We start from the raw sequence: 115,343 nt of genomic DNA, 5'->3' as shown, positions 1-115,343 counted from the left end.
CAATCGTTTAATATTGCATCTACATCTTGCTCTGTACACATACCATTATCTATACAATCTTGCTCTATAACCATGGTATTATTTTCTTGATTCATTTCTAAACGGTCTGGGTCACATTCTGTTATTAACCAGTTTCCAGAAATGGCTTGAATATTTGGACCATTTACACTATTAAAGGTTACCCAAACACCATCGTTTGTTTCACTAGTTGACCATGTTGATGTTATGGTTTGACCGTTTGCTGTTATTAATAATGTTCCATTACTATTAAAATCTAGGTTGTAAACAATTAAATCGTCACTACCATTATAGTTAACCACATTCCAAATACATGCTACTAAATAATTATCTACATCAACTTCTGTACATGATGAAACGCAACTTTCTACCAATAAATTTATTTGATAAGTCTGGAAAGTTCCATCTTCTAGTAATTCTACTCTTGCATAGTATGTATTGCTTAATGTGGCATTAAAATAGACTACTGTTAATGGATTTACTGCTGTTTGAGCGTCTACAATTGTTTCATGATAAGTGACTATAACATTGTCGTTTAAACAGTCTTGGTATATAGACTCTAAATTATATTCTCCAAAACCAGTAGTATCGCATTCTACTATTTCAAGATCTTGAAAACAGTTAAAAGGAGTTTCATTTTCATCATCATCTTCCCAATCGTAATCATCATCTTCATCGCAATCGTCTTCGGCTTCATTTATTATAATTTCGAGTTCTTGATTACTATTTACTTCAACTGTATTACCATTGCTTAAAACCATAGTAATTGGAAAGTTTAAACTTGCTAAAACGCCATTTTCTAAATTATCTATAAAATTATATAAAGCTGCGTCATTTTCTATCTCTACTGTTTCTGTAATTTGAAAATCTGCATTATAAATTGAAAATGTAATTGGGTATTGAAAATCGATACACTCTATATCATCATCATTTTCATTTTCTCCAGCACAATCTGAAATAAAAGCTTCTAATTCTGTTTCATTTGCTATTTCAATCTCTTCGTAGTTATTTAATGTTATTACTATAGGAAATAAAAATTCTATTGTATCATCATCTGTAGTAAATTCATTAAACAGTGTTTCAATCACTTCAAAATCTGTTTCATTTTCTACAATAACTTCTACGCCATTAACCGTAATTGTTACTGGTAAATTAATTAAAATACAATTTGCACTATCTAGTATATTATCTATAGAACCATCAAGTGTAGCTGTATTTTGTAATAAGATAGCTAGGTTAGAGTTTTGTGTAATTGTTTCTTGATCGTTAGGCGAAGAAATTTGGGTAATTTCATCTTGACATGAAAGAAAACAACATAAAATTGCAACTAAAACGGCAACATATTTTAAAGTATTTTTAATTAAGCTTATAATCATAATCTTGTTAATTTTAAAGTTTGTTTGCTTTCTACTATTTACTGCTAAAACAATTTACTTTAAAAAATTCCTAACTCTGTATTTGTTTTTTTTTACATTTAGAACGTATTAAAAATATAATATGCCAAAAAAGCTACATGATAATATATGTGATGAATTTAGATTTAATGCTTTATTTAAAAAGCACTCTAAAGATTTATATAATTTCTTGTATTATAAGTTTGGAGACCATTTAAACCCAAAAGATAAAACACAAGATGCTTTTATTAAACTTTGGGAAAATTGTAAAAAAGTTAGTCCAGAAAAAGCAAAAAGTTACCTATTTACTATTGCTAATAATTTAATGTTAAATGAAGCAAAGCATTATAAAATAGTTTTAAAACATCAAAAAATAAAACCGAAACACCATACTAACGAGTCTCCAGAATTTGTATTAGAAGAAAAACAATACCTTGAAAAATTACAAATAGCACTTAGTAAATTAACCGATGCACAACGTACTGCTTTTATGATGAATCGTGTTGAAGGTAAAAAACATAAAGAAATTGCAGACCTATTAGGAATAAGTAGAAAAGCTGTAGAAAAACGCATTTATGGTGCGCTAAAAAAACTTAGAGAAGATATAAACGAATTATAATACTAAGTTATTAATTTTTAGTAGGTAGGAATTTAAAACATTAAGTTGTTATATGGTTGATAAGATATTATGAAACGAGAAGATTTAATAAAAAAATGGTTAGATAACAACCTTAATCCACAAGAACTTGAAGCTTTTAAAAAGCTTGAAGATTATAATGAGTTGATTAAGATTGATACTGCGTTGCAATATTTCAAGGCAGATGGTTTTAATTCTAATATTGAATTAGAAAAACTAAACACTACCTTAAAACAAAAACGTAAGCAAAAAAATACGTGGCTAAAACCTATATTACGAATAGCTGCTATTATTGCTATTTGTGTTGGTTTTTATTTTTATAATTATAATTTAGATACTAACATTAACACTCAAATTGCCCAAAAAGAAAATTTAAATTTACCAGATAACTCTCAAGTAAAACTTAATGCGGTTTCTACAATAGCTTATAATAAAAGTGATTGGAAAACAGAAAGACAATTAGCGTTAAATGGTGAAGCATATTTTAAAGTGTCTAAAGGAGAGAAATTTACTGTAAATACAACATCTGGTTCCGTTACAGTATTAGGTACAGAATTTAATATAAAAAATAGAGATAATATTTTTGAAGTTACTTGCTATGAAGGTAGTGTAAAAGTAATAAGCGATAAACATTCGCAAATTTTAAAACCAGGCGATCGTTTTTTAATTTTAAACGGAAATTATATTGAAAACACTACCGTTTCTGAAAAATCTCCTTACTGGATTAATAACGAAAGTGCTTTTAAGAGCATGCCATATAGTCAAGTAATAGCAGAGTTTGAAAGGCAATATAACGTTAGTATAAACGTTACTAATGTTAATACTAACGAGCTATTTACAGGAAGTTTTGGGCATGACAATATAGATATTGCACTAAAAGCAATTGCTTTGCCTCTAAACTTAACTTACACTAAAAATAGTAACAAGATATCGCTAAAGCGTGAGTAATAACTTTAAGACTACTCTCTTAATATTTCTCTTTTATTTTAGTATAAACAGTAGTTTTTCTCAAACTATAGATACTGAAAAACAACCGCTTGCAACAATTTTAAAAACTATAGAAACAAGGTTTGGCATACGCTTTACTTACATAGATAAAGCTATACAAGACCTATATATTGAAGCGCCTTTAAACACACTTTCTTATAACGATACACTAACCTATTTAGAAGTTAAATCTGGGTTAGATTTTAAAATTATTAATAGCCGCTTTGTTGCAATTAACAAACCCAAAACCAGTAGCAAAAAAATAGAACAGTTAGAAGAAGTTTACTTAAACAACTATTTAACTAGTGGTATAGAGCAAAACAAAACAGGAGAAATTATAGTAAAACCAAACGAGTTTGGTATTTTACCAGGACTTATAGAACCTGATATTTTACAAACTATACAAGCACTTCCTGGTGTTTTAAGTATAGACGAAAGTGTCTCTAACCTAAACGTTAGAGGTGGCACACACGATCAAAACTTAATACTTTGGGACGATATAAAAATGTATCAATCTGGTCACTTTTTTGGTTTAATATCTGCTTTTAATCCTTATTTAATTAATGAAGTTGTTATATCAAAAAACGGAACAAGTGCTATTCATGGCGATGGCGTATCTAGTACTATAGATATGCAACTAGATAACGAAATTAACACCAATAGTAGCTTTGGTGCTGGAGTTGATTTAATTCAAGCCGATGCTTTTGCGAAACTAAAACTTAAGGATAATTTAGAACTACAAATTGCAGGAAGACGCTCTATTACAGATGTGGCTGAAACACCAACATATAAACAATATTTTGATCGTATATTCCAAGATGTTGAAGTGAATAACACAATGCAAAATCAAGAGCAAAGCCTAACCTCAAACGAAACGTTTTACTTCTATGATGCCGCAGCAAAATTGCTATACGATATCTCTAAAAAAGACAAATTAAGATTAAGTTTTATAACCATTTTTAATGCATTAGATTATTTAGAAAACCCATTAGAAAACACTTCTATTCAAGCTAAGCAAAGCCAAATTAAACAGCGAAATATAGCTACAGGACTTACTTATAAAAGAAAATGGTCTAGCACATTAAGTAGTGATTTAAAACTACATTATTCTAATTACAAATTAGATGCTATAAATGCAGATATTGTTAACGATCAAATATTACTTCAAAAAAATGAAGTATCAGATAATGGTATTGCTTTTAAAACAACCATTGACTTTAGTGAAAATTTCAATTGGATTATTGGGTATCAATACAATGAGATTGGTGTAAGTAATTTAGAAGATATTAATAATCCTCAATTTAATAGCAACATTAAAAAAGTAGTAGAAACTCATGCTACATTTAGTGAGTTTAATTACACTTCACAAAACCGAAATACAAATGTAAAAGCTGGTGCGAGAAGTAATTATTACAAACCTTTTAACTTACTATTTATTGAACCCAGAGTTAGCGTTAATCAGAAAATTTTAAATTATTTTAAAGTAGAATTTCTAGCCGAATTTAAAAGTCAAGCTGCAACACAAGTTATAGATAGACAAAACGATTTTTTAGGCATAGAAAAACGCCGTTGGGTATTGGCAAATAATACCACAAATCCAATAGTTAGAAGTACACAAACATCTATAGGCTTACATTATAACCAAAATAAATTATTGGTAAGCACTTCTTTTTTTACAAAAAAAGTAGAAGGTATAACTTCTAGAAGTCAAGGTTTTCAAAATCAATTTCAAAATGTAAATGCTGTAGGACAATACAATATTAATGGTATAGATTTTTTAATTAACAAACAGTTTACTAATGTAAGTACTTGGTTAAGTTACTCTTTTAGTAATAACAAATATAATTTTCCAACATTAAATAACGGTCAAGATTTTTTTAACAATACAAATATATCTCACGCTATTACTTTTGCAGGCACATACTCGATTAATAATTTAAAACTAGCACTTGGAGTTAATTGGCGCTCGGGTAAACCCACAACTTTCCCTAATAACGAGAATCCTGTTTTTGACAATACTATACATTACAACACGCCAAACAACTCTAATTTGAGTAGTTATTTTAGAACCGATTTCTCTAGTACATATGGTTTTAAGTTTTCAAATAAAATAAGAGCAAAAGTTGGTCTTTCCATCTGGAATGTATTTAACAGAAAAAATATATTAAATACATATTATATTCTTAATCAAGACGACTCTTTAACAACTGTAGAAAATAAATCGCTAGGTTTAACACCAAATCTTAATTTTAGAGTTTCGTTTTAGACTAAAAAAGAATAATAATTAAAATTTACATCTATAATTACTAATCCCTAATAGTTACCTTTGGTTTTATTCACTTTATTAAAATTTAAAGTTTTAGTACATGTTTGAAAAACTATACAATTTATTAAATAATGAAAAAGGAACACGTGTTTGTAAAGATATTACAGATGATGCTTGTAAGCATGTACCAAAAAACTATTTTTTAATAATTTTTAGTAATACGTTTACATCACTTGGAGACACTTTAAGCAACCCTAAAACAGTATTAACATGGTTAATGAGTTATGTTAGCGCTCCTGTTTATTTAATTAGTTTAATAGTTCCTATTAGAGAATCTGGATCAATGGTGCCACAGGTAGCTATTGCAAAATATATTAATACAAAACCTATTAGAAAATGGCTGTGGGTTATTGGTTCTTTAATTCAGTTTTTAGCTATTGCTTCTATTGGTTTAATTGCTTTAAATTTTAAAGGCTCTACTGCCGGATGGTTAATTATTTTAGCTATAGTAATTTTTAGTTTAGCTAGAAGTGTTTGTTCTTTATCTTCTAAAGATGTTACAGGTAAAACGATTCCTAAAACAAGACGTGGTAGATTAAAAGGTTATACTGTTTCTATTTCTGGAATACTTGTATTAATAGCTGGATTATACATTTTATATACATCTAATAATGGTGAGGCTACAGTTTCGTTTTATAGTAATCTTATATTTTTTGCTTCAATAACTTGGCTTGTATCTGCATTAATATATTCCAGAATAAAAGAATTTCCTGGAGAAACAAACACTAAGTCTAAAAACAAAACGACCTTTATATCTAAACTTAAATTATTAAAAACCGATACTCATTTTAGAGATTTTGTTATTACAAGATCATTGTTATTATGTTCTGCTTTAACGGCTCCTTATTATGTTATTTTAGCACAAAAGCATGTAGGTAAAGAAAGTTATTTATTAGGATTATTTATTATTGCCAAAGGTATCGCATCTATAATTAGTTCTCCTTTTTGGGGAAAACTAGCAGATAAATCTAGCAAAAATGTTATGGCACTAGCTGTTTTAATAGCTTCGGTTTTAGGTATTTTTACTTTTATAATTATTTCCTATTCTGAAACTTTAAAAACTATAAACTGGATATATCCTGTTGCTTTTTTTATTCTAGGTGTAGCGCATGGTGGTGTTAGGTTAGGACGTAAAACTTATATTGTTGATATGGCTACAGGAAATCAAAGAACAGATTATGTATCTGTAAGTAATACTGTAATTGGTTTAATTTTATTAGTTACTGGAGGTTTAAGTGCCTTAGTGTCTTTAATTTCTATAGAAGGTGTTGTTTTAGTCTTATCCTTATTTGGTTTATTAGGTGCTTACAAAAGCTACAAACTTCCTAATGTAGAATAAAAAAAGCACCAAAATGGTGCTTTTATATTTACTAAATTTTAATAGTTATTCTCTAATTAATGGCATTGTACTACAGCGCAATAAACCTTCTTGCTTTGCAATTTCTGCATAAGGTACTTCTTCAACTGTAAAACCGTTTGCTCTTAACCACGTGTTTAATCTTGTAAAGTTTTTTTCTGAAATAATAACATCTTCTGAAATTGAAAAAATATTACTATTCATATTATACATTTCTTCTTTTGTAATTATGAAACAGTTTTCTTTTCCGAAGAAATTTAAAAGCCATTCATATTCATCTTCATTTAAAAATCCTTCTTTATGTAATATTGCTTTATCTTTTCCTACTGGTTGGAAACAACAATCTAAATGCAATGCATTATCTTGAGCGTTAGTTTGTGATTTACGTAAATTAAAAGACTTTACTTTTTTATGCGGAAATGTTTTTTCTATAAAAGCAACGCCTTGAACATTTGTTCTTGCTACTATATAGTCTGAATAATCGTCTTCCCTATAAGTCCCAACAAAAATATAATCGTTATAAAGCATTACATCACCACCTTCTATATGTACTTCTTCTGGTGGACGTATAACTTTTTCTGGATTAATTTTATCTATTACATATTGTATCGCATCTAGCTCGTTTTCTCTGTCTGGTAATATATTAGACTTTACAAAAACGTCGTCTATTACAAATGCGATATCTCTTGCAAATATTTGATTACAGTTTTCTATAAGTTCTGGTCTAAACACTTGTACATCGTATTTTTTTAATACGGCAGCTACAGCTTCCATCTCTTTAACCATATCTTCTTCTACAGGATATGTTCCTGCTTTAATATGTTCTGCAGATTTTGGATCGTATGCTTCTTCTAATTTTGGTGTTGGTCCATTGCTTTTTGCTGTACCTAAAACAACTGCTTTAAGCCGTGATGTTTCGTTTTTTACATTGAGTTTTAACATAAAGTAAAGGTATAAAAAAGCTCCATAATTTCTTATGAAGCTTTCTCTATAATTTTAAAAATCTATTATCTTTTTTCTAATGGTGTAAACTCTCTGTGAGTTTCTCCAATATAAACTTGTCTTGGACGCCCTATAGGTTCTTTACGTAAACGCATTTCTTTCCATTGTGCAATCCATCCTGGTAAACGACCTAATGCAAACATTACTGTAAACATTTCTACAGGTATACCCATAGCTCTATAAATAATTCCTGAATAAAAATCTACGTTTGGATATAACTTACGTTTTACAAAGTATTCGTCACTTAAAGCTTCAGAAGCTAAACCTTTAGCAATATCTAATACTGGATCTTCAATACCTAAATCTCCTAAAACTTCGTCTGCAGCTACCTTAATAATTTTTGCTCTAGGATCGAAGTTTTTATAAACTCTATGACCAAAGCCCATTAAACGGAAAGGATCTTCTTTATCCTTTGCTTTTGCCATAAACTTTTTAGTGTCTCCACCATCTTCTTTTATTGCTTCAAGCATTTCTAATACTGCTTGGTTAGCACCACCGTGTAATGGTCCCCAAAGAGCAGAAATACCTGATGATAAAGATGCGAATAAACTTGCGTGAGATGATCCTACCATTCTTACTGTTGATGTAGAACAGTTTTGCTCATGATCTGCATGTAAGATTAATAATTTATCTAAAGCGTTTAATAGAATATCGTTTTGTTTGTAGTCTTCATTAGGTTTTTCAAACATCATTTTTAAAATGTTTTCAACGTATCCTAAATTTTTACTACCATAGTTTAATGGTTGTCCTTGAGACTTACGCATTGTCCAAGCTACTAATACAGGAAATTTACCTAATATTTTTACAATAGCTTTATACATATCCTCTTCTGAATCTACATTTACAGATGATGGATTAAATGCTGTTAATGCACTAGTTAAAGAAGATAAAACTCCCATTGGATGTGCAGACTTAGGAAATGCTTCAATTATTTTTTTAACATCTTCATCTACATGAGATTCTTCTTTAATATCGTTGTGAAATTTCTCTAACTGCTCTGTTGTTGGTAGATCTCCAAAAATTAATAAATAGGCCACTTCTAAAAAGTCTGCTTTTTCAGCTAAATCTTCTATAGCGTAACCTCTATATCTTAATATTCCTTCTTCTCCATTTAAAAACGTTATTGCGCTTTCACAAGATCCTGTATTTTTATATCCTGGATCAATAGTAGTAACTCCACCTGTGGCAGCTCTTAATGTTTTTATATCGATTGCAACTTCATTTTCAGTTCCTGTTATAAGAGGAAACTCGTGCTTTTTTCCGTCGATTTCTAACGTAGCGGTTTTTGACATATTTTCTTTTGAATTTACTTAGTTTTTGCGGATTGCTAAATTACAAAATAAGTAGCTATTTATGAAACTCATTAACAACCATTTTAACAATTACAATATTTATAAAATTTATAGTATAAAAAAAGCGATTATTATAAATTTAATAATCGCTTAATATAAAGTTATTGTTGCTATGTAATTAGCGTTTAATTTTAAATGCTTTTTCTTTTGGGTAGTATGCAACGTTACCTAATTCTTCTTCAATTCTAATTAATTGATTGTATTTAGCCATACGATCACTACGAGATGCTGAACCTGTTTTTATCTGGCCACAATTTAATGCTACTGCTAAATCTGCAATAGTATTATCTTCTGTCTCGCCAGAACGGTGTGACATTACAGAAGTATAACCTGAATTATGGGCCATGTTTACAGCTGCAATAGTCTCGGTTAAAGTTCCTATTTGGTTTACTTTAATTAGTATTGAATTTGCAATTTCGTTTTTTATACCTTTAGATAAACGCTCTACATTTGTTACATATAAATCGTCTCCAACTAATTGAACTTTATCTCCTATTTGTTCTGTAAGGTATTTCCATCCATCCCAATCATTTTCATCCATACCGTCTTCAATTGAAATAATTGGATATTTTTTAGAAAGTTCTGCAAGGTAATCTGCTTGTTCTTTACTTGATCTTACTTTACCTGCTTCGCCTTCAAATTTTGTGTAATCGTATTTTCCATCTACATAAAATTCTGCTGCTGCACAATCTAAGGCAATCATCACATCGTCTCCTAAGGTATATCCTGCATTATCAACTGCTTTTTTAATAGTATCTAAAGCATCTTCTGTTCCTCCTTCAAGGTTAGGTGCAAAACCACCTTCGTCTCCAACTGCTGTACTTAATCCTCTATCGTGTAATACTTTCTTTAAATTATGAAAAATCTCTGTTCCCATTTGTAAGGCGTGTGAGAAATTTTCTGCTTTTACGGGCATAACCATAAATTCTTGGAAAGCAATTGGTGCATCACTATGTGAACCACCATTAATTATATTCATCATTGGAACTGGTAGTGTATTAGCACTTACTCCTCCAACGTATCTATATAATGGCATCCCTAACTCTGCTGCTGCTGCTTTAGCGACTGCAAGTGAAACTCCCAAAATAGCATTAGCTCCTAATTTTGATTTATTAGGTGTTCCATCTATTTCACACATTAAGGTATCTATATAGTTTTGCTCGAATACGTTAACTCCTAAAAGTTCTTCGGCTAGTATTGTATTTACGTTTTCAACGGCTTTACTTACTCCTTTACCCATAAACTTATCTCCACCGTCACGTAATTCTACAGCTTCGTGTTCTCCGGTTGATGCTCCAGATGGTACTGCTGCTCTTCCTAAAAATCCATTTTCTGTTTCTACATCAACTTCTACTGTAGGATTTCCTCTTGAATCGAAAATTTGTCTTGCGTGAACGTTTATTATAATACTCATAATTGGTAAATTTATTTATTTTTAATCTTTAAATTTAGCATTTAATTCTTGGTTGTAATGCGTAATTACTTCAAAATTAAATAAAAAATCTGCTATAACGTTTTAGTTAAATTAAAAAAGCAATAGATTTTAATTTCTATTGCTTTTTTATAATTAGTTTGATTTTATATTATTTATAAACTCATCAAATAAATATGATGAATCATGTGGTCCAGGACTAGCTTCTGGGTGATATTGTACAGAAAATACATTTTTAGATTTCATTTTTATACCTGCTACAGTATTATCGTTTAAATGTACATGAGTAATTTCTATATCCTCATGTGCTTCGGTTTCTTCTCTGTTAATTGCAAAACCGTGATTTTGAGAGGTAATTTCACCTTTTCCTGAAATTAAATTTTTTACGGGATGGTTTATTCCTCTATGACCATGATGCATTTTATAAGTTGAAATTCCATTTGCTAATGCAATAACTTGATGCCCTAAACAAATACCAAATAGTGGTAAATTTCTTTTTATAATTTCTTTTGCTAAAGCTTGAGCCTCGACTAAAGGTTCTGGATCACCTGGTCCATTAGATAAAAAATAGCCATCTGGATTCCATGAACTTAAATCTTCAAATGTAGCATTATAAGGAAATACTTTTATATAAGCACCACGTTTTGCAAGGTTACGTAGGATATTCTTTTTTATACCAATATCTAAAGCTGCTATTTTTATTTCTGCATTTTCATCTCCTACAAAGTAAGGCTCTTTAGTAGATACTTTAGAAGCTAATTCTAATCCATCCATATTTGGAATGTTAGCTAGTTCTTTTTTTAAACCTTCTATGTTTTCAACATCTGTTGAAATAACAGCATTCATAGCACCATTATCACGTATATATGCTACTAGTGACCTTGTATCAACATCTGATATTGCTAATAAATTGTTTTCGTTTAAAAAATCTTCTAATGAACCATCTGCATTAGCACGAGAAAAATCGTAACTAAAGTTTTTACATATTAATCCAGAAATTTTGATTGAATCTGATTCTACTTCATCATTATTTACACCATAATTTCCTATGTGTGCATTTGTAGTAACCATTAATTGCCCATAATATGATGGGTCTGTAAAAATCTCTTGATAGCCAGTCATTCCAGTATTGAAACAAACTTCTCCAAATGCGCTACCTTCTTTACCTACAGCTTTACCATGAAAAATAGTACCATCTGCTAAAAGGATAATTGCTTTTTTTAATTTTTGATATTTCATTATAGTAGTTGTGTAATTTTGTTTGCTTTAAGCAAAACAAAAAGTTTTGCAAATTTTCAAAAAAAAAAGGATAAACTAAAATAGTTTATCCTTTAAATATGAAATGCTTATTAACATTTATTCTTCTTCGTTAGTTGCTTTTGTTTCAACTGGAGCAGCAGTAGCTTTTCCTCCACGACGACTTCTACGAGTAGATTTCTTAGCTTTTTTATCTGCATTATAGATTTCATTGTAATCTACAAGCTCAATCATTGCCATATCTGCGTTATCACCTAAACGGTTTCCTAATTTGATAATTCTTGTGTATCCACCTGGGCGATCACCAACTTTAGCTGCAACATCTCTAAATAACTCTGTTACTGCTTCTTTTTGGCGTAACTTAGAAAATACTAAACGACGGTTATGTGTCGTATCAGATTTAGATTTAGTGATCATTGGCTCAACAAATTGTTTTAAAGCTTTTGCTTTAGCAACTGTAGTGTTGATGCGTTTGTGCTCTATTAAAGAACAAGCCATGTTTGCTAACATTGCTTTTCTATGAGCTGTTTGTCTTCCTAAATGGTTAACTTTTTTTCCGTGTCTCATGACGTTTTGTTTATCATCTTGCTACCAAATCTAGATTATCTAGAGAGCAAAATATGATTAATTAATCTTTGTCTAATTTATATTTTGATAAGTCCATTCCGAAATTAAGACCTTTAACGTTTACTAATTCTTCTAGTTCTGTTAAAGATTTTTTACCGAAGTTACGGAACTTCATTAAATCATTTTTATTGAATGATACTAAGTCTCCTAAAGTATCTACTTCTGCAGCTTTTAAACAATTTAATGCACGAACAGATAAATCCATATCCACTAATTTTGTTTTAAGTAACTGTCTCATATGAAGAGATTCTTCATCATAAGTTTCAGTTTGTGCAATCTCATCTGCTTCTAATGTTATGCGCTCATCTGAGAATAACATGAAGTGGTGTATTAATGTTTTTGCTGCTTCTGTTAAAGCATCTTGAGGCGATATTGAACCATCAGATTGGATTTCGAAAACTAACTTTTCGTAATCTGTTTTTTGTTCTACACGGTAATTTTCAATGCTATATTTAACATTTTTTATTGGTGTGTAGATTGAATCTGTAAAGATTGTTCCTATTGGAGCTGAAGCTTTTTTGTTTTCTTCTGCAGGAACGTAACCTCTTCCTTTTTCAATAGTAATTTCCATTGTTACACTTACTTTTGGATCAAGGTTACAGATTACTAAATCTGAGTTTAATACTTGAAATCCAGAAATAAATTTTTGAAAATCACCTGCTGTAATTTTATCTTGACCTGAAATTGAGATTGAAACAGATTCGTTATCAACATCTTCAATTTGACGCTTAAAACGCATTTGCTTTAAATTCAAAATAATTTCTGTTACATCTTCAACTACACCTGCAATTGTTGAGAATTCATGGTCTACACCTTCTATTCTAACTGATGTAATTGCAAATCCTTCAAGAGATGATAATAAAACTCTTCTTAAAGCATTTCCTACTGTTAAACCATAACCTGGTTCTAATGGTCTGAATTCGAACTTACCTTCAAAATCAGTAGAATCGATCATGATTACTTTATCAGGCTTCTGAAAATTAAATACTGCCATACTTTTTCTTCGTTTTAATTGTTATCTAGTTGCGCGATTTAAAAGTTTGAAGAAGACTAATAAATCCTTTGGCTAAATACCAATGTGATTAATATATTATTTAGAGTATAATTCTACGATGAATTGCTCGTTGATGTTTTCTGGAATTTGAATTCTAGCAGGAACAGTTACATAAGTTCCTTGCATAGTTTCAGCATTCCAAGTAATCCACTCAAATACATTACTTGAGTTAGATAATGATCTTTCAATAGCTTCAAGAGATTTAGATTTTTCTCTTACTGCTACAACATCACCAGCTTTTAATTGGTAAGATGGTACATTTACCAACTCGCCATTTACTGTAATATGTCTATGAGATACTAATTGTCTTGCTGCGCTTCTTGTAGGAGCGATTCCCATTCTAAATACAACGTTGTCTAATCTAGACTCACATAATTGTAATAAAACTTCACCTGTAATTCCTGGAGCTGCAGTTGCTCTTTTAAACATATTTCTGAATTGCTTTTCTAATATACCATAAGTATATTTAGCTTTTTGCTTTTCCATTAACTGGATTGCATATTCAGATTTTTTTCCACGACGACGGTTATTCCCGTGTTGTCCTGGTGGGTAATTTCTTTTTTCGAAAGCTTTATCGTCTCCGAATATAGCCTCGCCAAATTTACGAGCTATTTTTGTTTTAGGACCAGTATATCTTGCCATTTTAAATTGTTTTTTTGAGAGTGATTGTGAATTAAGGTCTAAATCTTATCCTTCGACAATCGTAGTTCTCTCATTAATACTTGATTATTATTTTTTAGTTTGCAAATTTATACAAAAAAATAACATCAGCTATGTAATATAGCTGATATTATTTATAATAAGTTGTATAAATTATACTCTTCTACGTTTTGGAGGACGACATCCATTGTGTGGTAATGGAGTAACATCAATAATTTCTGTTACTTCAATACCTGCATTATGGATTGAACGGATAGCAGATTCTCTACCATTTCCTGGACCTTTAACGTATACTTTTACTTTTTTTAACCCAGCTTCTTTTGCTACGGCAGAAGCATCTTCTGCACATAATTGAGCTGCATAAGGAGTGTTCTTTTTTGAACCTCTGAATCCCATTTTTCCAGCAGAAGACCATGAAATAACGTCTCCTTTTTTGTTTGTTAATGAGATAATGATGTTGTTGAATGATGCCGTAATGTGCGCTTCTCCAACTGATTCAACTATAACTTTACGTTTTTTAGCTGATTTTGTATTTGTCTTTGCCATATTTCTATAGTTCTAAGTAATTAGTGTATAGTCGCTAGAATCCTAAACTATTATCATTTCAAACAGATTCTTTCCAACGTCTAAATACTAAAGACTAAATAATTAAATTATTTTTTAGCTTGCCTTCTTTTTGTTAGCAACCGTTTTTCTTCTACCTTTTCTAGTTCTAGAGTTGTTTTTAGTACGTTGCCCTCTTAAAGGTAAACCTGCTCTGTGACGTATTCCTCTGTAACATCCAATATCCATTAATCGCTTAATGTTTAATTGTGTTTCAGAACGTAATTCACCTTCAATAGTAAAAGTTCCAACAGTCTCACGGATTGCTCCAATTTGCTCATCTGTCCAATCTTGTACTTTGATGCTTTCGTCTACTTTAGCTGTTGCTAAAATCTCTTGTGCTCTACTTCTACCTACTCCGTAAATATAAGTTAAAGCAATAACTCCTCTCTTGTTTTTTGGTATGTCTACACCTGCAATTCTTGCCATAATTACCCTTGTCTTTGTTTGAATCTAGGATTCTTTTTGTTAATGACGTAAAGTCTGCCTTTTCTGCGCACGATTTTGCAATCTGCACTTCTTTTTTTAACTGATGCTCTTACTTTCATCTCTGTTAGTATCTATAAGTTATGCGAGCCTTAGTTAAATCGTAAGGACTCATTTCTAATTTTACTTTATCTCCTGGTAGTAACTTAATATAATGCATACGCATTTTACCAGATATGTGTGCTGTCACAATGTGACCGTTTTCTAATTCTACACGAAACATAGCATTTGATAATGCTTCTATAATTGTTCCGTCTTGTTCTATTGCTGCTTGTTTTGCCATATATATTTTTTTTTAGAAAATCTAGTACAAATACCTTGCCTAATTTATTTTCTAAAGTTTTACATTAAGCTACTGCTTTTCTATTTTTACCAGTTTTCATCAAGCCATCATAGTGCCTATTTAACAAGTAAGAATTTACTTGCTGCATAGTATCTATTGCAACTCCAACCATAATTAGTAATGATGTACCTCCAAAAAATAAAGCCCATCCAGATTGTACACCCATTAACTTAAACACAAAAGCTGGAAATACAGCTATTAATGCTAAGAATATAGAACCTGGTAATGTGATTTGTGACATTATTTTATCTAGATATTCCGATGTTTCAGATCCTGGTCTAATTCCAGGAATAAAACCTCCACTACGTTTAAGATCGTCTGCCATTTTATTAGTTGGTACTGTAATAGCTGTATAAAAATAAGTGAATATTATTATTAATAATCCAAATACTATATTATACCATAAACCAAACATATCTGAAAAATTAGCTTGCATCCAAAGTCCTGCTGAAGTATCTTTTAATAAAGATGAACCTCCAATTAAACCTGGTACAAACATAATAGCTTGTGCAAAGATAATTGGCATTACACCCGAAGCATTAAGCTTCAATGGAATAAATTGTCTTGCTCCACCAAATACATTTTTTTCATAACCACCGGTTGCAGATCGTCTTGCATATTGTACTGCTATTTTTCTTACAGCCATAACTAATAAGATAGATGCAGCAATAATTGCAAACCATACAACTATTTCAAATAAAATCATCATTACATTATTTCCAGTATCTAACCTAGATGCTGCATTTTGTAAGAATGATTTAGGTAATGTAGCAATAATACCAACCATTATTAATAGCGAAATACCATTACCAATACCTTTATCTGTGATTTTTTCTCCTAGCCACATTGCAAAAATACAACCAGTTACTAAAATTACTATTGATGAGAAATAGAAAACGCCGCCTTGACCTAATAAAAATGCTGAATCAGGAATACCAAACATTGGACCTAAACTTGCCAAATAACCTGGTGCTTGAACTAAACAAATTGCAATAGTTAACCAGCGTGTTATTTGGGTAATTTTCTTTTGCCCGCTTGCTCCTTCTTTTTGTAATTTTTGTAAGTAAGGAATTGCAATACCCATTAATTGTACAACAATTGATGCTGATATGTATGGCATAATACCTAATGCAAACACTGATGCATTAGCAAATGCACCTCCTGTAAATGCATTTAAAACACCTAAAATACCTTGACCTGTTGCATCTTGTAAGTTAGCTAATTGACTAGCATCTATACCTGGTAATACAACTTGTGCTCCAAAACGATAAACTAATAATAAACCTAATGTAAATATGATTCGGTTTCTTAGTTCCTCTATTTTCCAAACATTTTTTAACGTTTCTATAAATTTCATATTCTTTAGTTGGTCTTATAAAGTTGCTGCTTCTCCTCCTGCAGCTTCAATAGCAGCTTTTGCAGTAGCAGTAAATTTATGTGCAGTTACATTTAATTTTGCTTTTAACTCTCCTCTTCCTAAAATTTTAACTAGTTCATTTTTACCAGCTAAACCTAAAGAAACGATAGTTTCTAAATCTAATGTATCTTTAATTTTATTATCATCAACTAATTGTTGTATAGTATCCAAGTTAATGCCTTGGTGCTCTTTACGGTTGATGTTTGTAAAACCAAATTTAGGTACACGTCTTTGAAGAGGCATTTGTCCACCTTCAAAACCAACTTTTTTAGAATATCCTGAACGAGATTTAGCTCCTTTGTGACCACGAGTTGCAGTACCACCTTTTCCAGAACCTTGTCCACGTCCAATTCTTTTTCCTTGATTTTTTACTGAACCTTCTGCAGGTTTTAAATTACTTAAATTCATTTTTCAGTATGTTGTTATTTAGTTTCTTCTACAGAAACTAAGTGATTAACTTTTCTAATCATTCCTAATATATTAGGAGTGTCTTCGTGCTCAATAGTTTGACCAACCTTTTTTAATCCTAAAGCTAATAATGTTAGCTTTTGTCTTTTTGTACGGTTGATTGCGCTCTTAACTTTTGTTACTTTTATTTTTGCCATTTCTGTAAATATTAACCGTTAAAAACTTTCTCTAATGAAATTCCTCTCTCACGAGCAATAGCTTCTGCACTTCTTAATTGCAATAATGCATCAAAAGTTGCTTTAACTACGTTATGTGGGTTTGATGATCCTTGAGATTTAGATAATACATCATGAACTCCTACTGCTTCTAAAACTGTTCTTACAGCTCCACCAGCAATTACTCCTGTACCAGGAGCTGCAGGAATGATGTTTACTCTTGCTCCACCAAATTTACCTTTTTGTTCGTGTGGTAAAGTACCTTTAATGATAGGAATACGAACTAAGTTCTTTTTAGCATCTTCAATAGCTTTTGCAATTGCACTAGCTACATCTTTAGATTTTCCTAAACCGTGTCCTACTACACCTGCTTCATCACCAACCACTACGATTGCTGAAAAACCAAATGCTCTACCACCTTTTGTTACTTTAGTAACTCTTTGTACACCAACTAAACGATCTTTAAGATCTAATCCACTTGGTTTTACTAACTCTGCGCTTTTGTATTTTTGATACATAATTTCTTAGAATTTAAGTCCTGCTTCTCTAGCTCCTTCAGCTAATGATTTTACTCTACCATGGTATAAATATCCACCTCTATCAAAAGAAATAGTATCTATTCCTGCTTTAATTGCTTTTTCGGCAACTGACTTACCTACTAATGTAGCTACTTCACTTTTATTACCTTTTGCAGAACTAATGTCTTTATCTCTAGAAGAAGCTGCTACTAAAGTTTTACCTGTAACATCATCAACAATTTGAGCATAAATTTCTTTATTACTTCTATAAACAGCTAATCGAGGTCTTGCTTCTGTACCAGAAACAACCTTACGGATTCTGCTTTTTATTCTTAGTCTTCTTTCGTTTTTTGTTAACGCCATAACTTAATTATTATGCTGATTTACCAGCTTTTCTTCTTAGTATTTCACCTACAAACTTGATACCTTTTCCTTTGTAAGGTTCTGGTTTTCTAAATCCACGAATTTTCGCAGCTACTTGTCCAACTAATTGTTTGTCATGTGATGTTAACTTAATGATTGGATTTTTACCTTTATCTGAAACTGTTTCCACTTTCACTTCTGGTGCAATACTCATAACAATGTTATGAGAAAAACCTAAAGCTAACTCTAATTTGTTACCTTGGTTACTTGCTCTATATCCTACTCCTACTAGCTCAAGCTCTTTTGTCCATCCTTTAGATACACCTTCAATCATGTTGCTTACAAGTGATCTGTATAAACCGTGCTTTGCTTTACTTTCTTTATTATCTGAAGGACGAGAAACTATTACATTTCCTTCTTCAACTTTTACATCTACAGTGTCAAAAGGTTGAGTTAATTCTCCTAATTTTCCTTTTGCTGTGATTACGTTATCTTTTACTTCTACAGTAACTCCTTCTGGAATTGCCACTGGATTATTTCCTATTCTTGACATCTCTTTCTTGTTTTATAGATTAGTAAACGTAACATAAAACTTCACCACCAACATTCTCACGTTGAGCTTGCTTACCAGTCATTACTCCATGTGAAGTAGAAACTATAGCTATACCCAAACCGTTTAAGATTCTTGGTAATTCTGTTGAACTAGAGTACTTACGTAAACCAGGTTTACTGATTCGTTGTAATTTTCTAATTACTGGTTCTTTTGTTTCTTTATTGTACTTAAGGGCTATTTTAATTGTTCCCTGTACAGAAGAATCATCGAATTTATAACTTAAAATATATCCTTGATCGAATAATATTTTTGTTATATCCTTTTTTAAATTTGATGCAGGTATTTCAACTACTCTGTGATTAGCACGCACTGCGTTTCTAATTCTAGTAAGAAAATCTGCAATTGGATCTGTATACATATGTATTAATTTGCGGACTTGGTTTTCACACTATTGTGAACCTTAGACCAATTTATAATTTACCAACTTGCTTTTTTAACACCAGGTATTAAACCTTGGTTAGCCATTTCTCTAAACATAACACGAGAAATTCCAAATGTACGCATGTAACCTTTTGGTCTTCCTGTTAATTTACATCTATTGTGCTGACGAATTGGAGAGGCATTTTTTGGTAACTTTTGTAATGCTTCATAATCTCCAGCTTCTTTTAAAGCCTTACGTTTTTCAGCATATTTAGCTACTGTTTTAGCTCTTTTCACCTCGCGGGCTTTCATTGATTCTTTAGCCATAACTTAGTTTTTTTGAAAAGGTAATCCTAATTCAGTTAATAATGATTTTGCTTCTTTATCTGTTTCAGCAGAAGTTACAAATGTAATATCCATTCCTGAAATTTTATTGATTTTATCAATATCTATTTCTGGAAAGATAATTTGCTCAGTAATTCCTAAATTGTAATTACCTCTTCCATCAAAACCTTTAGCTTTAATACCACTGAAATCTCTAACACGTGGTAATGCTGAAGTTACTAAACGGTCTAAAAATTCGTACATTCTTTCTCCTCTTAACGTAACCATTGCTCCAATTGGCATTCCTTTACGTAATTTGAAAGTTGCAACATCTTTTTTAGATAACGTTGCTATAGCTTTTTGTCCAGTTATAGTTGTTAATTCGTCTACTGCGTAGTCTACTAACTTTTTATCTGCAACTGCAGCACCAACACCTCTAGATACAACGATCTTTTTAAGTTTAGGTACTTGCATTACATTACTGTAACCAAATTCTTCTGTAAGAGCTGCAATTACTCTGCTTTTATACTCTTCTTTAAGTCTAGGTGAATATGCCATAACTATATTACTTCGTTTGATTTTTTTGAAAATCTTACTTTCTTTCCATCTTCCATTCTATATCCAACTCGTGTTGTTTCTCCTTTAGAAGTTAACAATGATAAATTTGATATTTGAATTGGAGCTTCTTTCTCTACGATTCCTCCTTGTGGGCTTTGTGCACTTGGTTTAGTATGTTTCTTAACCATGTTTACACCCTCAACGATCGCTTTGTTCTTACCAGATAATACTTTTTGTACTTTCCCTTCAGATCCTTTGTGATCTCCAGCAATTACTTTTACAGTATCTCCAGATTTTATTTTAAGCTTTGTCATCTTATTGTTTTTTTTACAATGGAGTAAACCTCCTTTGTTATAGCACTTCTGGTGCTAATGATACAATTTTCATGAATTGTTTATCACGAAGTTCTCTCGCAACCGGTCCAAAAACACGTGTTCCTCTCATTTCTCCTGTTGGATTTAAAAGTACACATGCGTTATCATCAAATCTTATATAAGATCCATCTGGACGTCTTACTTCTTTTTTAGTACGAACAACAACTGCGGTAGAAACTGCTTTTTTCTTAATGTTTCCATTAGGAGTTGCATCTTTAACAGAAACAACAACTTTATCTCCTACAGAAGCGTATCTTCTTTTAGTTCCTCCTAATACACGGATAACTAAAACTTCCTTTGCACCAGTATTATCTGCTACTTTTATTCTTGATTCTTGTTGTACCATAATTACTTCGCTCTTTCAATTATTTCAACTAATCTCCAACATTTTGATTTAGATAAAGGTCTTGTTTCCATGATCTTTACTGTATCTCCAATGTTACAGTCGTTTGTTTCGTCGTGTGCTACGTATTTTTTCGTTTTTAAAACGAATTTTCCGTACATAGGATGTTTAACTTTCTTTACTTCGGCAACAACGATTGATTTCATCATTTTGTTACTAGTAACTACTCCTATACGTTCTTTTCTTAAGTTTCTTTTTTCCATCTTTCAGCAGAATTATTGTAATTCTCTTTTAGTTAATTCCGTTGCCAATCTAGCTACATCTCTTCTTACAGATCGTAATTGAATTGGGTTATCTAAAGGAGATATTGCATGTGCCATTTTTAGGTCTGAATAACTCTTTTTTGTCTCACTAAGTTTCTCTTGTAACTCAGCTACAGATAATTCTTTAATTTCTGATTGTTTCATAATATCAAATAAATTATGCTTCGTAATCTCTAGCGATTAAAAACTTAGTTTTTACAGGTAACTTTTGTGCTGCTAAACGTAATGCTTCTTTTGCAACGTCTAGAGGTACTCCTCCTATTTCAAAAAGTACTCTACCTGGCTTTACAACTGCTGCCCAATATTCTACGGCACCTTTACCTTTACCCATACGTACTTCTAGAGGTTTCTTTGTAATAGGCTTGTCTGGAAATATTTTAATCCAAAGTTGCCCTTCTCTTTTCATGTAACGTGTAGCGGCAATACGTGCTGCTTCTATTTGACGCGAAGTTAAAAAGTTCGAGTCTAGTGATTTTATTCCAAAAGTTCCGTTTGAAAGTTGGTGCCCTCTTCCGGCATTTCCTTTCATACGTCCTTTTTGTTGTTTACGAAATTTTGTTCTTTTAGGCTGTAACATTTTTCTTGTTCTTTAAAAAATTACTTTCTACGACGAGATTGATTTTTATTATCTCTTCCGCCTCTTCCACCTTTTCCTTGCTTCTTAGATAATCCAACAAGCGGAGAAAGTTCTCTTTTACCATATACTTCACCTTTCATGATCCATACTTTAACACCTAATCTACCATAAGTAGTATGTGCCTCAACTAAAGCATAATCAATATCGGCTCTAAAAGTTGATAAAGGAATACGTCCTTCTTTATAGTGTTCTGAACGTGCCATTTCTGCACCGTTTAAACGACCACTAATTTGGATTTTAATTCCTTCAGCATTCATACGCATTGTTGCAGCAATAGCCATCTTAATTGCACGTCTGTATGAAATTCTATTTTCAATTTGACGAGCGATGCTTGTTCCTACTAAAAATGCATCTAATTCAGGTCTCTTTATTTCAAAGATATTGATCTGAACTTCTTTACCAGTAATTTTCTTAAGCTCTTCTTTTAACTTGTCTACCTCTTGTCCTCCTTTACCAATTATAATACCTGGTCTAGCAGTAGTGATAGTAACGGTTACAAGCTTTAAAGTTCTTTCGATTATTACTCTACTTACACTAGCTTTAGATAAACGCGCGTGAACGTATTTTCTAATCTTATCGTCTTCGGCAAGTTTATCACCATAATCGTTTCCTCCGTACCAGTTAGATTCCCATCCTCTGATAATTCCTAAGCGATTCCCGATTGGATTTGTTTTCTGTCCCATATCTATCTTAGCTTTGTGTATTATTGTTAGCTCCAACTACGATTGTTACGTGGTTAGAACGTTTTCTTATTCTGTGTGCACGACCTTGAGGTGCTGGACGTAATCTTTTTAACATTGCGCCTCCGTCTACTCTAATCTCTTTAACAAATAATTCTGCTTCTTCAATTGAAGCATCTTCGTTTTTAGCTTGCCAGTTTGCAATTGCAGATACTAACAATTTCTCTAAACGATTAGAAGCTTCTTTTTGAGAAAACTTTAAAATGTTAAGTGCTTTTTCTACGCGTTCACCTCTTACTAAATCGGCTACTAAACGCATTTTTCTTGGTGATGTAGGACAGTTATTAAGTTTAGCAAAAGCAACTTGCTTTTTACCTTCCTTAATAGCGTCTGCCATTTGTTTTTTACGACTTCCCATAGCTTACTACTTTTTACCTTTATTTTTAGCACCAGCGTGTCCACGGAATGAACGTGTTGGTGAAAATTCTCCTAATTTATGACCTACCATGTTTTCTGTAACATATACTGGTACAAATTGGCGGCCATTGTGTACTGCTATTGTTTGCCCAACAAAATCTGGAGTAATCATACTAGCTCTTGACCAAGTTTTGATTACAGTTTTTTTGTTAGCTTCTACATTAGCAGCAACTTTTCTTTCTAATTTATAATGAACGTAAGGTCCTTTTTTTAATGATCTTGCCATGTCTTATTTTTTTCTACGTTCTACAATATATTTATTACTTGCTTTAGTTTTAGAACGTGTTCTAAATCCTTTAGCTGGTATACCGTTTCTAGAACGTGGATGTCCACCTGCAGATTTACCTTCACCACCTCCCATTGGGTGATCAACCGGGTTCATTACTACTGGTCTAGTTCTTGGTCTTCTTCCTAACCATCTTGATCTACCTGCTTTACCTGAAACTAATAATTGGTGATCTGAATTAGATACTACTCCAATTGTAGCCATACATGTAACTAAGATTAATCTAGTTTCACCTGATGGTAATTTAACTGTTGCAAATTTACCATCTCTTGCCATTAATTGAGCAAAAGCACCTGCACTACGAGCCATAACTGCTCCTTGACCAGGACGCAACTCTATACAAGAGATAATTGTACCTAATGGTATGTTTGCTAAAGGCATTGCATTTCCAATTTCTGGAGCTACATTATCACCTGAAACAACAGTTTGTCCAACTTGTAAGCCATTTTGAGCAATTACATAAGTTTTCTCACCATCTTGGTAATTTAATAATGCGATGAACGCTGTACGGTTTGGATCGTATTGAATTGAAGCAACTTCTGCAGGAATTCCTGTTTTAGCTCTTTTAAAATCGATAATACGATACCTTTTCTTATGACCACCACCTTTGTAGCGCATAGTCATACGACCTTGACTGTTTCTACCACCTGAACGTTTTTTCGGAGCTAATAAACTTTTCTCCGGCTTATCAGTTGTAATGGCGTCAAATCCATTAACAACTCTAAATCGCTGTCCTGGTGTGATTGGTTTTAATTTTCTTACTGACATTTGTCTTTAATTACATGTTAGTGTATAAATCAATTATCTCACCTTCCGCCAGTTGTACTATCGCTTTTTTTAATGCGTTAGTTTTACCATGTTGAATACCAGTTTTTGTGTATTTGGTACTTCTATCTGGACGGACATTTATAGTACGAACTTTTTCTACAGAAACTCCATAAGCAGCTTCAACTGCTTTTTTAATTTCTACCTTGTTCGCCTTAGTGTTCACAAAGAAGCTGAAACAGTTGTTTAATTCGCTGTTTGCAGTTGCTTTTTCTGTGATTATAGGTTTAATTAAGATACTCATTTTGTTTCTTATTTACTTAAATTCGTTACAATTCCTTCTAAAGCTCCTTCTAAAAGCACCACTTGATTTGCATTTAAAATCTTGTAAGTACTTAATTCTGAAGCAGTTACTACCTCAGAGCCTTTTAAATTGCGTGACGACAAATATACATTATTATTTGACGCACCCAACACGAAGAGTGATTTTTTATTTTGTAAGTCTAAAGCTTTCAAAATATTAGTGAAATTTTTAGTCTTTGGAGAGTCGAAATTGAAGTCTTCTAAAACAACAATTGCTTTCTCATTTGCCTTAATACTGAAAGCTGATTTACGAGCTAATCTTTTTAAGTTTTTATTAAGTTTGAAACTGTAGTTTCTTGGTCTTGGACCAAACATACGTCCACCACCTTTAAAAACACCAGACTTAATAGAACCTGCTCTAGCTGTACCAGTTCCTTTTTGCTTTTTAATCTTACGTGTTGATCCAGTAATCTCAGCTCTTTCTTTAGCTTTGTGAGTACCTTGTCTTTGGTTTGCTAAATATTGTTTAACATCCAAATACACTGCATGATTATTAGGCTCAATAGCAAAAACATCGCTAGAAAGGTCTGCCTTTCTGCCTGTTTCTTTTCCGTTTATATCTAAAACTGCTACTTTCATTATTTTCTAATAATTACATAAGCGTTTTTGTGACCAGGAACACATCCCTTAACCACAAGTAGATTCTTTTCAGTTACTACTTTTAAAACTCTTAAATTTTGAACTTTAATTGTGTCTCCACCCATTCTTCCTGCCATTTTCATTCCTTTGAAAACTCTTGCAGGATAAGATGCAGCTCCAATAGATCCTGGCGCTCTTAAACGGTTATGTTGACCGTGAGTAGCTTGACCTACACCACCGAAACCATGACGTTTTACAACACCTTGAAATCCTTTACCTTTTGATGTTCCTGAAACATCTACAAATTCGCCTTCTGCGAAGTGCTCTACAGTGATTGCATCACCTAACTTGTACTCCTCCTCAAAACCTTGAAATTCGGCGATTTTGCGTTTTACAGAAGTTCCTGCTTTTTTAGCATGACCAAGGTCAGCTTTTGTAGCACTTTTTTCTGTCGCGTCATCGAAACCTAATTGAACAGCTTTATAGCCGTCAACTTCTTCAGTTCTGACTTGGGTAACGATACATGGTCCAGCTTCGATTACTGTACATGGAATGTTTTTTCCATTTTCGTCGAAAATGCTGGTCATACCGATTTTTTTTCCAATTAACCCAGACATAATTATTATTTATTTATTGTTATTATTTATTAAAAAACATTCAAGGCTGAAAATACGTTTCAGCCTTGAATTGTATTTTTATCCGTTTTTCCTTAACCATCGTTAAGGACATGTAAAGTTTATACTTAAACTTTGATTTCTACTTCTACTCCACTTGGTAACTCTAATTTCATAAGAGCATCAATTGTTTTTGAAGATGAAGAGTAAATATCTAATAATCTCTTGTAAGAGCTTAATTGAAATTGTTCTCTTGACTTCTTATTTACGTGTGGTGAACGTAGTACAGTGAAAATTTTCTTGTGTGTTGGTAATGGAATTGGTCCCGTTACAACAGCTCCAGTACTCTTTACTGTTTTTACAATCTTATCAGCAGACTTGTCAACTAAATTGTGATCGTAAGACTTTAATTTTATTCTAATTTTTTGACTCATTTTCTTTAGTTTTAAGCTTCTACGCCTTTAGCTGCTTTAATTACTTCCTCAGATATATTTGAAGGTGTTTCAGCATAGTGTGAAAATTCCATTGTTGATGTCGCACGTCCAGAAGATAATGTTCTTAATGTTGTTACATATCCAAACATTTCAGATAATGGTACAGTTGCTTTTACAGTTTTTGCACCAGCTCTATCTCCCATGTCACTTACTTGACCTCTTCTTCTGTTTAAATCACCTACAATATCACCCATATTCTCTTCAGGAGTAATAACTTCTAATTTCATAATAGGCTCCATAATAACTGCTTTAGCTGCCTTTGCTGAATTTTTAAATCCTAATTTAGCTGCTAATTCGAAAGATAACTGATCTGAATCTACATCATGGTAAGATCCATCTTTTAATGTTACTTTCATAGAATCTACTTCATATCCTGCTAATGGACCATTTACCATTGCCATTTTAAATCCTTTTTCAATAGACGGGATGAATTCTTTAGGAACGTTACCACCTTTAATAATAGATTCAAACTGAAGTCCTACTACTCCTTCATCTGCTGGCTCAATTGTAAATACAATATCAGCAAATTTACCACGACCACCAGATTGCTTCTTATAAGTTTCTCTATGGTCTGCAGCTTGAGTAATAGCTTCTTTGTACTCAACTTGAGGTTGCCCTTGATTTACTTCAACTTTAAACTCACGTTTTAAACGATCTACAATAATATCTAAGTGTAACTCACCCATTCCTGATATAATTGTTTGTCCTGAAGACTCGTCTGTTCTTGCTGTAAATGTTGGATCTTCCTCTGCTAATTTAGCTAAAGCCATACCTAATTTATCAACATCTGCTTTAGTTTTAGGCTCAACCGCAATACCAATTACTGGATCTGGGAAGTCCATAGATTCTAAAACGATAGGATTCTTCTCATCAGACATAGTATCACCAGTCTTAATGTCTTTAAACCCTACTGCTGCTCCAATATCTCCTGCTTCAATAAAATCGATAGCATTTTGTTTATTAGAGTGCATTTGATAGATACGTGAAATACGTTCTTTTTTTCCAGAACGGTTATTTAAGATGTAAGAACCTGCATCTAAACGTCCAGAATAAGCTCTAAAGAATGCCAAACGTCCTACGAAAGGATCTGTAGCAATTTTAAATGCTAAAGCTGAAAATGGTTCTTTTACATCTGGTCTACGTAATTCTTCTTCATCTGTCACTGGGTTAATACCTCTAATTCCTTCTTTATCAGTTGGAGAAGGTAAGTAACGACATACAGCATCTAATAAGAATTGTACACCTTTGTTTTTGAATGCTGAACCACATATCATTGGAATAATCGCCATATCCATAACAGCAGCTCTAAGTGCAGCGTGCACTTCTTCTTCTGTGATAGAATCTTCATCTTCCATGAATTTTTCTAGTAAGTTCTCATCGTAAGTTGCAACTTCTTCAATTAAAAGCGCACGGTACTTACGAGCTTCAGCTTTCATATCCTCAGGAATTTCGATAACATCGAAAGTTGCTCCTTGAGTTTCATCATGCCATACAATAGCACGGTTTTTCACTAAATCTATAATACCTTTAAAATCTGCTTCATCACCAATGTTTAATACGATTGGCACCGCGTTAGATTTTAACATATCTTTTACTTGTTGGCAAACACCTAAAAAGTTTGATCCTTGACGGTCCATTTTATTAACGAAACCAATTCTTGGAACTTTATAGTTATCTGCTAATCTCCAGTTAGTTTCAGATTGTGGCTCAACACCATCTACTGCACTAAATAAAAATACTAAACCATCTAATACACGTAAAGATCTATTTACTTCAACAGTAAAATCTACGTGACCAGGAGTATCGATAATATTAAAGTGATACCCTTTTGTTTCTGGAGTTGGTTGTGCATTTTCTAAAGGAAACTGCCATGTACAAGTTGTAGCTGCAGAAGTAATAGTGATACCACGTTCTTGCTCTTGCTCCATCCAGTCCATTGTTGCAGCACCATCATGTACTTCACCAATTTTATGTGAAACTCCTGTATAATAAAGAATACGCTCTGTTGTTGTTGTTTTACCAGCATCAATATGAGCTGCAATTCCTATGTTTCTTGTGAATTTTAAATCTCTTGCCATTTTTTCTTAAAATCTAAAGTGAGAGAATGCTTTATTTGCTTCAGCCATTTTATGAGTATCTACTCTTTTCTTAACCGCTGCACCTTCTTCTTTAGCTGCTGCTAAAACTTCTGCTGCTAAACGTTGAGCCATAGATTTTTCGTTTCTCTTTCTAGAAAAGCTAATAAGCCACTTCATAGCTGTAGAAACCTTACGGTCTGCACGTATTGGGTTAGGAATTTGAAATGTCGCTCCACCAACTCTACGACTACGTACTTCTACGTGAGGCATAACGTTAGATAAAGCATCTTTCCATACTTCTAATGCTGTTTTTTCTTCGTCTGTTTTCTTAGACTCTACGATATCAATTGCATCGTAAAATACTTTAAAAGCTACTGACTTCTTTCCATCCCACATCATCATGTTAACAAAACGAGTTACTAACTGATCGTTAAAACGTGGATCTGGTAAAAGCGGTCTTTTTTTCGCTGCTCTTTTTCTCATGTCTTCTTCTTAAAGTTTTAAAATTACTTTTTAGGGCGTTTAGCACCATATTTAGATCTACGTTGCGTACGACCATCAACACCTGCGGTATCTAATGCTCCACGTACAATGTGGTATCTAACTCCTGGTAAATCTTTTACCCTTCCACCTCTAACCAATACTATCGAGTGCTCTTGTAGATTGTGACCTTCTCCACCAATGTATGCGTTTACTTCGTTACCATTTGTTAAACGAACCCTTGCTACCTTACGCATTGCTGAGTTTGGTTTTTTAGGTGTCGTTGTATACACACGAGTACACACACCACGTCTTTGCGGACAAGAATCTAAAGCAGCCGATTTACTCTTCTTGGTTATTTTGGCTCTTCCTTTTCTTACTAATTGTGAAATTGTTGGCATATATATTTATATATAAATTTAATTGACCTCTTCTAAGAGGGCTGCAAAGGTAGAAATTAATTTTTGAAATTCAAACCGTAAAAGATTAATTTTCAATAGTTTTTTAAATTTATCTTACAGTCTATATTATATGGAAAGTTTTTGCGTTAGATTTACATCTCTATATAGAACAAAAATTCGTGCACAAATATACACCTATCTTAATTATTAGTCTTTTAATATTCTCTTCAGAATTAATTGCTCAAAATTTAAATTTAGAAATAATTGGATCTAATGATAAGGAAACCGAAATAATTAAAAATTTAAATTACAATAAAACTCATATAGATTACAAGAGTGTTTTAAATGAGATAGATTCTCTACAAAATAGAGTAACAAAATCTGGTTACATAGAAAATAGCATTTTTGCTTTAACTAAATTAAACGACAGCACTCATCTTTCAAAAATACATTTAGGAAATAAGTACGAGGTCATTCACATTTATTTTGAAAAAAACCAAATAACATCTCAATCAATCAAATTAATTACAGATAATATTTTTGATTCTTTTTTTGTTATTCCTTTTGAAGAAGTAGAAAACACCTTATCCTTTTTAAATAAAGACATTGCAAATCAAGGCTTCCCTTTTACCAAGTTAAAATTATCTGATATAAAAATTAATGATGAAAATATAATTTCTGCAAGATTAATAATTAATAATGGAGAGTCTAAAAGAGGCTTAGACAAAATAATTGTTAAGGGCTATGAAAAATTCCCTAAGTCTTATTTAAAAAGATTTTTAAAAATTAAACCGTCTAAGACTTTTAACATAGACGCCATTAAAAACAAAGTAAACTCATTAAATAATTTACGTTTTGCTAACCAAATAAAACCACCAGAAGTTTTATTTACTAAAGACTCCACACAACTTTATCTATATATTGAAAAAGCAAACAGCAATACTTTTGATGGCTATTTAGGTTTTAGCACAAATGAAAATACAAACAAGTTAGAGTTTAACGGGTATTTAGATTTACAACTTAACAATAATTTCAACTATGGTGAGTCCTTAAAACTCCTTTATAAAGCGAATGAATTAGAACAGAAAAAATTTGAAATCAACATCAACCTCCCATATATACTAGGCTCACCTATTGGAACAGAATTAGAACTAAATATTTTTAAACAAGATAGCACATTTAATACTGTGAACCAGAAAGCAAAATTATTTTACCAGCTAAATGCTAAAACTAGAGTTTTTATAGGCTTAGATGCTATTGAATCAAACAATCTTTTAGAGAATACAAATACAACTCAAATAAATGATTATAATGCTAATTTCTATACCATAAAATATGATTTTGAAAATAGAAAAACCGACAACACAACGTTTCCAGTAAAATCTCTTTTAAAAGTCGAGCTTGGATTTGGGTCCAGACAGTTTAATAACACTAATGAAAAACAAACTAGAATAGTTTCAGAATTACATCATATTTTTAATTTAAACCAAAACAATAGTATTTTTCTAAGATTAAATGGCGCATTACTAAACTCAAAAAACCATCTTGAAAACGAATTATTTAGATTTGGTGGTATTAACTCGATAAGAGGTTTTCAAGAAAACAGTCTTTTAGCAACACAATACGGAGTTTTAAATACCGAATATAGATATCGATTAAGCAATTCTATTTACGCACACACTATTATAGATTTCGCAACATTAAATAACAAAATAGATAATATAAAAGAAAACCTCTACAGTTTTGGTGTTGGTTTTGGAGTTACAACCAAAGCTGGTTTATTAAAATTTAATTACGCCAATGGAAAAAGTGAAAACCAACAATTTAAGCTGAATAATTCAAAAATACACTTGAGCTTAACCTCTGTTTTCTAGCAATTTCCAAAAAAAACATTAACAATATATTAAACTTTAACTCTTTCAATGTAGGTTTTCTCCTTAATTATTAAGAAATTTAGCATAAGACTAATTCAAATCAAAAATCAACATGAAAACAAAGTTTAATGGAATTTTAACGCTTTTCCTAGCGTTTATTGTGCAACTTTCGTTCGCACAAGAAAAAACAATTTCCGGCACAATAACCGATGAAACCGGATTACCAATGCCTGGAGTAAATATTGTTTTAAAAGGAACCAGCAATGGTACACAAACAGATTTTGATGGTAACTATAATATTGACGCAAGTAATGGCGACATATTAGAGTTTACTTTCATTGGCTATTTGTCAAAAGAAGTCACTATAACAGATGATAGCACAGTTAGTTTCGCTATGGAGCCAGATGTAGCAGCATTAGATGAAGTTATTGTCACTGCAGTTGGTATTAAAAGAAAACCAGATGAGATTACCACTGCTTATGAAAACTTAAAATCTGATGAAATTGTAGCTGCAAACAACCCGGATGCAGTACAAGCTTTAGCTGGTAAAGTTTCAGGATTACAAATAAATACTGTTAATACAGGTGTTAATCCTGATACACAAATATTACTTCGTGGTACCAGATCTCTTTCTGGAGACAACTCTGCATTAGTTGTAATTGATAATGTAATTTCAACCGCTGGTATATTATCTGATTTAGATCCTGAAATCATAGAATCTATAAACATTTTAAAAGGTCCAAACGGCGCAGCTCTTTATGGTTCTCGAGGCGGTAATGGAGTTGTTGTAGTTACAACAAAAAAAGGATCTAAAGAAAAAGGAAAATTAAATATTAGCCTATCTTCTACAGTAACTCTAGAAGAAGTTGCTTTTTTACCGCAATTACAAGATCGATACGGTAAAGGTTATTGGGGTGAAATAGATGCGTTCGATCAAGGCTCTTGGGGACCAGAATATGATGGTTCAATTCAACCAACCGGTTTACCTTATCCTACAATAACAGACTTTAGATACAATACATATGAATTTAAAGAAGACAATATTAAAGACTTTTTTAACACAGGTGTAACATTACAAAACACATTATCACTTTCTGGAGGAGATAGCGAAGGTTTCTTTTCTTTATCTGCTAACAAGAGAAAAACAGAAGGCTTAATTCCAGAAGATGAATTTAAAAAAGACTTTTTTGCTTTAAGCGCAGGAAAAACATTTGGAAAATGGTCTATTTCTGGAAATGCTAGATTTACAAATGAAGATACAGAAGTAACCTCTGCAATTTTTGATAGTGATGGCACTACATTATTTGGAGGTGCATATAGCCAACTCTCTCAAGTACCTAGTGATGTAGATGTAACACAATTTAGTTCTGGTAGTAATAGCGATCACTGGACAGCTTTTGGAAACAGTCCATATTGGGTAGCACAAAACCAAAGAACAAATACAGAAAACTTTAGATCTGATCTTTCTGGTGAATTATCTTACAAGTTCAATGACAACATTAGCACATTAATTAGAACCAATATTGTTACTAATAGCTCAAAAGGTATCAGGTATAATAATGATTATACTTCACCTTACACAGTTACAGGAGATGGAAGAGACATTCAATCATCTTTAAGAGTTACAAGTTCTAGAGACAGAAGACTATATACAGATTTAATTACAAATTTTAATTATCAATTAACTGAAGATATAGAATTAAAATCTTTAATAGGTTTTAATGCTACAGATTATGAGTTTTCATCTCAAACTGCATTTGGAAGACAATTAACTTTACCAGGTCTTTATACTGTTGAAAACATATCTGGAGGTACAGTTGATACAGATTTTGCTACAAAACAAAGACAACAAGCAATATTTGCAAATGTAGATTTAGGTTATAAAGATTATTTATTTTTAAACTTAACAGGTCGTCAAGAATGGGATAGTAGATTACAATCTCCAGGAAGAGAAATTGGTGACATTGGCTTCTTTTACTGGTCTGCCGGTACAGCATTTATAGCTACAAAAGCATTTCCTGAATTAAAAAGTAAAGCTTTAAATAAATTAAAAATTTCTGGTGGTTATGTAAAAGTAGCAAACATTTCTGCTTTAGATGCTCACGATTTATATGATACAGGTTTTAGACCATCAGCATTTCCTTACCCAAGTGGTGTAAATTCATTTTTAATACCTTCATCAACATTTGATAATAATATCGAACCTGAATTTATTAATACCTACGAAGCTAATATAAATTTAGAGTTCTTAAAAAAAGGAGGTATTCCTAGAATTACTTTAGACGGTAGTTATTCTTTTTACACTAATGAAAACCAAATACTTAGCGCATCCGTATCTAGTTCAACAAGTGTATTTAGCGCAGGAGTTAATGTTGGTGAAACAGAAACTAAAGCCTATGAAGTTGACTTAGGGCTAGTACCAATTAAAACAGATGATTTTAGATGGAATGTAAACTTTGGGTATGCTTCACAGAAAACCATAGCTAATAAAATTACAGAAGATTCAGATATTTTAGGATCTGGCTCTCCTGGTATCTACGCAGTACAAGGTGAAGAATTTCCATTAATAAGAGGTAGCGCATATGAAAGAGACGATCAAGGTCGTGTTATAGTTAATGCTAATGGAGAACCTCAAGTAGCTTCAGGATTAAAAGTATTAGGTAAAACAACTCCAGATTATATTTTAAATTTCGGTACAGAATTTACTTACAAAGGCTTCAAACTTAGTGCTGTTGCAGATTTTAGAACAGGTCATGTATTCTATTCAAATATATACAACAACCTTACAGGTCAAGGACGTAGTTTTGTTACAGCAGAAAATGGAAGAGGATATTTTGTGTTTCCAAACTCAACAGTAGAAGGTTCTGGAGTAGCAAACACCAATGTTTTAACTGGACCTTCATACGGTGGACCAAGCGAATATGCTCAATACCAATCTTTCGTACAAAGTGATGCTTTCACTGGTGTAGACGAAAATTTTATTTTAGACGCTACAGCATTTAAACTTAGAGAAGTGGCACTAAGTTATACACTTCCTAATAAATTTTTAGAAAATACATTTATAAATGGCTTAGCAGTTGGCTTAAGCGGTAGAAACTTACTAACTGTATTACCTAAAGAAAATAGAGGTTATAATGATCCAGAAATTGGTTCAGGTATAGGTGGATACGCACAAACTCCTCCAACACGATTTTATTCAATGAATGTAAAACTTAACTTTTAAAAAATGAAAAAGATAAATATATTAACCAAGTTACTTTCATTAGCAGTAGTCCTTTTTGCATTCTCATGTGACGATGTATTAGTTAATGAAGACCCAAATGGAGTTGTAATAGACGAGCTTCCTCCAGAAGTTATACTTCCAGGAGCGCAAACGGTTCCTGCAGCAACATTAATGACAACCATGAACGAGCTAGGAAATACCATGATTGCTACTTGGTCTGGAAATGCTCAACAAGTTCAAGCACCTTATTTTGAAGAGTTTCAATATCAACTTTCAACAGATTTTTATAGTGGTGTTTGGGATAATTTAATGGCTAGAACAGGAAACTTAACGCAAATTATAAATAGTGAAAATCCTGGGAATTACGATTATTTTAAAGGCGCTTCTAAAATTTATAGAGCGTTTTATTTTCAGTATCTAGTAGATCTTTATGGAGATATTCCATTTTCTGAAATCCATCAACGTGGTGACAATCTGTTCCCTACTTACGACAGCCAAGAAGAGGTTTACATGGGCCTTATTACTCAAGTTAATAATGCTATAGAGCAAATTAACAATACAAATGAAGACACTGTTATTTCAATGGGCACCAATGATGTTATGTTAGGTGGCAATATGACGCAATGGATTAAATTTGCTAATTCATTAAAATTAAGAATGCTATTAAGAATTAACGATTATGCTCAAACTAATCCTGAAATGCAAGCCTTTGTAAATAATGAATTTGCTTTATTAAACCAAACTAACGCAGAGTTTTTAGGCAGTGGAGACAATGTAACTATTAATCCAGGTTATACAGACCAAAGTAATAGAATGAATCCATTTGTTGAAGTGTTTGGTTATGACCCTAATGAGTTTGGTAATTCAGGAAGTCAAACTTTCTCAAATTTAAGAGCAGGACCAACAACTTTTCTAGTTGAATTTTTAAACGGTACAACTACTGGAGTAACAGACTCAAGACTTCAAAGTCTTTACGCAACTAGAGGAAGTCAAACTGTGATACAAGGAAACACTCAAGGCGGCGAAGAGCAACCATCTAGAATAGGTCCTGGTTTACTAATGTCTCCTTCTCAGGATGGTTACATTATGACTGCTTCAGAATCATTATTCTTACAGTCTGAAGCTGTGTTTAAAGGTCTTTTAACTTCTGGAGATGCTAAAAGCCTTTTTGAAAGCGCTATAGAGTCATCATTTTCAAGATTAGGAGCAAACTTAGGTACTTATTTAAGTGATATAAATATGGTAAATGGTATTGGCTGGGATGGCAGTACAAATAAATTAGAAGCAATTATTACTCAAAAATGGATAGATTTAGGCGGTACAAATGGTGCTGAAACTTGGATTGAATATACAAGAACCGGTTTCCCTAGTAACATGCCATTACCAGATATTTCAAATAGGCCAAATAGACCTTTAAGATTACTATATCCAACCTCAGAATATTCAGGAAACTCTGCAAATGTAAACCCATACGGTCAAACCGTAGACACCGCATTTAATGAAAATATATTTTGGGACGTCAACTAATAAAAATAAAAAAAATGAAAACATTTAAAATTTTATGCCTAAGCCTTATTAGTGCGTTTTTACTAAACTCTTGTTTAGTTGATGATGACGTACAACAATTAGAAGGTGATTTTGCAAACACACCATACGTTGTTGGATTTAGAAATTCAACATCAACCACTGCTTTTTTAACAGATGGAAGTACACAAGTTTTTAAACAACCTGTAGATTTATTAACTGGTTCTAATTTTTCATCAACACCAGAAATAACTGTAACTTTTGACGTAGACCCATCAAGTACAGCTGTTGCTGGTACAGATTACGATTTTGTTTCAAGCAACTCTTCAGCTACAATAGAAGCTAATAGAGATTTTGGAACTATTGATATTAATGTTTACACAGAAAATATTGATGTTTTAAATCCAAAAACTATTGTTTTAAAATTAACAGATACCAACGTTGGTGTTATTGGCCAAAATGGAGACGAAGACTTAGAAGAAGAATTTGAAACCGTTACCATTAATTTAGGAGGCGTTTGTTTTTCTAATGCAGGCGGAAGCTTTGATATTGTAGTAACAAGACAATCAAACGGTCAAGTCTATAACTTTTTTAACGAAACAATTACACAAACTGATGAAGCTACATACTTAACAGAATCTACGGGTAGATTTAGTGCTCAACCAGGTGGAATTGATTTAACAGGACCACCAAATAATGCTACAAGAAATGGTTTTGTATTTACAGAAAATTGTGGTGTAATTACAATAGAATCGCAACCATTAGGTGCTACTTTTGGAGGCAATCCAGTTAGTGGTTCTGGAACAGTTGATGATGCTACAGGAAATTTATCTATGACTGTAGTTGTAGGATCAGATGATACTTACGATGTAGAATATATTAAGCTTTAAAAAACAACATGATGAAAAATATAAAATATATAATAATACTCTTGTTCGTAGCAGCTTTTAATTATGCCTGTGAAAATGATGATTCAATTGAACGTAGAGGAAAACCAGCAATAACTGTATTAAATAAAACAGTAACAGTAACAGAAGGAGAAACAGCAACATTTGATTTAGAAGTTGACTACGCTGTAGCAAACCCAATTAACATAAGAATAGATGTACTTGATGACCAAGGAAACCCATTAGTAGTAACCTTACCATCTGGAGCTCCAGACTCTGGAAATGGACTATATGATTTAGTAACGTTAGAAGACGTATTTGTACCATATAACACTTGGTTTGAATCTGGTTACTTTCAATATGGATACACTGGAGGAACTGGCTACATAGCTAATTTCCCTGCTGGTCAAACTAGCTTACAAATAAATATTGAAACACTACAAGATTTTATTCCTAACGATACTAAGATTGTTAATTTAAAATTTACTTCTACTAATTTACTAGAAGCAACAATTGATGAAGTTGTTTCAATAAATATAGAAAACTTTGTTAGCAATAGTTTAATTACCCGTTTAGATTGGTCGGGAGATTACCTAGACAACGGTATTAATCCATGTGATGGAGACACAGCATTAGATTTAGATTTAGAATTATACTACAACGGAGCTTTTACAGACTTTAGTTATTCTGAATGCCCCGAAGAATTAACAATTTTAGACACTGATCCTGATGGGACCTATGAAATTGATGCAAGTTTCTGGACTAGTAATGGGAACACATCCTCTACAATAACAAATATTCCAACAACAATCATTTTCACAAAACCAGGAATATTTTATCAAGAAGTAGATATATCAAGTGTATTTCCTTTAGCAGATGGAGGACTTTCAGATGGAAATCCTTCAGCAATAACAACATTTACCGTTACAAAGAATGGAACAACATATACAGTAACAGACAGTAATAATACACAAGTAGCACAAGGAAGAAATTCTAATTATAGAATTTCTTATAAAGATAAGTTGAAACTTAAATAAAAAACTAATATTTTAAATAAAAAAAAGGTTGGAGTCATTCTCCAGCCTTTTTTTTATTTAATATACAGTTTAATTTAAATTAATATTTAATTAACAAGAGCGTAATTCAAATATTAAAATAAAATCGGCCGTAAACGTGCATATATTGTATAACAATTGAAATATTTATGACAAAAAAGTTGGTTAATTAACTTTTTATTATGATTTTTGGCACAGACTAATTCAAATAAAATATAAAATGAAAACAAAGTTTAGTGGAATTTTAACGCTATTACTAGCGTTTGTTGTGCAACTATCGTTCGCACAAGAAAAAACAATTTCAGGAACGATTTCCGACGAGACCGGATTACCGTTACCTGGAGTAAATATTGTAGTTGAAGGTACAGGTAATGGTACTCAAACAGATTTTGATGGTAAATACTCAATATCTACGAGTACTGGAAGTGTAATAAACTACTCTTTCGTTGGTTACAAAACAGTTACTAAAACTGTAGGATCTGCAAACAACATAAGTTTTGGAATGGAGATTGACGCTTCAGGCTTAGACGAGGTAGTAATTGTTGCCTATGGTAGTGAGAAAGCTTCAAATGTAACATCTGCGATTTCTGTAGTAAAAGCTGAAGCAATAGAGCAGGTTCCTAATGCATCATTAGACCAAGTTCTTCAAGGTAAAGCTGCAGGTCTTAACATCCAAACTAGTTCAGGACAACCTGGTGCCAGTGGTACTATCCGAATCAGAGGAACAAACTCTGTTCAAGGTAATATTGAGCCACTTTTCGTTATTGATGGTGTACCAGTTAACGAAGACAACTTTAGAAGTTTAAACTCAAATGATATTGAGTCTGTATCTATATTAAAAGATGCCTCTGCATCGGCATTATATGGAAACAGAGCTGCGGGTGGTGTAGTAATTGTTACTACTAAAAGTGGAAAAAAAGGTTCTGGTACTAGAGTACAATACAGATCTCTTTACGGTGTTTCTGAAAACATTGATCCAAATTTTGAATTAATGAACTCTCAACAATACCTAACTTTAAGAAGAGCAAATGGTTTCAACTCTTTTTCTGATGCTGAAATTGAAGCTTTATCTAATCAAACAAATACAAAGTGGGAAGATTTTTTCTTTAGAACAGGAAAAACTTTATCTCATGAAGTAAATATTTCTACGGGTGGTGAAAATTCAAGTTCTTATAACTCTATTGCGTATTTTGATCAAGAAGGTGTTACTAAAAGAAGTAACATTAAAAGATTTACATTACGTTCTAATACTTCATCTAATTTAAATGATAGATTAAGTGTTAATACTAACTTAATTTTAGGTTATACTAAAAATAACTTTTCTTCAAATCCAGGAACTGGTCAATTAGACAATCCATTTATAAATGCATATATTGGTAATCCAGCATTAAATCCATACAACCCAGACGGGACTTTAGATTTATATGGAACTGGAGACACTGGATTTGCTAACTCTCCAATTGTTGCACTTAACCAAGCTACATTAAACACATCTAGTATTGATGAATTAAAAATAGTTGGTAGAGTAGCTGCTAATTTAGAAGTTGTAGATAATATATCTGTTGGAGGTTCTGTAGGTATGGATTTTGAACAACAAAAAACCACTACCATTGTAACTCCTGGAAGTTTAAGAGGTATTAACGATGCTACAGACATTAACTCAATTAATAAAGGTAGTTATGGTGAAGGATATACTAGAACTATTGGTATTAACGTAAACTCAAATATTTCTTATAAAAATGTTTTCAACGAAAAGCACGATTTAGAAGTATCATTATTTACAGAGTATTTTAAAGAGCACTTTGACCGTTTTCGTTATACAGGTTATGGTTTAGATCCAAAATTAATAGGATCTGGAAATGCAATTACTCCTGGTCTTTCTACAGAACAAGATGGAAATGGAGACGACCAATATTATTACATACCAGATATTTCAAACTATGCTGCAACAAACGGTACTGTAGTTACAACTTACGATTCTGGTTTATTTTCATATTTTGGAGTAGTTAAATATGACTATGATAATAAATATGGAGCTCAAGTATCTTTACGTCGTGATGCATCATCTAGATTTAACAAGACAAACAAATGGGGTACTTTCTACTCTATTTCTGGTAAATGGAATATTCATAACGAACCATTTATGCAAGATAGTAACTTATTCTCTGAACTAAAATTAAGAGGTAGTTACGGTACAACAGGAAACGATGAAGCTGCTGCAAGATTTGGCTCATTTAGTCTTTACACATTAGGTACTGGATATAACGCAAGTAATGGATATTTCTTAAATCAAATTGAAAATCCAGATCTTAAGTGGGAAACAGTTGTTCAAACTAACTTCGGTTTAGATTTTAGAATGGTAGATAATAGATTAAATGGTACTATTGATGTATACAAAAAAGTAACAGAAGATTTATTCCTTAACCAACCTCTTTCTAGAACTTCTGGTCAACAGTCTATTGCTGCCAATGTAGGTGAAATGGAAAATAAAGGTGTTGAACTATCTTTATCTTATGATTTAATTAGAAGCGATGATAGAAAAGGATTTAACTTATCTGTTAATGGTAATGTTGCATTAAATGAAAATAAAATTATCAGTTTAGTTGGTGATGGTTTAATTGAAACTGGACGTACAGTTTTATCTGAAGGTGATGCATTTGGTTCTTTCTATGCAGTAAGATGGGCTGGTGTAAATCCTAATAATGGATCTCCATTATATTTAGACAAAGATGGTTTAATAACAGATACTTATAGTGATGATGATAGAGTAATTTTAGACAAGTCTTTTATCCCTAAGTACACTGGTGGTTTTGGTGTTGATATGAGCTATAAAAACTTCTCACTAAATACATTATTCTCTTTTGCTGCTGAACAATACAGAAACAATGGTAGTATTGCAGTTGTTGAAGATCCAAGTTTAATTAGTATTTCTAACCAATCTGTATCAATTTTAAATGAATGGCAAACACCTGGACAAGTAACAGATATTCCATCATCTGCTTACGGTTCAACACGTTTACTTTCTACAGATAGATATATCGAAGATGCTTCTTTTTTAAGACTAAGAAACGTAACATTATCTTACAGCTTAGATAAAGAAATTTTAGAGAGAACAAAATTATTTACTGGTATTAGAGTTTATGCTCAAGCACAAAACTTATTAACTTTCTCTAAGTGGAGAGGTTTCGATCCAGAATCTAACATAAGCTCAACATTCTTTGAATTCCCTACTCCAAGAACTTTTTCTGTAGGGTTTGATGTAAACTTTTAAAAAAAAATGAAAATGAAAAAAATAAAATATATAATTACGACTTTTTGTCTCTTTGCTTTATTCGCTTGTAATGATGCTACAGAGATATTACCTGAAGATAACATTAGTGAAGAAAATGCATTTGCTACTGTTGATGATTTAGTAGTAGGTATGAATGGAGTATTTTCTAACTACTTCCCAGAAGCAAATATTAGATTCTCTTCAATATTTACAGATGATACTAAAATTGGAGAAGACTCAGGAAATCAAGAAGATAATTTCCATAACTGGACTTTAACATCTTCTACAGGTAACGCCAATTCAATTTGGATTAACAGTTACTTTTTAATTAATAGTGCAAATCGTTTAATTCAAGCTGCTTCTACTATAGCTCCTAGTGCAGATGAAGTAGATACATATAATAACATTTTAGGTGAGTGTTATGCTCTTAGAGCTTTAGCTCATTTAGATTTATTATCGTTCTATTCAACAGATTTCGAAGCTAATACACCAGCAGTTCCATACATTGACTATGTTGTATTATTAGACCAACCTGCAAGAAACACTTTCGGTGAGGTTGCAGAAGGAATTAAGAATGATTTAATAACTGCTGATGGATTTATAGATGAGTCTATTGTTGATAAAACTAGAATAACTAAAGATTTCCTTAAAGCTGTTCGTGCAAGATTAGCACTATATGAAGGAGATTATGCTACTGCTGAAACATTATCTGGACAATTAATAGCAGATTACCCATTAGCAAATCAACAACAATACCTTGATATGTATAATGCAGATGACGAAACTGAAGTTATCTTCAAGGCTGCAAGAGTACAAGGTGATTTTATAACTGGAGGTATTTGGATGTTTACTAATAATGGTGGTTCTTTTATTGAAGTATCAAATGAACTAGTTAGTATTATACCTGCTGGAGATGTTAGAGATTCTGTAATTTGGACTAATGTAGACGCTACAGGAACAGTTGACACTCAAGAACGAGTAAATAAGTATCCTGCCGGAAGTACTTCTGGTGTAAATTACTTAAATGATATTAAAGTATTTAGATCATCAGAAATGGTATTGATAAATGCTGAAGCTAAAGCTAGAAAAGCCGGTCCAGATTTTGCAGGTGCTGCTATGATGGTTCAAAGTATTAGAGATGCACGTACTGGGTCTACTGGAACTCCTCCTAATTATACTTCGGTTAGTGTAGCTATGGAAGATATTTTATTTGAAAGACGTTTAGAATTAGCTTTCGAAGGACATAGATATGTTGACTTAAGAAGAACGAGAAGTATTACTAATTTAGGAATTGAAAGGTCTTCTGATTTAGGTGATTGTGAAAGTAATGTTACTCCTGAGTGTACATTATCTCCAATAGACCCAAGATTTACTTTACCAATCCCTAATACAGAATTAGATGGTAACGCTAATATCTCACAAACACAAGGGTATAACTAAAAAAAAAAGAAAAATGAAAAATATTTTTAAACTAATTGTATTATCACTGTTTTTGTATTCTTGCGGTGATTTTGAACCAGTAATTTATGATGAATCAAACGTTGGAATTGGTTTCAACACAGGTTCTACTAATGCTGTTGTTACACCTTCAGGAACTGTTGTTACAATTCCTGTTGAAGCAACAAACATAACTAATACAGACAGAAGCTTTAATGTTTCTGTAGATACAGAAGAAGAAATTGACCCAGAAACTACAACAGGATCTGCTGCAGACTATACTGTTGGAACAATCACAATTCCTGCTGGAGAGTTTCAAGGTAATTTAACAGTAACTTTTGGTAACTATGATAACTTACCAGATTTAATTACTCAAAAGTTAGTACTTGACTTAGATTTGCCTGCTGGAGTAGGTGTTATTGGTAGCGACACTACTGAAATTAACTATATTAAAGCAGTTATATGTAATGATTTAGTTTTAACAATTAATGAAGATGCGTATGCAGATGAAAGAGATTGGAACATAACAGATAGCGATGGAAATATTGTTGTTCAATGTTCTGACTTTACAGATTGTCCTGGAGGTGCTCCTTCTGGTTCAATACCTGCTGCTCAATATGTTTATGACATAACTTTAGAAGATGGGTGTTATACTTTTAACATCACAGATTCTTTTGGTGATGGACAATTTGATGGTAGTATTACTGGAGGATATTCTTTAGAATGTTCTGTAATTACGCATGCAGCAAACACAGGGAACTGGGGTGCATCAGATAGCACAGATTTTTGTGTTAATCCTTAATGATTACAATAATTAAAAAATTAAATACAATGAAAAAATATATTAAAATAGTTGCATTATTTTGTGTTACAGTATTTTTATTTAACTGTAACGAAGATGACAACTACGTTTCTCCAGATACAAGTTCTGGATGGGTAGAATTTGCTGGAACTGCTACAACAACAGGACAAACTTCTCCATTGGTAACTATTCCTTTAAGTGTAAATGTACCTGTGTACAGAGATGGTTTAGACATTTCTTATACTATTACACCTGTAGAAGGTGATTACACTCAATTTATTAGTGGTGGTGCAACGGGAACTGCTTTCGCAAACCCTGCAGATTATTCTAGAACTACTACTATTGATTTAGAACTAATGAATATGGAAGAAGGTAGAGATTTTGTAACATCTTTTGATATTACTTTAACTGCAGTTAGTGGTCAAAATGTATCTTTAGGTCTAGACGAAACTAGTGTTCTTGTGCATAGAGTTACAATACCTTGTTCTAATCCAGAAAGCATTCCTGCTACTTACTTTGTAGGAGATTATGCTATCTCTGATGTTGCTGCTACTATTGGACCAGGAAATGGGACTGAGAACTTTGCTGCTGGTACAGTAACTTTAAGTGTAGATCCAACAGATCCTAACAAAAGAGTTTTTACTGCTAGTGTCTTACCTGCTTTTAACGCGCAACCAGAAATTGTTGTAATAGAGTTTAGCACAGATAATACAGCTAAATTAGATGGCTTTGTTGATCCAGGTTTAGCTTGTAGTGCAGCAGGACCATACATCTTTACAGCTTCAACAGGAACTAATAATCCTTGGGATATTTGTAATGATCAAACAATTACCATTCAATACACAGAAGATCCTAATGCTTCATGTGGAGGTCCTTTTGCATCTTCATTTAGCTTAACAAAAATCTAATTTAATTAGATAATTATATTTAAAGAGGCTGATTTTATCAGCCTCTTTTTTTATACCATAATTTTTATACCTTTGGCACATGGAAAACAACACGCAAGTATTTGGACTTAGAGCAATAATTGAAGCAATAAATTCAAATAAATCTATTGATAAAGTTTTTTTACAAAAAGAACTTAAAGGCGAATTATTTAATGAGCTAGTTCAGCTTATTAAAAAAAACAGCATAAATTCATCTTATGTTCCAGTAGAGAAACTTAATAGGTTAACTAAAGGAAATCATCAAGGTGTTGTTGCGCAAATATCACCTATAGCGTTTCATGATTTTGAAACACTAGTAGATAATACTATTGCTAGTGGTGTTACTCCCCTATTTTTATTACTTGACCAATTAAGTGATGTAAGAAATTTTGGTGCTATTATTAGAACTGCAGAATGTACAGGTGTACATGGTATAGTAATTCAAAAAAAAGGTGGAGCTCCTGTTAATGGAGATACCATTAAAACTAGTGCTGGTGCTGTATTTAAGGTTCCTATTTGCAAAGTTGACCATATAAAAGATGCAATGTTTCATTTACAAGCTTCAGGAGTAAAGGTTATAGCCGCAACAGAAAAAACTAATGATACTGTTTTTGATGTTTCTTTTAAAGAACCATGTGCGATTGTAATGGGTAGTGAAGGTCGAGGTATAAATCCATCTGTACTAAAATTAGCAGACGCAAGAGCAAAACTACCGTTATTAGGAGATATAGAATCTTTAAATGTATCTGTTGCTTGTGGTGCTTTTTTATATGAAGCTATAAGGCAAAGATTATAAATCGGTTTTACTTTTATAAATATAGTTTACTTCTTGTGGAGTATTAGATTCATCATTCTTATTAATAGAAAGTTCATCTAATGTCTCTTCCTCTAAATTTTCAATAAAGTTTCCATTTTCGTCAAAATGACGTAAAAATTCATCATCATCTTCATTATACGAAGGTTCTTCCCAAACATATTTTTTAGGTTTAGCAATTTGTTTTCTAAATACTAAAGCAAATAGCAAACCTGTAATTAATCCAGCTGTATGTCCTTCCCAAGAAATTGTATTGTCTATAGGAAATGCATACATAAACATACTTCCATAAATAAATATTACACCAAGCGACAAAGCTATTAATCTATAATGTTTTGCAAATATTCCTTTAAAAAAATTAAAACTAAAAAGTACATAAATTAAACCACTAGCGCCTATATGGTAAGATGGCCTTCCTATTAACCAAGTAATAAAGCCAGAAATAAGCACACCGTATATTATAACCTTAAACGCTATAGGCCTATAAAAATAAAAAAGTGCAGAAGACAATACAAATAAAGGAATAGTGTTTGAATAAAGATGCGAGATCCCAGAGTGTATAAACGGACTAAAAATAATGCCTTTTAAACCGCTTACATCTAGTGGCAAAACACCAAATTTATTAAACCTTAATCCAAATCTTATTTCAATTGCAAATACTAACCAAATAAGTAAAACAAATAGAATAGGATATAGAATTACATCAATCGAAAATTTAAATGAATCTGTAGAATCTTTCATTATGATAATATAACAAATAACTTTCCAAGTTAATAATATGGAAATAATGTCAGTAAAAAAATAAAGATACTAACATCTCTAATTGAAAAAAAATAAAGTAATTTTACAATATGAACATACCTTTAGCCGAAAGATTAAGACCTAAAACACTTGAAGATTACGTAAGTCAATCACATTTAGTTGGTAAACAAGGTGCACTTACAAAACAAATAGAGCAAGGTCTTATTCCTTCTATAATACTTTGGGGACCACCAGGAATTGGTAAAACAACATTAGCCAATATTATTGCTAATGAATCTAAACGACCTTTTTATACTTTAAGTGCAATTAGCTCTGGAGTAAAAGATGTTAGAGAGGTAATAGAAAAAGCAAAACAAAGCGGTGGACTATTTACTACTAAAAACCCTATTCTTTTTATAGACGAAATACATAGATTTAGCAAGTCTCAGCAAGACTCACTTTTACAAGCCGTAGAAAAAGGTTGGGTAACTTTAATTGGTGCTACTACTGAAAATCCAAGTTTCGAAGTAATACCGGCTTTATTGTCTCGCTGTCAGGTATATATATTAAATGCATTTGAAAAAAAGGATTTAGAGTTACTTTTACAGCGTGCTATTGAAAAAGATGAGTATTTAGTCAACAAAAAAATAAACATTAAAGAAACTGAGGCTTTAATTAGAATTTCTGGTGGAGACGCTAGAAAATTACTTAATATTTTTGAATTAGTTGTTAATGCTCAAAACAGTGATAATATAACTATTACAAATAAAGATGTTCTAGACAAGGTACAAAACAATACCGTGAGATATGATAAAACTGGAGAACAGCATTATGATATTGTTTCTGCTTTTATTAAATCTATAAGAGGTAGTGATCCCAATGCCGCTGTTTATTATTTGGCTAGAATGGTAGAAGGTGGCGAGGATGTAAAATTTATTGCACGTCGCATGTTAATTTTAGCTAGTGAAGATATAGGTAATGCTAACCCAACAGCTTTAGTTATGGCTAATACAACTTTTCAAGCAGTTTCTACTATTGGATATCCAGAATCACGTATAATTTTAAGCCAATGTGCAACTTATTTAGCTTGTTCACCTAAAAGCAATGCCGCTTACATGGCAATTGGTAATGCGCAACAATTAGTAAAACAAACTGGAGATTTATCTATACCATTAGCCATTAGAAATGCACCTACAAAACTCATGAAAGAGATTGGGTATGGTGAAGATTATAAATATTCTCACAATTATGAAAACAATTTTGTAGCTCAAGAATTTTTACCAAAAGAGATTAGTAATACACAATTATATAATCCTGGCAACAATGCAAGAGAACAAGCACAAAGAGAATTTTTAAAAAAAAGATGGAAAGAAAAATATGGCTATTAAAATTTAATATCTATAGCTTTAACCTCTAAATTATTATTTATAAATTGAGATATTACCCAGTTACTATTTAACTTATAGATTATAGCATCTTGATCTTTTACTATGTAAACGTTTTTTTTTCCAGAATTATAAATAGTATAAACTAATTTTGGTGTTTTATCTACTAATTGAAATCCATTATTAATTTTTTGTGCATATAATGTATGCTCTTTACTATCTAAAGTATTATTTACTGGCTCTTTAATAGTTTTTAAGTCTTTATTGACTTCAACTTTTTCTTCTTTATTTTCTTTTAATTGTTTAATTTCTTTTTTTAATTGTTCAATTTCAGAAATTGTTTTTTCTGTTGGGATTTCTAAATTATTATTACCAAGTGTGTTAGAATTATTATACTTGTAATTAATTGTAGCAAAATGATTAAAAGCATTTCTAAGCGCTTCGTTATATGCAGACTTATATTCTTTTCTTCTAGATTCTCCTTCTGGAGTTGTGTAAATTACTTGTCCGTTGCAATTTTTAAGTTGGACTTTAACTTTAGTTTTAAACATGCTTTTGCTTTCAATAATTCCTGCTTGCAATGCTAAACATCTATTACTTTTTAAATCTTCTGGTAAAGTTTTATTTTCTAAATATGCATTAAACTTGTATTTATTAAATAAAAATTCTGATAATGAATTAAGTTGATATTTATCTGCTTCGTTTAAAAAATCGTATTTAATTGGGACTATAACATATTTATAATCATTTAATCTACTTTGAGCAAAGTTTACTGAAGTAATAAAAATTGCTATTACTATTAATATCTTTTTTATCATTTTAATTTTATTTTAAAGGAATTTTTTAATTTCTAATAAATGATTTACATACTTAATATTACTATCAAGTGTTTCATTATGGTAGTTAAAGCAAATAGCATCTAGACCCATGTTTAAAGCTCCTAAAATATCTGCTTCATAATTATCGCCTATCATAATACCATTAGAAACATCTACATTAGCAAGTTTTAATGCGTGGTCAAACATTTTTCTGTTAGGCTTTTTTACGCCCACCATTTCACTGTTGGTTACAGTTTCAAAATAATGAGAAATATTTGCCTTGTTTAATTTATGTTGTTGTACTTCCTCAAAACCATTTGTAATTATATGTAGCTTATATTTAGGTTTTAAATAGTCTAACAGTTCTATTGTACCATCAAAAATATGATTATGTGTTGTAAGATATAAAATATAATCTTGCGATAAGGTATGTATTTTATCATCTTTCACCAGTACTTGCATTGCATTAAAAGTATCTTTTAACCTACCATAACGCAAGTTTGCTTTATCAACTTTTTCTTCTCTATATAGTTTCCAATATTTTAAATTAATAGGTTGATAGTGGCTTAAAAACTCATTTAAATCTACTTCAATTTTATTTCTTTCAAATATTAAATTAAAAGTAAGTGCAGAATTTTTATCAAAATCCCAAAGTGTATGATCTAAATCGAAAAAAACATCTGTAATCTTATTTTTCATTTTCTGTATTTAATATAATATTAAAAAGTGCTTTAAAATGCTTCCAGGTATTTGTTTTACTAAATGTATAATTATGAAAAACAGGAACAAACATACCGTTAACTTTTTTTACTTCGGAAGTGATTTGCTGTAAAATCATTTTTTTATCTAACAACGACTGGTGTTTAAGTAAAGCGTAGTCTAAAACATGATACGAATAGACTTTTAATGGCGTTTGTATTTCGTAATCTAAATCGTAGAAAAAAAATGGTGTACAAGTTCCTGCTCTAAATCCAACTTCATTTATATAACCCATTGTATAATCTTCTAAAATTTCTAATTCTACTAAATTTCTATAAGATTCTGGTAAATTTAATTTTGAAAAAGAATGCCTAGAGGCTAATAGTGAGGTGTTAATTATTTTCTCTATTCTTAATTTTTCGGTTTTTAAAATCTTAATATTATCAAGAGCGAAATATGAAGTTTTTAAACCAATACTACTATAATCACTTACTTGTTTTATAAGGGATACAAAAGGTTGTTTTTGAAAATTTATATTTTTATCAAAGGTCGACAAGTCACCTATTAAGAAGAAAAATATAAATTTAAATTTACTATTTTTTTGTCTGTTTATAATATATTTAAACGTATCATAAGGATCTTTTTTTAAACCAAAAAGCACAGAATACCTAATGTATAATTGTTTTAATTTAAAGCTAAATAAGTCTTTAAAGGAACCTCCAAAAGTCCTCATTAAACCTTTATATTTAAATAAATAGGCGCTTGGAACATCAATAACAGGCTTTACTGTATATTGTCTTTCTTTAAATTCAAAATTTGGAAAATGAGATTGTAACAGCCTTTTAAATTTGTATGCCCAGATATCTACAACCGGTTGTTTTAAAAATTTATTCTTGTAAGCAATACTTTCGGCTGCTGTAAACCGACCAAAATCATCTTTTACGTGAGGTAAATATTCTTCATATCTACTAAGCAAATAAAAGGTTGCTGCAAAAATATCAAACGGTAAAGCACTTTGTTCTCCATTTGCAAAAAAACACTTAGTATCTTCCCAATCACTAACATTAATATCTAAATCGTTTATACCTTGCTCGAACAATAATTCTTGAGAGCGAATAAACAATTCATGACTTAAAGGTTGTCTTGTATAAGATATTTTTAAACTTTCATGCGCTATAAAATCTTCTACTTTAGTTGTAAACTCAACTGGAACACCAATTATTCTATTACAAATTTGTTTAAAAGTATAACGTAATCGTGGTGTAATTTTATGTGTGTAAACTAAAAGCATAGATTGAGGCAAACTCAAGAAATAAAAGTGAGAAAATTTTTATTAAAAAGTTGCTATTAAATTTTAATTTTAAAGTATAGATTCGTCTGCAAAGCTAAAATAGCTATTTTCGGTTATAATTAAGTGATCTAAAATTTTAATATCTAAACTTAGCGCGGCAGTTTTAAGCTTTTGCGTTAAATTTTTATCTGCTTGACTAGGTTTTAATGTTCCTGAAGGATGGTTATGAACCAAAATTAAACCCACTGCTCCAACCTCTAACGCTATTTTTAGTGCCAAACGCACATCGACTAATGTACCAGTTATACCACCTTTACTTAATTGATTTTTTTGTATAATTTTATTAGAGTTATTTAAATAAATAATCCAAAACTCTTCGTGTGGCAACTCGCCAATTTCTGGTTGCATTAATTCGAATACAGATTTACTTGATGTTATTGTTTTTCGCTCTAAGGCTTCACTCCCACGGCGTCTTCTTCCTAACTCTAAAGCAGCTAATATTGTTATTGCCTTAGCTTCACCAATACCTTTAAATTCCATTAATTGCTTAATAGAAAGCCTACCCAACTCGCTCAAATTATTTTCTGTACTAGCTAATATACGTTTACATAATGCCACTGCACTTTCTTCTCTGTTTCCAGAGCCAATTAAAATAGCTACCAATTCTGCATCACTTAATGCAGCTTTACCTTTATATAAAAGTTTTTCTCGTGGTTGGTCGTCTTGAGACCAATTTTTAATAGAAAATGAAGTAGATTTTTCACTCATTTTATAAATCTACATCTTTTTTTTTATTTATACTTTTTAATACTCAAAGTCTCGAATTAAAACAGATAAATTATTGTAACTTTAAAATTCAATTTTTTTTAAAAAATTATGGAGTCAATTTTTAATACACAAACTGTAAATTCAATTTTTAATCGTATCGATAAAATTGATAAAAATACTCAAGCTATTTGGGGTAAAATGGATGCCGCACAAATGTTTTATCACTGTCAAGGTCCATTAAATATAATGCTTCAAAAAAAAGATTACGGTCTTAAACCTAATTGGTTAATGAAAATTTTAATAAAAAAATCGTTGTACAGCGATGCACCATACCGAAAAAATTTACCAACAATTCCGGCTTTTAAAATTGTAGAACCTAAAGATTTTAAAACTGAAAAAAAAGCATTAGTTGAATTGGTAAAAGAATTGTACACACAAAAAGGAAAAGAAAGTTGGGAGCCACATCCTGTTTTTGGTTACTACACCAATGAGCAATGGGCAAAAATGCAATACAAACATCTTGACCATCACTTAAAGCAATTTGGTGTATAAAACGAATAATGATAATGAATTATCCTCCAAAAAAACACCAAGATAATAATATAGATAATCTTGTAGAAGTTGTAAAAAACTATCCTTTAGCAACTGTAATTTCGGTTAATAATAACAAACCATATATAACACATTTACCTCTAATTTATAACAACAACGGAAAGCTTGTTGGGCATATAGATATTTACAACCCACAAAAAAATTTATTAAAAAATAACAACGACGTCACCATAATATTTTCTGGGCCAGAATGTTATATTTCACCAAGTATTTATACTACTACACAATTACCAACTTGGAATTACATAAAAGTTCATATTACAGGAAAAGTTAAAGCAATAGAAAGTAAGGCCGAATTAAAAAAATCTTTAATAGAAATGACTGCTTTTTTAGAGCAGCCAGACCATAAATATGTTTTAGAACCAGATAATCCTAGATTAGATAAAAATCTAGATTATATTGAAATGTTTGAAATTAACATAACCCATTGGGAAGGCAAATTTAAACTCTCGCAAGACAAAAAACCTAAAGATATTGCCAATGCAAGAGCCGAGCTTATTCGTGCTAATCAAGAAAGTATTAAGGCTTTTCTTGATCAAGTTTTTGCCTAATTATTTTTTATTTAATTCTAATTTTTCTGCAAAATAATCACAAAAATCTTTCATTGTAGCTGTCATTTTTTCATCTTGAGTTGCACGATTAAATGTATTACTCATTGCAACTAAGGTTTGGTGAAAAAACACTTTCATTTCATCTACAGGCATATCTTTTGTCCATAAATCTATACGTAAAGATTCTTGTGCAGCACTATCCCAAACAGACAACATCATTGCTTTAGCTTCAGCATTTGTAATGCCTCCATCTTGTGCGGTCCAATGTAATTTTTCTGGAACACGGTTTTCATCTAATTCTACGTTTAATTGTATTTGCGATTTTATATTTGCCATTATCTACGTGGTTTAAATTTTGCGTTATCAAATATTTCTTTGGTACTTTTAGTAAGCATTTGTTTAAAAGTTACATCGTTATTTTCCATATAAGCTCTAACAATTTGCCAACCTATGTACTGCCCTATTCTTCCTGGAGATTCGTTGTCTATCTCTTCTAAATAAAATTTAGAAAAAGGTGCTGGATTTATAAAGCGTGATGGTAATTTAGAATTGGTACTAAATAGTAATTCTTTATCTACAAAGTAGCGCCAAATATTTTCTTCGTTGGCTTTTGCCCAATTTATTTGTTCTTGCGAATAGCCTATTTTTTCGGCATCGGTTTTAAATGGTATTACTTTATCTTTAAAATATAATTGTTTACCAGCGTACACAAGCTCATCTAATAAGGTTTTACGTTGTTTTTGAAATATAAAAGCTTGAGCATAATTTTCAGCTAAATCTACTACCATTTGCTCTGCTTTTAAGTTTTTTCTTATATAATCTTGAATGCCTTGATAAAAGTAATGTGTATCACCTAAATAATTTGCTAAAGGTAAAACAACAACCGTATCTGTTACTACAACTTTATTTCTATAATCTACATTTGAAGCTACTGTAACAACTCTTGGTGTTTTAAATTCTGGAAAATAATATTTTAAATGTTTAAATAGCGAGGTAACTTCGTCTGTTTCAGTTTTAAAATTTTTAAAAGCTTTTTGTATTTCAGTTTGTATTTCTTGTTGTAGTGTATCTTGCATTTGGGCCACCCAAAAATCATCTTCGTATTTAGACGAAAACATAAACGGAAACGTTTGTTTTAGCTTTGGCAAATCTTGAGCTGAAGCATTTGCAAAAGCAAGATCAAAACGTTCAACAGAAATATCTAAAGGTATTTTTGCTATTTCAGATTCTACTTTATCATCATTTCTGCAGGAAAGCACTGTAAAAATTAGTAAAAGGACAAAAAAACATCTATTCATATTAATCTAAAGGCGTTTTATTTTTATTTAGAATACGTTTGGTTTATTTTTGTTTGCAAAGGTACTATTCTTTGACTTAAAACTCTTTAAAAATGCAAACAGAAAAAGTAGCAAAATATATAATCGATTGGTTAAAAGACTATGCAGTAAACGCAAAAGTTAATGGTTTTGTTGTAGGTATATCTGGCGGCATAGATTCTGCCGTTACTTCTACACTATGTGCAGAAACAGGTTTAGATGTACTTTGTATAGAGATGCCTATTCATCAAGCTGCTAGTCATGTTTCTAGAGCGCAAGAGCATATTAAGCAATTAAAAGAAAGGTATCCTAATGTAAAAGATACTAGAACAGATTTAACTCCTGTTTTTGAAGAGTTTAAAACCGAAGTCTCTCTAGATGGCGACCAAGCTACTGTAGATATGGCTTTAGCAAATACACGTGCACGTTTACGCATGACAACTTTATACTACCATGCTGGACTTTTAGGCTTATTAGTTGCTGGTACTGGAAATAAAGTTGAAGATTTTGGTGTTGGTTTCTACACTAAATATGGTGATGGTGGTGTAGACTTAAGTCCTATTGCAGATTTATTAAAAAGTGAAGTATATAAAATTGGTGAATTTTTAAACGTTCCAAAGTCTATTATGGTCGCTGCACCAAGTGATGGATTATTTGGAGATGCAAGAAGTGATGAAGATCAAATTGGAGCCTCTTATCCAGAATTAGAATGGGCAATGCAAAAAAGTGAGAATGGTATGACAGAAAAAGACTTCAACGGAAGAGAAAAAGAAGTCTTTAAAATTTACAAACGCTACAACAACTCCAACAAACACAAGATGATAGCCATTCCTGTTTGCGAAATTCCTAATAATTTAAAGTAATCGTTAGTAATATTTTAAAAATTACTACCTTTGCATTGCTATTTAATTTTTCAAAACTTAATTGGTAACTCGTTATAGGGAAGCGACTTATCAATTTAATAAAACAAACAAACAAAACGATGGTCAAGCTATTAGTAGTTGACCCATATCCTATTGTGAGTAAAGGTCTCGAACTTGTGTTTGAAACCACAAGAGATATCTCTTTTGTAGGCACACTTAGTGATGGCGAAGCTATTTTCGATTTTCTTAAACATAACAAAGTAGACGTCATACTATGTGAAATAGACTTGCCTAAACTTAACGGCATAACTGCTTTAAGAAAAATTAGAAAAGAACACCCAGAAGTAAAAGTTATAATGTTTAGTGCCCAACCCGAAGAGGTTTATGCTCTAAATGCTATAAAGCTTGGTGCTGCAGGATACCTTTCTAAAACAACAGATATTATTACCATAAAAGATGCTATTATAAAAGCCTATATGGGTAGTACTTATTTAAGCGAAGCCATGACGATTCGTTTAACACAAAGCAAAAAAAATAATTCTGGAACTACTTTTTTTAAAAAACTTTCTAACCGTGAAATTGAGGTTTTAAAACTATTAACCTCTGGTAAGCGTAATAAAGAGATTGCTCAAGAACTTGCTATTAATGAGAAAACGGTAAGTACTTATAGAGCGCGTTTAATGAAAAAACTTAATGTCACTAATATTGTAGATTTAGTAAATCAAGCAAAACAATTAGAATTATAACACGCGATTTAATTTTCTAGATAACAACATTTTTAAACCAGAATAATCTTTTACTTCTTCTAAAACCGAAACATTTACTTGGTTATTATTTGCTATAGTTTGCTGCTGAAACCCAATCACTTTTTGGTCTATTAAATGGCATCTTAAACTTAAAATGGTTTCACTAACTAGTTGCGACACACTATCTGTTTTCTGCTTCGGGAAAATATTATTACGCTCCCAATCTGAAAGTTCGTAACGTTCATCTTCCATTAAAATAGTTGTAATCTGGTTTCCAATTTCGGCATCCACATTATTTATTAAATGCTCTGATGATAAATCTGGATTTTGGTTTAAAGTTTCTATAATACGGTAGTATAAATCTTTAAACTGTGGGTTTGAAAACTCCATTTCATCTTCCTGCAAATCTAAAAATACCTTTTCAAAAACTTTAGATTGCTGTACTACGGGCTCTAAAACCAGCTCGCCTTCTTCGTTTTCTTTAAGCACCAAATCTTCAAAATCTTCGGTTCTATTACCATAAAGCAATAGTACTTCAATAATTTTACGCTCTAAAACATACTGTACATCAACTTTTTTAACTGGTTGCTGGTGTTTTATAACATCAAACGCTTTTGGTGCACTTGGCGCTTGTTTTGCAGCGTTTTGATTGTCTTTTTTATCTATTTGTGCCAAAGTACTAAAAAGCACTTCTTCGCTAATATCCATAATACGTGCACATTCTTGTATGTACACTTCCTTTTTAATACGGTCTGGAATTTTAGCAATACTATTCATTATATCTCTAATAGTATCGGCTTTTTTTATTGGATCGTTTTTAGAGTCTTCATATAAAACCGAAGCTTTAAACTGTATAAAATCTTTAGCATTTTCGTTTAAATAATGCTTTAACTCATCTAAAGTATTTGTTTTAGCAAAACTGTCTGGATCTTCACCTTCTGGAAAAGTACAAACCCTAACATTCATACCTTGCTCAAGTATTAAATCTATACCACGAAGCGAGGCACGCATACCTGCTGCATCACCATCAAAAAGTACCGTTATGTTTTTAGTTAAACGGTTTATAAGTCTAATTTGTTCGCTTGTTAAAGCCGTACCAGAAGACGATACAACGTTTGTAACTCCCGTTTGGTGTAGTTGTATAACATCTGTATAACCTTCTACTAAATAACAGTTATCTTCTTTTGCTATGCTTTGTTTAGCATGGTAAATACCGTAAAGCACTTTACTTTTATGGTAAATATCACTCTCTGGAGAGTTTAAATATTTTGCTGCTTTTTTATCGCTTGTTAAAATACGACCACCAAAACCCAAAACACGACCACTCATACTTTGTATAGGGAACATAACACGACCTTTAAACCTATCAAACTGTTTATCGCCTTTGTCTATGGTTAATCCTGTTTCTGCTAAAAATTCTAGCTTATAGCCTTTTTTAATGGCATGGTCTGTAAATGCGCTCCACTCGTCTGGCGAATACCCTAAATTAAAGGTTTTAATAGTTTCTTCTGTAAAACCACGTTCTTTAAAATAGCTTAAACCAATGGCTTTACCTTGGTTAGTTTTATGTAGGATATCTTGAAAATAATTATTTGCAAACTCACTTACCAAGTATAAACTTTCACGTTTGTTTTGCGCTTCTTTTTGCTCGTTAGATTGCTCTGTTTCTTCAATTTCTATATTGTATTTTTTAGCCAAATACTTTATAGCTTCTGGGTAGGTAAAATGCTCATGCTCCATTAAAAAAGCGACCACATTACCACCTTTACCACTAGAGAAATCTTTCCAGATTTGTTTAACTGGCGATACCATAAAACTTGGTGAACGCTCGTCGCTAAAAGGGCTTAAACCTTTAAAGCTACTACCAGATTTTTTTAATTGCACAAAATCGCCAATAACTTCTTCTAGTCTGGCGGTTTCGTATACTTGGTCTATGGTAGATTTAGATATCAATTATTAATAAGATTTTAGTGTAAAAATATGAGTTTGTAAAGGTACTATATTTACAAGCCTTTTAAAAACATCTATACTTACAAACTTGATTTTGTGAAATAAAAACACTTACTTCGTTAGGCGTTTGGTGTAAAATATACCAATGGTTAATATTAGAACGCATTACCCAACATAAAAAAAACGTAAACTAAATGCAATCAACAATAAAGAAACTTACTACGAATAGTAGACTAATAAAAGAGCATTTAACTAAGTATAGAGATACTTTTCAAGCGTTTCGTGAGTTAATTAACAATTCAATACAAGCAGATGCAAAAAACATTGAAATTAACATAGAATATGTTAATCAAGCCGATTTAAAGTCTCCAATAAAAACGATTCAAATAAAAGATGATGGTACAGGTGTTCCTTATAATGAATTTGATAACCGAATTTTAGAAATTGGTACAACTGTCAAACAAAAAGGACAAGGTATTGGTCGTTTTAGTTCTCTACAAATAGGACAGTTAATGCATATTGAAACAATAGGCTATAATCAATCAAAAAAAGAATTTAGCAAAACAAACTTTAGTATTGACACAATTGATTTACAAAATGCTCAACTTGAAAACACCGAATTTAAAGTAGATTTCGAGTATTTAAAAGGACAACAAAAAACATATTACAAAGTTAACATAGAACGACTTCATCACAACAAGCAAGAAAAAATTCATAAAAGAAATCAAATTTCAGAATCTTTTCTTAAGCCAAATATAAATCAAGCAATATTTGAGAATTATCCATACGAGATATTTCACAATACAGTTAATTTTATTGTAAATGGAAAGCGTTTAGAAAGGAATGATTTTGTTATAAATAAGCCTACATCAAAAGTTGTAGAATATATAGATAATAAAGGAATAGAATATAAGGTTAATTTCTATTTCTATAATATAAAATCAACTTTAAATAAAGTAAAAGTATTTTTTCAAACAGATAATGCTGGATTAAAAAGTGTATCACACCAATATACTTATTCTTCTGATTGGTACACTCCAGATTTAGGAACTTGGTTTATTTATATTGAATCTCCATTATTAAATACTGACCTTTTTAGAAATTTAGATATAGAAACATTAGGAGAAAAAGAAGTTAAAAAAATCAAGGATACGATAAAAGAAACTATAAATGACTTCTTTAAAGCAAGAAATAAACGATTTGATAAGTTTTTAAAAAGCCTTGAAAATGATAAGTATTATCCATATCAAAAAAATGAAAAACCTGCATCTACTTCACAAGAAGTACTTTTTAAAAAAGTTGCATATTTATTAGAAGACGAGCATAAATTAATTCAAAATGATGATAAAATTAGAAATTTTTTATATCCTCTTTTAGATAAGGCAATTAGCAATGGAAATATTGAATATATTTTTGATAAGGTATTAAAACTTTCTGATGAAAGTTTAGAAAAATTTCATCATTTACTTGAAAAAACCGATTTAGAAGATGTTGTTCAATTTGCAAGTATCGTAGCTGAAAAAACAGAATTTTTAGAATTCCTTCACGAATTAACTTATGGAGAAATCTCAAAACATATTAAAGAAAGAAGTCAACTTCACAAAATTGTTGAACATCAACTATGGCTATTTGGAGAAAATTACAACGGAACTCCTAAATTATGGTCAGATAAAAAAATAGGGAATATTTTAAAAGAACTTAGAGATGAATATTTTGATTATGAGCCAAGTATCGAAGACAAGAACATAATAGAACTTAATGAAGATGGTTTAAATGATATAACAGATTTATATTTTTTTAATGAAAAAATCACAGACTCAAATGCTAAAGAGATAATGGTTGTTGAATTAAAATCTCCAAAATGTTCTATTAGTAAAAAAGAACTTAATCAAATTGATGATTATGCATTTACAATTGAACAACATTCTGGTTTGCCAAATGATAAAGTTAAATACAAATTACTTTTAATATCTTCAAAACTGACAAAATACGCTAAATCAAAAGTAAATTCTGCTCGAAAGAAATATCCAGAAACACCTTTCTTATATGACAAGAAAACAGAAAAAAACATTGAGATTTATGTTATGGAATGGTCTGAATTAATTGAGCAAAACAATAGAAAGTTAGGCTATTTGTCTAATAAATTAAATATTAAAGATAAATCAGTAAAAGTAAAATTTGAGAAAGAATACTCTCAACTAATAGACGAAAAGATATCGGCTCAATTAAGATTAGTAAAATAACGTTGGGCAACACCGCATAAAATTAATTGCTAGTTCTAGCCTACTTACAAAAATCCAAACGGAATTTATTTTAAGCTTCTGATTGTTATTTTAATTTAAAAATACTTATTTAGCTTAATCTTTAATATAAACCTCACTAACATTTAATATTAAACAGATTGTAAACATTATGAAGCACCGGCTTTTTAAATTATTTTATATTTTTTCTATTGTAGTGTCTTTAATAATTTTGATTTTCCCATCAAATTATAAAACAGCTGTTTATACACCAAATGTACTAGGATATATTTGGCTTCTATTTTTTCCGGTTATTATAACTTCTTATATTTATTTGATGATTAAGGATAAAAAAAGCCGAATAAAAAATAGCATAATTATATTGCTGTTTATACTTACAACTATATCTATCTGGCTCTATAAAAGTTATGCTAATGGAAACTTTTAATTGTAAACTATAAAAAAAACTGCCTACAACACCGCATAAAATTAATTACTAGTAAAAGCCTACTCACAAAAATCCAAACGGAATTTATTTTAAGCTTCTGATTGTTATTTTAATTTAAAAATACTTATTTAGCTTAATGTTTAATTAAAACCTCACTAACATTTAATGTTAGAACGCATTGTACCACAATATGAAAAAAACTCTAATAATATTAATAATCGCTCTGACTTCTAATTTAGCTGAAGCACAATTTATTAAAGAAAAATCAATAAACGCTCAAATTGGATATGGAATGAGCGCACCAAATAATAGTGTTGATGAAGTTGTTGACGGTGGATTTTTTGCTCAAGGAGAATTAGTACTTAAGGTAAAATCTTGGGTTGAATTTAGACCTTATGCAGGTTTTATACTAACAAGCTCAAATGGAGAAGACCTCAATGGTAATCCCACTAATGAAAAAGCGGAATCGAAAGCTTTTTTACTTGGAGGAAAAGCAAGGCTTAGAGCACCAATTCCTTGGATAGCACCTTATGTAGAAATTGGAATTGGAACTTCAATTGGGAAATTTGAAACCTTTACAGCATTTGATAACATAGATAAAAGCGGAATCATTTACCATATACCGTTTTCGTTTGGTCTTGAATTAGGAAAAAATAATAATGTTGATTTAGGATTCACTTATTATATTCAAGAATCTGTCGAACAGTATGTTGGAGCAATTGCGGTTGGAATTACATTTCCGCTGAATAATAAAAAATAACGTGTTACAACACCGCATAAAATTAATTACTAGTTATAGTCTACTTACAAAAATCCAAACCAAATTTATTTTAAGTTTCTGTTAGTTATTTTAATTTAAAAATACTTATTTAGCTTAGTGTTTATTTAAAACCTCACTAACGTTTAATATTAGAACGGATTATAAATTATGGAAACCTACACCGTTTTTACTTTTAAAAAAAACAAGAAGGCATCAAAAGAAATCCTTAATACAATTAAAGATTGGTTAATTGATAAAAAAATAATTAATCCTATACCTGAAGAAAATTCAAAATTTAATATTTATTATGGTGATTTAGGTTTTAAAGAAGCAACAGATTATGATTGGTTTGGAGAAATTGAGTTTATTGACAAGCAATGCGAGCTCCAACATGTTTTGGGTTGGGATTTAGGTATTGATTTTATGCTTCCAGAAAAAATTGTTTGTCCTTCTTGTAAAACCAATTTGATTGAAGGTATTGACCCAGCAACTTTTTACGGAGAATCGAATAAAAAACAAGATGATGAAGCATTACTATTTCTAGAAGCAATTAAAAACGGAATTAAATCTTTTAACGCAGGAACAGAACCTTTAATTGCATGTTTTTTATGTAATAAAAAACATTTAATTTCTAACTACGACTATAATTTGGATATGGTATTTACAAATTGTGCAATTGTTTTCTGGAATTGGCCTGAACTTAAGCTTTCTTTCCAAGAGGCATTAAAGCAAAAGTTAGGTAGCCAAACTATTATGCTTAAAAACTAAACAGTGTATAATAACTTGTAATGCTTATTATGGCTTGAACCTAAGTATTTATTTGAAGAAAATGACAGCTAAAATACATAGGTTATAAATTTAAAAAAATCCGCTTTCTAAAAACGAAAACGGATTTTTACTTACTAATTCACTTAAAACTTTTTAATCTAAATCTACTCTTAATCCTAAAGAGATATTGTTTTGTTTTAAAGCATCGTTTTTAAAAGTTTCAGATAAATCGTACTTAGCATACAAACTTAAATCGCCAAAACCTATATACGCTCCAACACCGTAAATAAATGGGTTAACATCAAAGTTTCCGTTTTGTTTTACTTTTACATGATCACCATCTTCTTCGTATTTTATTTTTTGTCTTGAGCCAATATTTACACCTGCATAACCACCAATTCCTATTTTAAATTTATCCCAAGTATGAAATCTTACACGGTCTTTTTTCTCTACTTTAGTATATGGACCAAATTCAAAATAAATTGGCACTACAAGATTTGTTGTTCTAAATTTTATTTTTTTAGCATCTATACCAAAAGTATCTATTGTTGTATTGCTACCTTCTTGTGTAAAGTACTGGTTGTCTTTTAAATCGTATTTGTTAAACTGAAAAGAGAAACCGTATTTAAGTCGTGCAAAATTAGAGTTTTTTGCTAATCGTGTTTTCCAGTTCCAGCCTAGCTCTACAAAACCAGAACCTCCTAATTTGTATGGTGAATCGCTTAAAGACACACCATCGATAATTGCATTATTAAACCCAATGGCAAATACCATATCGTTAGATGTGCGAATATCGTATTTTACTGGAGTTGATTTTGTATCTGAAATTTTTAATCCTGCAAGATTAGCATCGTTATCGCCAAAAGTAATTGAAACTTTTCGTTTACCATCTGATCGTTTACTATAAGGAAATGGTAAATTATTTCGTTTATTAAACGCAATACGCTTTTCTAGAATATCGATACGGTTTTCTATATTTAATGCTCTTTTTTTAGCAGCTTCCTGTTTTAAATCTTCGCCTTGCTCGTAAGTAATATCTTTACTACTAACACGCTTGTTTATAGATTCTACTTCAATTTTAAGCGCTTCTTTTTCGTAAGCTCTAATGTTTTCTCTTAATGCTTCAATTTCTTCTGGCGTTGCCTCTACCTCATCGTTTTCTTGTGCTCCTGCTTGTGTTAAAAAGAGACTGATTATTAAAAAAACGGCATACTTAGTAATTGTGTTCATAATTGTTCGTTTTGTGTTTTGTGATTTTAATTGATGTTATTATTGATCTTGATTATTTGTCATGCGATCTGCCATGACGTCTTTTGCGGTATGTAAACCATCTTTTACTACTAGTAGAAGTTTATCTCTAAAAGAACGTTCTAAATCGTCTTCTACTTCGTTTAAAATGCTATTATGATCTAATGCAATTGTTGTATTTGTACTTGTTTTAGAAACCTTCTGTTGTGCTGCTTTTAAAAGCTGCTCTATCTCATCATCAAAAATTACTGGCTTTTCTGTTGATTGTGTTTGCGCAACAGCTTCTAAATTCTTTATTATATTCTTAGCTTTTATGCTTGAGTCTACAGTTGTTACACCTGCTGTTGCTTTGTTATTTTGCGATGTTGTTTTTACAAGCGTCGCATAAGTTTTATTAGTATTTAGGTTGTTTTTACCATTTACTTTTTGCTTAGTACTTACTTGATTTTGATTTTTAATATTTTGATTTTTAGTTTCAATTACTGCTTGGTTTTGCGTTGTAACTTCTGCTGTACTTGTATTAACTTTTATCGCTTTATCTATTGTATTATTTTTATTGATTTCATTTATATAATCTGTATCTATTTCTACAACATTTTGGTTTGGTATTGTTTGACTAGTGTTATTAAACATGATATTATAAACTAATAACATACCAATAAAACTTGCTGCTATTGCTAACCACCAAAATTTATTTTTAGATTTGGTTTGTGGTGTGTTCTCTAAATTTTTAGACAAGGTTTCCCAAGCATTAGCTGAAGGATTTATTGTTCTATTTTCGAGCTTTTCTTTTATGTTTTCTTCAAATTTAATTGGTGCCATAACTCGATGTATTAATTGTTTTTATTTGCTCTTGTAATAATTGTCTCGCTTTAAATAATTGCGATTTTGATGTGCCTTCACTTATATTTAACATGCTAGCAATTTCTTTATGTTTATAACCTTCTATTGCATACATAACAAAGACTATTTTATAACCTTCTGGTAAAGCATCTATAAGTTTTTGAATGTGTTCTACATCTAAATCTGTTTGACTAGAATCGTAAGTTGTATTATGAGATTCTATAGTATCTGAGCTAAATTCAATTTGCTTTTTTTGCCTTAAAAAAGATATAGATTCTCTTACCATAATACGTCTAATCCAACCTTCAAAACTACCTTGAGATTTAAAACTTTTTAAATTTGAAAACACTTTTAAAAAGCCATTTAACATGGCTTCTTCTGCATGTTGTAAATCTTTTATATAGTATCTACATACGCTTAGCATTTTTGGTGCATGTAACTCATACAACACACGTTGTGCTTCTCGATTATTATCGATTGCTTTTTTTATAAGCTTTGCTTCGTTTTTGTATAGTTGAATGACTTTCAAAAAACTAATAGTTTAGTGGTTCTATTTATAAAGACGCAAATAGCGTACAAATGGTTGCCTATTAATTAAAAAATATTGAAATAAGTTTATAAAGCTAACAATTACAATGCTTTATAGATTAAAAAAAATTATTTTTTTCTTTCTATAACGTAATTTACCATAAGTTCTAATGAAGCTCTGTATTCTGATTCTGGAAAGTTTTTTAAGATATCTAATGCTTCGTTTTGAAAAGCTTTCATTTTTTGTACGGCATAATCAAGACCGCCATTATCCTTAACAAAAGCTATAACTTGATCTACTCGTTTTTTATCTTTATTATGGTTTTTAATAGAGTTTATTAGCCAGCGTTTATCTTGTTTTGAGCTATTATTAAGTACGTGTATTAAAGGTAAAGTCATTTTTTGTTCTTTAATATCTATACCTACAGGTTTACCAATACTTTTTGTACCATAATCGAACAAATCATCTTTAATTTGAAACGCCATACCTATTAACTCACCAAACTTTCTCATAGTTTCAACCTCTGGAGTATTTGGTTTTACAGATGCTGCACCTAAACTACAACATGCTGCAATTAGTGTCGCTGTTTTTTGCCTAATAATTTCATAATAAACAGCTTCAGTAATATCAAGTTTTCGGGCTTTTTCTATTTGAAGTAGTTCGCCTTCACTCATTTCTCGAACAGCCACAGAAATTATTTTAAGTAAATCGAAATCTTCATTATCTATAGATAATAATAATCCTTTAGAAAGTAAATAATCACCTATAAGTACAGCGATTTTATTTTTCCAAAGTGCATTTATAGAAAAGAAACCACGACGTTTATTACTATCGTCTACAACATCGTCATGTACTAAAGTTGCCGTGTGAATAAGTTCTATAACAGATGCGCCACGATATGTACGCTCTTTAACCTCACCATTACTAACCATTTTTGCTACCAAGAACACAAACATTGGTCGCATTTGCTTTCCTTTTCTATTAACAATATAATGTGTGATACGGTTTAATAGCGCTACTTTAGAAGACATTGCTAGACGAAACTTTTTCTCGAAAAGGTCCATTTCGAATGCTATAGGCTGTTTTATTTGTTCTGTTATCTTCAAGTATATTAAATATGGTTTGCTAAATTAATAATAAAGTTAATGTTTAGCTATTAATCTTATTCATATTCACATTTTATAAACAGAATATTTCTTTTAAACGGTGATTAACAACCTTTAGTCTATTAGAGTTTGATTAACAATAAGAAATTTCTACTTTTAGTAGTCAACTATTTAAATCTTTTTAATATGAAAAAAATTACTTTTTTATTTTTATTAATGCTAACGATTACGGTTAGTAACGCTCAAGAAACAATTTCGTTTGAAGCGCCAACTTATTCTCTTGGAGATGTGTACGGTCAAAACGGTTGGGTCACTACTGGCGATGGTGCTGGTGGATTTATTGCTAACCAAGTTATTAGTGATGAGCAAGCATCAGACGGAACATACTCTCTTAAAATTGTACCTGAAGGTGCTTTTGGAGGTCAACAAAACCCAATTGTAGGTGCTTTTTATGATTATGCTACTCCGGTATCTTATGTTGATGCTGTATTCTCTGCAGATTTATATTTAGATACATTTGATTCTTCTACAACTTCAGATTTTATTTTTGGATTTGTAAATTTAACTGATGGTGCATTTGTTACTTATGTAAGGTTTACATACACTGGTGATATAAGTATTTTAGCAGATGATGGTACTGGTACAAGTACTATAATTCTGGACGACACTTTAGTAGATTGGACACCATTAACTTGGTTTAATTTACGTGTAGAATTTACTACTGGTGGAGGTATTGAAGTATTTATTGATGACACTTCAATATATACAGGATTGGTTGCTACACCAAACACAGATATTGAGCAATTTAGATTTTCTCATGATAACTATGGTGGTTTTGCACACATGGATAATTTTAGAACTAATGATGAAGCACTATCGGTTGATGAATTTGCATTAAATTCTTTTTCTCATTTTTACGATAATGATACTAAAGAATTAAAATTAAATTCTCCACAAAACGACTTAAACAACTTAGAGATTTATGATATTTTAGGAAAGCTTGTTGTAAATAATAAAATTAGTGGAAACGAAAACACTACAGAATTATCGACATTAAATGATGGTGTATACTTAGCTAAAGTCATTACCAAAAAAGGCACTAAAACTTTTAAATTTATAAAAAGTTAAAAATTACCGATTATAGAAAAAGCGACCAATTGGTCGCTTTTTTTTTTATGATTTATTTGCTAATTGCCCGCAAGCGGCATCGATATCTTTACCGCGACTGCGTCTAACATTAACTACAATATTATTACTTTCTAAAGCTTGTATGTAGTTATCTATTGCGCTACTTGAGGCTTGTTGAAATTGGCCATCGTCTATTGGGTTATATTCTATAATGTTTATTTTACATGGCACATACTTACAGAATTTTACTAAGGCATTAATATCTTCTCTTCTATCGTTTATACCATCCCAAACAACATATTCGTAAGTAATTTTACGTTGTGTTTTCTCGTACCAATATTCTAAAGCTTCTTTTAAATCTTCAAGTGGAAACGTTGCATTAAAAGGCATAATCTCTGTTCTTACCTCATCTATTGCAGAATGTAATGATACCGCAAGATTAAACTTAACAGCATCATCTGCCATTTTTTTAATCATTTTTGGTACACCAGATGTAGAAACCACTATACGCTTTGGAGACATACCCAAACCTTCTGGAGAAGTGATTTTATCTATCGCTTTCATAACATTATTATAATTCATGAGTGGTTCTCCCATACCCATGAATACAATGTTACTTAATGGCCTGTTAAAATATAACTTACTCTCTTTATCTATAGCAACAACTTGGTCGTAAATTTCATCTGGATTAAGATTACGCATACGTTTTAAACGTGATGTTGCACAAAACTTACAATCTAAACTACACCCAACTTGACTAGATACACATGCTGTGGTTCTAGTTTCGGTTGGAATTAATACCGACTCTACAATTAAACCATCGTGTAATTTTACAGCATTTTTTACTGTACCATCACTACTACGTTGCATGGTATCTACACTTATGTGGTTTATTACAAAGTTATCCTGAAGCATTTGGCGCGTTTCTTTAGAGATATTTGTCATATCTTCAAAAGTATGAGCGCCTTTTCCCCAAAGCCACTCGTACACTTGATTGCCTCTAAAGGCTTTATCTCCTTCTTTTACAAAAAATTCGCGCAGTTGCTCTTTTGATAATGCTCTTATGTCCTTTTTTTTATCTGCCATTATGTTACAAAAGTAGTGAAAGCATTGAGTATTTTCACTTTAAGTAATTATAAATAATATAAAAGGCCTTATCAAGATGTTCTTAATAAGGCCTAGGTTTGTTTAGTTTGGAAATGTTATATAATTAACATTGCATCTCCATAACTATAAAATTTGTATTTTTCTTTTACAGCCTCTTCGTATGCTCTTTTAATAAAATCATGACCTGCAAATGCAGAAGCCATCATTAACAACGTAGATTTTGGTGTATGAAAGTTAGTAATCATACAGTTTGCTATACTAAAATCGTATGGAGGGAAAATAAATTTATTTGTCCATCCATCAATTTCATTTAATGTATTGCTAGAAGATACTGCACTTTCTACTGCACGCATTGCTGTAGTTCCTACTGCACAAATACGCTTTTTATCTTTTAAAGCTCTATTAATACGCTCTACGGTTTTAGGTCCAATTGTTACCTCTTCACTATCCATTTTGTGCTTAGATAAATCTTCTACCTCAACTGGATTAAATGTACCTAAACCAACATGTAAGGTTACCTCTGCGAAATCAATACCTTTAATTTCTAAACGCTTTAATAAATGTTTAGAAAAGTGCATACCTGCTGTTGGTGCTGCTACTGCTCCTTCATTTTTAGCGAAAATTGTTTGGTAACGGTCTTCGTCTTCTGGCTCTACATCTCTTTTAATGTATTTTGGTAAAGGTGTTTCACCTAATTCTTTAAGTTTATTTCTAAACTCTTTATAAGAACCATCATATAAAAAACGTAATGTTCTACCTCTAGAGGTTGTATTATCTATAACTTCTGCTACTAAAGACTCATCGTCTCCAAAGTATAATTTATTTCCTATTCTAATTTTTCTTGCTGGATCTACTAATACATCCCAAAGACGTTGCTCTTCGTTTAATTCACGTAATAAAAACACTTCGATTCTAGCTCCTGTTTTTTCTTTGTTTCCAAATAAACGTGCAGGAAAAACCTTAGTATTGTTTAAGATCATTACATCTTCTTCATCAAAATAATCAATAAGATCTTTAAACTGCTTGTGTTCTATTGTTTGTTCTTTTCTGTTAAGTACCATTAAACGAGACTCGTCTCTGTTTTCTGATGGGTATTCAGCTAAAAGCTCTTCAGGTAAATCGAAGTTGAAGTGTGATAATTTCATTTTTACGTCAATCATATTTATTTTTTAGAATGTTGCAAATATACAATCTCAACATAGGCGTTGTCAAGTAAATAGCCAATTATTATTTAGTATTGACAATAATCTTTTAACCTTTTGATTGTTTTTATGCTTTATTTTGAAAACCTAAGCTTTTTAAGTCTTCCCAAAACGTAGGATAAGATTTAGAAACTACCATATAGTCTTCTATTTCTATTGGTACTTTTAATGCCAAAGGTGCAAATGCCATTGCCATTCTATGGTCGTTATATGTACTAATAGAAATGTCGCTGTTTATGTGTGTTGATACTTCAAGATGTAAGCTATTATTTGTAATATTTACTGTACCTCCAAGTTTTTCTATTTCTGTTTTTAATGCTTGTAACCTATCTGTTTCTTTAATTTTTAATGTGTGTAATCCTGTTAAATCACATTTTAAACCTAATGCAAAAGCTGAAACTGCAATGGTTTGAGCTATATCTGGTGCATTTGCTAAATCGAAATTTATTATGGTATTTTTTGATATAACTTTGGTTTTTTCTAAAATTATAGTTGTGTTTTTAAATGTTGTTGTCACTCCAAAACTTTCATATAATTTTGCTAATACCGAATCGCCTTGTAGACTATTTTCTTTATACGAAGCCAACTCTATTATTGTACCAAAGTTAGATAATGCTACTATACTATAAAAATAGGATGCTGATGACCAGTCTGACTCTACAGTTAAACTCTTTTTAACTGTTTGTGTTTCGTTTTTTGGTTTAACTGTTATTTTATTATTTTCAAACTGTGTTTCAATGCCTATTTGGTTTAATAAGCTTAAAGTCATGTTTATATAAGGCACCGAAGTTATTTTTCCGTTTAAGGTTAACTCTATACCATTTTCTAATTTTGAAGCTATTAACAGTAATGCCGAAATATATTGACTACTAACGTCTGCACTTAAAGCAACCTGATGCTTTGTTAGTTTTTTTCCTTTTATTAAAATGGGTGGATAGCCTTCGTTTTCTTGGTATGTTATTTTAGCTCCTAATTGATTTAAGGCATCAACTAAAATTTTAATTGGCCTTTCTTTCATACGTTTAGAACCGGTTAAAATGGTTTCTCTATCTTGTTTTAAAGCAAAGAAAGCGGTTAGAAATCGCATTGCAGTTCCTGCATGATGAATATCGACAACCTTATTTTTTGAAGCTAATGCTTTGGTCATTAATTGCGAGTCGTCACTATTTGAAATATTTTTAATTTCAATGTTAGGATATAATGCCTGTAAAAGTAATAAACGATTAGTCTCACTTTTAGATCCAGTGACTTGGATAGCTGTTTGCTTTTTTATGCTTGATTTTTCAAGTTGTAAATTCATGGAGTGTAGTAATGGATTTCTTCCGTATTAAAATAACAAAATTGCTACTTAAGTTTTTTGTTATTATGGTGCCTATCGTGGTCTCGTTTTGTTTTTATATCTAGTTTTTTATCGAAAGCTTCCTGCAAGTTTATTCCGGTTTGGTTTGCTAAACACAACACTACAAACATAACATCTGCTAATTCTTCGCCTAAATCTTTATTTTTATCGCTTTCTTTTTCACTTTGCTCTCCATAACGTCTGGCAATTATTCTTGCTACTTCTCCAACTTCTTCTGTTAATTGAGCCATGTTTGTAAGCTCATTAAAATAGCGAACGCCATGATTTTTAATCCAATTATCTACTTCTATTTGTGCGTTTTTAATATCCATTTTATTCTCTATTTTTAGAATCTATAATTATTGTAACAGGACCATCATTTAGTAATTCTACTTTCATATCTGCTCCAAACTCGCCTGTTTGAACAGGTTTGTTTAATATGGTTTCTAAAGTTTTATTAAATGCTTGGTATAAAGGTATCGCTACTTCTGGCTTGGCTGCTTTTATATAACTTGGCCTGTTGCCTTTTTTTGTACTAGCAAAAAGAGTAAACTGACTAACAACAATTACTTCGCCATTACTGTTTAGTAGTGATTTATTCATCACTCCATTTTCATCATTAAAAATACGAAGATTTGCTATTTTATTTGTTAGCCAATTAATATCATCCTGAGTATCTTCTGGTATAATACCTAATAAGATTAAAAGGCCGTTTTTAATATTGGCAACTTTATTACCACTAATAGTAACACTGGCTTGTGAAACTCTTTGTATAACAATTTTCATAATGTAGTTTTATAAAAAAGAATATTTTATTCCTGGTTCCAGATATCTGTTCTATAATGCTGCTCATCACCTTCTATTATTTGAAGATAACTTGTATAACGTGAAGCTGCTATTTCATCTCTTTCTAATGCATCTTTTACAGCGCATTTAGGCTCTTCGATATGTAAACAGTTATTAAATTTGCAATCTTGTTTTAAGGCAAAAAATTCTGGAAAATAATCTCCAATTTCTTCTTTTTCCATATCTACAACACCAAAGCCTTTAATGCCTGGTGTATCTATTATTTTAGCATCAAAACTTAAGTCAAACATTTCTGCAAATGTTGTGGTATGCTGGCCTTGCATGTGTTGTGAAGAAATTGCTTTTGTTTTTAGATCTAAGCTTGGTTCTATTGCATTTACCAAAGTTGATTTACCAACACCTGAATGTCCTGTAAACATACTAACCTTACCTTGCATTAAAGCTTTTACTTTATCTATATTTTCACCTGTTTTTGCAGATATCTCAACACTTTCGTAACCTATTTGCTTATAAATATGTGCTAAGTATTTTACATCTAAAATAGTATCTTCATTATAAGTATCTATTTTATTAAACAGTAAAATGGTTTTAATATCATAAGCTTCTGCTGTAACTAAAAAACGATCTATAAAACTGGTAAATGTTGGCGGATTATTAATGGTTACTAATAAAAACACCTGATCGATATTAGAGGCTATTATATGTGTTTGTTTAGAAAGATTAACAGATTTTCTAACAATATAATTTTCGCGATCGTGAATGTTTTTAATTACTCCTGTTTCCTGATCACTTTTGGTATCTAAATCAAAATCCACATAATCTCCAACCGCTATTGGGTTGGTACTTTTTATACCTTTTAATCTAAATTTACCCTTTATACGGCATTCGTATGTATCACCGTTTTGGGTTTTTACGGTATACCAACTTCCTGTAGATTTATAAACTAGTCCTGTCATGTAATACAAAGATGCCATTATTAATTAAATTTTGAAAGTATTAACTAATAATGGCTCAATTAATAAGCTAATATTAATGTTTTATCCTTTAATAATTTTTTCTTGGTGATTTATAGACTCTTGGTGAACGGCTTTAAAAACTTTTAAAATAAATTCTTCACTAAGGTTCTTTTCATCTCCTTGAAGTATCATTTTACCTAAAATCTCATTCCAACGTTTACTTTGTAAAACGGCAACATTTTTTTGTTTTTTAAGCTTACCAATGTTATCTGCTACTTCCATTCGTTTCCCTAACAAATCTATAAGTTGATTATCTACAACATCTATTTGGGCTCTTAAATTTGCTAGCTCATGGTTATATTCTGCTTCTGGATCACTTTCTTTTCTTATTTTTAAATCCACCATCATTTGTATTAGTGTTTCTGGCGTTACTTGTTGTGCAGCATCACTCCAAGCATTGTCTGGATCGTAATGTGTTTCAATCATTAATCCATCGAAATTTAAATCTAGTGCGGTTTGAGACACATCAAAAACCATATCTCTTTTTCCTGTAATGTGAGATGGATCGTTAATTAATGGTAAATCTGGAAATCTATTTTGAAATTCGATTGCTAGTTGCCATTCTGGGATGTTTCTATATTTTGTTTTTTCATATGTTGAAAAACCTCTATGTATTGCTCCTAAGTTTTTAATTCCTGCAGTGTATAATCGCTCTATTCCGCCTAACCATAGAGCTAAATCTGGATTAACTGGATTTTTTACTAAAACAATTTTATCTGTTCCTGCTAAAGCATCTGCCAATTCCTGCATTATAAATGGGCTTACTGTAGATCGCGCACCAATCCATAATAAATCTACATCGTTTTCTAAAGCTAGTTTTACATGCGTTGCATTAGCAACTTCTGTACAGGTTTTCATACCTGTTTCTTCTTTTACTTTTTTAAGCCATTTTAAACCTAGAGCTCCAACACCTTCAAAATTTCCTGGACGTGTTCTTGGTTTCCAAATTCCAGCTCTATAGTAGCTTACATCTGTATCTTTAAGCTCATGAGCTATTTTTAAAACTTGCTCTTCTGTCTCTGCACTACATGGTCCAGCAATTACTAACGGATGATCTAACTGCATGTCATTCAACCAATTTCTCATTTCTTTTTTATTTTCCATAATTCTTTAATTGTCTTGTTTTTATTCTTTTACCAGGTCTTATTAAATAGCTTTTGTTTTTACTGTATTCCGTTTAATATTTGTTTAATATAATTGGTGTCTTGCATTTCGTTATAAACACCATCGTAATTATCCTCTTCTATTAGTTTTTTAAATTGCGAAAGGTTTGCGATATAGTCGTTTAATGTTTCTATTACATTACTTTTATTATGTTTAAATATTGGTGTCCACATGGCTGGACTACTTTTTGCCAACCGTACTGTGCTTTCAAAACCAGAGCCAGCCATATCAAATATATCTCTTTCATTTTTTTCTTTTTCAATTACTGTTTTGCCCAACATAAAAGCACTAATGTGTGATAGATGTGACATGTATGCTATGTGTTTATCGTGAGATTCTGGATTCATATAACGCATGCGCATTCCAATATCTGTAAATAAATTAAGTGCTTTTTCTTGGAGTTTAAATGCTGTTTTTTCTACTTCACATACAATATTTGTTTTGTGTTGAAATAGGTTTTTTATTGCTGCTTTTGGTCCAGAAAATTCTGTTCCTGCAATAGGATGCATGGCTAAAAAATTTCTTCTTTTACTATGGTTTTTAACAGCATCACATATTGTTAATTTGGTAGAACCTACATCTATTACTAGTCCAAAATCTGAAACTTTATCTAATACTTCTGGTAAAATGGCAATAGTTGCATCTACAGGAATTGCTACAATTACTAAGTCTGCTTTATCTAAATCTGTAAGTGTTGCTTTTTTATCTATTATATTTAGTTCTAAAGCTAAATTTAAATTTTCAATATTGCTATCAATTCCAAAAATTGTAGCATTAGGTCTCGCTTCTTTAATATCTAAAGCAAAGCTACCTCCTATTAAACCAACACCTATTATGTATATATTATTTATCATACTCTTGCTATTGCTTCTTCTAAATCCTCATTGCTTGCACATAAGGAAAAACGTACATATCCTTCGCCGGCAGAACCAAAAACTGTTCCTGGTGCGATAAAAATAAAATACTGATTTAATAATTTGTCTGTAAACTCTTCTGCTTTAATTCCTGGAGGTAATTTAGCCCAAACAAACAGTCCTATACTTTCCTTTTTAAATGTACAATTTAATTTTGCTGCTAATTTCCATACTAAGTCTCGTCTTTGCCTGTATACATTATTTAAACTTTGATACCACAACTCTGAACAATTTAAAGCTTCTATTGCACCTTTTTGAATACCATAAAACATACCAGAATCCATATTACTTTTCACTTTTAATACTGCATTTATAAATGTTTGCTTACCAACTAGCATACCTACTCGCCAACCAGCCATATTAAAGGTTTTACTTAAAGAGTTTAACTCTAAACAGACATCTTTTGCTCCTGCTACGCTTAATATACTTAACGGTTTATCATTTAAAATAAAGCTATATGGATTATCGTTAACTAATAGAATACTATGTTTTTTTGCAAAGGCTACTAATTTTGTAAACTGCGCTTCGTTGCCTTTTGCTCCCGTTGGCATATGGGGATAATTTATCCACATAATTTTAACTTGAGAAAGGTTTGTAGTTTCTAAAAGTTCTAAATCTGGAAACCAGTTATTGTCATCTTTTAAATCGTAAAAAACAGGTTCTGCTTCTAATAATTTAGTTACAGAAGCATACGTTGGGTAGCCTGGGTTTGGAATTAAAACTTTATCTCCTGGATTTAAAAACGCCATAGAAATATGCATAATACCTTCTTTACTTCCCATTAACGGTAAAACCTCTGTATTTGCATCTAAAAAAATATTAAAATGCTCATGGTAAAAACCTGTAATAGCACTTCTTAATTCTGGCAAACCTTGATAGCTTTGGTATTTATGTGCATTAGCATTTTTTAAACTATTAACTATAGCTGCTACTACCTGAGTTGGTGGTTGCAAATCTGGACTACCAATACCTAAATTAATTATTGGCTTACCTGTATCTTTAAGAAGTCTTACTTCTTTTAGTTTTTTTGAAAAGTAGTACTCTTCAACAGTTTGTAATCTTTTAGCTAATTCCATTACACTTTAGCGTTTTTGTATTCTCCTAATATTTTAAAATGTGTGGCCATTATTTCTATTATTGCTTTCGCTTTTTCAAAATCTTTATAGTCTTGAAATGTCACATCTACAAAAAATGAATAAAGCCATGGCGTTTCAACAATAGGTAACGACTGGATTTTTGTTAAACTTAATTTACAATCACTCATTACATTTAATAAAGCTGCCAAGCTTCCTCTTTTATGGTCTAATTGAAATTTAATTGAAGCTTTATTTATATTTTTTAAATTACGCTCTGCTTTTAATTTTACTATTACAAAACGTGTTTCATTATGTTTTATACTCTGGATGCTTTTGGCTATAATATCTAGTTTAAAAATTTTAGCTGCCAATGTACTTGCTATTGCTGCTGTTTCTTTTAAATTATTTTTTGCTATTCGCTTTGCTACATCTGCAGTATCTTTATCTTCTATTAGTTTTATATGTGGATGATTTTTAAAAAAAGTTTTACACTGCAATAATGCCATTGGGTGCGAGTAAACCTCTTTTATATCATTAATGGTTTGACCAGGCAATGCCATTAATTGATGTTGAATATCTAAATAATGCTCTCCAACTATTTGCAAGTTGTGATTGTCTATTAAAGCATAATTTGGAATTATAGAACCTGCTATTGAATTTTCGAGCGCCATAATTGCGGTATCGGTTTTACCACTTAATAAGGCGTTTACTGTTTCATCAAAAGACAAACACTCTTCTACAACAGTTGCTTCACCAAAATAGTCTTGTGATACTATATGATGAAAAGACCCTTGTATTCCTTGTATTGCTATTGCTTTATTCAACTTGCCGTGTTTTAATTTAATTCCAAAAAAAAAGTCCCGATATAAAATCGAGACTTAAGTTTAAATATATGTTTTTAATCAAAAATTACACATACAGCGTCTCGTTCTTTTTGCTAAAAAAGAAGTAAAACCAGCTATAATATGTATTTTGTATTGTTCTCATCTATAATTTTCGCGTGAGCGATAATTTATTTATAGTGCTAAAGTAAATAATTATTTCACAAATCAAAATACTAATTGGTGAATTTTAGTGTTTTACTGAAAGAATTAAAGATTTGGAAACAAACCTTTGTTTAATTTACAGAATGTTTATTTTTGAGAAAAGAAATTTAGATGTCTATAAAAGTTGAAAATATATCGAAAGTTTACGGTGAGCAAATAGCCTTAAACAATGTTAGTTTTGAAATTCAAAAACCTGAAATTGTTGGATTTCTTGGACCTAATGGCGCTGGAAAATCTACAATGATGAAGATTTTAACCACTTTTATAAACCCTACACAAGGCGAAGCTACTGTAAACAACCATTCTATTTTAACAAATTCGAAATTAGTACAGCAAAGTGTTGGTTACCTACCAGAACATAATCCCTTATATCTTGAATTATATGTTAGAGAATATTTAGCTTTTAATGCTAACGTACATAATGTGAGTAAAGATAGAATTGAAGAGGTTATAGCGTTAACAGGTTTGCAACCAGAATCTCATAAAAAAATACAACAACTCTCTAAAGGTTACAGGCAACGTGTTGGTCTTGCTAATGCTTTATTACATAATCCAGATGTTTTAATTCTAGATGAACCTACAACTGGTTTAGACCCTAATCAACTAGTTGATATTAGAAACTTAATAAAAGCTATTGGAAAAGAAAAAACAGTGTTTTTATCTACACACATTATGCAAGAAGTTGAAGCTATGTGTGATCGTGTTATTATTATAAATAAAGGTGAAATAGTAGCCAATAAAAAATTAAGTGAACTTAGAGAAGGACAAGAACAAGTTGTGATTGTTGAATTTGACTACCGTGTTGAAGAACCTTTTTTATTAAGATTACCTAATGTAAAAAGTGTAAAAAATACTCACGATTTTATTTACGAAATTACTTTTGCTACTAAAGAAGACATGCGTTCTCATGTGTTTGATTTTGCTCACGATAATGAGTTAAAAATCTTACAACTTAACCAAAAGAATGCAAGTTTAGAAAGCATGTTTAGAGATTTAACTGCTTAAAACCTATTACTCGAATATTACACGACCGTTATATTGCTCTTGAATATCTAGATTTGGTGGTGTATTTGTTGCAATAACATCACCTGTACTTACTAGATTTGCTGTTAAAGACACTTGAGGATTTACAATAATATCATTACTACCGCGATGATAAATTGTTACGTTTTGAGCAATAAGATTTCTAGCTTCAAAACGAGCATCACCAGCAGCAAAAGTCACTCTTAAATTATTTACAGCACCTTCTATAAATGTCGTTGACAAATTATTTATGACAAATTGTAAATTGTTACAATTTACTTGCAAATTAAACAAACCGTCTGAACGTAATGTACTATCTGAATCGTCTTCGGAAATGAGTTTTAAAGTATCATAATTTAAAACGCCATCACTACGTGTTGGCATACCGGTTGCCGAACGTATTTCGGTTAAATTTGGTGCAGATACGTAAACTTTTGTAATACCGTATTCACGTGTAATATTGCAAGAATTATTGTTTTTTAATAACAACCTTCCGTCTTGTACGCTTACATCTATATCATCCATTAAATACTCACCAGATTCTACTATTACTTTGTACTCTGGAGCTTGTTTTATTATTAATTCGGTACGCTCAAATACAGTTATTTTAGTAAATTCTTCTACAAAATATTCTTCTTGTATAATATCTCCAGAATTTTGAAAACAATCTGGTGCACTATCGTTATTACAACTACTAACTAGTATTAATGTTAATATGTATATAAGTTTTTTCATTTTAATTTGATTTCTAATTACTACTAATTACAACCTTACACCTATACCAAACTCAACAGCTTCTGCTTTTGCTCCATGAGATTTTAATGTAATTGCTCCAAAAATTTTATCTCCAAAATAACGCTTTAAGCCTATTCTATTATAAACACGACCTTCAAAATCGTATGGATAATAAACATAATAGCCTAACTGTGTTATAAAAGACATTTTATTAATAAATAACTCATGGCCTACAAATACACCAACACGCTTATAATCTTCATCTCCTGAAACATTGTTTAATGGGTAAGCTATTGAATAGAATTTTATAAGCTCTTTTAAAAATGTTGAAAAGAAAACATCTGTTCCTACTTGTATCGAAGATTTTCTGTTTAAACGTTTATCTGCATAAAAGGATAAAATATAAAAAGGAAATTGGCCAGTATCGTTAATATCACTTTCATTAACTCCACCTCTAAATGCAATGTTATATTTAATTTTTTCGGTGAATTTTTTATCTTCAGTAGATGCTATATAGTCTGGTTGATTATCATAATCTAAAGTGTAATTTGCTCCTATATTAAAGGCAAATGTATTTGTTGAATTATTAGGTGCTTTAAAGTTTGCATTAGAATAATGTATAATTGAAATTCCTGCTTGTAAACCAAATCCTTTAAAAATGTTTTGCTTATCATAATTCAACATTACGTACGTTGAACTTAATAAATCTGAACCATAGGCATTGTTTCTAAAGTTTTCAACTTTATCATACGGATTAGTAGCATAGGCAATACCTTGACCAATTCTAAATTTTAAATTTCGGTTTAAAAAATAAAAATTAAAGTGCGCATACAAACCGTAATTTTCACCTAAATGATAATTTTTCATATCCTGGTAAATAAAAGATGCGCCGTAGTCTGGATAGTTATATCTACTTTCCCAAGCTTTATTACCAAACGTTTTTTGATTAAAACCTAATATAACTCCTGTAGGATGATCTGTAATTAAATGGGCGATATCTGGATTATGCTCTAAAACAGTACCATAAAAATAATTAGCATCAATTGTAAACGGATTTGTTTTTTCTTGTGCAGTTACTGTAAAACAATAAAGCATAAAAAAACAACCTAAATAGTATTTCATTTTTTTGGAGAATTAGTAGGCAAATGTAACTAAATAAAATATTTTAAATTACTGTAAGCGTTTTTGCGTGAATAAATTTAGGTTAATCAAACAATGTAGAAGATAAATACCTATCACCTCTATCGCAAACAATAGCAACAACAACTCCATTATCTAAGTTTTCTATAACTTTCAAGGCTGTAGCTACAGATCCGCCGCTACTCATTCCTGCTAGAATACCTTCTTCTTTTGCTAAACGTTTAGTCATAGCTATAGCTTCATTTTGGCTAACTTCGATAATTTGATCTACTTTTGATTCATCAAATATACTAGGTAAGTAACCTGGTGACCATTTACGAATACCTGGAATTCTAGAACCATCTGCTGGTTGGGCTCCTATAATTTGAATATTCTTGTTTTGTTCCTTTAAAAAAGTAGAGTTTCCCATTATAGTTCCAGTTGTTCCCATTGCAGATACAAAATGCGTAACTTTACCGTTTGTATCTTTCCAAATTTCTGGTCCTGTGGTTTTATAATGTGCTTTCCAATTATCGTTATTTCCAAATTGATTTAATAATAAGTATCCCTTTTCGTCTCTCATACTAAACGCAACATCTCTTGAACCTTCGATACCTTTTTCGGCATCTGTTAAAATAACTTCGGCTCCATAAGCACGCATGGTTTTTACGCGTTCTATAGTAGAGTTTTCTGGCATAACCAAAGATATGTTTAAACCAAATAAACTTGCAACGTATGCTAAAGCTATACCTGTATTACCACTTGTAGCTTCAACAATATGGCCTCCTTTTTCGATATCGCCACGTCTTATTGCTTCGGCAATCATATTAAAAGCTGGTCTATCTTTAACACTTCCGCCAGGATTATTACCTTCTAATTTTAAAAATAATTTTACGTTAGGCTTCGAAAATAAATTAGTAGCTTCTACTAACGGTGTATTTCCTATTTGTTTTAAAATACTCATCTACTATATTTATTAGTTATTTTAATATCTGATTTGTAAGTTACTAAAGAATCTTCTGGTATAGATTTAGTTATCCAAACGTTTGCTCCAATTACCGAACCTTTACCAATAACGACATCGCCACCTAATATAGTGGCATTTGCGTAAATGGTGACATTGTCTTTAATTGTTGGGTGCCTTTTTGTATTCTTTAGTGATTTTTCAACTTTTATACCTCCTAAAGTTACACCTTGATAGATTATAACATTATTATGAATTATTGCTGTTTCACCTATTACAACACCGGTTGCGTGATCTATAAAAAATGAATCGCCAATAGTTGCTCCTGGATGGATATCTGCTCCTGTAATACCATGAGCATATTCTGAAATCATTCGTGGTAAAATTGGAATATTTAATTGCCATAAAATATGACTTAATCGATACATTGCTATAGCATAAAAACCAGGATAGGCCAAGTACACTTCTTTTATACTTTTTGCTGCTGGATCACAGTTATAAGCTGCTTCAGCATCTAATATTAGTTTGGGTTTTAGTGCAATTACTCCTGCTTTAAATTGGTTCCATTTTGTATTACACACCCCACAATCTAAAGCTTTTGAGACGTAAAAAAATTGTGCTTTTATGTTAACCAATAATTGCTCTTGTGCTTCAGCATTTTCTAGCGCACAATAAAACAATTCTTTTGCTAAATCTTCAACTGTTTCTTTAAATCTAAAAGGAATTTGTAGTGTATCCTGCATATTAAAACTTAATTTAAGCGTACAAAATACCTCTATTTTTATATTAAATAAAACAGTAGTAACAGGAATTTAACACAAAAAGCATTACGAAATTGATTTAAAAATCTATTTCTAAACTGTTTTTTTTTGAAAAATTAAAATATTAAAATGTTATATTATTTATTGAATAAATCCTGCACCAACCGTATTTTTTGAATAGGTGTCTATTAAAATAAAAGACCCATTTGTTCTATGCGCTTTAAAAGCATCAAAAAATATTGGCTTATTAGTTTTAAAAGAAACTTGTGCAATATCATTTATACCTAAAACTTCTGTGCTATTATCATTACCTGAATAATCTGGATTAATTTTATGGTCTATTGCAGCTACTTTTGCTAAAACCTTATTAACTCCATGCTGTAAAATATATTTATTTCCAGGTTTTAATTGGTTAGTATCCATCCAAGAAACTGTAGCTGTAAATGCTTTATCTATGGTAGGCAAATCGTTTGCTTTTACAATCATATCACCACGAGAAATGTTAACGTCATCTTCAAGTGTAATGGTAACAGATGTTCGTCTTTGGGCTGTTTGTAGTTTTTTATCGTAAAATAAAATGTCTTTAATTTTTGATGTGGTTTGAGATGGTAAAATTACGACCTCATCACCTACATTAAATTCTCCACCATAAACTTTTCCTGCATAACCTCTAAAATCATGAAATTCATCGGTTTTTGGCCTAATTACATATTGTACAGGAAATCGAGGTGTTCCTGAGTTATAAATTGCAGATTGATCTAAATTCTCTAAATGGTTTAGTACGGTTTCACCTGTATACCAACTCATATTTTTAGATTTTTCAACAACATTATCTCCTTTTAAAGCTGAAACAGGAATAAAAGTAATTTTTTGATCTTGATAATCGCGTTTAGCCATTAATTCTTGAAATTCTGCTTTTATGTTATTGTAAACGTCTTCAGAAAAATCTACCAAATCCATTTTATTTATTGCCACAACAACATCTTTAATACGCAATAAATTATTTATAAAAAAATGTCTGTTAGTTTGCTCTATAACTCCTTTTCTTGCATCAATTAAAATTATAGAAGCTTGAGAGGTTGATGCACCAGTAACCATGTTTCGTGTATACTCAACATGACCTGGAGTATCTGCAATTATATAGCTTCGTTTTTGTGTAGAAAAATAAATATGTGCAACATCTATAGTGATGCCTTGTTCTCTTTCTGCAACTAAACCATCTGTTGCTAAAGAAAAGTCTAAATAATCGTAACCTAAAGCTTTACTTTTGGTTTCAATTGCTTCTAATTTATCTGTAGTTAAAGATTTTGTATCGTATAATAATCTTCCAATTAAAGTACTTTTACCATCATCTACACTTCCTGCTGTTGCTATTTTTAATACGTCCATTTTTTATGACTATTAGCTAATATTTTAGCTTTTTTTTTGAAATTCGATAATTAAATTAATCTAAAGGTTTTTCGGTTTTAAAAGTAACCTACTTGCTTTCGTTTTTCCATTGCGGCCTCACTTCGCTTATCGTCAATTCTCGCACCACGCTCAGATATTGTTGAATTTCTAATTTCTTCTACAACTTTACTTATTGTTGAAGCTTGAGATAGAACAGCTGCTGTACAAGACATATCACCAACGGTTCTAAATCTTACCATACGGTTTTCTACAATTTCATCTTCTTCTCTAAATACGACCTCATCGTCTGCAGACCAGATTAATCCATCTCTTAAAAATGTGGCTCTAGTATGTGCAAAATAAATTGAAGGGATTTCTATGTTTTCTCTTTCTATATAAGACCAAACATCTAATTCTGTCCAATTAGAAATAGGAAAAACACGTACATTTTGCCCTAATTCTATTTCACCGTTAAGCATATCGAATAATTCTGGACGTTGGTTTTTTTCATCCCATTGCCCAAAGTCATCACGAACAGAAAATATACGTTCTTTAGCTCTTGCCTTTTCCTCATCTCGTCTAGCGCCACCAATGCAAGCATCAAACTTAAATTCTTCAATAGCATCTAAAAGTGTGGTTGTTTGCAAGCTATTTCTACTAGCATAACGGCCTTCTTCTTCTTTTACCTTACCTTGATCTATAGCATCTTGAACATGTCTAACAATAAGTTCTAGCCCAAGTTCTTTTGCCAAACGATCTCTAAACTCTATTGTTTCTGGAAAATTATGTCCCGTATCAATATGCAATAATGGGAAAGGAATTTTTGCAGGATAAAAGGCTTTTTGTGCTAACCTTACTAAAGTAATAGAGTCTTTACCACCTGAAAAAAGTAACACAGGTTTTTCAAACTGAGCTGCTACTTCTCTAAATATGTATATTGATTCGCTTTCTAAGGGATTAATTGTCATTGTTTTTATTTTAAATTAATTACGAATGAAGCCCACATTCTCTGTTTCCTAATACTTTAGTAGGATCAAAGTATTTATGTTCGTTTGGTAAATTATATTTTGATAAATAAACATCTAACTGCTCATCTGAAAAATGATAAAATGGGCTAACTTTAATCACACCATTTTTATCTTTTGAAACTACGTCTATACTATCTCTAAAAGCAGTTTGCCCTTTACGTAAATTAGTAAACCAAACATCTGGTTTTTGCTCTTTAAAAGCGCGTTTAAAAGGCTCAAGTTTTACTTGCTCTGTAAAGATTTTGTGATCTGGATGGTTTACATCTGGTATGCCTAAAACAACATCGCGATGTGCAGTAGATTGTTTAGGCACATATAAATCTATATTTAAATTTAAAGTTTTTATTAATTCTTGGGCATGTCTATATGTATTTGGCGTATTATATCCTGTATCACACCATATTACATTAATATTTTTGTTTTGACTAGAAACTAAATGTAAAATTGCTGCTTCGTAAGGTCTAAAATTTGTTGTTACAACAGGTTTTTTAGCGATACCTAATGCCCATTTTACAATAGCTTCGGGACTTTTATTTTTTAAACTATTATTTATTTCTTCTATATTCATTTTTACTTTCCCCATTTAATTTTACTCCAAGCGCGTTCATGAAAGAAGTACAATATCATTTTGGTAAATAATTCTACCATACCAATACTAAATGCCATTTCTAAAGTTCCTGTTATTAGATAAGAAATCACTATTGTATCTAAAGTTCCAATAAGTCTCCAACTAATGGTTTTTATTAAACTCCTACTTACTTTTTCGCCATTCTTACTAGAAGTTTGTTTTTGCTTTTCGGCTTTGTAAAAAAGATCTATTATCATAATAAAAGTTTAATTACTACTTAATCCCTATCGGAATAGTAGACTAATATGCAAATGTATTATTTGATATTAGTAAATACAAGTGATTATTAAATAAAATCTGCTAAAGTTTTGTTATTAAAAATTTTAAGAGAGCTATCTCGCACTTCTTCCATAAGGTTATGCACGGCACAAACTGTTTCATCTGGGCAATCATCACAAGGCTCATAAAAGTTAAGACTAACACAAGGCACCATTGCAATTGGTCCTTCAAGTACACGCATAACTTCTGACATAGCAACAGTTTCTGGTTCTTTAACTAAGTAGTAACCACCTAACTTTCCTTTTTTAGAACCTAAAATTCCTTTTTTCTTTAAAGTAAGTAAAATGCTTTCTAAAAATTTTTGCGAGATATTTTCGGCTTTAGAAATTGTAGCAATTTGAACTGGCACACGTACTTCTTGCTTGGCTAAATATACCAAAGCTTTAATTCCGTATTTTGTTTTTTTAGATAACATGCCACAAATGTAATTATTTTTAATTATCTAAAAATGGCTAATATTAATGCTTAATATTTTGTTTTAAAAGCAGATACTATTAATTATCAATTTATTAAAAAAGTGTAGCTAACTAAGTCAAAACCTAAGTTTATCTTAAAAAAAACAAAAAAAATACTCTATCCATATAATTTTTATATTTTTGCACAAATTATTTAGAGGACGGATTTGACTGATTGCAACCTCAATAAAAAATGCTAAAGGCAGTGTAAACTTCCTTCGACGCTCTCGTCAAATCCATTAAACATTTTAAAATAAACTATGGCGTATTTATTTACATCAGAAAGTGTGTCTGAAGGACACCCAGATAAAGTTGCAGACCAAATAAGTGATGCATTAATTGATAATTTTTTAGCATTCGATACCGACTCTAAAGTTGCTTGCGAAACGCTTGTAACCACTGGTCAAGTAGTACTAGCAGGTGAAGTAAAATCTAACACATATTTAGATGTACAAAAAATTGTAAGAGAGACTATAAACAAAATTGGCTATACTAAAAGCGAATATATGTTTGATGGGAATTCTTGTGGCGTGTTTAGTGCAATACATGAGCAAAGTGACGATATTAATCGTGGTGTTGACCGTGATAGTAAAGAAGAACAAGGTGCTGGAGATCAAGGCATGATGTTTGGTTATGCTACTCGCGAAACAGAAAACTATATGCCTTTAGCATTAGATTTATCTCACAAAATATTAATTGAATTAGCAGAATTACGTCGTGAAAATAATGACATTACTTATTTACGACCAGATTCTAAAAGTCAAGTAACTATTGAATATAGTGATGATAATGTACCACAACGTATTGATGCAATTGTAGTATCTACACAACATGATGATTTTGACTCTAGTGATACTGTAATGCTTGAAAAAATTAGAAAAGATATTGTTGAAATTTTAATTCCAAGAGTTATAGCTAAACTTCCAGAGCATTTACAAGCTTTATTTAATGATGATATAAAATATCACATTAATCCTACTGGAAAATTTGTTATTGGTGGACCACATGGTGACACAGGTTTAACAGGTAGAAAAATTATTGTAGATACCTATGGTGGTAAAGGTGCTCATGGTGGTGGTGCTTTTTCTGGTAAAGACCCAAGTAAAGTTGATAGAAGTGCTGCTTATGCCACAAGACATATTGCAAAAAACTTAGTAGCCGCTGGTGTTTGTGAAGAAATTTTAGTACAAGTATCTTACGCTATTGGTGTTGTAGAACCTATGGGAATTTTTGTAGATACTTACGGTACTTGCCCTTTTAATATGACTGATGGAGAAATTGCCGAAAAGATTTCTAAAGTTTTTGACATGCGTCCTGCAGCAATAGAATCTCGCTTAAAATTACGCAACCCAATGTATAGTGAAACTGCTGCTTATGGGCATATGGGTAGAAAAAATGAAACTGTAACTAAAACTTTTTCTAGACCTAATGGAAATGATATCACACTAGATGTTGAGCTATTTACCTGGGAGAAATTAGATTACGTAGATAAAGTTAAAGCAGAATTTGATTTAACATAAAAATACTTTAAAAATCGTTTGTGAGTATGAGAAACAATATTATATTTGCAAACGCTTTTTGGGGAGATACTCAAGCGGCCAACGAGGGCAGACTGTAAATCTGCTGACTATGTCTTCGCAGGTTCGAATCCTGCTCTCCCCACTAAAACAAAAAAGTCTATACGAAAGTATAGACTTTTTTTATTATCTTTTTTTTATAATAAAACATAAAAAAAGCGACCATTTGGTCGCTTTTAAGTTTATTTATTTGGATTTTCAATTACCTGAGAAATTGAAGACTTTTTAAATATACTATCTTTAACAGTTAAAAACTTAATATTTTCAATTGTTGCTTCTCCAATTTGGTCTGTGTAACCGTCTTTTTCATTCCAATTATGAAATGTCCATTTCGTTGCAAAAGGCACTCCGTTAACCTCTACAAAATCTGAATATTTAATAGCGTGAGGATCACTTTCTGCCTTTTCTAAATCTTTACCAAAGCTCACAATATATGCTGCACCTTCTAAAACATTTGTTTCTGGATTTTTATACACTACATACCAATCGTCTGGCGTATCACCTATTCCAGAATCAAAACTTAATTTAGCACTATCAAATTGTGCGTCTCCCCATTTATTTTTCTTTTCATTACTCCATTGTGTACCATTATCGTTTAATTTATATGGTAAACTTATAAAGTAAGGCCATGTAAATATATCAAAACGTGCTCCTTTATAATCGTCGTTTCTAGAATTTACAAACACTTCGTTACCATCGTAAATAATACTAGTCCACGTTTTTTTGTCTATTCTAATTTTAGAAAAATCTGTAAGCTGTGTAATTTTTGCAGTCAACCTATTATTGCCTCCAAAACTCACGCTAAAATCATAACTTATAGCTTGAGTATTATTAAACGCTTCTTTATTATGAGCTAGTTCTATAGAAGCTGTAAAAGGATTTACTTCTTTAATTTCTACTATTTGCTCTTCAATTGTTTCTTCTATTTCAGCTTTAGTTTCTTTTGTGTTTTCTTTACAAGAAATTGTAATTAAAACGAGTGATGCAATTGCTAAAAATTTAAATTTCATAATATTATTTTGATGGTTTTATAGACTATATATTACCCTAAAGGTTACAAACCTAGGTTGTATAAAATACTCTGTTGCGCTTACTGAAAAATTTCCGACGTTAGTATTATTTTGTGATCTTGTATCCAGTAAGTTTGTTGCTTTTACTTCGTATTCAAATTTACTATCTTCATTTTTTCTATAGGCTAATGATGCATTCCAGAACTGATAAGAGTTGATTGATTTTTCTGTATCACGATAATCATTATAACTATAATCTGTTCTAAAAGTAAAGCTTTTTCCTATTAAGGCATCAAAATCTACTGAAGGTGCATGGGTAAAAAACTTAGAATTGGTTGCTGGTTGATCGTTTATAGAATATGCATAACTTACAGTAAAGTTTGGTGCTTTTCTATAATTGGATCTTAATTCTACGTTGTAAGACTGAATGTAACTTTCGTTAACATTTGCTACACCATTAAAAACCTGATTAAATTTCGAATAATTAAAGCTTCCGCGAAGCGCTGTGCTTAGCTTACCAAATCGTCTTTGAAACCTGCCAAAAACATTTACACTCTCGTCTGCAAATGGTGAATTAAACGATGAGCTAATATCTACAACACTTTGGTTTGCAAAGTTAGTTGTATTTCTAATACCATCTATATTTTTTGTATAATTAATGTTAGCTGTTACATTAGTATAATTAAACATATTAAAACTAAAATAGCCTAAATTTAAGTTATGAGATGTCGCATTTTCTAATTCTGGATTACCCGAGTAAATAGAATTATAGTTGTTAATTACTAAACCTCGTGCAAGATTTGTAACATCTGTAAACTGCGTTTGCATTTTATAATTTAATATAATGTTTTCGCTCTTTTTAAGTTGCATACGCATAGTAAAATCTGGTAATAACCTAAAAAAGTCTTCTTTTACTTCTGTATTAAATTGGCTGTTTTTAGAACTATATGCGTGTGCTGAAACTCCTGGTGTAAATGTAAATATACCTGTAATAAACCTATAATGTAAACCTAGATATACATCGTTAAATGTATATGCAGTATCATTTGTATCTTCTCCATTATTTACAATTGGTGTAGGATTAAAAGTACTACCATTATCTAAGTTTTGAAAAATATTACTATCAAAATCTTGCCTGCTGTAAATAGTACCTAATGTTAAATTAATATTGCTTTTAGCATTAAGTACATTCCAGTAATCTACTTTGGCATCTAATTGGTTAGATTTTACACGTTTTTGTTGTGCTATATCGTAGTTTACCTGAGCATCGTCTAAGCCTAAAGCAGATGCTGTACCCATATAATTTGTTTTATCTTCTAAAACGGCATTGTAAAATGGATCTTCGTCTTGAATAAGGTGTTGCCCTTCGAAAGCAAAAATATTATTCTCGTTTAAAGTATAGTAGTAGTTTAAAGATTGTTTTATACTATAAGGCTTTGTTTCTTCTACTTGGTCTATATTACCTATAACTGAAGAAAACACGTTTTGATATTGTGTTTCTTTAGAGGTTCTTCCTAAAATATTATAATCTAATTGATTATTTGCGTTTGGCTTGTATGTTGTATTTAATTTCAACATACCTAAATCACTTTTTTGCTCTGTATTACTTACTGTGTTTTCATCTGGTCTATCAAAACCGGCATCTATATATTCTACACTACGGTTTTCTTGAAGCTCGGTTCTATTTCCAGAAAATATAGCAAAACCACCAATTGTTAATGCTTTGTTTGGAGACACACTAAAGTTTGCCGCACCAAACTTATTATTAATATCTTTTGCTCTATTATTTTGAAGTTGTAAAAAACCAAGACCGTTATCTCCTAGATTTATATTTGTACCACTTTGTGTACTAGGCGCACGAAAACCACCTGAGAAATTAAAATAGTCTCGTCTTGAAAAGGCAGATTCTCCAATATTATTTAAATCTCCAATAAAGTTTATACTCTTTTTAGGACTATAATAAAACAGTTTAGGCTGTACCAAATAGAGGTCGCTATTATCTGCAACGCCAACACCACCTGTAATTGTACCAAACCAAAAATTCTTTTTACCTTCTTTTAGCTTAATATTTATTGCAATATTATCTTGATTATTTGTTACTCCACCAAGTTGCCCAACTTCTGAGTAGTTTTTAAGTACCTGTACTTTATCAACCGCATCTGCAGGAATGTTTTTGGTTGCTAGTTTAGAGTCTCCATCAAAAAACTCTTTTCCTTCTACCATAACTTTCCCTACTTGCTTGCCTTCTACTTCTATTTGACCTTCGTCATTAATTTCTACTCCTGGTAATTTTTTAAGTACGTCTTCCAGCTTTCGCTCTGTACCACTTTTAAAAGAATCTGCATTATAAACCAAAGTATCGCCGCTTATGGTAACTGGCATTTCGTAAGTAAGTTCTACAGCTTCAAGTGCATTATCTATACTTAAACTAAAGTCTCTTAAAACAGCATCTTCTTTAGTTTCTACAACAACTTCTGCTGTTTTAAAACCTATATAACTTACCTGCACATTATAGGTCGTATTTTTTTCTAAAGAAAGCTTAAATTTACCTTGCTCATTAGTAATGCCGTAAGCATCCATTATTTTTGTTTCTTTATTGATTGCTACAACATTAGCTAGTTCTAAAGGTTCACCAATACTATCTTTTACAACGCCTTCAAATTTAATTTGGGCAATAGTTGTGCTTGTTACTAGTAATAGTAACACAGTTAAAATGTTTTTCATGTTTTGTGGTTGGTTTTTTATTTAAAGCTTTATGAAAAATTAAAATCTGCCGCCACGACCACCACGGTTTCTACCACCGTACATTTCGCGCATTTCTTCCATTTTGTTTTTCACAATCTCGTTGTATTCTTCTTTAGTAACTTCTTTACCTTTAGTAGGTTTTTTAATCTCTTGTTTATCTTGTGGATTCATTACAATTTTAGAGCATAAAATTGTTGTTTTTCCAGAGCTAACTTCTAAAATTAAACCTGGTAATCCCCAATATTCTCCAGGACCTTGGTTTACTGGGATTTGCATGGTGTACCAAGCTACTACTTCTACTTCTTTAGGTGTTTCAATTAAATCTAAAGGATTTGTATTTAAGTCTACGGTGTCAGACTTTTCTTTCGCTTCTGCTTCTGTTGTTACTTCATCATTAGACTTGTCTACTTTTACATCTTTATCTGTTTTTGCTGCAACACTTCTGTTTCCTTTACTTTTTTCTTCACCTTCTTTTTTATCATCACCACGTCTTCCTCTTCTACGCATGTTTGTGAAATCCATCTCATCTACAGGTTTCATTGCAACAGCTTTCATGCACATGTATTGACCAATTTGCTTGGTTTCACCTGTCATTTTCCATTCTAATTTATTTAGTTCATCTTTTATTAGAAATTGTTTACCAAAAAATTCTTGATCTTGCAAAAGCACTCCATCTTTTACATTTTTATATTGAGCACCTGCTGTAAAACTACTCATGAAGCCTCTAAATCTTCCGCCACCAGCACCTGGCGCAGATAGTTTTTGTTCTTCGGCATAAGTAGACTCTTCTCTATTGAATGTTAGCGTGAACGTTTTCTCGAACATGCTTTTCATTCTTTCCATTATCATTTTTTTACGCTCTGGACTAAGTTCTCTTCCTCCCCATTGGTCTAGATCCATAGTTGTTTTAGACTCGTAAGTTGCTACACCTTGGAAATCTGACTGTGCAGACAATCCTGTTGCCAAAAATAGTGCAGAAAGTGTAAATGTAATTTTAAGTAGTAATGCTCTCATTATGTTGTTTCTTAATTATTTAGATAAAAATACAGTTATTAACATCTTTTAGACTTAGAAACATGAGAAAAGTTAAATTAGCATACGTTAAAACTTTCTTAAAATTTTATTAACCACCAACGCTTATCATTACTTCTCTGCCTCCTTTTCTACGGCCTCTAAATTGCTCCATCATTTCTTCAGATTTTTTTTGCAAAATAGCATCAAAGGCTTCTTGAGTTACTTTTTTCCCTTTTTTAGGTTCTTCTATTTTTTCTTTTTCTTCTGCATTTAACACTATTTTCGTGCATACTAGCGTTAGTTTTCCGTCATTAATTTCTAATATTAATCCTGGTAAACCTTGAAATTGTTGTGGCCCATTATTTACGGGTATTTGCATTGTGTACCAAGCGGTTGTAATGCGCTCTTTTGTAACGGTTTCTAATGTGCCTTCATCTGTAAGCGTTTTAGTTTCGTAGGTGTCTTTAAATATGGCTTTATTACAAATGTATTCTCCTATACTTTTGGTTTCTGCCTGCAATTCCCATTGTATTGGTTTTATAGTGTCTTTTATTAAAAAGCGTTTTCCATAAACCTCTGTATCTACAGTATATCTATTTTCTTTTATGTTTTTGTATGTAATATCGCTATTGCTAGAAACACTAATAAATATACCGTTTGATGGTTTTGGTGATGGCGCTGCTAAACTTTTGTTTTGTTTATAAATTGATTCTTCTTTAGAAAAGGTTAAAGTAAATTCTTTTTGAAATTGCTTTTTAAGTTGTTCTCGTAATTGCTTGTGCAGTTCGGTATTTTCATTTTCATTTTCTAATTTAAGATCCATTTTTCGATGCGACTTATAGGTTGCTACACCTTGAAAATCTTGAGAAAACACTGTTGTAACAAAGGCTAATATTATAATAGTTGCTAAAGTTTTCATTTTAATATAAAGTTTAAATTAGTTTAAATAATACTTTTTTGCACCATTATAAATGCGTTCTACTATTTTTATAAATTCTTCTTTTTCTAAATTCTCACTTTTTACACTGTAAGATATTTTTCTTTTAACACCATTAGGTTTAACTGCTGGTTTATTACAAGTAATTTTAAATTCTACTTCACCTTCATTAGCTGTTTCTTCAAGCATTTTTTCAAGCTTTTCAATATTAAAAGCATTTTCTAACTCTTTTAAAGAATCTACATTTAATTCAATTTTTAAATTAGAAACATGAGTTTCTGTAAAATTAACATTTTGTAATTTACTTATTTGTGTTTGTGCACTAACTATTACTGTAAATAAAATAATGTAAGTTGTAATTAAAGTTTTCATTTTGTATTGGTTTTAAAGTTCCCAACAAATATCTATAGTATTAATAAACTTTATAGTTAACTAACGTTAACGAGTGTTAACCAATTGGTTTTGTATACATAATAACTTTACTTTTGAAATATGAATACAACTAAACTTCGAGGCATTCTTTACTTTATTGTTTTTGTTATTGCAAGTACAATTGCAATACAAGTGTATTGGAATTATAAAAACTACCAGATTAACAAACAACAATTAATTAACGATGTACAGGTAAGTTTAGATAATTCTGTTGCCTTGTACTACGAAAACTTGACTAAGCAAAATACCTTAGGTTTAGTTTTTAAAGATAAAAAAGAAGACTCTTTTTTTAAAACAGATGGTAAGTTTAGCTCTATTTTAAAGAATATAAATATTGATAAAGACGGCGTTATGCAGTTGGACTCTATTAATAAGGATCATGTTAAAAACATATCGGTTTTTAGAGGTGAAAAAGCAGATTCTTTAAAAGAAAAAACCATAAAGCAAGAGAATTATTTTAATTTAAGTGATGCTCAAGGAAAAGAAAAATTTCAACGTTTTAAAGATAGTCTTCAAAAAATAAAAAAGGATAGTACACCTAAAGTTTTAAACAGGCTAAACGACTTAGAGTTTTTAACTTCACAAGTAATTATTTCTGTTTCTAGCGATAGCGTTAATTTACAAACTATAGACTCTTTACTTCATTTAGAATTACAGCGCAAAGCATTAAACGTAGATTTTGGTTTAACTCTGGATTTACCAGATAATGAAAGCCAATCATTTAATTTTTTAGAAGAAAAAAATAGTATTTCTACAGTTTCTAAATCTTCATTTTTACCAGAAAATAGTATACTTAAAATTCATTTTAAAAATGAAACAAAAATTATTTTAAAACGTATTTTAAGCGGCATTTTAATTTCTACATTGTTAGTAATTGCTGTAATTGCTTGCCTGTTTTATTTACTAAAAATAATTAATAAACAAAAAGAATTAGCCGAGGTTAAAAACGACTTAATTAGTAACATAACTCACGAATTTAAAACACCAATAGCAACTATTGGTGTAGCCTTAGAGAGTATAAAAGATTTTAATGTAATAGATGATAAAGAAAAAACAAAAAACTATATAAACCTTTCTAGCACACAACTATCAAAACTTAATGTAATGGTAGAAAAGTTGCTTGAAACCGCAACACTAGATAGTGAGAATTTAAATTTAAACAAAGCGCCTGTAAATATTGTTGCATTAACTCAAACCATAGTAGAGAAACATAAAATGCAGGACAAAAGCAAAACTTTAGTTTTTAATGCTTCTGCGGAAGAATTAATTGCCAACATTGATGTTTTTCATTTTGAAAATGCAATTAATAATATTATTGACAATGCTATAAAATATGGTGGAGATACTATTGAAGTTTTTGTAAACCGAGATATAAAAAACACCATACTAGAAATTAAAGACAACGGAAACACATTAACAAAACAACAAGCTTCACAAATATTCGATAAATTTTACCGCGTACCAAAAGGCAATACTCATGATGTAAAAGGTTTTGGTATTGGCTTATACTACACAAAAAAAATTATTGAAAAGCATAATGCAACGGTTAATGTTATTATTAACAACAGCACAACATTTAAAATAATTATTCCAAATGAGCAATAAAACAACAATACTTTTAGCAGAAGACGAACCTGCACTTGGACAAATTATTAAAGAAAGTTTAGAAACTAGAAACTTTAATGTTTTGCTTTGTGAAAATGGCGAAATTGCTATAGAAACATACAATTTACAAAAACCAGAATTATTGGTTTTAGATGTTATGATGCCTAAAAAAGATGGCTTTACTTTAGCAAAAGAAATTAGAGAAACAGATAATGAAATTCCTATTATATTTTTAACTGCAAAATCTCAAACTCAAGATGTTGTTGAAGGTTTTCATATTGGAGGAAACGATTATTTAAAAAAACCATTTAGCATAGAAGAGCTTATTGTACGCATAAATAACCTGCTAAAACGTACAAAAACACAAAAAGCAAGTGAGATTATTAATTTAGCCAATTATAGTTTTAATTTCCCAAAACAATTACTTCAATTTAAAGATCAAGAACCTCAACAATTAACCCATAGAGAAGCTCATTTATTATTTCATTTAGCAAAAAACAGAAATAAAGTTTTAGATCGTTCATTAATTTTAAATAAACTTTGGGGAAGCGACGACTTTTTTAATGGCAGAAGTATGGATGTTTTTATTACCAAACTTAGAAAAAAACTAAAGCAAGATGAAACCATACAAATAATTAATGTTCGTGGTTTTGGGTATAAACTTATTTGTTAGATAGATTTTTATATTTTTGATAATATTTTTTTGGGTTAATAATAAGTTAACAAAGAATAAAAAAATACAGTCTAACTCATTTTGTGGTAATTTAACTTTATGCAAATAAAATCAAAAGTACTTATTGCTGGAGCTATATTATCGTTACTAGCCTTAACAACCATGCAAGGCTATTTAACCTTTAATACTTACGACCTAAGAAAAAAAAGTTTTGCGGTTGAGTCTAGACAAAAAATAGGCCGCATTGTTAAAACAAGCTATGTAGACTCCTTATCTTGGTATTATAGAATGGATTTTGTAAAAAAAATTCCAGAATATAAAAACGGAAACATTACTAAACAGCAATTGCTTTTAGAATTAGAAAATGCTGCAAAAGCAAGAAATGACCAATTTTTAAAATACTATAAACAAGGTGCTAAACATTTTAATCTAGACAATAGAGTTTTATTTAAAAAAGTAGCTTCTACAATCCAACTTATTGATAAAAAAGGAAACGTAGAGAACCTTATTGTTGAAAATAAAAATGAACCTGTTTTTTTATTAGGAAACAATTTCCCATTAAATGAAGGCTTGCTAATCAACAATTGGAACTGGTCTTTTAATGAAGAATTTGTTAATAGCAATCAAGAAAATGATACTGTTATAATTAAATATAGAGCTAGCCTTTATATGAAAATTGTAGACTGGGATAAAATTATTCTTAAACAATTATTGCTTCTATTTTTTATCGCTTTTTTGTTACTTATATTCTTAATAACATTAACAACATATTCTATTAGAAACTTACTTAAACTAAAACGAGTATCTGATATTAAAACAGATTTTATAAACAACATTACTCACGAACTAAAAACACCTTTAGCCACATTATCTATTGCCACAAAAACCTTAACTAATAAGTTTGCAAAAGATAATAAAGACATTGCAGAAGACTCTATAAACACTATAAACAGGCAAAATAAAAGACTGCAAAACTTAATAGACCAAGTGGTAGATAATAGTTTAGGTTATAACGATATAATGCTTAATCTCGAGCAGGTTAATCTTTCGGCTTTTATAAATGAAGTATGCGATGATTTTTCTTTAACAATATCTAAAAACATTCAATTTATTAGAGATATCGATGATACTGAAAAAGAAATTTTAATAGACAAATTCTACTTTAGTACTACAATTATTAATATTTTAAATAATGCTGTAAAGTTTGATGGCACTGTATTAAAGGTTAAATACTTTATAGAAAATAACACTCATATTATTGCGATTTCAGATAATGGTATAGGAATTTCTAAAAAAAATAAAAAACTTATATTTGGTAAGTTCTATCGTGTGAGCGAAAAAAATATACACAATTATAAAGGCTTAGGATTAGGGCTTTATTATTGTAACCAAATAATAAAAGCACATCATGGAACTATAGATGTTGAAAGCAAAGAAAAAGAAGGCTCAACATTTTATATTAAAATTCCATTAGATGGCAGAAAAGAGCATTTTATTAGCAGATGATGATATTGACTTTGGTACAACACTAAAGCAGTACTTGGAGCTTAATAAATTTGAAGTTTTTTGGGCAAAAGATGGAGCCGAAGCTCTAGATTTATTTAAAATGCACACTTTCGACATTTGTATTATAGATGTTATGATGCCTAAACTAGACGGCTTTAAACTCTCTAAAAAAATCTCCAAAAAAAATGCCGAAACACCTTTTTTATTTTTAACCGCCAGAAAAACCAAAGAAGACCGCATAAAAGGTTTAAGCCTAGGTGCAGATGATTATATAACAAAACCTTTTGAAGTTGAAGAGCTTATTTTACGTATTAACAATATAATAAAGCGAACTAAACAACACAAGACCATAGCTTTAGACTCTAAAAAAAAGGACCCCATACAAATTGGAAATTATACTTTTGACATAGAAAATCTAACTTTAAGTATTAATAACAAAAGCTTTAAAATAACCGAAAAAGAAGCACAACTTATCTACTACTTGTATAGTAATAAAGATAGACTAATACCTAGAGAAGATATTCTTGCAAATGTTTGGGGACATAGTAATTTCTTTTCTGGCAGAAGTATGGATGTATTTATTACCAGAGTACGAAAACATCTTAAAGAGGACAATTCTATTAGCATAAAAAGTGTACGCAGTGTTGGTTTAGAATTTAAAATAACTAAAAAATAAAAAAGCAGCTAAATTTAGCTGCTTTTTAAAATCAAAATATTTGCTAATAAATCAATATTTAATAAACTTTTCAACCTTTACTTCGCCTTGATTTCCTTTTATATTTATAAAATACAATCCACTTTTTAAAACCGAAACATCTATAGCATTGCCATTTAAGGTTTTTGTTAAAACTTTTTTTCCGTTTACACTATATATTTCTACAGACGTTATATTATTTCCATTAATATTTAAAGTGTTTTTTACTGGATTAGGATAAATAGATATACTTTCATTAAAATCATAGGTATTTATACCAAGTGAAGGATTGTTTTCATAATTAAAGCTATCAATATATAAATAATCAAAAGTTGAAGCAGGAATATACTTAAATGCTATATAATTATCTGTACCAGAATACATATCAAAAGTAATTGTTTTTTCGTCCCAAGCATCATCTGTCATATCTGCATCAAAATAGGTTTGGTATGCTGTAAATGTTGAAGCATCTGTTGGGTCGGACATTGTACCAACTTCTAAACCTCCATTATAATCATCGTAAACTTGAAAAGTAATTTGCTTAGTATTATCAAAATCTGCTAACATTGGAGAAATTAAAAATATTCCAGCTGATGCATTATTACCACTATAAAACCTAACACTCATAGTGCCTTCTTGAGATTGAACAGCGCTATATCTAACATATGGACTTGTAGAAACTGGATCTATTAAACTAGACCAACATGGTTGTATTTCTTCGTTACTAGAAAAACCTTCAAAACTAGTGGAAAAGTCTCCAGACTCAGGAACACATGCAGTTGTAAAGTTTACAGGCCCAACCCAATTGCTAAACCCGTCTAAACCACAATCTTTTCTTACATAAATTTCGTAAGGTGTATTAGCCGATAAACTATTAAAATCATTATTTAATGTATTTGTAGTTGTTAAAGTTCCAGAAACTGGTTCTCCTGTTCCAGCCGCTTGAACAATATACTCCCAAGCTGTTTGACCTGGAATAAAATCCCAACTTACCTCAACAGAAGATGCTGTAATATTCTCTGCAGAAACACTAAAAACTTCAGGACATGCTGGTTGATCTGTAATTTCTACATCATCAATATAAAAAGCAATACTTGCTGCCGCGCCTGCTGCATGTTTTAATACCACATACTCATTAGGACTGGCTGGTAAATTAACATAATATTGAATTATCTCTCCTGTAGAACCTCCCGAAGTGATTGGTACTTCAGTTATTTCGCTAAAGGTTGTCGCATCTAAAGGATCACTCATGCTACCTACAATAATACTTGCAGCTGTATTAGCATTAGATTTTCTAGCATAAAACTCTAACCTATGTGCACCATCATTAGCAATTGTATTTTGTGGTAATATTAATAAAACATTTGCATTAGCATCGTTTCCTGTATTCATTAATATACTACTAGAGCCCGATACTGCATAAGATGCAAAAGTACTTACCTGTACTGTTGGTGAACCTGTTGAAGTTACATTTTTATTCCAGCAAAATGGAAAATCGCCATTTGAATACGAATCAAAATTCTCTAAAAAATTTGCCGACAAAGGCGCACAAGCTGTTCTTGTATCATAAGGTCCAAACCAACTGCTATAACCAGTACCGTCACTACCTGCTGCATCACAATTTGCTCTTACAAAAACTCTATAAGGACTATCTGGTATTATTGCTGCACCATCAGAATCTGTTGTAATATTTGTTGTTAGAGCATTAACTACTATTGGCGTCTCTAATGCAGGATTAAAATTTAAATCAGTTTGCACCACAACTAATTCCCACTCTGTTTGTGTTTGAATGTCTGGCGTAATATTTAGGTTAAAAGAAACATCGGTTATACTAGTAGCTTCAACATCTAAAACTTCAAAACAAGATGGTTGCGTTGTAACCACGACATCATCAAGATAAACTATTTTATTAGACGAAGAATTAGTTTCTGGTTTAAATACTAAATGATTAGCAGATGCATTTAAAGGTATATTTACATAATGAAAAGAGTAATTATTTGTATAACTTGAAGAATTTGATAAAGTAATTGAAGATAACTCCACATATGTATTTTCATCAGTAGGATCAGACATTAAACCAATGTTCATAGTTGTTTCAGAACCTGTTACAGAGTTTACTTTAGCAGCAAACTCTATTCTATGCATACCATCTGCAATAATTAAACTTTCTGGAGAAATTAAATACACAGAATCGTCATTATTTAATTGCATTTCATAGTAATTATCTGGAGAATATGCTTGAGAAGCACTTGTGTTAACTTTAATATTAGGCGCTGTTCCTGTTGAAGTTACAATTGTTGTCCAGCAATAAGGTGTTTCTAATTCATCTGGCATACTCTCAAAATTCTCAGAAAAATCATTTACAACGCCACAAGCGGTTCTAAAAACTATTGGTCCAACCCAATCGCTAACGCCATCGGTATCACAATTTGACCTTAAATACAATTCATACTCTGTATTATTAGTTAAACCATTAACTGTTATACTACTTGAAGATACATTCTCTGGAGTTGAAGCATCTGGATTACCTGTTCCAGAAACTTGTACTACATAATCCCACTGTGTAGCTGTAGACGCCCAGTTTACATCTACAGTGTTTTCACTAAAATTAGAAAGCACAATATTTGATGGCGGATAACAAGTTATAGGTGTAAAGTCTATTTCTATATTTGGTCTGTAGTAATCTAAAATTCCGGTTGGCGGTGATGCAGGATCTGGATTTGTAAAATTATTTCCGTAGTGTATTACTCTACCGTTTGCATTACTATACCCTAAATTATGAGTAATAAAATCGTTAGAATCACTATCATCTTGATTTTCATCTACAACAATTACAAGATTATTGGTATTAGAATAATTAAATGGTGTATCTAAAATTATAGAAACCTCATTATTATAAACCGTGTAAACTCCAGCATAAACCTGAGTTAAATTAGTTGAAGCAATCCAACCACTTGAAGAAGCAAAAACATCATTTGGTGTTTCTGCCATATATATTACAACATCATTTGAGTTTTCTAGTACTCCATTTGTGTAATAAGTAATTTTAGAAATGTTTCCTGCTTGATTTATTTCAGATTGTAAATAAATACTTTGCGAGTAAGAATAATTATCATCTGCATCAATTGGTGTTTCTTGAAAAGTACTTGTAGAAATACCTCCTAATGTAACATCATTGATTAATACGTTTTGAGCATTTACATATAAACAGCATAATGTAAAAACAAGAATTAAGTAATTTTTTTTCATCGTGTTAAACCTTTTATTTTAAGCTTTTTAAACCTGCTATATTTTATAACATACTATAATTTAAAGCGTAAACTTATTTACTATTGCTCATTAAACAAAGTCAACTTCGGTTAACGATAAGTTAACGATAATATATTGTCACTTTCTTTGCTCTATATTTTTAAAATTTGTAACACACAAAACAACAAATATCATGACTAAAAGATTACTTCTAATTTTAGCTGTTGCATTCTCGTTTACCATAAATGCACAAACAGATGAAGCTATTGGTGCAACACCAATTCAATTATCTCAAACCTATAATTGTGAAAATGCTGAAACAGGCGACTTTCAAGGTTTTACTAAATCTGATGAATTTACTTGCGCTGGATATGATAACTGGATTGATTCGTGGTATAGCTTTACACCTACAGAAACAAAAACCTATTCTATTGAAATTGAAGCATTAAATGCTAGTAGTACAACTTCTATAAGAATTGGTATTTATACTGGAACACCTGGAAACCTAACAAGTATAACTGGTTGTGCTACCAGATACTACAGCAATGCTTTAAATAGTGGACAAACATATTATATAAATACCAGAGGTATAACTGCAACTACACAATACCGTTTGTGTGTCTATGCATTTCCAGATCCTCCAACTAATGATGAACCAGACAGTGCGACTACACTTTTAGAGTCAACTTTTGAAATTTGTGAAAATTCATCTATAGGTTATACAGCAAGCGCCTCATATACATTCGAATCTATTTGCAGCACCTCTAATCCAGATGTATGGTATAGTTTTACAGCACCTGAAACTGCAGAGTACACATTTAAAGCAGACCTTGTAAACGGCGCAACACCTTTGTACATTGGTATATATACTGGAACACCTGGTTATTTAAATGCCATAGCTGAAACTACAACATCTCCTACTTTACAATGTGAAGATATTGTGTTAGCAGATTTAACTGCTGGAAATACTTATTATATAAGTGTAACATCTTCACAATCGTCACAAGCTGTTTATTTTGAGCTATGCGCATACAAATCGCCTCCAGCACCATCTAACGATGACTGCAACAACCCTATAGCACTAACGGTTGGTCAAACTTTTGAAGATAATTTTATTACTGCAACAACAACATCTGCAACTGTTAATTCTGGAAACTCAAACTTCCCAAACTGTGGTACATTATCTGATTTTGGAATATACGGTAAAGATGTTTGGTTTAGCGTCGTTGTTCCTGCTTCTGGTAATTTTACTATTGAAACAAGAGCAGAATCGACAGAAACATATTTAAATGATACGGCTATGGAAACCTATACTGGGTCTTGTGGTACAAGTACTTTAATTCCTTTTTATTATAATATTCCTCCACCAAATAATGGTACTGCTTATTGCAATAACCAATTTGAAATTGGTGGAAACCCGTTTGCTGGAATATCATTTATAAATAAAACTCCAGGAGAAACTGTTATTATAAGAGTTTGGGGTTGGGCATACCAATTTGGAAAATTTAGAATTTCGGCCTATGACAGCACATCATTAAGCGTTGATGAGTTCGATTTAAATAACTTAAGTTACTATCCAAATCCTGTAAATGATGTTCTTAATATAAAATACAACAAAAATATAGACAATATTACTGTTCATGATATATTAGGTAAGGCAATTATAAGAAAAGAAACATCAAACCAATTGGTTTCTTTAAACTTAATAGATATTGAATCTGGAATCTACATTGTAACAGTACAATCTGGAAACCAATCAACCAACTTTAAAATACTTAAAAAATAGTCTTTCTAAAAATACAAATTTGCACAAAAGCACCTTAAAAATTTTAAGGTGCTTTTTGTTTATATATAATGCTACTATTTTTGTATTTTTCGACTTATAATGAAATACATAAAATATATTTTCTTTCTGTTTTCAATTTTAGTTTTTTCTCAGGAAAATATTAAAACTAAACTTCTTTTAAAAACTGAAATTCAAGCCGACTCTATTATTGGAATAGATAATTTTAATACAAGTATTTACACAAAAAACAATACATTAATAAAAAACAAAGAAGGAGAAATTTTAAAATATAGTAATTTACAACTTGGAGAAATTACATCTGCAAATAGCTTTAATCCTTTAAAAATAAATGTTTTTTATAAGTCATTTAATACCGTAATAATTTTAGACAATAGGTTAGCAGAAATCTTTAAAATAGATTTTAATCTCACCAAACCTTATAAAAATGTATCATATATAGCTACAGGAAGCGATAATACAATCTGGATTTTTAATCAAGATTTAATGCAACTAGAATTATACGATTATAAAACAAATACTGTTCGTGCAAAAACATTACCCATTACAAGTAATGTTTTAGATTTGGCTAGCAACTATAACTCTTGTTGGTTACTCACTAAAAATCACATATATAAATACAATTATTTTGGAAGCTTAGTGTCAAAATTACCAAATAACGGCTACACACAAATAAAAGAAACAAACGAAAATATTATTTTAAAAAAAGAAAACACCCTTTATTTTTTAGATAAAAACACAAATACTATACAAACTATAGACATTCAAAATTTGTTAATAAGTCAGTTTTTGGTAACCAATCAAATCATTTATATTTACACCGGCGGATTTCTCCACCAATATCAATTAAAAATTAAATAATATGCACGTTGCCATTGCCGGAAACATTGGAGCTGGAAAAACTACGCTCACAAAATTATTAGCTAAACATTATAAGTGGGAAGCACAATTAGAAGACGTAGTAGACAACCCTTATTTAGATGATTTCTATAACCAAATGGAACGTTGGAGTTTTAACCTTCAAGTTTACTTTTTAAACAGTAGATTTCGCCAAGTAGCTCAAATTCGTGAAAGCGGAAAAGAAATAATTCAAGACCGTACCATATACGAAGACGCTCATATTTTTGCTCCCAATTTACACGCTATGGGATTAATGACAAATAGAGATTTTGAAAACTACTCTTCGCTATTTGAACTTATGGAAGGTTTTGTACAAGGTCCAGATTTATTAATTTATTTACGCAGCTCTATCTCTAATTTAGTATCACAAATACACAAACGTGGTCGTGATTATGAAAACTCTATTAGTATAGATTATTTAAGTAGATTAAATGAGCGTTATGAGGCTTGGATACATGGCTACAACAAAGGTAAATTACTTATTATAGACGTAGATAATTTAGACTTTGTAGACAATCCAGAAGACTTAGGCTTTATACTTAACAAAATAGATGCAGAAATAAACGGTCTATTTTAAATCAAACTTAACATTCTTCTCACATAATTTGAATAAAAATGCCTTTATTTTGTAGAAACAACTACATATGGCATCCCTTTACAATTCAAAGTATTACCACAGAGACCTATCATGGTTGCGTTTCAATCATCGTGTATTACAAGAAGCACAAGATGACAGAAACCTATTATACGAACGTATAAAGTTTTTAGCCATTTACTCATCTAACCTAGATGAGTTTTTTAAGGTACGCGTTTCAGACATAAGGCAGATAAAAGATTTAGAAAAGCCTCTACGCAAAAAGTTAATTACCAAACCAAATAAGGTTTTAAAAGAAATTAAAAAACAAGTTCACTTACAACAAGAAGAATTTGGGCGCATATTTGTTGGAGATATTATACCTGCATTACAACAAGAAAACATTTTTTTAATTAATGCTGAAGATTTTAGTGCCTCACAAAAAGAAATAGCTAAAGCTTTCTATAATAAAAAACTTAAGTCAAAACTTAAAACCGAAACGTATGCTATTAAAAATAAAGATTCGATTTTTGTTGAAAACGAAGCACTTTACCTTACCACACTATTAGATAAAAACACTTTTGAAATAGTAGCAATACCAGAAGATGAAGATCGTTTTTTTGTATTTCCAACCGAAAATGGAAAACACTACATTACATTTATAGATGATATTTTAAAATATAATTTAAAACTAAAACACAATAATTTTAATTTAAATTACTACGAATTAAAAGTCTCTCGAGATGCAGAGCTATATATTGAAGATGAGTTTTCTGGAAATTTAATGCAAAAAATTAAACAGTCGTTACCAAAAAGAGAAACAGGACAAGCAACAAGAATTTTAATAGATTCTAAAATGCCCGAAACGCTTCAAACTATAATTAAAGACACATTAGATGTCACAAATGCTGATATTATTTTAGGTGGACAGCATCATAATTTTAAAGATTTTTTTTCATTTCCTAATCCAGCAAACAAGACATTATCAAATAAAGTTTTACCTCCAAAAGCTCATCCTTTACTTAACACACACACATCAATGTTTAAAGCCATTGATGAAAAAGATCGACTAATACATTATCCTTATCAATCTTTTGAACCTGTAATTAAATTAATTGAAGAAGCCGCAGCCGATCCCAAAGTCACTACTATAAAAATGACACTTTATCGAGTTGCTAAAGATTCACGATTAAATAGAGCTATTGCCAATGCTGCAAAAAATGGTAAAGAAGTTGTTATTTTTATTGAAGCTAAAGCGCGTTTTGATGAAAAAAACAACCTTAAATGGGGAAACATTTTTAAAGAAAATGGCGCTAAAGTTATTTACAGTTATCCAGGAATAAAAGTACACTCTAAAATACTATACATAGAAAGAGAAGTAAATAATACAACTAAGCGCTACTGCTACATTGGAACAGGAAATTTTAATGAAAACACAGCAAAACTCTATACAGATTTTGGTTTAATGACATCTAACACTAAAATAAACAAAGAGCTAAATAGAGTATTTTTAGTACTTGAAGGCGTTTTAATTGTACCTAAAGCTAAAAAACTACTAATATCACCATTTACTTCTAGACACAAATTCTCTGCAATGGTAGAGCGTGAGATTGCTTATGCTCATGCAGGAAAGGAAGCCTATATTATTTTAAAAATGAATAGTCTGGAAGATAAAAAAATGATTAAACTACTTTACAAAGCGAGTAATGCAGGTGTTAAAATTAGGTTATTAATTAGAGGTATTTGCAGCCTTATTCCAGGTGTAAAGCACCAAAGTGAAAATATAACTGTTACAAGTATTGTAGATAGGTTTTTAGAACATGGTCGCGTATATTTATTTGGCAATAATGGAGATGAAAGATTGTTTATAGGTTCTGCAGATTGGATGACAAGAAATTTAAGTCACCGTATAGAAGTTATCGCTCCAGTATTGGATCCTGACAATTTTAAAATTGTAAAAGATATTTTAGAACTACAACTGGCAGATAATGTTAAAGCTAGAATTATTGATGCAGAACAAAAAAACGAGTATGTAAAAAATAATAACAAACCTTTACAATCTCAATTAGAAACATACCACTATTTTAATTAATGATAAGCGAGAGTAACATATCTAAAGGTTTTATTGCAGCTGGATTAGCAAATATTACAGCAGTACCTATTTTTTCTAAATTGTTTACTAATCAAGTTATAAATGACACGCAACCAGAAGTAATGTCTAATTTCGGGTTACTTATGATTATGGTTTGGGGACTTGCCTACATTGCGGTAAATAAAAAACACAAAACACTAAAGTGGTTAGTTGGAGTATTTGCCTTAGAGAAGATAATCTATGCCTTTATATGGTTTAATTGGTTATTAAAAAACGACTTATCTATAGTGTATAAGCTAGACACTTTAGCAGGTGTTTTTTATACTATTTATGGTGTAAACGATTTTATTTTTTTCTTATTTTTTACTTACGTATTCTTTAAAACGTCTAAACAATAAATCCGTTTTCTCTAGCATGTTCTATAGCTTGAGCGCTATTTTCAACCATTAATGCTGGTGTTGTCTTGTAATGCTCTAACAAACCTTTTACTCTTAGCATTCGCTTTTTATGTTTAACGCTTCGTAAATAAATTGCTAGAATTCTATCTGGAAATTTTTCAGCTATTTCTATATAAATATCGGGATCATGTTCTCCACTATCTCCTATTAAAATAAAAGGCAAATTAGGAAAGGTTTTTAATAAATTTAAAATCTCTTTTTGCTTTTGAGGCTTCTCATTTGGGCCTTTCTTTTTTAAAAAGTTACTTAAACTTCTTAATAAAATTGGTCCTTTAGGAAAGTTATTCTGCTTTAAAAACAACTCAAGATATCTATACAAGTTCCATGGACTATGACTTACATAAAATATAGGATTAGCGTTTTCTCCAGAAACGCCACGATGCAACATATGGTAGAATTCTGCAGCACCTTTTAAAGGCAATCTACTTTTCGCATTTTTAAATAGTGAATTATAAATTACACGCCATTTTAATGTTGAAACAACTCCTGTGTGCAAAATAGTATCATCTATATCACTTGCAACACCAAATTGAGCATTACTAGCCGGTATAAGTATTTCTCCTGGAAACTTATTATCGTTAGTTATTGTACGCTGAATGTTTACATCGTTGTAAGATAATGTAAACGGTAGCCAACCTTCACTATTACATAAATCTCTTAAGTTTTCAAGGTTTTCTTCAATTTTAAAATAACCATCATTATCTGTAATAGCATTTAAAACTTTGTTGTTTGGCAGTGTTATTTTAACTGCAACATTAGCAATCTCATCGGTTTCAAAACGTTTCCAGGCGTTTATAGCTAAGTGAAGAATTTTTTGTGATTCTAAATCTATAGATTCGTCTTCAAGCGCTCTACCTCTAGCGTAAAAATGTGTGTTTGTACCATAGCTTTGAAAAGCAATAATTTGAAGTGGATCTTTTTTAAATATTCCCATGAAAAATTTGTCGTGTTAACAACTGTAAAATAACAAAAAAACCTGCTAATTAAATTAGCAGGTTTCTTAAATAAAATATAAATAGACTTTAGCTTTTATTAATTTCTATTTTTTCGATAGTTTTAATATTCTCATCTCTAGCAATATCATTGGCTGCTTCAAATGCTTTTAATTTTGATTCTACTTGAGCTTTTGTACCTGTAAAAGTTTCTTTTTTTGTTACTTCTTCTCCATTTACAATAGCAGTATAGGTAATTGTTGCTTCAGCATTATCGTTATTAATAGTAATATTATTTTCTACTGAAATTTCTTTAGTAACTGCGGCATAACCTTCTTCTGTATGACCACCTAAAATTGGAGCTACCACTAAACCTATAAGGCAAGTTAATTTTATTAAAATATTCATTGATGGTCCAGAAGTATCTTTAAAAGGATCTCCAACAGTATCTCCAGTTACGGCAGCTTTATGAGCTTCTGATCCTTTATAAGTCATTTCTCCATTAATTTCTACTCCAGCTTCAAACGACTTTTTAGCATTATCCCAAGCACCACCAGCATTGTTTTGAAAGATTGCCCAAAGTACTCCAGAAACTGTTACTCCAGCCATATAACCACCAAGCATCTCGGCAATAGCTTTATGCTCCATACCAAATAACATTGGTAAAAAAGCAATTACTAATGGAAAACCTATGGTTAATAAACCTGGTAACATCATTTCTTTTAAAGATGCTTTTGTTGAAATCGCAACACATTTATCGTATTCTGGTTTTCCTGTTCCTTCCATTATTCCTGGAATGTCTCGAAATTGACGACGTACTTCTTGAACCATTTCCATTGCTGCTTTTCCTACTGCATTCATTGCTAATGCAGAAAACACTACTGGTACCATACCACCTACAAATAGCATAGCTAATACAGGTGCTTTAAAAATATTTATTCCATCTATACCTGTAAATGTTACGTAAGCAGCAAATAAAGCCAATGATGTTAATGCTGCCGAAGCAATAGCAAATCCTTTTCCTGTTGCAGCTGTAGTATTCCCAACAGAATCTAAAATATCTGTACGTTCTCTAACTATTGGTTCTTGCTCACTCATTTCGGCAATACCACCTGCATTATCTGATATTGGCCCAAAAGCATCGATAGCTAATTGCATAGCTGTTGTAGCCATCATTGCAGAAGCTGCTAAAGCAACACCGTAAAATCCTGCGAATGCATAAGAAGCCCAAATTGCACCTGCAAATAAAATAACCGATGGAAATGTAGAAATCATTCCTGTTGCTAGACCTGCAATTATATTTGTTCCTGCTCCTGTTGAAGATTGCTGTACTATTTTTAAAATTGGTTTTTTTCCTAATCCTGTATAGTATTCTGTAACCGAAGAAATTACAGCTCCTACTACCAAACCAACTAAAGTGGCATAAAATACACGCATAGATGATATTTCTATTTTTCCTTCACCAAAAAACGCCATTGTCATTGTTTCTGGCAACATATATTTACAAAGGCCAAAACATGCTAATGCTACTAGAATTATAGATGTCCAATTCCCTTTATTTAAAGCGCCCATTACTTGAGCTTCTTTTGCATCATTATTACTAATTTTAACTAGTAAAGTACCTATTATAGATATAATAATTCCCACACCTGCAATTGCCATAGGTAATAAAATTGGACCAATTCCTCCAAAGGCATCACCAATATTTCCTCCCATATCTTTAATTACATAGTTACCAAGTACCATAGCTGCAAGAACCGTTGCTACGTAAGAGCCAAATAAATCTGCTCCCATTCCTGCAACATCACCTACATTATCACCTACATTATCTGCAATAGTTGCTGGATTTCTTGGGTCATCTTCTGGAATTCCTGCTTCTACTTTACCTACTAAATCTGCACCAACATCTGCTGCTTTAGTATAAATACCACCACCAACACGTGCAAACAAGGCAATAGATTCTGCTCCTAAAGAGAAACCTGCTAGGGTTTCTAGAACAATAGTCATATCCATGGTATTAGTCCAAACACCACCCATAAAAAAGTGAAAGAAAAATATAAAAAATGCTGTTAAACCTAATACTGCTAAACCTGCAACACCAAGTCCCATTACTGTTCCTCCTCCAAAAGATATGTTTAATGCTTTGGGTAAACTTGTTCTTGCTGCCTGAGTTGTTCTTACATTTGTTTTTGTTGCTATTTTCATACCTATATTACCGGCAAAAGCTGAAAATATAGCACCAAAGATAAAAGCGACAACAATTAACCAATGTGTTGTTGGTACAATAAATGCAACAATAGCTAAGAGTAAACTCACAATTACTACAAATCCAGTTAACAATTTATATTCTGCACTTAAAAAGGCTAAAGCACCTTCGTAGATGTGGTCTGAAATTTCTTTCATTTTTCCATCTCCTGCATCTTGCTTCATCACCCATTTTTGCTTAACAAACATGTAAATTAAGCCTAGTACAGCCAATGCTATTGGCAAATAAATCATAATTGAATCCATATTATTTTAGTTTGATTAGTTTTTAATGAAAGCTAATGTAAGAAAATAGCATAAAAGAAAAAAATGTTTTAATTGTGCCAAATTTTTAAGAATTTAATAAAAAAAAAGCCTGTTCATTACGAACAGACTGTTTTTTATTATTAAAAAATTAAATATTAATTTTTTGTTTTATTCTTAAATTTATCAAATTCTCCTTCTTTTACTTCTCTTGGCCAAGAGTTATTAGAAGTATCAACATCTGCTGTTTCTAAATTTGGGTCTACTGTGATTTTTACAATTTCTTTATCTGAAGCTATTGCTTTTGTAGCTTCTTTATCGTTTAATCTCCAGATTTGTGCAGGATAAGTTTCAGTTTTAGATGTACCATCTGAATAAGTATACTCTACAATAATTGGCATTACTAAACCACCTGGTTTTTCAAAAGTTACATTGTAAAAGAATTTTGGTTCTTTCATTTTTGCTCTTTCTGCTGCAGTAAAGTTATCCATTACATACTCTTTTAAAGATGGTGCATTGTCTAATAATTTACCGGTTTTCATTTCAGCTTTATAATCTTCACTACCTTCTTCAACCATAAATACTAATGGTGGTAAATCGCTTAATTTCATACCACGAGATTTAGCCATATCTTTAACTTGCTGTGTAGGTTCTTTTGATACGTAAAACTTTTTTACATCTTTTACTCCTATATCAACGAAGTCTGTTGTATAAAACCAACCTCTCCAAAACCAATCTAAATCAAATGCAGATGCATCTTCCATTGTGCGGAAAAAATCTTCTGGCGTTGGGTGTTTAAACATCCAACGTTGAGAGTATTCTCTAAATGCATAATCAAATAGTTCTGGTCCCATTACCGTTTCTCTTAAAATATTTAAGGCTGTACCTGGTTTACCATATGCATTGTTACCAAATTGGTATGTATTTAATCCTTTTGTCATTATTGGTGCAATAAAGTTTTGATCGCCACCCATGTAACGTGTAATATTTTTTGCTGGTCCACGACGTGAAGGATATGCTGTTTGACCTTCTGATAACGCATCTGGATACCATTTTCCAAAATCTTGCTCTGCTACATATTGTACAAAAGTATTTAAACCTTCATCCATCCATGTCCATTGACGCTCATCACTATTTACAATCATTGGGAAAAAGTTGTGTCCCACTTCGTGAATAATTACAGACATCATACCAAATTTAGTACGGTCACTATAATTTCCATCTTTATCTGGACGTCCATAGTTCCAGCAAATCATTGGGTATTCCATACCTTGTTGCTTTGCATGTACAGAAATGGCTTTGTGATAAGGGTAATCGAAAGTCATACGAGAATAAGACTTTAATGTACTAGCAACTGCTTTTGTAGACCATTGTTCCCATAATGGGTTTCCTTCTTTAGGGTACATAGATACCGCCATTTTAGTAGAGCCATTAATATCTACAGCCATCATATCTAATATATAACGTCTAGAAGTTGCAAAACCAAAATCACGTACATTTTTCGCACTTAATTTCCATGTTTTTTTCTTAGTAGACTTTGTTTTTTCTGCGGCTTCTGCTTCAGCTTGAGTAACAATTACAACAGGTTCATCAAAAGATTTTTTAGCTTTTTCAAAACGCTTCATCATTTCTTTTGAGTATACTTCTTTTCTATTTGTAAGTACACCTGTACCATCAAGTATGTGATCTGCTGGTACTGTAATATTTACATCAAAATCTCCGAAAGGCAATGCAAATTCATCACGTCCCCAAAACTGAGAGTTTTGCCAACCTTCAACATCATTATAAACTGCCATTCTTGGATAAAATTGAGCGATTACATAGTTTCTGTTATCGTCTTCTTTAAAGTATTCGTAACCAGAACGGCCACGACCATTAACGTGATCGTTAATGTTGTACCACCATTTTATTGAAAAAGAAAATTTATCTCCAGAAGCTAATGGTTTTGGCATTTCTACACGCATCATTGTACGATTAATCATGTGTGGTAATGCATTACCGTTAGTGTCTTTTACTTCTTCTATTTTGAAACCTCCATCAAAACCTTCTGTCATGTAAGCATCTGCAAAGCTTGATGCTTGTTGAGCAGGTGCAATACCACTACCTTGAATAAGTGGGGTTTTAGAGTCTCTTGCTCTCATGTTTTGGTCTAACTGTACCCATAAATAATTAAGTACATCTGGAGAGTTGTTTGTATATGTAATTGTTTCGAAACCAGATAAACGAGCATTAACATCGTCTAATTCTAAATCCATTTTATAATCTGCTTGTTGCTGATAATAAGCTGAACCTGGAGCACCAGAGGCTGCACGATACATGTTTGGAGATGAAAACTCCTCGTAAAGTTGTTTAAATTTGTTGTTGTTTGTGTGGCCCTGAACAGGCTCTTGTTTTTCTTTATCTTGCTGTGCAAAAACACCAACTGTAATAAAGAGTGCTGAAAGCACGTAATACTTTAGATTGTTCATTTAGAAATTGTTTTTTTCGGATATTGAGGGCTGAAATTAACAATTTTTAAGAATTTTACATTCTATTTTATTAGAAGTTTAACATTCCTTTATGTTTTTCTGGAATTAAAATGAAAGATTTATGTTTACCATTAATATGAGTTCTTACTATATTTTTTTGGTCACTAAAAACATCAAAAAGTATTTTGTTTTCAATTTCGAAAGATTTGATCGCTTCAATATTTTCAACTTCTAAGTAACATTGTACAACATCTTCATCATATTCTTTACCTATAAATTGTACTGAAACTAATTTTCCGTTTATTGAAATTTTAAATCTAGATAACACATATTTTTCTATGTAACGATCTATTTGTGTTTCGTCTTGATTTGATGCCAAAATAATAGTGTCGTCATAACGTTCGCGAAGAAGTCTTTCAAAATCATCAATAAAAATTCGAGTTATAATTTGAACCGATTTTTTTTCTTTTACATATTCTATTTTAGTGATACTCACATAGTATTTATGTACTGCTGTAAATGCCAATGATGAGATTAAGGCTACGGCCAATATTATTTTTAAGAATTTCATATTATATAATTTCGTTTGCAAACATAGTGAAAGGAGTCAAAAAGTATTCCATAAAAATTGGTTTCATTCTTTTGAGGCCAAATTTTCTTTATATTTTATATACTTTTTTTTCATAAATGCGAGTGCTTCTAAATCGCTTTTTGAGCAATGTTTTTCGAAATCTTTATCTTCTGCACAAAAATAAAAAAAGTCCATTCTCTTGTCTTCTTCTAAAGGATTATTGCTAAAAAAATCTTCAGACAATCTAGATTTCAAACTATACATTAGAGCTGTGTTTGCCTCTAAGGCTATTCGTTTTTTTAGCATTTTTGTTCTTCCTGAGATAGCGTTTAAAATTGGGTTTAAAGGTATAAAACCACCAGTTGTCGCCTCGTTTAATTGTATTTCGCTGTGTGTTTTAGGTTTCCCTTCGTAACCAGGAATACCTACGTTATAAAAATTAATTTTTGGTTTGGCTTTAGAGCTATTAATATCTTGCTCTAGATTACCGCTTAATATATTTCCAACTATTACTTCTTGTAATTCATTTATCTGCTCTGCTAATGTAATTTGAATACTTTTATCGTTAATATTTGTTTGAGTTATAATAATTGTTGCTGGTTGATATTGTATTGAAGTTACAGATAAAGTATCGTTTTTTTGAGCTTCAATTTTAAAAATCCCTAAAGCATTTGTGGTGGTATATGTGTTTTTATTAATGTTTGCTACATGGATATTTTCAAGATTATCTTCGGCTTGAATTTTTCCGAATAATGTTACAGATTGTGCGTTTAAAAAAACACCTAATAATAGAAAAACAGCTATACAAGCATATTTATAAAATTTATTCTTTTCCACTTGTTGCTGTTAAAAATTCTTTGCTCTTAAGATGTAAATAATCTATAAGTTCTATTTCTTTAGTAGGTTCTAAAAGTGAGTAATTAAAATTAGAATTTTCCAGATAGATTATAAATGCATTAACTTTATCTTCTGGTATATTGTAGTTGGATGTATAATATTCGTTTTTAAAAACAGTAGACAGTTTTGAAACAGGTGTATTAAACCGCTTACCTACTCGGTTTTGTCTATCTATTCGTTTTTTATTTTTTTTATTTTTTGTTTTAAAAATAGCATTTACTAGTAATCCTAAAATTGCCATACCATCTGCTTGATACCTTATACGATCGTTTTGATTTCCTATTGCAATATTATCAACTTTTGAATGATGATCATCTGTAACTTCAAGATTTTCAACATCTCCTAAATCAAACATTTGTATTGGTTTTACAACTTTTGTATTAACTATATCACCTTCTAATATACCTGTTAAATCATACTGCAGTAATACAACCTCATCTAAAGTATTTATTTGTTCATTTAAATAAATAGTTAATTTTTTAGAATCTAAAACTTTTTGTGTTATGTATGTTTTAAATGGTTTAAGTTGAATTGCAGATACTTGAATCTCATCATTTAAAGCAACTTTAACTTTAAATCTTCCCAAAGAGTCTGTAATTACTCCTTTATTAGATGATTCGTTAAAAACAGTTACATTCTCTAAGTCCTCAACAGCAACAATAATTTGACCATTAACCTCAACTCGCTTAGTATTTTGAGCTTGCATGTTTAAAATTGAAACTAGAAGAAAAAAGAAAAGTAAAGTCTGTTTCATGCGTAATTGGTTTTGTTATGTAAATAACGTCTATCAATCCTTAAATAAAATTAAAAATGCTTTTAAATTTTTGTTAAAAACTTAGTTTATATAAATTTACGATTAAAATTTATAAAATGAAAAACATTATAATTGCAAGCACTTCTACACTCTATAACGGAAAGCCATTAGAGTATTTATTAAATGAAATAGAACACTTGTTTAAAGATGTTTCTGAAATTTTATTTATTCCTTATGCAAGACCTGGAGGAATTTCTCATGATGATTATACCAACAAAATAAGTGATGCATTTTCTAAAATCAATAAAACTATAAAGGGAATACATACTTTTAAAAACCCAAAACAAGCGATACAAGAAGCTAAAGGCATTTATGTTGGAGGCGGAAACACTTTTGTTTTAGTTAATAACCTCTACAAAAACGACTGCATAAATATTTTAAAAGAAATTGTAACTAGCGGTACTCCCTATTTAGGCACAAGTGCAGGTAGTAATATTTGCGGTCTATCTATGGGTACTACTAATGATATGCCAATTGTATACCCACCAAGTTTTAAAACTTTAAGTTTTGTACCATTCAATATTAACCCTCATTATTTAGATCCTATTGAAGGTAGCAAACATATGGGAGAAACCCGCGAAACACGTATTCAAGAATTTCATAAATTTAATACGCAACCTGTAATAGGATTACGAGAAGGAAGTTACATCAAAGTCTCTGGAGAAAGTATACAATTAAAAGGTGAACATCAAGCAAGAGTATTTGAATATGACACAGAACCTTATGAAATTGAAACAAATACTTATCTAAATGAACTAAAATAAAAAAGCTTCATCTGTTAGATGAAGCTTTCTTTGAGCGAGAGACCAGGTTCGAACTGGCGACATTCAGCTTGGAAGGCTGACGCTCTACCAACTGAGCTACTCTCGCATTTCCGGATGCAAATTTAGTAAATAACTTCAATTACGCTACTATTTATTAATATTTTTTTATGCTTTTTGTCGATTTTTTATGCTTTTTATCGATAAAACAAACCCGTAATCTCGTTTTTTACGTAAATCTTGTCACATATATTATTTTTGAACAAAAGCTTCATCATGAAAAACTACCTACTATTGCTAGTCTTTTTGACTACTTCAACCCTATTTTCACAAGTAAAAATAGGAGAAAACCCACAAAATATTAATAATAGCTCTGTTCTAGAGCTTGAGAGTACCACTAAAACCTTAGTTGTAACAAGAATTACAACGTTACAAATGGATGCAATTACTCCACTTGAAGGTGCAATAATTTATAATACAGATGAAGATTGCCTCTTTCAGTATAATAATGATTCATGGAATAGTCTATGTGTAGACGTAATGGCAAACGAAACAGTAACAGCAATAACTAATAATGAAGATGGCACAGTTACTTATACAGATGAATCTGGTAATAATACAATTATAACTCTAAACGATGCCGATTCAGATCCAACAAATGAAATTAACCATTCGGTTATATTAAATGGAACAAATTTAGAATTAACTGATGCAGGAGGAACTATTATTACAGATTTATCATCATTATCTTCAGAAGTTAACCAAATTGTTACAAATGGAAATCCTATAGCGAATCATCTTTCTGGAAATGGCACACAAACTTCTATTCAGGAAACAATAACAACTCTAGAAGATAATGGAGATGGTACCGTTACATACACAAATGAAAACAACATATCTACTACAGTAGGTATTGTTGGTCCGCAAGGTCCTGCTGGTGCAGACGGAACTGATGGTGTTGATGGTGTACAAGGTCCGCAAGGCGAACAAGGTATTCAAGGTGAAACTGGACCACAAGGACCACAAGGTCCTGCTGGTGCAGACGGAACTAATGGTGTTGATGGCGCACAAGGCCCGCAAGGCGAACAAGGTATTCAAGGTGAAACTGGTCCACAAGGACCACAAGGTCCTGCTGGTGCAGACGGAACTGATGGTGTTGATGGCGCACAAGGCCCGCAAGGCGAACAAGGTATTCAAGGTGAAACTGGTCCACAAGGACCGCAAGGTCCTGCTGGTATAGAC

115 protein-coding genes, 2 tRNA genes and 1 pseudogene (1 of these 118 running past the window's edge) are annotated in these 115,343 nt (G+C 31.1%); 37 read left to right on the top strand and 81 right to left on the bottom strand.

Going from position 1 to position 115,343, the window contains the following annotated elements; genetic code table 11:
• Positions 1 to 1,394, bottom strand: the 5' portion of a protein-coding gene (locus tag BM549_RS09275) for a hypothetical protein (protein WP_290470004.1). The gene continues 295 nt to the left of window position 1, outside the view; the window shows 1,394 of its 1,689 coding nt (coding positions 1-1,394); the start codon lies at positions 1,392 to 1,394; its stop codon lies beyond the left edge, outside the window.
• Positions 1,395 to 1,515: 121 nt separating this feature from the next.
• Here BM549_RS09275 and BM549_RS09270 point away from each other — a divergent pair, with 121 nt between their 5' ends.
• The 4 genes from BM549_RS09270 (at position 1,516) to BM549_RS09255 (ending at position 6,701) form a co-directional block, all read left to right on the top strand.
• Entirely contained in the window at positions 1,516 to 2,031 is a 516-nt protein-coding gene (locus BM549_RS09270; RefSeq protein WP_290470003.1) for a sigma-70 family RNA polymerase sigma factor, read from the top strand.
• Between the two features lie 69 nt (positions 2,032 to 2,100).
• Positions 2,101 to 2,997 (top strand): FecR family protein, encoded by an 897-nt coding sequence (locus BM549_RS09265; protein ID WP_290470002.1) that lies wholly within the window; start codon positions 2,101 to 2,103, stop codon positions 2,995 to 2,997.
• Positions 2,990 to 5,302: a TonB-dependent receptor gene (locus BM549_RS09260; RefSeq protein WP_290470001.1), complete on the top strand. Its 2,313-nt coding sequence runs from the start codon at positions 2,990 to 2,992 to the stop codon at positions 5,300 to 5,302. The genes BM549_RS09265 and BM549_RS09260 overlap by 8 nt, the downstream gene beginning before the upstream one ends.
• Before the next feature lie 100 nt (positions 5,303 to 5,402).
• Positions 5,403 to 6,701, top strand: coding sequence for an MFS transporter (locus BM549_RS09255; RefSeq protein WP_290470000.1), 1,299 nt, complete (start codon positions 5,403 to 5,405; stop codon positions 6,699 to 6,701).
• Positions 6,702 to 6,746: 45 nt separating this feature from the next.
• Here BM549_RS09255 and BM549_RS09250 read toward each other — a convergent pair whose 3' ends face one another.
• From BM549_RS09250 to rpsL, 36 genes are all read right to left on the bottom strand, one after another.
• Entirely contained in the window at positions 6,747 to 7,661 is a 915-nt protein-coding gene (locus tag BM549_RS09250; RefSeq protein ID WP_290469999.1) for a dimethylarginine dimethylaminohydrolase family protein, read from the bottom strand.
• A gap of 65 nt (positions 7,662 to 7,726) precedes the next feature.
• A complete protein-coding gene (locus BM549_RS09245) occupies positions 7,727 to 9,013 on the bottom strand; it encodes a citrate synthase (protein WP_290469998.1) in 1,287 nt (428 codons plus the stop codon).
• Between the two features lie 178 nt (positions 9,014 to 9,191).
• A complete protein-coding gene (gene eno, locus BM549_RS09240; protein WP_290469997.1) occupies positions 9,192 to 10,487 on the bottom strand; it encodes a phosphopyruvate hydratase in 1,296 nt (431 codons plus the stop codon).
• A gap of 153 nt (positions 10,488 to 10,640) precedes the next feature.
• Positions 10,641 to 11,744 (bottom strand): glutamine-hydrolyzing carbamoyl-phosphate synthase small subunit, encoded by a 1,104-nt coding sequence (carA, locus tag BM549_RS09235; protein WP_290469996.1) that lies wholly within the window; start codon positions 11,742 to 11,744, stop codon positions 10,641 to 10,643.
• Positions 11,745 to 11,861: 117 nt separating this feature from the next.
• Positions 11,862 to 12,329 carry a 50S ribosomal protein L17 gene (gene rplQ, locus BM549_RS09230; RefSeq protein ID WP_290469995.1) on the bottom strand — a complete coding sequence of 156 codons (468 nt, stop codon included), beginning with the start codon at positions 12,327 to 12,329 and terminating at the stop codon, positions 11,862 to 11,864.
• Between the two features lie 61 nt (positions 12,330 to 12,390).
• On the bottom strand, positions 12,391 to 13,383 hold the full coding sequence (locus BM549_RS09225; RefSeq protein ID WP_290469994.1) for a DNA-directed RNA polymerase subunit alpha: 993 nt from the start codon (positions 13,381 to 13,383) through the stop codon (positions 12,391 to 12,393).
• A 96-nt stretch (positions 13,384 to 13,479) separates the two neighbouring features.
• Entirely contained in the window at positions 13,480 to 14,085 is a 606-nt protein-coding gene (gene rpsD / locus BM549_RS09220; protein WP_290469993.1) for a 30S ribosomal protein S4, read from the bottom strand.
• A 171-nt stretch (positions 14,086 to 14,256) separates the two neighbouring features.
• Positions 14,257 to 14,649, bottom strand: a complete 393-nt coding sequence (gene rpsK, locus BM549_RS09215) for a 30S ribosomal protein S11 (protein WP_290469992.1) — start codon at positions 14,647 to 14,649, stop codon at positions 14,257 to 14,259.
• 114 nt (positions 14,650 to 14,763) lie between these two features.
• Positions 14,764 to 15,135, bottom strand: coding sequence for a 30S ribosomal protein S13 (gene rpsM, locus BM549_RS09210; protein WP_290469991.1), 372 nt, complete (start codon positions 15,133 to 15,135; stop codon positions 14,764 to 14,766).
• Positions 15,136 to 15,137: 2 nt separating this feature from the next.
• On the bottom strand, positions 15,138 to 15,254 hold the full coding sequence (gene ykgO, locus BM549_RS09205) for a type B 50S ribosomal protein L36 (protein ID WP_013305171.1): 117 nt from the start codon (positions 15,252 to 15,254) through the stop codon (positions 15,138 to 15,140).
• Positions 15,255 to 15,259: 5 nt separating this feature from the next.
• Positions 15,260 to 15,475 carry a translation initiation factor IF-1 gene (infA, locus tag BM549_RS09200; RefSeq protein WP_007094967.1) on the bottom strand — a complete coding sequence of 72 codons (216 nt, stop codon included), beginning with the start codon at positions 15,473 to 15,475 and terminating at the stop codon, positions 15,260 to 15,262.
• A gap of 64 nt (positions 15,476 to 15,539) precedes the next feature.
• The gene (gene secY / locus BM549_RS09195) at positions 15,540 to 16,892 is read right to left on the bottom strand and encodes a preprotein translocase subunit SecY (RefSeq protein ID WP_290469990.1); all 1,353 of its coding nucleotides are present in this window, start codon (positions 16,890 to 16,892) and stop codon (positions 15,540 to 15,542) included.
• A gap of 15 nt (positions 16,893 to 16,907) precedes the next feature.
• The gene (gene rplO / locus BM549_RS09190) at positions 16,908 to 17,360 is read right to left on the bottom strand and encodes a 50S ribosomal protein L15 (RefSeq protein ID WP_013869025.1); all 453 of its coding nucleotides are present in this window, start codon (positions 17,358 to 17,360) and stop codon (positions 16,908 to 16,910) included.
• A gap of 14 nt (positions 17,361 to 17,374) precedes the next feature.
• Positions 17,375 to 17,557, bottom strand: a complete 183-nt coding sequence (gene rpmD / locus BM549_RS09185) for a 50S ribosomal protein L30 (protein ID WP_013869026.1) — start codon at positions 17,555 to 17,557, stop codon at positions 17,375 to 17,377.
• A gap of 11 nt (positions 17,558 to 17,568) precedes the next feature.
• Positions 17,569 to 18,093, bottom strand: coding sequence for a 30S ribosomal protein S5 (gene rpsE, locus BM549_RS09180; RefSeq protein WP_013869027.1), 525 nt, complete (start codon positions 18,091 to 18,093; stop codon positions 17,569 to 17,571).
• 6 nt (positions 18,094 to 18,099) lie between these two features.
• The gene (rplR, locus tag BM549_RS09175; RefSeq protein ID WP_290469989.1) at positions 18,100 to 18,456 is read right to left on the bottom strand and encodes a 50S ribosomal protein L18; all 357 of its coding nucleotides are present in this window, start codon (positions 18,454 to 18,456) and stop codon (positions 18,100 to 18,102) included.
• A 10-nt stretch (positions 18,457 to 18,466) separates the two neighbouring features.
• Entirely contained in the window at positions 18,467 to 19,009 is a 543-nt protein-coding gene (gene rplF / locus BM549_RS09170) for a 50S ribosomal protein L6 (protein WP_013869029.1), read from the bottom strand.
• 19 nt (positions 19,010 to 19,028) lie between these two features.
• The gene (gene rpsH, locus BM549_RS09165) at positions 19,029 to 19,427 is read right to left on the bottom strand and encodes a 30S ribosomal protein S8 (protein WP_013869030.1); all 399 of its coding nucleotides are present in this window, start codon (positions 19,425 to 19,427) and stop codon (positions 19,029 to 19,031) included.
• Between the two features lie 59 nt (positions 19,428 to 19,486).
• Positions 19,487 to 19,756 carry a 30S ribosomal protein S14 gene (gene rpsN, locus BM549_RS09160; RefSeq protein ID WP_013869031.1) on the bottom strand — a complete coding sequence of 90 codons (270 nt, stop codon included), beginning with the start codon at positions 19,754 to 19,756 and terminating at the stop codon, positions 19,487 to 19,489.
• A gap of 3 nt (positions 19,757 to 19,759) precedes the next feature.
• Complete coding sequence (gene rplE / locus BM549_RS09155) at positions 19,760 to 20,311, bottom strand: 50S ribosomal protein L5 (protein ID WP_013869032.1); 552 nt, start codon at positions 20,309 to 20,311, stop codon at positions 19,760 to 19,762.
• Between the two features lie 2 nt (positions 20,312 to 20,313).
• Positions 20,314 to 20,625, bottom strand: coding sequence for a 50S ribosomal protein L24 (rplX, locus tag BM549_RS09150; protein ID WP_013869033.1), 312 nt, complete (start codon positions 20,623 to 20,625; stop codon positions 20,314 to 20,316).
• A 37-nt stretch (positions 20,626 to 20,662) separates the two neighbouring features.
• Positions 20,663 to 21,031, bottom strand: a complete 369-nt coding sequence (gene rplN, locus BM549_RS09145) for a 50S ribosomal protein L14 (RefSeq protein ID WP_013869034.1) — start codon at positions 21,029 to 21,031, stop codon at positions 20,663 to 20,665.
• 2 nt (positions 21,032 to 21,033) lie between these two features.
• A complete protein-coding gene (rpsQ, locus tag BM549_RS09140; RefSeq protein ID WP_013869035.1) occupies positions 21,034 to 21,291 on the bottom strand; it encodes a 30S ribosomal protein S17 in 258 nt (85 codons plus the stop codon).
• Positions 21,292 to 21,303: 12 nt separating this feature from the next.
• Positions 21,304 to 21,495: a 50S ribosomal protein L29 gene (gene rpmC / locus BM549_RS09135; RefSeq protein ID WP_013869036.1), complete on the bottom strand. Its 192-nt coding sequence runs from the start codon at positions 21,493 to 21,495 to the stop codon at positions 21,304 to 21,306.
• Between the two features lie 13 nt (positions 21,496 to 21,508).
• Positions 21,509 to 21,928, bottom strand: coding sequence for a 50S ribosomal protein L16 (rplP, locus tag BM549_RS09130; RefSeq protein WP_013869037.1), 420 nt, complete (start codon positions 21,926 to 21,928; stop codon positions 21,509 to 21,511).
• Between the two features lie 20 nt (positions 21,929 to 21,948).
• Complete coding sequence (gene rpsC, locus BM549_RS09125; RefSeq protein WP_013869038.1) at positions 21,949 to 22,671, bottom strand: 30S ribosomal protein S3; 723 nt, start codon at positions 22,669 to 22,671, stop codon at positions 21,949 to 21,951.
• Between the two features lie 7 nt (positions 22,672 to 22,678).
• Positions 22,679 to 23,086 (bottom strand): 50S ribosomal protein L22, encoded by a 408-nt coding sequence (rplV, locus tag BM549_RS09120; protein ID WP_013869039.1) that lies wholly within the window; start codon positions 23,084 to 23,086, stop codon positions 22,679 to 22,681.
• 6 nt (positions 23,087 to 23,092) lie between these two features.
• Entirely contained in the window at positions 23,093 to 23,371 is a 279-nt protein-coding gene (gene rpsS / locus BM549_RS09115) for a 30S ribosomal protein S19 (protein ID WP_013869040.1), read from the bottom strand.
• A gap of 3 nt (positions 23,372 to 23,374) precedes the next feature.
• Entirely contained in the window at positions 23,375 to 24,199 is an 825-nt protein-coding gene (gene rplB / locus BM549_RS09110; RefSeq protein WP_290469988.1) for a 50S ribosomal protein L2, read from the bottom strand.
• Positions 24,200 to 24,209: 10 nt separating this feature from the next.
• Positions 24,210 to 24,500, bottom strand: coding sequence for a 50S ribosomal protein L23 (gene rplW / locus BM549_RS09105; protein ID WP_013869042.1), 291 nt, complete (start codon positions 24,498 to 24,500; stop codon positions 24,210 to 24,212).
• An 8-nt stretch (positions 24,501 to 24,508) separates the two neighbouring features.
• Positions 24,509 to 25,138 (bottom strand): 50S ribosomal protein L4, encoded by a 630-nt coding sequence (rplD, locus tag BM549_RS09100; protein WP_013869043.1) that lies wholly within the window; start codon positions 25,136 to 25,138, stop codon positions 24,509 to 24,511.
• On the bottom strand, positions 25,138 to 25,755 hold the full coding sequence (gene rplC / locus BM549_RS09095) for a 50S ribosomal protein L3 (protein ID WP_013869044.1): 618 nt from the start codon (positions 25,753 to 25,755) through the stop codon (positions 25,138 to 25,140). Before rplC ends, rplD begins: the two co-directional genes overlap by 1 nt.
• A 125-nt stretch (positions 25,756 to 25,880) precedes the next feature.
• Complete coding sequence (gene rpsJ, locus BM549_RS09090; RefSeq protein ID WP_007650482.1) at positions 25,881 to 26,186, bottom strand: 30S ribosomal protein S10; 306 nt, start codon at positions 26,184 to 26,186, stop codon at positions 25,881 to 25,883.
• Between the two features lie 11 nt (positions 26,187 to 26,197).
• Positions 26,198 to 28,324 carry an elongation factor G gene (gene fusA / locus BM549_RS09085; RefSeq protein WP_290469987.1) on the bottom strand — a complete coding sequence of 709 codons (2,127 nt, stop codon included), beginning with the start codon at positions 28,322 to 28,324 and terminating at the stop codon, positions 26,198 to 26,200.
• A gap of 6 nt (positions 28,325 to 28,330) precedes the next feature.
• Entirely contained in the window at positions 28,331 to 28,807 is a 477-nt protein-coding gene (gene rpsG / locus BM549_RS09080) for a 30S ribosomal protein S7 (protein ID WP_013869046.1), read from the bottom strand.
• A gap of 23 nt (positions 28,808 to 28,830) precedes the next feature.
• Positions 28,831 to 29,205, bottom strand: a complete 375-nt coding sequence (gene rpsL, locus BM549_RS09075; protein WP_013869047.1) for a 30S ribosomal protein S12 — start codon at positions 29,203 to 29,205, stop codon at positions 28,831 to 28,833.
• Between the two features lie 179 nt (positions 29,206 to 29,384).
• Here rpsL and BM549_RS09070 point away from each other — a divergent pair, with 179 nt between their 5' ends.
• From BM549_RS09070 to rlmB, 10 genes are all read left to right on the top strand, one after another.
• Positions 29,385 to 31,079 carry a POTRA domain-containing protein gene (locus BM549_RS09070; protein ID WP_290469986.1) on the top strand — a complete coding sequence of 565 codons (1,695 nt, stop codon included), beginning with the start codon at positions 29,385 to 29,387 and terminating at the stop codon, positions 31,077 to 31,079.
• 112 nt (positions 31,080 to 31,191) lie between these two features.
• Complete coding sequence (locus tag BM549_RS09065) at positions 31,192 to 34,302, top strand: SusC/RagA family TonB-linked outer membrane protein (protein WP_290469985.1); 3,111 nt, start codon at positions 31,192 to 31,194, stop codon at positions 34,300 to 34,302.
• A gap of 3 nt (positions 34,303 to 34,305) precedes the next feature.
• On the top strand, positions 34,306 to 35,829 hold the full coding sequence (locus BM549_RS09060; protein WP_290469984.1) for a SusD/RagB family nutrient-binding outer membrane lipoprotein: 1,524 nt from the start codon (positions 34,306 to 34,308) through the stop codon (positions 35,827 to 35,829).
• Between the two features lie 14 nt (positions 35,830 to 35,843).
• Entirely contained in the window at positions 35,844 to 36,716 is an 873-nt protein-coding gene (locus BM549_RS09055; RefSeq protein ID WP_290469983.1) for a hypothetical protein, read from the top strand.
• An 8-nt stretch (positions 36,717 to 36,724) separates the two neighbouring features.
• Complete coding sequence (locus BM549_RS09050; protein WP_290469982.1) at positions 36,725 to 37,750, top strand: hypothetical protein; 1,026 nt, start codon at positions 36,725 to 36,727, stop codon at positions 37,748 to 37,750.
• Between the two features lie 238 nt (positions 37,751 to 37,988).
• On the top strand, positions 37,989 to 41,039 hold the full coding sequence (locus BM549_RS09045; protein ID WP_290469981.1) for a TonB-dependent receptor: 3,051 nt from the start codon (positions 37,989 to 37,991) through the stop codon (positions 41,037 to 41,039).
• Between the two features lie 12 nt (positions 41,040 to 41,051).
• Positions 41,052 to 42,479, top strand: coding sequence for a RagB/SusD family nutrient uptake outer membrane protein (locus tag BM549_RS09040; RefSeq protein ID WP_290469980.1), 1,428 nt, complete (start codon positions 41,052 to 41,054; stop codon positions 42,477 to 42,479).
• Between the two features lie 13 nt (positions 42,480 to 42,492).
• Positions 42,493 to 43,278 carry a hypothetical protein gene (locus tag BM549_RS09035; RefSeq protein ID WP_290469979.1) on the top strand — a complete coding sequence of 262 codons (786 nt, stop codon included), beginning with the start codon at positions 42,493 to 42,495 and terminating at the stop codon, positions 43,276 to 43,278.
• Between the two features lie 29 nt (positions 43,279 to 43,307).
• Positions 43,308 to 44,186, top strand: a complete 879-nt coding sequence (locus BM549_RS09030; RefSeq protein WP_290469978.1) for a hypothetical protein — start codon at positions 43,308 to 43,310, stop codon at positions 44,184 to 44,186.
• Between the two features lie 79 nt (positions 44,187 to 44,265).
• The gene (gene rlmB, locus BM549_RS09025; RefSeq protein WP_290469977.1) at positions 44,266 to 45,000 is read left to right on the top strand and encodes a 23S rRNA (guanosine(2251)-2'-O)-methyltransferase RlmB; all 735 of its coding nucleotides are present in this window, start codon (positions 44,266 to 44,268) and stop codon (positions 44,998 to 45,000) included.
• On the opposite strand, the gene BM549_RS09020 is transcribed toward rlmB, so the two are convergent.
• Positions 44,995 to 45,759: a rhomboid family intramembrane serine protease gene (locus BM549_RS09020; protein WP_290469976.1), complete on the bottom strand. Its 765-nt coding sequence runs from the start codon at positions 45,757 to 45,759 to the stop codon at positions 44,995 to 44,997. The two genes, rlmB and BM549_RS09020, sit on opposite strands and share 6 nt — an antisense overlap.
• 110 nt (positions 45,760 to 45,869) lie before the next feature.
• On the opposite strand from BM549_RS09020, the gene BM549_RS09015 reads away from it, so the two are divergent.
• On the top strand, positions 45,870 to 47,147 hold the full coding sequence (locus BM549_RS09015; RefSeq protein ID WP_290469975.1) for a replication-associated recombination protein A: 1,278 nt from the start codon (positions 45,870 to 45,872) through the stop codon (positions 47,145 to 47,147).
• On the opposite strand, the gene BM549_RS09010 is transcribed toward BM549_RS09015, so the two are convergent.
• The 4 genes from BM549_RS09010 to radC all read right to left on the bottom strand — a co-directional run bounded on the left by BM549_RS09010 (position 47,144) and on the right by radC (position 50,720).
• The gene (locus BM549_RS09010; RefSeq protein ID WP_290469974.1) at positions 47,144 to 47,962 is read right to left on the bottom strand and encodes a hypothetical protein; all 819 of its coding nucleotides are present in this window, start codon (positions 47,960 to 47,962) and stop codon (positions 47,144 to 47,146) included. The genes BM549_RS09015 and BM549_RS09010 overlap by 4 nt on opposite strands.
• Positions 47,963 to 47,974: 12 nt before the next feature.
• A complete protein-coding gene (locus BM549_RS09005; RefSeq protein ID WP_290469973.1) occupies positions 47,975 to 48,661 on the bottom strand; it encodes a YjjG family noncanonical pyrimidine nucleotidase in 687 nt (228 codons plus the stop codon).
• Positions 48,651 to 49,952 (bottom strand): polysaccharide deacetylase family protein, encoded by a 1,302-nt coding sequence (locus BM549_RS09000; RefSeq protein WP_290469972.1) that lies wholly within the window; start codon positions 49,950 to 49,952, stop codon positions 48,651 to 48,653. The genes BM549_RS09005 and BM549_RS09000 overlap by 11 nt, the downstream gene beginning before the upstream one ends.
• Positions 49,953 to 50,021: 69 nt before the next feature.
• A complete protein-coding gene (radC, locus tag BM549_RS08995; RefSeq protein ID WP_290469971.1) occupies positions 50,022 to 50,720 on the bottom strand; it encodes a DNA repair protein RadC in 699 nt (232 codons plus the stop codon).
• Positions 50,721 to 50,828: 108 nt separating this feature from the next.
• On the opposite strand from radC, the gene BM549_RS08990 reads away from it, so the two are divergent.
• Entirely contained in the window at positions 50,829 to 51,272 is a 444-nt protein-coding gene (locus BM549_RS08990) for a DUF1569 domain-containing protein (RefSeq protein ID WP_290469970.1), read from the top strand.
• 14 nt (positions 51,273 to 51,286) lie between these two features.
• Positions 51,287 to 51,883: an FMN-binding negative transcriptional regulator gene (locus tag BM549_RS08985; RefSeq protein ID WP_290469969.1), complete on the top strand. Its 597-nt coding sequence runs from the start codon at positions 51,287 to 51,289 to the stop codon at positions 51,881 to 51,883.
• On the opposite strand, the gene gldC is transcribed toward BM549_RS08985, so the two are convergent.
• Both gldC and gldB read right to left on the bottom strand, forming a co-directional pair.
• Positions 51,884 to 52,219 carry a gliding motility protein GldC gene (gldC, locus tag BM549_RS08980; protein ID WP_290469968.1) on the bottom strand — a complete coding sequence of 112 codons (336 nt, stop codon included), beginning with the start codon at positions 52,217 to 52,219 and terminating at the stop codon, positions 51,884 to 51,886. It lies immediately after the preceding gene.
• On the bottom strand, positions 52,219 to 53,181 hold the full coding sequence (gene gldB / locus BM549_RS08975) for a gliding motility lipoprotein GldB (protein ID WP_290469967.1): 963 nt from the start codon (positions 53,179 to 53,181) through the stop codon (positions 52,219 to 52,221). Before gldB ends, gldC begins: the two co-directional genes overlap by 1 nt.
• A 92-nt stretch (positions 53,182 to 53,273) precedes the next feature.
• Between gldB and nadE the strand changes: the two genes are divergently transcribed.
• Positions 53,274 to 54,062, top strand: a complete 789-nt coding sequence (gene nadE, locus BM549_RS08970) for an NAD(+) synthase (protein WP_290469966.1) — start codon at positions 53,274 to 53,276, stop codon at positions 54,060 to 54,062.
• A 119-nt stretch (positions 54,063 to 54,181) separates the two neighbouring features.
• Positions 54,182 to 54,808 carry a response regulator transcription factor gene (locus BM549_RS08965; RefSeq protein ID WP_290469965.1) on the top strand — a complete coding sequence of 209 codons (627 nt, stop codon included), beginning with the start codon at positions 54,182 to 54,184 and terminating at the stop codon, positions 54,806 to 54,808.
• On the opposite strand, the gene dnaG is transcribed toward BM549_RS08965, so the two are convergent.
• On the bottom strand, positions 54,803 to 56,761 hold the full coding sequence (gene dnaG, locus BM549_RS08960) for a DNA primase (protein WP_290469964.1): 1,959 nt from the start codon (positions 56,759 to 56,761) through the stop codon (positions 54,803 to 54,805). The two genes, BM549_RS08965 and dnaG, sit on opposite strands and share 6 nt — an antisense overlap.
• A gap of 191 nt (positions 56,762 to 56,952) precedes the next feature.
• On the opposite strand from dnaG, the gene BM549_RS08955 reads away from it, so the two are divergent.
• From BM549_RS08955 to BM549_RS08945, 3 genes are all read left to right on the top strand, one after another.
• Positions 56,953 to 59,001 carry an ATP-binding protein gene (locus BM549_RS08955; RefSeq protein WP_290469963.1) on the top strand — a complete coding sequence of 683 codons (2,049 nt, stop codon included), beginning with the start codon at positions 56,953 to 56,955 and terminating at the stop codon, positions 58,999 to 59,001.
• A 737-nt stretch (positions 59,002 to 59,738) separates the two neighbouring features.
• Positions 59,739 to 60,206 (top strand): hypothetical protein, encoded by a 468-nt coding sequence (locus BM549_RS08950; protein WP_290469962.1) that lies wholly within the window; start codon positions 59,739 to 59,741, stop codon positions 60,204 to 60,206.
• Between the two features lie 168 nt (positions 60,207 to 60,374).
• On the top strand, positions 60,375 to 60,974 hold the full coding sequence (locus BM549_RS08945; RefSeq protein ID WP_290469961.1) for a hypothetical protein: 600 nt from the start codon (positions 60,375 to 60,377) through the stop codon (positions 60,972 to 60,974).
• Between the two features lie 153 nt (positions 60,975 to 61,127).
• Here BM549_RS08945 and BM549_RS08940 read toward each other — a convergent pair whose 3' ends face one another.
• The 4 genes from BM549_RS08940 to BM549_RS08925 all read right to left on the bottom strand — a co-directional run bounded on the left by BM549_RS08940 (position 61,128) and on the right by BM549_RS08925 (position 64,700).
• Positions 61,128 to 62,204 (bottom strand): hypothetical protein, encoded by a 1,077-nt coding sequence (locus BM549_RS08940; RefSeq protein WP_290469960.1) that lies wholly within the window; start codon positions 62,202 to 62,204, stop codon positions 61,128 to 61,130.
• 39 nt (positions 62,205 to 62,243) lie between these two features.
• The gene (locus tag BM549_RS08935; RefSeq protein ID WP_290469959.1) at positions 62,244 to 63,044 is read right to left on the bottom strand and encodes a hypothetical protein; all 801 of its coding nucleotides are present in this window, start codon (positions 63,042 to 63,044) and stop codon (positions 62,244 to 62,246) included.
• Positions 63,031 to 63,594 (bottom strand): RNA polymerase sigma factor, encoded by a 564-nt coding sequence (locus tag BM549_RS08930; RefSeq protein ID WP_290469958.1) that lies wholly within the window; start codon positions 63,592 to 63,594, stop codon positions 63,031 to 63,033. The genes BM549_RS08935 and BM549_RS08930 overlap by 14 nt, the downstream gene beginning before the upstream one ends.
• A gap of 128 nt (positions 63,595 to 63,722) precedes the next feature.
• Positions 63,723 to 64,700, bottom strand: a complete 978-nt coding sequence (locus tag BM549_RS08925; protein ID WP_290469957.1) for a polyprenyl synthetase family protein — start codon at positions 64,698 to 64,700, stop codon at positions 63,723 to 63,725.
• Positions 64,701 to 64,886: 186 nt separating this feature from the next.
• On the opposite strand from BM549_RS08925, the gene BM549_RS08920 reads away from it, so the two are divergent.
• On the top strand, positions 64,887 to 65,828 hold the full coding sequence (locus BM549_RS08920) for a T9SS type A sorting domain-containing protein (protein WP_290469956.1): 942 nt from the start codon (positions 64,887 to 64,889) through the stop codon (positions 65,826 to 65,828).
• Positions 65,829 to 65,873: 45 nt separating this feature from the next.
• Here the strand turns inward: BM549_RS08920 and rlmN are convergent, their stop codons facing one another.
• The 10 genes from rlmN to BM549_RS08870 form a co-directional block, all read right to left on the bottom strand.
• Positions 65,874 to 66,914: a 23S rRNA (adenine(2503)-C(2))-methyltransferase RlmN gene (rlmN, locus tag BM549_RS08915; RefSeq protein ID WP_290469955.1), complete on the bottom strand. Its 1,041-nt coding sequence runs from the start codon at positions 66,912 to 66,914 to the stop codon at positions 65,874 to 65,876.
• Between the two features lie 116 nt (positions 66,915 to 67,030).
• A complete protein-coding gene (gene queA, locus BM549_RS08910; protein ID WP_041301670.1) occupies positions 67,031 to 68,080 on the bottom strand; it encodes a tRNA preQ1(34) S-adenosylmethionine ribosyltransferase-isomerase QueA in 1,050 nt (349 codons plus the stop codon).
• Positions 68,081 to 68,204: 124 nt separating this feature from the next.
• Entirely contained in the window at positions 68,205 to 69,437 is a 1,233-nt protein-coding gene (locus tag BM549_RS08905; RefSeq protein ID WP_290469954.1) for a 3-phosphoshikimate 1-carboxyvinyltransferase, read from the bottom strand.
• A 44-nt stretch (positions 69,438 to 69,481) separates the two neighbouring features.
• Complete coding sequence (locus tag BM549_RS08900) at positions 69,482 to 69,808, bottom strand: nucleotide pyrophosphohydrolase (protein WP_013869084.1); 327 nt, start codon at positions 69,806 to 69,808, stop codon at positions 69,482 to 69,484.
• A 1-nt stretch (position 69,809) separates the two neighbouring features.
• The gene (gene dtd, locus BM549_RS08895) at positions 69,810 to 70,262 is read right to left on the bottom strand and encodes a D-aminoacyl-tRNA deacylase (protein WP_290469953.1); all 453 of its coding nucleotides are present in this window, start codon (positions 70,260 to 70,262) and stop codon (positions 69,810 to 69,812) included.
• Positions 70,263 to 70,288: 26 nt separating this feature from the next.
• Entirely contained in the window at positions 70,289 to 71,239 is a 951-nt protein-coding gene (gene rsgA / locus BM549_RS08890; RefSeq protein ID WP_290470029.1) for a ribosome small subunit-dependent GTPase A, read from the bottom strand.
• A gap of 81 nt (positions 71,240 to 71,320) precedes the next feature.
• Positions 71,321 to 72,403: a bifunctional 3-deoxy-7-phosphoheptulonate synthase/chorismate mutase type II gene (locus tag BM549_RS08885; protein WP_290469952.1), complete on the bottom strand. Its 1,083-nt coding sequence runs from the start codon at positions 72,401 to 72,403 to the stop codon at positions 71,321 to 71,323.
• A 59-nt stretch (positions 72,404 to 72,462) separates the two neighbouring features.
• The gene (locus BM549_RS08880) at positions 72,463 to 73,317 is read right to left on the bottom strand and encodes a prephenate dehydrogenase (protein ID WP_290469951.1); all 855 of its coding nucleotides are present in this window, start codon (positions 73,315 to 73,317) and stop codon (positions 72,463 to 72,465) included.
• The gene (locus tag BM549_RS08875; RefSeq protein WP_290469950.1) at positions 73,314 to 74,453 is read right to left on the bottom strand and encodes an aminotransferase class I/II-fold pyridoxal phosphate-dependent enzyme; all 1,140 of its coding nucleotides are present in this window, start codon (positions 74,451 to 74,453) and stop codon (positions 73,314 to 73,316) included. Before BM549_RS08875 ends, BM549_RS08880 begins: the two co-directional genes overlap by 4 nt.
• Positions 74,453 to 75,277 carry a prephenate dehydratase gene (locus tag BM549_RS08870; protein ID WP_290469949.1) on the bottom strand — a complete coding sequence of 275 codons (825 nt, stop codon included), beginning with the start codon at positions 75,275 to 75,277 and terminating at the stop codon, positions 74,453 to 74,455. Before BM549_RS08870 ends, BM549_RS08875 begins: the two co-directional genes overlap by 1 nt.
• A gap of 333 nt (positions 75,278 to 75,610) precedes the next feature.
• On the opposite strand from BM549_RS08870, the gene gldA reads away from it, so the two are divergent.
• Positions 75,611 to 76,504: a gliding motility-associated ABC transporter ATP-binding subunit GldA gene (gldA, locus tag BM549_RS08865; protein WP_290469948.1), complete on the top strand. Its 894-nt coding sequence runs from the start codon at positions 75,611 to 75,613 to the stop codon at positions 76,502 to 76,504.
• 6 nt (positions 76,505 to 76,510) lie between these two features.
• Here gldA and BM549_RS08860 read toward each other — a convergent pair whose 3' ends face one another.
• From BM549_RS08860 to BM549_RS08820, 9 genes are all read right to left on the bottom strand, one after another.
• The gene (locus BM549_RS08860; protein WP_290469947.1) at positions 76,511 to 77,257 is read right to left on the bottom strand and encodes a head GIN domain-containing protein; all 747 of its coding nucleotides are present in this window, start codon (positions 77,255 to 77,257) and stop codon (positions 76,511 to 76,513) included.
• 27 nt (positions 77,258 to 77,284) lie between these two features.
• A complete protein-coding gene (locus BM549_RS08855) occupies positions 77,285 to 78,379 on the bottom strand; it encodes an acyloxyacyl hydrolase (protein ID WP_290469946.1) in 1,095 nt (364 codons plus the stop codon).
• 82 nt (positions 78,380 to 78,461) lie between these two features.
• Positions 78,462 to 79,340 (bottom strand): cysteine synthase CysM, encoded by an 879-nt coding sequence (gene cysM / locus BM549_RS08850; protein ID WP_290469945.1) that lies wholly within the window; start codon positions 79,338 to 79,340, stop codon positions 78,462 to 78,464.
• Positions 79,337 to 80,083 (bottom strand): serine O-acetyltransferase EpsC, encoded by a 747-nt coding sequence (epsC, locus tag BM549_RS08845; protein WP_290469944.1) that lies wholly within the window; start codon positions 80,081 to 80,083, stop codon positions 79,337 to 79,339. The genes cysM and epsC overlap by 4 nt, the downstream gene beginning before the upstream one ends.
• Before the next feature lie 159 nt (positions 80,084 to 80,242).
• The gene (locus BM549_RS08840) at positions 80,243 to 81,490 is read right to left on the bottom strand and encodes a GTP-binding protein (RefSeq protein WP_290469943.1); all 1,248 of its coding nucleotides are present in this window, start codon (positions 81,488 to 81,490) and stop codon (positions 80,243 to 80,245) included.
• A 77-nt stretch (positions 81,491 to 81,567) separates the two neighbouring features.
• Positions 81,568 to 82,458, bottom strand: coding sequence for a sulfate adenylyltransferase subunit CysD (cysD, locus tag BM549_RS08835; protein WP_290469942.1), 891 nt, complete (start codon positions 82,456 to 82,458; stop codon positions 81,568 to 81,570).
• Positions 82,459 to 82,477: 19 nt separating this feature from the next.
• Complete coding sequence (locus BM549_RS08830) at positions 82,478 to 83,101, bottom strand: phosphoadenosine phosphosulfate reductase family protein (protein WP_290469941.1); 624 nt, start codon at positions 83,099 to 83,101, stop codon at positions 82,478 to 82,480.
• Positions 83,089 to 83,343, bottom strand: coding sequence for a DUF2061 domain-containing protein (locus tag BM549_RS08825; protein WP_290469940.1), 255 nt, complete (start codon positions 83,341 to 83,343; stop codon positions 83,089 to 83,091). The genes BM549_RS08830 and BM549_RS08825 overlap by 13 nt, the downstream gene beginning before the upstream one ends.
• A gap of 89 nt (positions 83,344 to 83,432) precedes the next feature.
• Complete coding sequence (locus BM549_RS08820; RefSeq protein WP_290469939.1) at positions 83,433 to 83,840, bottom strand: Rrf2 family transcriptional regulator; 408 nt, start codon at positions 83,838 to 83,840, stop codon at positions 83,433 to 83,435.
• Between the two features lie 300 nt (positions 83,841 to 84,140).
• On the opposite strand from BM549_RS08820, the gene metK reads away from it, so the two are divergent.
• Both metK and BM549_RS08810 read left to right on the top strand, forming a co-directional pair.
• Positions 84,141 to 85,400 carry a methionine adenosyltransferase gene (metK, locus tag BM549_RS08815; RefSeq protein ID WP_290469938.1) on the top strand — a complete coding sequence of 420 codons (1,260 nt, stop codon included), beginning with the start codon at positions 84,141 to 84,143 and terminating at the stop codon, positions 85,398 to 85,400.
• 60 nt (positions 85,401 to 85,460) lie between these two features.
• A tRNA-Tyr gene (locus BM549_RS08810) sits at positions 85,461 to 85,542 on the top strand.
• Between the two features lie 97 nt (positions 85,543 to 85,639).
• On the opposite strand, the gene BM549_RS08805 is transcribed toward BM549_RS08810, so the two are convergent.
• The 5 genes from BM549_RS08805 to BM549_RS08785 all read right to left on the bottom strand — a co-directional run bounded on the left by BM549_RS08805 (position 85,640) and on the right by BM549_RS08785 (position 91,535).
• The gene (locus BM549_RS08805) at positions 85,640 to 86,467 is read right to left on the bottom strand and encodes a heat-shock protein Hsp90 (RefSeq protein ID WP_290469937.1); all 828 of its coding nucleotides are present in this window, start codon (positions 86,465 to 86,467) and stop codon (positions 85,640 to 85,642) included.
• Between the two features lie 18 nt (positions 86,468 to 86,485).
• Complete coding sequence (locus BM549_RS08800; protein ID WP_290469936.1) at positions 86,486 to 89,191, bottom strand: TonB-dependent receptor; 2,706 nt, start codon at positions 89,189 to 89,191, stop codon at positions 86,486 to 86,488.
• Between the two features lie 39 nt (positions 89,192 to 89,230).
• The gene (locus tag BM549_RS08795; RefSeq protein WP_290469935.1) at positions 89,231 to 90,226 is read right to left on the bottom strand and encodes a GLPGLI family protein; all 996 of its coding nucleotides are present in this window, start codon (positions 90,224 to 90,226) and stop codon (positions 89,231 to 89,233) included.
• 109 nt (positions 90,227 to 90,335) lie between these two features.
• Positions 90,336 to 91,145 (bottom strand): GLPGLI family protein, encoded by an 810-nt coding sequence (locus tag BM549_RS08790; protein WP_290469934.1) that lies wholly within the window; start codon positions 91,143 to 91,145, stop codon positions 90,336 to 90,338.
• An 18-nt stretch (positions 91,146 to 91,163) separates the two neighbouring features.
• A complete protein-coding gene (locus BM549_RS08785) occupies positions 91,164 to 91,535 on the bottom strand; it encodes a hypothetical protein (protein ID WP_290469933.1) in 372 nt (123 codons plus the stop codon).
• A 120-nt stretch (positions 91,536 to 91,655) separates the two neighbouring features.
• Between BM549_RS08785 and BM549_RS08780 the strand changes: the two genes are divergently transcribed.
• The 4 genes from BM549_RS08780 (at position 91,656) to BM549_RS08765 (ending at position 96,055) form a co-directional block, all read left to right on the top strand.
• Positions 91,656 to 93,200: an ATP-binding protein gene (locus BM549_RS08780; protein WP_290469932.1), complete on the top strand. Its 1,545-nt coding sequence runs from the start codon at positions 91,656 to 91,658 to the stop codon at positions 93,198 to 93,200.
• Positions 93,190 to 93,873 (top strand): response regulator transcription factor, encoded by a 684-nt coding sequence (locus tag BM549_RS08775; protein WP_290469931.1) that lies wholly within the window; start codon positions 93,190 to 93,192, stop codon positions 93,871 to 93,873. Before BM549_RS08780 ends, BM549_RS08775 begins: the two co-directional genes overlap by 11 nt.
• A 99-nt stretch (positions 93,874 to 93,972) precedes the next feature.
• Positions 93,973 to 95,379: a HAMP domain-containing sensor histidine kinase gene (locus BM549_RS08770; protein WP_290469930.1), complete on the top strand. Its 1,407-nt coding sequence runs from the start codon at positions 93,973 to 93,975 to the stop codon at positions 95,377 to 95,379.
• Positions 95,348 to 96,055, top strand: a complete 708-nt coding sequence (locus tag BM549_RS08765; RefSeq protein ID WP_290469929.1) for a response regulator transcription factor — start codon at positions 95,348 to 95,350, stop codon at positions 96,053 to 96,055. The genes BM549_RS08770 and BM549_RS08765 overlap by 32 nt, the downstream gene beginning before the upstream one ends.
• Before the next feature lie 51 nt (positions 96,056 to 96,106).
• On the opposite strand, the gene BM549_RS08760 is transcribed toward BM549_RS08765, so the two are convergent.
• Positions 96,107 to 99,322, bottom strand: a complete 3,216-nt coding sequence (locus tag BM549_RS08760) for a choice-of-anchor J domain-containing protein (protein ID WP_290469928.1) — start codon at positions 99,320 to 99,322, stop codon at positions 96,107 to 96,109.
• Between the two features lie 193 nt (positions 99,323 to 99,515).
• Here BM549_RS08760 and BM549_RS08755 point away from each other — a divergent pair, with 193 nt between their 5' ends.
• From BM549_RS08755 to BM549_RS08735, 5 genes are all read left to right on the top strand, one after another.
• Positions 99,516 to 101,108 (top strand): T9SS type A sorting domain-containing protein, encoded by a 1,593-nt coding sequence (locus tag BM549_RS08755; RefSeq protein WP_290469927.1) that lies wholly within the window; start codon positions 99,516 to 99,518, stop codon positions 101,106 to 101,108.
• Between the two features lie 99 nt (positions 101,109 to 101,207).
• Positions 101,208 to 101,987 (top strand): hypothetical protein, encoded by a 780-nt coding sequence (locus BM549_RS08750; RefSeq protein ID WP_290469926.1) that lies wholly within the window; start codon positions 101,208 to 101,210, stop codon positions 101,985 to 101,987.
• A gap of 1 nt (position 101,988) precedes the next feature.
• The gene (locus BM549_RS08745; RefSeq protein WP_013869112.1) at positions 101,989 to 102,603 is read left to right on the top strand and encodes a deoxynucleoside kinase; all 615 of its coding nucleotides are present in this window, start codon (positions 101,989 to 101,991) and stop codon (positions 102,601 to 102,603) included.
• Positions 102,604 to 102,670: 67 nt separating this feature from the next.
• Positions 102,671 to 104,692: a polyphosphate kinase 1 gene (gene ppk1 / locus BM549_RS08740; protein WP_290469925.1), complete on the top strand. Its 2,022-nt coding sequence runs from the start codon at positions 102,671 to 102,673 to the stop codon at positions 104,690 to 104,692.
• Complete coding sequence (locus BM549_RS08735) at positions 104,692 to 105,090, top strand: hypothetical protein (protein ID WP_290469924.1); 399 nt, start codon at positions 104,692 to 104,694, stop codon at positions 105,088 to 105,090. The genes ppk1 and BM549_RS08735 overlap by 1 nt, the downstream gene beginning before the upstream one ends.
• On the opposite strand, the gene BM549_RS08730 is transcribed toward BM549_RS08735, so the two are convergent.
• From BM549_RS08730 to BM549_RS08705, 6 genes are all read right to left on the bottom strand, one after another.
• On the bottom strand, positions 105,080 to 106,084 hold the full coding sequence (locus tag BM549_RS08730; RefSeq protein WP_013869115.1) for an App1 family protein: 1,005 nt from the start codon (positions 106,082 to 106,084) through the stop codon (positions 105,080 to 105,082). The genes BM549_RS08735 and BM549_RS08730 overlap by 11 nt on opposite strands.
• Before the next feature lie 88 nt (positions 106,085 to 106,172).
• A complete protein-coding gene (locus tag BM549_RS08725; RefSeq protein WP_290469923.1) occupies positions 106,173 to 108,593 on the bottom strand; it encodes a sodium-translocating pyrophosphatase in 2,421 nt (806 codons plus the stop codon).
• Positions 108,594 to 108,748: 155 nt separating this feature from the next.
• The gene (locus BM549_RS08720) at positions 108,749 to 111,058 is read right to left on the bottom strand and encodes a M1 family metallopeptidase (protein WP_290469922.1); all 2,310 of its coding nucleotides are present in this window, start codon (positions 111,056 to 111,058) and stop codon (positions 108,749 to 108,751) included.
• Between the two features lie 70 nt (positions 111,059 to 111,128).
• Entirely contained in the window at positions 111,129 to 111,629 is a 501-nt protein-coding gene (locus BM549_RS08715) for a DUF6702 family protein (protein ID WP_290469921.1), read from the bottom strand.
• Between the two features lie 63 nt (positions 111,630 to 111,692).
• Positions 111,693 to 112,466 carry a carboxypeptidase-like regulatory domain-containing protein gene (locus BM549_RS08710; RefSeq protein ID WP_290469920.1) on the bottom strand — a complete coding sequence of 258 codons (774 nt, stop codon included), beginning with the start codon at positions 112,464 to 112,466 and terminating at the stop codon, positions 111,693 to 111,695.
• Positions 112,453 to 113,280, bottom strand: coding sequence for a carboxypeptidase-like regulatory domain-containing protein (locus tag BM549_RS08705; protein ID WP_290469919.1), 828 nt, complete (start codon positions 113,278 to 113,280; stop codon positions 112,453 to 112,455). Before BM549_RS08705 ends, BM549_RS08710 begins: the two co-directional genes overlap by 14 nt.
• A 116-nt stretch (positions 113,281 to 113,396) precedes the next feature.
• Here BM549_RS08705 and pepE point away from each other — a divergent pair, with 116 nt between their 5' ends.
• Positions 113,397 to 114,104, top strand: a complete 708-nt coding sequence (gene pepE, locus BM549_RS08700; RefSeq protein WP_290469918.1) for a dipeptidase PepE — start codon at positions 113,397 to 113,399, stop codon at positions 114,102 to 114,104.
• Between the two features lie 33 nt (positions 114,105 to 114,137).
• Here pepE and BM549_RS08695 read toward each other — a convergent pair.
• Positions 114,138 to 114,210 (bottom strand) — tRNA-Gly (locus tag BM549_RS08695).
• Positions 114,211 to 114,377: 167 nt separating this feature from the next.
• Here BM549_RS08695 and BM549_RS08690 point away from each other — a divergent pair.
• Positions 114,378 to 115,343: pseudogene (locus BM549_RS08690) on the top strand (hypothetical protein); the annotation flags it as partial.

Origin of the sequence: Lacinutrix sp. MedPE-SW, from assembly GCF_001874145.1 — a bacterium.
Lineage (GTDB): Bacteria > Bacteroidota > Bacteroidia > Flavobacteriales > Flavobacteriaceae > Lacinutrix.
This window is presented reverse-complemented; position numbering and strand designations above follow the sequence as displayed.

Coding starts and splice junctions, on each gene's coding strand:
- BM549_RS08820 (WP_290469939.1), bottom strand. CDS start 83,840: ATGTTATCTAAAAAAACAAAATACGGAATTAAAGCTTTGGTATATTTA.
- dtd (WP_290469953.1), bottom strand. CDS start 70,262: ATGAAAATTGTTATACAAAGAGTTTCACAAGCCAGTGTTACTATTAGT.
- metK (WP_290469938.1), top strand. CDS start 84,141: ATGGCGTATTTATTTACATCAGAAAGTGTGTCTGAAGGACACCCAGAT.
- BM549_RS08920 (WP_290469956.1), top strand. CDS start 64,887: ATGAAAAAAATTACTTTTTTATTTTTATTAATGCTAACGATTACGGTT.
- rplD (WP_013869043.1), bottom strand. CDS start 25,138: ATGAAAGTAGCAGTTTTAGATATAAACGGAAAAGAAACAGGCAGAAAG.
- rplC (WP_013869044.1), bottom strand. CDS start 25,755: ATGTCTGGGTTAATTGGAAAAAAAATCGGTATGACCAGCATTTTCGAC.
- rpmD (WP_013869026.1), bottom strand. CDS start 17,557: ATGGCAAAAATAAAAGTAACAAAAGTTAAGAGCGCAATCAACCGTACA.
- BM549_RS09245 (WP_290469998.1), bottom strand. CDS start 9,013: ATGTCAAAAACCGCTACGTTAGAAATCGACGGAAAAAAGCACGAGTTT.
- rpsG (WP_013869046.1), bottom strand. CDS start 28,807: ATGAGAAAAAGAGCAGCGAAAAAAAGACCGCTTTTACCAGATCCACGT.
- BM549_RS08795 (WP_290469935.1), bottom strand. CDS start 90,226: ATGAGAGCATTACTACTTAAAATTACATTTACACTTTCTGCACTATTT.
- pepE (WP_290469918.1), top strand. CDS start 113,397: ATGAAAAACATTATAATTGCAAGCACTTCTACACTCTATAACGGAAAG.
- BM549_RS08990 (WP_290469970.1), top strand. CDS start 50,829: ATGGAGTCAATTTTTAATACACAAACTGTAAATTCAATTTTTAATCGT.
- BM549_RS08755 (WP_290469927.1), top strand. CDS start 99,516: ATGACTAAAAGATTACTTCTAATTTTAGCTGTTGCATTCTCGTTTACC.
- rsgA (WP_290470029.1), bottom strand. CDS start 71,239: ATGACAGGACTAGTTTATAAATCTACAGGAAGTTGGTATACCGTAAAA.
- BM549_RS08745 (WP_013869112.1), top strand. CDS start 101,989: ATGCACGTTGCCATTGCCGGAAACATTGGAGCTGGAAAAACTACGCTC.
- nadE (WP_290469966.1), top strand. CDS start 53,274: ATGCAAACAGAAAAAGTAGCAAAATATATAATCGATTGGTTAAAAGAC.
- rplO (WP_013869025.1), bottom strand. CDS start 17,360: ATGAATTTAAGTAATTTAAAACCTGCAGAAGGTTCAGTAAAAAATCAA.
- rplQ (WP_290469995.1), bottom strand. CDS start 12,329: ATGAGACACGGAAAAAAAGTTAACCATTTAGGAAGACAAACAGCTCAT.
- BM549_RS09030 (WP_290469978.1), top strand. CDS start 43,308: ATGAAAAAATATATTAAAATAGTTGCATTATTTTGTGTTACAGTATTT.
- BM549_RS09005 (WP_290469973.1), bottom strand. CDS start 48,661: ATGAAAAATAAGATTACAGATGTTTTTTTCGATTTAGATCATACACTT.
- ykgO (WP_013305171.1), bottom strand. CDS start 15,254: ATGAAAGTAAGAGCATCAGTTAAAAAAAGAAGTGCAGATTGCAAAATC.
- BM549_RS08705 (WP_290469919.1), bottom strand. CDS start 113,280: ATGAAACAGACTTTACTTTTCTTTTTTCTTCTAGTTTCAATTTTAAAC.
- rpsQ (WP_013869035.1), bottom strand. CDS start 21,291: ATGGAAAAAAGAAACTTAAGAAAAGAACGTATAGGAGTAGTTACTAGT.
- BM549_RS08720 (WP_290469922.1), bottom strand. CDS start 111,058: ATGAACAATCTAAAGTATTACGTGCTTTCAGCACTCTTTATTACAGTT.
- BM549_RS08760 (WP_290469928.1), bottom strand. CDS start 99,322: ATGAAAAAAAATTACTTAATTCTTGTTTTTACATTATGCTGTTTATAT.
- BM549_RS08900 (WP_013869084.1), bottom strand. CDS start 69,808: ATGGATATTAAAAACGCACAAATAGAAGTAGATAATTGGATTAAAAAT.
- BM549_RS09255 (WP_290470000.1), top strand. CDS start 5,403: ATGTTTGAAAAACTATACAATTTATTAAATAATGAAAAAGGAACACGT.
- BM549_RS08715 (WP_290469921.1), bottom strand. CDS start 111,629: ATGAAATTCTTAAAAATAATATTGGCCGTAGCCTTAATCTCATCATTG.
- rpsL (WP_013869047.1), bottom strand. CDS start 29,205: ATGCCAACAATTTCACAATTAGTAAGAAAAGGAAGAGCCAAAATAACC.
- BM549_RS08805 (WP_290469937.1), bottom strand. CDS start 86,467: ATGAAATTTAAATTTTTAGCAATTGCATCACTCGTTTTAATTACAATT.
- secY (WP_290469990.1), bottom strand. CDS start 16,892: ATGAAATTTATAGAAACGTTAAAAAATGTTTGGAAAATAGAGGAACTA.
- BM549_RS09050 (WP_290469982.1), top strand. CDS start 36,725: ATGATGAAAAATATAAAATATATAATAATACTCTTGTTCGTAGCAGCT.
- BM549_RS08825 (WP_290469940.1), bottom strand. CDS start 83,343: ATGATAATAGATCTTTTTTACAAAGCCGAAAAGCAAAAACAAACTTCT.
- carA (WP_290469996.1), bottom strand. CDS start 11,744: ATGAAATATCAAAAATTAAAAAAAGCAATTATCCTTTTAGCAGATGGT.
- rplV (WP_013869039.1), bottom strand. CDS start 23,086: ATGGGAAGTCGTAAAAAACAAATGGCAGACGCTATTAAGGAAGGTAAA.
- infA (WP_007094967.1), bottom strand. CDS start 15,475: ATGGCAAAACAAGCAGCAATAGAACAAGACGGAACAATTATAGAAGCA.
- epsC (WP_290469944.1), bottom strand. CDS start 80,083: ATGCAGGATACACTACAAATTCCTTTTAGATTTAAAGAAACAGTTGAA.
- rpsH (WP_013869030.1), bottom strand. CDS start 19,427: ATGTATACAGATCCAATTGCAGATTTTCTTACTAGAATTAGAAACGCA.
- rpmC (WP_013869036.1), bottom strand. CDS start 21,495: ATGAAACAATCAGAAATTAAAGAATTATCTGTAGCTGAGTTACAAGAG.
- radC (WP_290469971.1), bottom strand. CDS start 50,720: ATGAGTGAAAAATCTACTTCATTTTCTATTAAAAATTGGTCTCAAGAC.
- BM549_RS09040 (WP_290469980.1), top strand. CDS start 41,052: ATGAAAAAAATAAAATATATAATTACGACTTTTTGTCTCTTTGCTTTA.
- BM549_RS09225 (WP_290469994.1), bottom strand. CDS start 13,383: ATGGCAGTATTTAATTTTCAGAAGCCTGATAAAGTAATCATGATCGAT.
- rpsN (WP_013869031.1), bottom strand. CDS start 19,756: ATGGCTAAAGAATCAATGAAAGCCCGCGAGGTGAAAAGAGCTAAAACA.
- cysM (WP_290469945.1), bottom strand. CDS start 79,340: ATGAGTATTTTAAAACAAATAGGAAATACACCGTTAGTAGAAGCTACT.
- BM549_RS08875 (WP_290469950.1), bottom strand. CDS start 74,453: ATGGAATTAGCTAAAAGATTACAAACTGTTGAAGAGTACTACTTTTCA.
- rplX (WP_013869033.1), bottom strand. CDS start 20,625: ATGACAAAGCTTAAAATAAAATCTGGAGATACTGTAAAAGTAATTGCT.
- BM549_RS08905 (WP_290469954.1), bottom strand. CDS start 69,437: ATGAATTTACAACTTGAAAAATCAAGCATAAAAAAGCAAACAGCTATC.
- BM549_RS09265 (WP_290470002.1), top strand. CDS start 2,101: ATGAAACGAGAAGATTTAATAAAAAAATGGTTAGATAACAACCTTAAT.
- BM549_RS08800 (WP_290469936.1), bottom strand. CDS start 89,191: ATGAAAAACATTTTAACTGTGTTACTATTACTAGTAACAAGCACAACT.
- BM549_RS08885 (WP_290469952.1), bottom strand. CDS start 72,403: ATGGAAAATAAAAAAGAAATGAGAAATTGGTTGAATGACATGCAGTTA.
- rpsK (WP_290469992.1), bottom strand. CDS start 14,649: ATGGCAAAGACAAATACAAAATCAGCTAAAAAACGTAAAGTTATAGTT.
- BM549_RS08855 (WP_290469946.1), bottom strand. CDS start 78,379: ATGAAATACTATTTAGGTTGTTTTTTTATGCTTTATTGTTTTACAGTA.
- BM549_RS09020 (WP_290469976.1), bottom strand. CDS start 45,759: ATGAAAGATTCTACAGATTCATTTAAATTTTCGATTGATGTAATTCTA.
- BM549_RS09270 (WP_290470003.1), top strand. CDS start 1,516: ATGCCAAAAAAGCTACATGATAATATATGTGATGAATTTAGATTTAAT.
- eno (WP_290469997.1), bottom strand. CDS start 10,487: ATGAGTATTATAATAAACGTTCACGCAAGACAAATTTTCGATTCAAGA.
- rplN (WP_013869034.1), bottom strand. CDS start 21,031: ATGGTACAACAAGAATCAAGAATAAAAGTAGCAGATAATACTGGTGCA.
- BM549_RS08790 (WP_290469934.1), bottom strand. CDS start 91,145: ATGAAAACTTTAGCAACTATTATAATATTAGCCTTTGTTACAACAGTG.
- cysD (WP_290469942.1), bottom strand. CDS start 82,458: ATGACAATTAATCCCTTAGAAAGCGAATCAATATACATATTTAGAGAA.
- rlmN (WP_290469955.1), bottom strand. CDS start 66,914: ATGGCAGATAAAAAAAAGGACATAAGAGCATTATCAAAAGAGCAACTG.
- BM549_RS08985 (WP_290469969.1), top strand. CDS start 51,287: ATGAATTATCCTCCAAAAAAACACCAAGATAATAATATAGATAATCTT.
- BM549_RS08725 (WP_290469923.1), bottom strand. CDS start 108,593: ATGGATTCAATTATGATTTATTTGCCAATAGCATTGGCTGTACTAGGC.
- rpsS (WP_013869040.1), bottom strand. CDS start 23,371: ATGGCAAGATCATTAAAAAAAGGACCTTACGTTCATTATAAATTAGAA.
- BM549_RS08840 (WP_290469943.1), bottom strand. CDS start 81,490: ATGGACGTATTAAAAATAGCAACAGCAGGAAGTGTAGATGATGGTAAA.
- rlmB (WP_290469977.1), top strand. CDS start 44,266: ATGGAAAACAACACGCAAGTATTTGGACTTAGAGCAATAATTGAAGCA.
- BM549_RS08830 (WP_290469941.1), bottom strand. CDS start 83,101: ATGGGGAAAGTAAAAATGAATATAGAAGAAATAAATAATAGTTTAAAA.
- BM549_RS08765 (WP_290469929.1), top strand. CDS start 95,348: ATGGCAGAAAAGAGCATTTTATTAGCAGATGATGATATTGACTTTGGT.
- BM549_RS08750 (WP_290469926.1), top strand. CDS start 101,208: ATGAAATACATAAAATATATTTTCTTTCTGTTTTCAATTTTAGTTTTT.
- rpsD (WP_290469993.1), bottom strand. CDS start 14,085: ATGGCAAGATATACTGGTCCTAAAACAAAAATAGCTCGTAAATTTGGC.
- gldB (WP_290469967.1), bottom strand. CDS start 53,181: ATGAATAGATGTTTTTTTGTCCTTTTACTAATTTTTACAGTGCTTTCC.
- BM549_RS09065 (WP_290469985.1), top strand. CDS start 31,192: ATGAAAACAAAGTTTAATGGAATTTTAACGCTTTTCCTAGCGTTTATT.
- BM549_RS08730 (WP_013869115.1), bottom strand. CDS start 106,084: ATGGGAATATTTAAAAAAGATCCACTTCAAATTATTGCTTTTCAAAGC.
- BM549_RS08860 (WP_290469947.1), bottom strand. CDS start 77,257: ATGAAAAAACTTATATACATATTAACATTAATACTAGTTAGTAGTTGT.
- BM549_RS08955 (WP_290469963.1), top strand. CDS start 56,953: ATGCAATCAACAATAAAGAAACTTACTACGAATAGTAGACTAATAAAA.
- rpsM (WP_290469991.1), bottom strand. CDS start 15,135: ATGGCAAGAATTGCAGGTGTAGACATACCAAAAAACAAGAGAGGAGTT.
- BM549_RS08880 (WP_290469951.1), bottom strand. CDS start 73,317: ATGATAAATAATATATACATAATAGGTGTTGGTTTAATAGGAGGTAGC.
- fusA (WP_290469987.1), bottom strand. CDS start 28,324: ATGGCAAGAGATTTAAAATTCACAAGAAACATAGGAATTGCAGCTCAT.
- rplB (WP_290469988.1), bottom strand. CDS start 24,199: ATGTCAGTAAGAAAATTAAAACCAATCACACCAGGACAGCGATTTAGA.
- queA (WP_041301670.1), bottom strand. CDS start 68,080: ATGAAATTATCACACTTCAACTTCGATTTACCTGAAGAGCTTTTAGCT.
- BM549_RS09250 (WP_290469999.1), bottom strand. CDS start 7,661: ATGTTAAAACTCAATGTAAAAAACGAAACATCACGGCTTAAAGCAGTT.
- rplR (WP_290469989.1), bottom strand. CDS start 18,456: ATGGCGTTAACAAAAAACGAAAGAAGACTAAGAATAAAAAGCAGAATC.
- BM549_RS08735 (WP_290469924.1), top strand. CDS start 104,692: ATGATAAGCGAGAGTAACATATCTAAAGGTTTTATTGCAGCTGGATTA.
- BM549_RS08775 (WP_290469931.1), top strand. CDS start 93,190: ATGAGCAATAAAACAACAATACTTTTAGCAGAAGACGAACCTGCACTT.
- BM549_RS08785 (WP_290469933.1), bottom strand. CDS start 91,535: ATGAAAACTTTAATTACAACTTACATTATTTTATTTACAGTAATAGTT.
- BM549_RS08945 (WP_290469961.1), top strand. CDS start 60,375: ATGGAAACCTACACCGTTTTTACTTTTAAAAAAAACAAGAAGGCATCA.
- BM549_RS08780 (WP_290469932.1), top strand. CDS start 91,656: ATGAATACAACTAAACTTCGAGGCATTCTTTACTTTATTGTTTTTGTT.
- BM549_RS09045 (WP_290469981.1), top strand. CDS start 37,989: ATGAAAACAAAGTTTAGTGGAATTTTAACGCTATTACTAGCGTTTGTT.
- rpsE (WP_013869027.1), bottom strand. CDS start 18,093: ATGTATCAAAAATACAAAAGCGCAGAGTTAGTAAAACCAAGTGGATTA.
- gldC (WP_290469968.1), bottom strand. CDS start 52,219: ATGGCAAATATAAAATCGCAAATACAATTAAACGTAGAATTAGATGAA.
- BM549_RS08950 (WP_290469962.1), top strand. CDS start 59,739: ATGAGCGCACCAAATAATAGTGTTGATGAAGTTGTTGACGGTGGATTT.
- rplW (WP_013869042.1), bottom strand. CDS start 24,500: ATGAGTATCTTAATTAAACCTATAATCACAGAAAAAGCAACTGCAAAC.
- rplP (WP_013869037.1), bottom strand. CDS start 21,928: ATGTTACAGCCTAAAAGAACAAAATTTCGTAAACAACAAAAAGGACGT.
- rpsC (WP_013869038.1), bottom strand. CDS start 22,671: ATGGGACAGAAAACAAATCCAATCGGGAATCGCTTAGGAATTATCAGA.
- ppk1 (WP_290469925.1), top strand. CDS start 102,671: ATGGCATCCCTTTACAATTCAAAGTATTACCACAGAGACCTATCATGG.
- BM549_RS09055 (WP_290469983.1), top strand. CDS start 35,844: ATGAAAACATTTAAAATTTTATGCCTAAGCCTTATTAGTGCGTTTTTA.
- gldA (WP_290469948.1), top strand. CDS start 75,611: ATGTCTATAAAAGTTGAAAATATATCGAAAGTTTACGGTGAGCAAATA.
- BM549_RS09015 (WP_290469975.1), top strand. CDS start 45,870: ATGAACATACCTTTAGCCGAAAGATTAAGACCTAAAACACTTGAAGAT.
- BM549_RS08935 (WP_290469959.1), bottom strand. CDS start 63,044: ATGGCACCAATTAAATTTGAAGAAAACATAAAAGAAAAGCTCGAAAAT.
- BM549_RS08770 (WP_290469930.1), top strand. CDS start 93,973: ATGCAAATAAAATCAAAAGTACTTATTGCTGGAGCTATATTATCGTTA.
- BM549_RS09035 (WP_290469979.1), top strand. CDS start 42,493: ATGAAAAATATTTTTAAACTAATTGTATTATCACTGTTTTTGTATTCT.
- BM549_RS09000 (WP_290469972.1), bottom strand. CDS start 49,952: ATGCTTTTAGTTTACACACATAAAATTACACCACGATTACGTTATACT.
- rplE (WP_013869032.1), bottom strand. CDS start 20,311: ATGGCATATTCACCTAGACTTAAAGAAGAGTATAAAAGCAGAGTAATT.
- BM549_RS08965 (WP_290469965.1), top strand. CDS start 54,182: ATGGTCAAGCTATTAGTAGTTGACCCATATCCTATTGTGAGTAAAGGT.
- rpsJ (WP_007650482.1), bottom strand. CDS start 26,186: ATGAGTCAAAAAATTAGAATAAAATTAAAGTCTTACGATCACAATTTA.
- rplF (WP_013869029.1), bottom strand. CDS start 19,009: ATGTCAAGAATAGGAAATAATCCAGTGGCAATTCCAGAAGGAGTTACT.
- BM549_RS09060 (WP_290469984.1), top strand. CDS start 34,306: ATGAAAAAGATAAATATATTAACCAAGTTACTTTCATTAGCAGTAGTC.
- BM549_RS08940 (WP_290469960.1), bottom strand. CDS start 62,204: ATGAACACAATTACTAAGTATGCCGTTTTTTTAATAATCAGTCTCTTT.
- BM549_RS09010 (WP_290469974.1), bottom strand. CDS start 47,962: ATGATAAAAAAGATATTAATAGTAATAGCAATTTTTATTACTTCAGTA.